This is a genomic window from Xanthomonas sp. WHRI 10207 (assembly GCF_040202975.1).
In the GTDB taxonomy this organism is placed as follows: Bacteria; Pseudomonadota; Gammaproteobacteria; order Xanthomonadales; family Xanthomonadaceae; genus Xanthomonas.
On record NZ_JBEGDX010000007.1, the window covers coordinates 1 to 115,343 of the forward strand.

At 64.2% G+C, this 115,343-nt stretch carries 88 protein-coding genes, 3 other RNA genes and 2 pseudogenes (1 of these 93 running past the window's edge); 51 read left to right on the top strand and 42 right to left on the bottom strand.

Going from position 1 to position 115,343, the window contains the following annotated elements; translation table 11 throughout:
• The first annotated feature begins 481 nt into the window (after positions 1 to 481).
• From ABQU90_RS19125 to ABQU90_RS19165, 9 genes are all read left to right on the top strand, one after another.
• Positions 482 to 2,116 (top strand): TldD/PmbA family protein, encoded by a 1,635-nt coding sequence (locus ABQU90_RS19125; protein ID WP_161962972.1) that lies wholly within the window; start codon positions 482 to 484, stop codon positions 2,114 to 2,116.
• A gap of 14 nt (positions 2,117 to 2,130) precedes the next feature.
• Complete coding sequence (locus ABQU90_RS19130) at positions 2,131 to 3,465, top strand: TldD/PmbA family protein (protein ID WP_323518221.1); 1,335 nt, start codon at positions 2,131 to 2,133, stop codon at positions 3,463 to 3,465.
• Positions 3,462 to 4,274, top strand: a complete 813-nt coding sequence (locus ABQU90_RS19135; RefSeq protein ID WP_323520904.1) for a DUF4159 domain-containing protein — start codon at positions 3,462 to 3,464, stop codon at positions 4,272 to 4,274. The genes ABQU90_RS19130 and ABQU90_RS19135 overlap by 4 nt, the downstream gene beginning before the upstream one ends.
• 211 nt (positions 4,275 to 4,485) lie before the next feature.
• Positions 4,486 to 5,478, top strand: a complete 993-nt coding sequence (locus ABQU90_RS19140) for an AAA family ATPase (RefSeq protein ID WP_323520903.1) — start codon at positions 4,486 to 4,488, stop codon at positions 5,476 to 5,478.
• 10 nt (positions 5,479 to 5,488) lie between these two features.
• Positions 5,489 to 6,385: a DUF58 domain-containing protein gene (locus ABQU90_RS19145; RefSeq protein ID WP_323520902.1), complete on the top strand. Its 897-nt coding sequence runs from the start codon at positions 5,489 to 5,491 to the stop codon at positions 6,383 to 6,385.
• 648 nt (positions 6,386 to 7,033) lie between these two features.
• On the top strand, positions 7,034 to 8,224 hold the full coding sequence (locus tag ABQU90_RS19150) for a BatA domain-containing protein (RefSeq protein ID WP_323520901.1): 1,191 nt from the start codon (positions 7,034 to 7,036) through the stop codon (positions 8,222 to 8,224).
• A complete protein-coding gene (locus tag ABQU90_RS19155; protein WP_323520900.1) occupies positions 8,221 to 10,485 on the top strand; it encodes a hypothetical protein in 2,265 nt (754 codons plus the stop codon). Before ABQU90_RS19150 ends, ABQU90_RS19155 begins: the two co-directional genes overlap by 4 nt.
• Complete coding sequence (locus tag ABQU90_RS19160; RefSeq protein ID WP_323520899.1) at positions 10,485 to 12,281, top strand: carboxypeptidase regulatory-like domain-containing protein; 1,797 nt, start codon at positions 10,485 to 10,487, stop codon at positions 12,279 to 12,281. The genes ABQU90_RS19155 and ABQU90_RS19160 overlap by 1 nt, the downstream gene beginning before the upstream one ends.
• 44 nt (positions 12,282 to 12,325) lie before the next feature.
• Complete coding sequence (locus tag ABQU90_RS19165; RefSeq protein ID WP_349783482.1) at positions 12,326 to 12,586, top strand: helix-turn-helix domain-containing protein; 261 nt, start codon at positions 12,326 to 12,328, stop codon at positions 12,584 to 12,586.
• A gap of 47 nt (positions 12,587 to 12,633) precedes the next feature.
• Here the strand turns inward: ABQU90_RS19165 and ABQU90_RS19170 are convergent, their stop codons facing one another.
• The 4 genes from ABQU90_RS19170 to ABQU90_RS19185 form a co-directional block, all read right to left on the bottom strand.
• The gene (locus ABQU90_RS19170) at positions 12,634 to 12,759 is read right to left on the bottom strand and encodes a hypothetical protein (protein ID WP_323520897.1); all 126 of its coding nucleotides are present in this window, start codon (positions 12,757 to 12,759) and stop codon (positions 12,634 to 12,636) included.
• 17 nt (positions 12,760 to 12,776) lie between these two features.
• Complete coding sequence (locus ABQU90_RS19175; protein ID WP_323520896.1) at positions 12,777 to 13,412, bottom strand: DUF938 domain-containing protein; 636 nt, start codon at positions 13,410 to 13,412, stop codon at positions 12,777 to 12,779.
• Positions 13,413 to 13,646: 234 nt separating this feature from the next.
• Positions 13,647 to 14,135, bottom strand: a complete 489-nt coding sequence (locus ABQU90_RS19180; protein ID WP_323520895.1) for a DUF4431 domain-containing protein — start codon at positions 14,133 to 14,135, stop codon at positions 13,647 to 13,649.
• Between the two features lie 45 nt (positions 14,136 to 14,180).
• Positions 14,181 to 14,975, bottom strand: a complete 795-nt coding sequence (locus ABQU90_RS19185) for an EcsC family protein (RefSeq protein WP_323521132.1) — start codon at positions 14,973 to 14,975, stop codon at positions 14,181 to 14,183.
• Positions 14,976 to 15,142: 167 nt separating this feature from the next.
• Between ABQU90_RS19185 and ABQU90_RS19190 the strand changes: the two genes are divergently transcribed.
• A complete protein-coding gene (locus tag ABQU90_RS19190; protein WP_055852824.1) occupies positions 15,143 to 15,601 on the top strand; it encodes an SRPBCC family protein in 459 nt (152 codons plus the stop codon).
• 13 nt (positions 15,602 to 15,614) lie between these two features.
• Here the strand turns inward: ABQU90_RS19190 and proP are convergent, their stop codons facing one another.
• Positions 15,615 to 17,105, bottom strand: a complete 1,491-nt coding sequence (gene proP, locus ABQU90_RS19195; RefSeq protein WP_323520894.1) for a glycine betaine/L-proline transporter ProP — start codon at positions 17,103 to 17,105, stop codon at positions 15,615 to 15,617.
• 432 nt (positions 17,106 to 17,537) lie between these two features.
• Between proP and ABQU90_RS19200 the strand changes: the two genes are divergently transcribed.
• Positions 17,538 to 17,612: non-coding RNA, sX9 sRNA (locus ABQU90_RS19200), on the top strand.
• A gap of 88 nt (positions 17,613 to 17,700) precedes the next feature.
• Here ABQU90_RS19200 and ABQU90_RS19205 read toward each other — a convergent pair.
• The 6 genes and pseudogenes from ABQU90_RS19205 to ABQU90_RS19230 form a co-directional block, all read right to left on the bottom strand.
• A complete protein-coding gene (locus ABQU90_RS19205; protein ID WP_323520892.1) occupies positions 17,701 to 18,030 on the bottom strand; it encodes a thioredoxin family protein in 330 nt (109 codons plus the stop codon).
• Between the two features lie 157 nt (positions 18,031 to 18,187).
• Positions 18,188 to 18,586 (bottom strand): host attachment family protein, encoded by a 399-nt coding sequence (locus tag ABQU90_RS19210; protein WP_055852817.1) that lies wholly within the window; start codon positions 18,584 to 18,586, stop codon positions 18,188 to 18,190.
• 106 nt (positions 18,587 to 18,692) lie between these two features.
• Positions 18,693 to 18,821: pseudogene (locus ABQU90_RS19215) on the bottom strand (alpha/beta hydrolase); the annotation flags it as partial.
• Positions 18,822 to 19,057: 236 nt separating this feature from the next.
• Positions 19,058 to 22,780, bottom strand: coding sequence for a M48 family metallopeptidase (locus ABQU90_RS19220; protein WP_323521131.1), 3,723 nt, complete (start codon positions 22,778 to 22,780; stop codon positions 19,058 to 19,060).
• A gap of 278 nt (positions 22,781 to 23,058) precedes the next feature.
• On the bottom strand, positions 23,059 to 23,499 hold the full coding sequence (locus ABQU90_RS19225) for an NUDIX domain-containing protein (RefSeq protein ID WP_323520891.1): 441 nt from the start codon (positions 23,497 to 23,499) through the stop codon (positions 23,059 to 23,061).
• A 216-nt stretch (positions 23,500 to 23,715) separates the two neighbouring features.
• On the bottom strand, positions 23,716 to 24,927 hold the full coding sequence (locus ABQU90_RS19230; RefSeq protein WP_323520890.1) for an MFS transporter: 1,212 nt from the start codon (positions 24,925 to 24,927) through the stop codon (positions 23,716 to 23,718).
• A 213-nt stretch (positions 24,928 to 25,140) separates the two neighbouring features.
• Between ABQU90_RS19230 and ABQU90_RS19235 the strand changes: the two genes are divergently transcribed.
• Positions 25,141 to 25,755 carry a TetR/AcrR family transcriptional regulator gene (locus ABQU90_RS19235; protein ID WP_323520889.1) on the top strand — a complete coding sequence of 205 codons (615 nt, stop codon included), beginning with the start codon at positions 25,141 to 25,143 and terminating at the stop codon, positions 25,753 to 25,755.
• On the opposite strand, the gene ABQU90_RS19240 is transcribed toward ABQU90_RS19235, so the two are convergent.
• Positions 25,737 to 26,009 (bottom strand): hypothetical protein, encoded by a 273-nt coding sequence (locus ABQU90_RS19240; protein WP_153066505.1) that lies wholly within the window; start codon positions 26,007 to 26,009, stop codon positions 25,737 to 25,739. The two genes, ABQU90_RS19235 and ABQU90_RS19240, sit on opposite strands and share 19 nt — an antisense overlap.
• Positions 26,010 to 26,098: 89 nt before the next feature.
• Here ABQU90_RS19240 and ABQU90_RS19245 point away from each other — a divergent pair, with 89 nt between their 5' ends.
• The 3 genes from ABQU90_RS19245 to ABQU90_RS19255 all read left to right on the top strand — a co-directional run bounded on the left by ABQU90_RS19245 (position 26,099) and on the right by ABQU90_RS19255 (position 28,238).
• A complete protein-coding gene (locus ABQU90_RS19245; RefSeq protein WP_055852806.1) occupies positions 26,099 to 26,755 on the top strand; it encodes an SDR family oxidoreductase in 657 nt (218 codons plus the stop codon).
• Positions 26,756 to 26,865: 110 nt separating this feature from the next.
• A complete protein-coding gene (locus tag ABQU90_RS19250; RefSeq protein WP_055852803.1) occupies positions 26,866 to 27,930 on the top strand; it encodes a M4 family metallopeptidase in 1,065 nt (354 codons plus the stop codon).
• A complete protein-coding gene (locus ABQU90_RS19255) occupies positions 27,927 to 28,238 on the top strand; it encodes a protealysin inhibitor emfourin (protein ID WP_055852801.1) in 312 nt (103 codons plus the stop codon). Before ABQU90_RS19250 ends, ABQU90_RS19255 begins: the two co-directional genes overlap by 4 nt.
• 412 nt (positions 28,239 to 28,650) lie before the next feature.
• Here the strand turns inward: ABQU90_RS19255 and ABQU90_RS19260 are convergent, their stop codons facing one another.
• Entirely contained in the window at positions 28,651 to 29,127 is a 477-nt protein-coding gene (locus ABQU90_RS19260; protein WP_238691690.1) for an SRPBCC family protein, read from the bottom strand.
• A gap of 241 nt (positions 29,128 to 29,368) precedes the next feature.
• On the opposite strand from ABQU90_RS19260, the gene ABQU90_RS19265 reads away from it, so the two are divergent.
• The 3 genes from ABQU90_RS19265 to ABQU90_RS19275 all read left to right on the top strand — a co-directional run bounded on the left by ABQU90_RS19265 (position 29,369) and on the right by ABQU90_RS19275 (position 33,207).
• Positions 29,369 to 30,541, top strand: coding sequence for an HDOD domain-containing protein (locus tag ABQU90_RS19265; protein ID WP_323520888.1), 1,173 nt, complete (start codon positions 29,369 to 29,371; stop codon positions 30,539 to 30,541).
• Positions 30,542 to 31,037: 496 nt separating this feature from the next.
• Entirely contained in the window at positions 31,038 to 32,765 is a 1,728-nt protein-coding gene (locus tag ABQU90_RS19270) for a S10 family serine carboxypeptidase-like protein (protein ID WP_323520887.1), read from the top strand.
• Positions 32,766 to 32,799: 34 nt separating this feature from the next.
• Positions 32,800 to 33,207 carry a hypothetical protein gene (locus tag ABQU90_RS19275; RefSeq protein ID WP_323520886.1) on the top strand — a complete coding sequence of 136 codons (408 nt, stop codon included), beginning with the start codon at positions 32,800 to 32,802 and terminating at the stop codon, positions 33,205 to 33,207.
• A gap of 108 nt (positions 33,208 to 33,315) precedes the next feature.
• Here ABQU90_RS19275 and ABQU90_RS19280 read toward each other — a convergent pair whose 3' ends face one another.
• Together ABQU90_RS19280 and ABQU90_RS19285 are read right to left on the bottom strand one after the other, a co-directional pair.
• The gene (locus ABQU90_RS19280) at positions 33,316 to 35,571 is read right to left on the bottom strand and encodes an ATP-binding protein (protein WP_323520885.1); all 2,256 of its coding nucleotides are present in this window, start codon (positions 35,569 to 35,571) and stop codon (positions 33,316 to 33,318) included.
• Positions 35,572 to 35,952: 381 nt separating this feature from the next.
• Positions 35,953 to 36,918, bottom strand: coding sequence for a hypothetical protein (locus ABQU90_RS19285; protein WP_323520884.1), 966 nt, complete (start codon positions 36,916 to 36,918; stop codon positions 35,953 to 35,955).
• 164 nt (positions 36,919 to 37,082) lie between these two features.
• Here ABQU90_RS19285 and ABQU90_RS19290 point away from each other — a divergent pair, with 164 nt between their 5' ends.
• Together ABQU90_RS19290 and ABQU90_RS19295 are read left to right on the top strand one after the other, a co-directional pair.
• Positions 37,083 to 38,603: a PAS domain S-box protein gene (locus tag ABQU90_RS19290; RefSeq protein ID WP_323520883.1), complete on the top strand. Its 1,521-nt coding sequence runs from the start codon at positions 37,083 to 37,085 to the stop codon at positions 38,601 to 38,603.
• Between the two features lie 131 nt (positions 38,604 to 38,734).
• Positions 38,735 to 38,914, top strand: a complete 180-nt coding sequence (locus ABQU90_RS19295) for a CsbD family protein (RefSeq protein ID WP_115514837.1) — start codon at positions 38,735 to 38,737, stop codon at positions 38,912 to 38,914.
• A gap of 1,272 nt (positions 38,915 to 40,186) precedes the next feature.
• Here the strand turns inward: ABQU90_RS19295 and ABQU90_RS19300 are convergent.
• Positions 40,187 to 40,810 (bottom strand): dihydrofolate reductase family protein, encoded by a 624-nt coding sequence (locus tag ABQU90_RS19300; protein ID WP_323520882.1) that lies wholly within the window; start codon positions 40,808 to 40,810, stop codon positions 40,187 to 40,189.
• A 451-nt stretch (positions 40,811 to 41,261) separates the two neighbouring features.
• Between ABQU90_RS19300 and ABQU90_RS19305 the strand changes: the two genes are divergently transcribed.
• Positions 41,262 to 42,443 (top strand): MFS transporter, encoded by a 1,182-nt coding sequence (locus ABQU90_RS19305; protein WP_323520881.1) that lies wholly within the window; start codon positions 41,262 to 41,264, stop codon positions 42,441 to 42,443.
• 239 nt (positions 42,444 to 42,682) lie between these two features.
• Complete coding sequence (locus ABQU90_RS19310; protein WP_323520880.1) at positions 42,683 to 43,129, top strand: hypothetical protein; 447 nt, start codon at positions 42,683 to 42,685, stop codon at positions 43,127 to 43,129.
• A gap of 6 nt (positions 43,130 to 43,135) precedes the next feature.
• Here the strand turns inward: ABQU90_RS19310 and ABQU90_RS19315 are convergent, their stop codons facing one another.
• Positions 43,136 to 43,675 carry a hypothetical protein gene (locus ABQU90_RS19315; RefSeq protein ID WP_323520879.1) on the bottom strand — a complete coding sequence of 180 codons (540 nt, stop codon included), beginning with the start codon at positions 43,673 to 43,675 and terminating at the stop codon, positions 43,136 to 43,138.
• A 779-nt stretch (positions 43,676 to 44,454) separates the two neighbouring features.
• Here ABQU90_RS19315 and ABQU90_RS19320 point away from each other — a divergent pair.
• From ABQU90_RS19320 to ABQU90_RS22840, 8 genes are all read left to right on the top strand, one after another.
• The gene (locus ABQU90_RS19320) at positions 44,455 to 44,985 is read left to right on the top strand and encodes a hypothetical protein (protein WP_323520878.1); all 531 of its coding nucleotides are present in this window, start codon (positions 44,455 to 44,457) and stop codon (positions 44,983 to 44,985) included.
• Between the two features lie 16 nt (positions 44,986 to 45,001).
• The gene (locus ABQU90_RS19325) at positions 45,002 to 45,373 is read left to right on the top strand and encodes a hypothetical protein (protein WP_323520877.1); all 372 of its coding nucleotides are present in this window, start codon (positions 45,002 to 45,004) and stop codon (positions 45,371 to 45,373) included.
• A 9-nt stretch (positions 45,374 to 45,382) separates the two neighbouring features.
• Entirely contained in the window at positions 45,383 to 46,036 is a 654-nt protein-coding gene (locus tag ABQU90_RS19330; RefSeq protein ID WP_323520876.1) for a hypothetical protein, read from the top strand.
• Between the two features lie 20 nt (positions 46,037 to 46,056).
• Complete coding sequence (locus ABQU90_RS19335) at positions 46,057 to 47,952, top strand: XVIPCD domain-containing protein (protein ID WP_323520875.1); 1,896 nt, start codon at positions 46,057 to 46,059, stop codon at positions 47,950 to 47,952.
• A gap of 389 nt (positions 47,953 to 48,341) precedes the next feature.
• Positions 48,342 to 48,563, top strand: a complete 222-nt coding sequence (locus ABQU90_RS19340; protein WP_323520874.1) for an XAC0095 family protein — start codon at positions 48,342 to 48,344, stop codon at positions 48,561 to 48,563.
• Positions 48,564 to 48,623: 60 nt separating this feature from the next.
• Positions 48,624 to 49,343, top strand: coding sequence for a hypothetical protein (locus ABQU90_RS19345; protein ID WP_323520873.1), 720 nt, complete (start codon positions 48,624 to 48,626; stop codon positions 49,341 to 49,343).
• Positions 49,340 to 50,788 carry an XVIPCD domain-containing protein gene (locus ABQU90_RS19350; RefSeq protein ID WP_323520872.1) on the top strand — a complete coding sequence of 483 codons (1,449 nt, stop codon included), beginning with the start codon at positions 49,340 to 49,342 and terminating at the stop codon, positions 50,786 to 50,788. Before ABQU90_RS19345 ends, ABQU90_RS19350 begins: the two co-directional genes overlap by 4 nt.
• Positions 50,789 to 51,147: 359 nt before the next feature.
• Positions 51,148 to 52,260: a methyltransferase gene (locus tag ABQU90_RS22840; RefSeq protein WP_407078747.1), complete on the top strand. Its 1,113-nt coding sequence runs from the start codon at positions 51,148 to 51,150 to the stop codon at positions 52,258 to 52,260.
• Here the strand turns inward: ABQU90_RS22840 and ABQU90_RS19355 are convergent.
• From ABQU90_RS19355 to ABQU90_RS19375, 5 genes are all read right to left on the bottom strand, one after another.
• On the bottom strand, positions 52,250 to 53,236 hold the full coding sequence (locus tag ABQU90_RS19355; RefSeq protein WP_349780854.1) for a hypothetical protein: 987 nt from the start codon (positions 53,234 to 53,236) through the stop codon (positions 52,250 to 52,252). The genes ABQU90_RS22840 and ABQU90_RS19355 overlap by 11 nt on opposite strands.
• The gene (locus ABQU90_RS19360) at positions 53,196 to 55,166 is read right to left on the bottom strand and encodes an ORC-CDC6 family AAA ATPase (RefSeq protein WP_323520870.1); all 1,971 of its coding nucleotides are present in this window, start codon (positions 55,164 to 55,166) and stop codon (positions 53,196 to 53,198) included. The genes ABQU90_RS19355 and ABQU90_RS19360 overlap by 41 nt, the downstream gene beginning before the upstream one ends.
• 4 nt (positions 55,167 to 55,170) lie before the next feature.
• Complete coding sequence (locus tag ABQU90_RS19365; protein WP_323520869.1) at positions 55,171 to 56,046, bottom strand: phosphoribosyltransferase-like protein; 876 nt, start codon at positions 56,044 to 56,046, stop codon at positions 55,171 to 55,173.
• On the bottom strand, positions 56,043 to 56,396 hold the full coding sequence (locus ABQU90_RS19370) for a restriction endonuclease (protein WP_323520868.1): 354 nt from the start codon (positions 56,394 to 56,396) through the stop codon (positions 56,043 to 56,045). Before ABQU90_RS19370 ends, ABQU90_RS19365 begins: the two co-directional genes overlap by 4 nt.
• Before the next feature lie 350 nt (positions 56,397 to 56,746).
• Entirely contained in the window at positions 56,747 to 57,094 is a 348-nt protein-coding gene (locus tag ABQU90_RS19375; RefSeq protein ID WP_323520867.1) for a winged helix-turn-helix transcriptional regulator, read from the bottom strand.
• Between the two features lie 88 nt (positions 57,095 to 57,182).
• Between ABQU90_RS19375 and ABQU90_RS19380 the strand changes: the two genes are divergently transcribed.
• Together ABQU90_RS19380 and ABQU90_RS19385 are read left to right on the top strand one after the other, a co-directional pair.
• Entirely contained in the window at positions 57,183 to 57,509 is a 327-nt protein-coding gene (locus ABQU90_RS19380; RefSeq protein ID WP_323520866.1) for a nuclear transport factor 2 family protein, read from the top strand.
• 182 nt (positions 57,510 to 57,691) lie between these two features.
• Positions 57,692 to 58,288 (top strand): NAD(P)H-dependent oxidoreductase, encoded by a 597-nt coding sequence (locus ABQU90_RS19385; RefSeq protein ID WP_323520865.1) that lies wholly within the window; start codon positions 57,692 to 57,694, stop codon positions 58,286 to 58,288.
• A gap of 75 nt (positions 58,289 to 58,363) precedes the next feature.
• Here the strand turns inward: ABQU90_RS19385 and ABQU90_RS19390 are convergent, their stop codons facing one another.
• Together ABQU90_RS19390 and ABQU90_RS19395 are read right to left on the bottom strand one after the other, a co-directional pair.
• Positions 58,364 to 59,077: a hypothetical protein gene (locus ABQU90_RS19390; protein WP_323520864.1), complete on the bottom strand. Its 714-nt coding sequence runs from the start codon at positions 59,075 to 59,077 to the stop codon at positions 58,364 to 58,366.
• 131 nt (positions 59,078 to 59,208) lie between these two features.
• A complete protein-coding gene (locus ABQU90_RS19395; protein ID WP_323520863.1) occupies positions 59,209 to 59,862 on the bottom strand; it encodes a glutathione S-transferase family protein in 654 nt (217 codons plus the stop codon).
• Positions 59,863 to 60,343: 481 nt separating this feature from the next.
• Here ABQU90_RS19395 and ABQU90_RS19400 point away from each other — a divergent pair, with 481 nt between their 5' ends.
• Positions 60,344 to 61,420 carry an ATP-grasp fold amidoligase family protein gene (locus ABQU90_RS19400; protein ID WP_407078746.1) on the top strand — a complete coding sequence of 359 codons (1,077 nt, stop codon included), beginning with the start codon at positions 60,344 to 60,346 and terminating at the stop codon, positions 61,418 to 61,420.
• Between the two features lie 221 nt (positions 61,421 to 61,641).
• On the opposite strand, the gene ABQU90_RS19405 is transcribed toward ABQU90_RS19400, so the two are convergent.
• Positions 61,642 to 62,553: a LysR family transcriptional regulator gene (locus ABQU90_RS19405; RefSeq protein WP_323520861.1), complete on the bottom strand. Its 912-nt coding sequence runs from the start codon at positions 62,551 to 62,553 to the stop codon at positions 61,642 to 61,644.
• A gap of 125 nt (positions 62,554 to 62,678) precedes the next feature.
• Between ABQU90_RS19405 and ABQU90_RS19410 the strand changes: the two genes are divergently transcribed.
• Complete coding sequence (locus ABQU90_RS19410) at positions 62,679 to 63,416, top strand: SDR family oxidoreductase (RefSeq protein WP_323520860.1); 738 nt, start codon at positions 62,679 to 62,681, stop codon at positions 63,414 to 63,416.
• A gap of 58 nt (positions 63,417 to 63,474) precedes the next feature.
• Positions 63,475 to 64,374 (top strand): SDR family NAD(P)-dependent oxidoreductase, encoded by a 900-nt coding sequence (locus tag ABQU90_RS19415; RefSeq protein WP_115552427.1) that lies wholly within the window; start codon positions 63,475 to 63,477, stop codon positions 64,372 to 64,374.
• Between the two features lie 499 nt (positions 64,375 to 64,873).
• Here the strand turns inward: ABQU90_RS19415 and trhA are convergent, their stop codons facing one another.
• Entirely contained in the window at positions 64,874 to 65,536 is a 663-nt protein-coding gene (gene trhA / locus ABQU90_RS19420; RefSeq protein WP_323520859.1) for a PAQR family membrane homeostasis protein TrhA, read from the bottom strand.
• A gap of 298 nt (positions 65,537 to 65,834) precedes the next feature.
• On the opposite strand from trhA, the gene ABQU90_RS19425 reads away from it, so the two are divergent.
• The 4 genes from ABQU90_RS19425 to ABQU90_RS19440 all read left to right on the top strand — a co-directional run bounded on the left by ABQU90_RS19425 (position 65,835) and on the right by ABQU90_RS19440 (position 72,509).
• Positions 65,835 to 66,983 (top strand): Fic family protein, encoded by a 1,149-nt coding sequence (locus ABQU90_RS19425; RefSeq protein ID WP_323520858.1) that lies wholly within the window; start codon positions 65,835 to 65,837, stop codon positions 66,981 to 66,983.
• Positions 66,984 to 67,113: 130 nt separating this feature from the next.
• Positions 67,114 to 69,609, top strand: a complete 2,496-nt coding sequence (locus ABQU90_RS19430) for a DEAD/DEAH box helicase (protein WP_161963768.1) — start codon at positions 67,114 to 67,116, stop codon at positions 69,607 to 69,609.
• Positions 69,606 to 71,129, top strand: coding sequence for a ribonuclease H-like domain-containing protein (locus ABQU90_RS19435; protein WP_323520857.1), 1,524 nt, complete (start codon positions 69,606 to 69,608; stop codon positions 71,127 to 71,129). The genes ABQU90_RS19430 and ABQU90_RS19435 overlap by 4 nt, the downstream gene beginning before the upstream one ends.
• 594 nt (positions 71,130 to 71,723) lie before the next feature.
• The gene (locus ABQU90_RS19440) at positions 71,724 to 72,509 is read left to right on the top strand and encodes a DUF1868 domain-containing protein (protein WP_323520856.1); all 786 of its coding nucleotides are present in this window, start codon (positions 71,724 to 71,726) and stop codon (positions 72,507 to 72,509) included.
• A 510-nt stretch (positions 72,510 to 73,019) separates the two neighbouring features.
• Here ABQU90_RS19440 and ABQU90_RS19445 read toward each other — a convergent pair.
• The 3 genes from ABQU90_RS19445 to ABQU90_RS19455 form a co-directional block, all read right to left on the bottom strand.
• A complete protein-coding gene (locus tag ABQU90_RS19445) occupies positions 73,020 to 74,135 on the bottom strand; it encodes a saccharopine dehydrogenase family protein (protein ID WP_323520855.1) in 1,116 nt (371 codons plus the stop codon).
• Positions 74,136 to 74,192: 57 nt separating this feature from the next.
• On the bottom strand, positions 74,193 to 75,050 hold the full coding sequence (locus tag ABQU90_RS19450; RefSeq protein WP_323520854.1) for a hypothetical protein: 858 nt from the start codon (positions 75,048 to 75,050) through the stop codon (positions 74,193 to 74,195).
• Between the two features lie 301 nt (positions 75,051 to 75,351).
• The gene (locus ABQU90_RS19455) at positions 75,352 to 75,945 is read right to left on the bottom strand and encodes a hypothetical protein (protein ID WP_349780877.1); all 594 of its coding nucleotides are present in this window, start codon (positions 75,943 to 75,945) and stop codon (positions 75,352 to 75,354) included.
• Positions 75,946 to 75,989: 44 nt separating this feature from the next.
• Between ABQU90_RS19455 and ABQU90_RS19460 the strand changes: the two genes are divergently transcribed.
• Entirely contained in the window at positions 75,990 to 76,334 is a 345-nt protein-coding gene (locus ABQU90_RS19460; RefSeq protein WP_323520852.1) for a hypothetical protein, read from the top strand.
• A gap of 506 nt (positions 76,335 to 76,840) precedes the next feature.
• Here ABQU90_RS19460 and ABQU90_RS19465 read toward each other — a convergent pair.
• Together ABQU90_RS19465 and ABQU90_RS19470 are read right to left on the bottom strand one after the other, a co-directional pair.
• Positions 76,841 to 78,442, bottom strand: coding sequence for a M56 family metallopeptidase (locus tag ABQU90_RS19465; protein WP_323520851.1), 1,602 nt, complete (start codon positions 78,440 to 78,442; stop codon positions 76,841 to 76,843).
• Positions 78,443 to 78,445: 3 nt separating this feature from the next.
• Positions 78,446 to 78,832 carry a BlaI/MecI/CopY family transcriptional regulator gene (locus ABQU90_RS19470; protein WP_055852713.1) on the bottom strand — a complete coding sequence of 129 codons (387 nt, stop codon included), beginning with the start codon at positions 78,830 to 78,832 and terminating at the stop codon, positions 78,446 to 78,448.
• A gap of 428 nt (positions 78,833 to 79,260) precedes the next feature.
• Here ABQU90_RS19470 and ABQU90_RS19475 point away from each other — a divergent pair, with 428 nt between their 5' ends.
• Complete coding sequence (locus tag ABQU90_RS19475) at positions 79,261 to 80,433, top strand: M48 family metalloprotease (protein WP_323520850.1); 1,173 nt, start codon at positions 79,261 to 79,263, stop codon at positions 80,431 to 80,433.
• Positions 80,430 to 85,934, top strand: a complete 5,505-nt coding sequence (locus ABQU90_RS19480) for an AAA domain-containing protein (protein WP_323520849.1) — start codon at positions 80,430 to 80,432, stop codon at positions 85,932 to 85,934. The genes ABQU90_RS19475 and ABQU90_RS19480 overlap by 4 nt, the downstream gene beginning before the upstream one ends.
• A 77-nt stretch (positions 85,935 to 86,011) precedes the next feature.
• Here ABQU90_RS19480 and ABQU90_RS19485 read toward each other — a convergent pair whose 3' ends face one another.
• Together ABQU90_RS19485 and ABQU90_RS19490 are read right to left on the bottom strand one after the other, a co-directional pair.
• Positions 86,012 to 86,821: a pirin family protein gene (locus ABQU90_RS19485; RefSeq protein WP_323520848.1), complete on the bottom strand. Its 810-nt coding sequence runs from the start codon at positions 86,819 to 86,821 to the stop codon at positions 86,012 to 86,014.
• Positions 86,822 to 86,950: 129 nt separating this feature from the next.
• A complete protein-coding gene (locus ABQU90_RS19490) occupies positions 86,951 to 87,361 on the bottom strand; it encodes a DoxX family protein (protein ID WP_323520847.1) in 411 nt (136 codons plus the stop codon).
• Between the two features lie 178 nt (positions 87,362 to 87,539).
• Between ABQU90_RS19490 and ABQU90_RS19495 the strand changes: the two genes are divergently transcribed.
• Positions 87,540 to 88,412 (top strand): LysR family transcriptional regulator, encoded by an 873-nt coding sequence (locus ABQU90_RS19495; protein WP_323520846.1) that lies wholly within the window; start codon positions 87,540 to 87,542, stop codon positions 88,410 to 88,412.
• Between the two features lie 98 nt (positions 88,413 to 88,510).
• Here the strand turns inward: ABQU90_RS19495 and ABQU90_RS19500 are convergent, their stop codons facing one another.
• Entirely contained in the window at positions 88,511 to 89,386 is an 876-nt protein-coding gene (locus tag ABQU90_RS19500; protein ID WP_311238143.1) for a LysR family transcriptional regulator, read from the bottom strand.
• Between the two features lie 102 nt (positions 89,387 to 89,488).
• Between ABQU90_RS19500 and ABQU90_RS19505 the strand changes: the two genes are divergently transcribed.
• From ABQU90_RS19505 to ABQU90_RS19515, 3 genes are all read left to right on the top strand, one after another.
• The gene (locus ABQU90_RS19505; protein WP_323520845.1) at positions 89,489 to 90,424 is read left to right on the top strand and encodes an NADP-dependent oxidoreductase; all 936 of its coding nucleotides are present in this window, start codon (positions 89,489 to 89,491) and stop codon (positions 90,422 to 90,424) included.
• 37 nt (positions 90,425 to 90,461) lie between these two features.
• Positions 90,462 to 91,331, top strand: coding sequence for an NmrA/HSCARG family protein (locus ABQU90_RS19510; RefSeq protein WP_323520844.1), 870 nt, complete (start codon positions 90,462 to 90,464; stop codon positions 91,329 to 91,331).
• A 221-nt stretch (positions 91,332 to 91,552) separates the two neighbouring features.
• A complete protein-coding gene (locus ABQU90_RS19515; protein WP_323520843.1) occupies positions 91,553 to 93,091 on the top strand; it encodes a S41 family peptidase in 1,539 nt (512 codons plus the stop codon).
• 94 nt (positions 93,092 to 93,185) lie between these two features.
• On the opposite strand, the gene ABQU90_RS19520 is transcribed toward ABQU90_RS19515, so the two are convergent.
• Complete coding sequence (locus ABQU90_RS19520) at positions 93,186 to 95,606, bottom strand: penicillin acylase family protein (protein WP_323520842.1); 2,421 nt, start codon at positions 95,604 to 95,606, stop codon at positions 93,186 to 93,188.
• Positions 95,607 to 95,857: 251 nt separating this feature from the next.
• Between ABQU90_RS19520 and ABQU90_RS19525 the strand changes: the two genes are divergently transcribed.
• The 3 genes from ABQU90_RS19525 (at position 95,858) to ABQU90_RS19535 (ending at position 105,036) form a co-directional block, all read left to right on the top strand.
• Positions 95,858 to 95,934: non-coding RNA, sX9 sRNA (locus ABQU90_RS19525), on the top strand.
• 214 nt (positions 95,935 to 96,148) lie between these two features.
• Entirely contained in the window at positions 96,149 to 104,818 is an 8,670-nt protein-coding gene (locus ABQU90_RS19530) for a GH36-type glycosyl hydrolase domain-containing protein (protein ID WP_407078722.1), read from the top strand.
• Positions 104,815 to 105,036: a hypothetical protein gene (locus ABQU90_RS19535; protein WP_055852685.1), complete on the top strand. Its 222-nt coding sequence runs from the start codon at positions 104,815 to 104,817 to the stop codon at positions 105,034 to 105,036. Before ABQU90_RS19530 ends, ABQU90_RS19535 begins: the two co-directional genes overlap by 4 nt.
• A gap of 402 nt (positions 105,037 to 105,438) precedes the next feature.
• Here the strand turns inward: ABQU90_RS19535 and ABQU90_RS19540 are convergent.
• Positions 105,439 to 105,645: pseudogene (locus tag ABQU90_RS19540) on the bottom strand (hypothetical protein); the annotation flags it as partial.
• 337 nt (positions 105,646 to 105,982) lie between these two features.
• Between ABQU90_RS19540 and ABQU90_RS19545 the strand changes: the two are divergent.
• Positions 105,983 to 106,876: a LysR family transcriptional regulator gene (locus ABQU90_RS19545; RefSeq protein WP_323520841.1), complete on the top strand. Its 894-nt coding sequence runs from the start codon at positions 105,983 to 105,985 to the stop codon at positions 106,874 to 106,876.
• Between the two features lie 42 nt (positions 106,877 to 106,918).
• Here the strand turns inward: ABQU90_RS19545 and ABQU90_RS19550 are convergent, their stop codons facing one another.
• The gene (locus tag ABQU90_RS19550) at positions 106,919 to 107,533 is read right to left on the bottom strand and encodes an FMN-dependent NADH-azoreductase (protein ID WP_115514804.1); all 615 of its coding nucleotides are present in this window, start codon (positions 107,531 to 107,533) and stop codon (positions 106,919 to 106,921) included.
• Between the two features lie 244 nt (positions 107,534 to 107,777).
• Positions 107,778 to 108,659, bottom strand: coding sequence for a pirin family protein (locus ABQU90_RS19555; protein WP_323520840.1), 882 nt, complete (start codon positions 108,657 to 108,659; stop codon positions 107,778 to 107,780).
• Positions 108,660 to 109,031: 372 nt separating this feature from the next.
• Here ABQU90_RS19555 and ABQU90_RS19560 point away from each other — a divergent pair, with 372 nt between their 5' ends.
• A complete protein-coding gene (locus tag ABQU90_RS19560; protein WP_055852673.1) occupies positions 109,032 to 109,376 on the top strand; it encodes a hypothetical protein in 345 nt (114 codons plus the stop codon).
• Positions 109,377 to 109,740: 364 nt separating this feature from the next.
• Here the strand turns inward: ABQU90_RS19560 and ABQU90_RS19565 are convergent.
• From ABQU90_RS19565 to ABQU90_RS19580, 4 genes are all read right to left on the bottom strand, one after another.
• Positions 109,741 to 109,817: non-coding RNA, sX9 sRNA (locus ABQU90_RS19565), on the bottom strand.
• Positions 109,818 to 109,877: 60 nt separating this feature from the next.
• Positions 109,878 to 112,970, bottom strand: coding sequence for an efflux RND transporter permease subunit (locus ABQU90_RS19570; protein WP_323520839.1), 3,093 nt, complete (start codon positions 112,968 to 112,970; stop codon positions 109,878 to 109,880).
• Positions 112,967 to 114,172, bottom strand: coding sequence for an efflux RND transporter periplasmic adaptor subunit (locus tag ABQU90_RS19575; RefSeq protein WP_323520838.1), 1,206 nt, complete (start codon positions 114,170 to 114,172; stop codon positions 112,967 to 112,969). Before ABQU90_RS19575 ends, ABQU90_RS19570 begins: the two co-directional genes overlap by 4 nt.
• Before the next feature lie 468 nt (positions 114,173 to 114,640).
• Positions 114,641 to 115,343, bottom strand: the 3' portion of a protein-coding gene (locus ABQU90_RS19580) for an ATP-binding protein (RefSeq protein ID WP_323520837.1). Its footprint extends 689 nt past the window's final position; the window shows 703 of its 1,392 coding nt (coding positions 690-1,392); its start codon lies beyond the right edge, outside the window — the gene reads right to left on this strand; its stop codon occupies positions 114,641 to 114,643.

Sequence of the window (115,343 nt, forward strand, 5' to 3'; positions counted from 1 at the left end):
ACCGTCGCGGGACCTTTGGCGGCATGGATGCCGCCAAAGAGCTTACATGGACGTACTTGCAGCGTGTCCCGCGATGGTAGGCGGGCAAGGACCCTGCAGCAAAGCCGCAGCTGTATCACTGCGCGACCAAAGCCTCCACAGCCTTTTTCCAGCTGTTTGGAACATGTAAGACAACTACTGCGCACAACCCTGCGATCTTCACGCAAGGCGCGATCGTCAACAGGACAAACGCGTGCGGCATCGATCAACCGCGTGTCGCGGCGATGATGTAGCACCCATGTGCAGCCAGTCGTGTTCGCCACGTTTCAAGACAGATCCGCCGCGTCACTGACGTCATGTGGGACATCGCTTACCCACACCCCCCTGCCGAAAGTCATTTGACGCCGCATTCTTCGCCCGGCAAGAATCGGAGATACCGCGTGCAGAGCTGTGCGCGTCACCACACCACCTGCGCGCCGCGCGGGACTATTGGGGAGTTGCCGTGCAGCGACGTGATTTCCTGGCCCTGACCGGGCTGACCATGGGCGGGCTGATCGTGCCGGCCTACTTCGGCAAGGCGATTGCCGCCGAACAGTTGTTGACGCCCTTCGATGTGGGCCGCAAGAAGCGCCTGGCCGATGCCGGGCTCACCGCCGCGCGTCAGGCCGGGGCCAGTTATTGCGATGTGCGCATCGGCCGCTATCTGCGCCAGTTCGTGATCACCCGCGAAGACAAGGTGCAGAACGTGGTCAACACCGAATCCATCGGTGCCGGCATCCGCGTGATCGTGGGCGGTGCGTGGGGCTTTGCTGCCACCAACGATCTGACCGAGCAGGGCGTGGCCAAGGCCGCCGCACAGGCCGCTGCCATCGCCAAGGCCAATGCCAAGGTGCAGGGCACGCCGGTGCAGCTGGCGCCCACGCCCGGTGTCGGCGAGGTCAGCTGGAAAACGCCGATCACCAAGAACGCGATGGAAGTGCCGATCAAGGACAAGGTGGATCTGCTGCTGGGTGTGAATGCCGCCGCCACCGCGGCCGGCGCCAGCTTCGTCAACTCGATGCTGTTCGTGGTCAACGAACAAAAGTATTTTGCCAGCACCGATGGCTCCTACATCGACCAGGATGTGCATCGCATCTGGGCGCCACTGACCGTGACCGCCATCGACAAGGCCAGCGGCAAGTTCCGCACCCGCGAGGGGCTGTCCGCACCGATGGGCCTGGGCTACGAATATCTGGATGGCGCGGCCTCGGGCAAGTTCGTCTCGCCCAATGGCGTGGTGAACTACGGCCTGTCCTACGACATGAAGGAGGACGCCATCGCCGCCGCCAAGCAGGCGCAGGAAAAACTCAAGGCGCCGTCGGTGAAGCCGGGCAAGTACGACTTGGTGCTGGATCCCTCGCACACCTGGCTCACCATCCACGAATCGGTGGGCCACCCGCTGGAGCTGGACCGCGTGCTCGGCTACGAGGCCAACTACGCCGGCACCAGTTTCGCCACGCTGGACAAGCTCAAGGCCGGTTTCCAGTACGGCAGCGACAAGGTGCATATCCTCGCCGACAAGACCCAGCCCGGCAGCCTGGGCGCGGTGGGTTACGACGATGAAGGCGTCAAGACCAAACAGTGGGACCTGATCCGCGACGGCAAGCTGGTGGACTACCAAGCGATCCGCGATCAAGCGCATATCCTCGGCAAGACCGCCTCCGATGGCTGCTGCTACGCGGACTCGTGGTCGAGCGTGCAGTTCCAGCGCATGGCCAATGTGTCGCTGGCCGCCGGCAAGACGCCGCTGAGCGTGAGCGACTTGATCAAGAACGTCGAGAACGGCATCTACATCATCGGCGACGGCTCGTTCTCCATCGACCAACAGCGCTACAACGCGCAGTTCGGTGGCCAGTTGTTTTACGAAATCAAGAATGGTGCGATTACCCGCATGCTCGAAGACGTGGCCTACCAGATCCGCACGCCAGAATTCTGGAATGCCTGCAGCGCGGTGGCCGATCAGCGCGACTACCGCCTGGGCGGCTCGTTCTTCGATGGCAAGGGCCAGCCCAGCCAGTCCTCGGCGGTCTCGCATGGTTCGTCCACCGCACGCTTCGATGGCATCAACGTCATCAGCACCGCCCGCTCGCTCGGCTGACAGGAGAAACCCACATGAGCATCCTTACCGAAGCGCAGGCCAAGGCCATCCTGGACAAGGTCATCAAACTATCCAAGGCCGACGAGTGCACCGCCACGCTCACTGGCGCCATCGACGGCAATATCCGTTTTGCGCTCAATAACGTGTCCACCAGCGGCATTGTCGACAACACCGATCTGCAGGTGCAGGTGGCGTTTGGCAAGCGCGTGGGCACCGCCACCATCAACGAGTTCGACGATGCATCGCTGGAGCGCGTGGTACGCCGCGCCGAAGATCTGGCAAAGCTGGCACCAGAAAATCCGGAGTTCATGCCGGCCGTCGACAAGCAGACCTACACCGCCAGCCCCACCTTCAGCGCATCCACTGCAGCGGTAGACCCCGCGTTCCGCGCGCAGGTCGCAGCCGATTCGATCGCCCCGTGCAAGGGCAAGGGACTGATCGCTGCCGGCTTTCTGGAAGATGGCCAGAGTTTTACCGCCTTTGCCAACAGCAAAGGCAACTTCGGCTATCAGCGCGACGCACGCTTCGACTACACCTGTACCGTGCGCACCGAAGACGGCCGCGGCTCGGGCTGGGTGGGGCGCAATCTGAAAGACGCGTCCGACTTCAAGGCCGAGCAGGACGTCCGCATCGCGATGCGCAAGGCCAGCGACTCGGCCGAAGCCAAGGCGCTGGAACCGGGCAAATACACCGTGATTCTGGAGCCGGCAGCAGCGGCCGGCTTGATCTCGTTCATGATGCGCTACTTCGATGCGCGCATGGCCGATGAGGGCCGCAGCTTCCTGTCCAAGAAAGGCGGCGGCAACAAACTGGGCGAGCAGGTGTACGACCCGCGCGTCAACATCACCGCCGACCCATGGGACGCGCGTGCAGCAGTGATGCCGTGGGACGAAGAAGGCCTGCCACGCGAGAAGATGTCCATCGTCGAAAACGGCAAGGTCGCCAACCTGCAGTATTCGCGCTATTGGGCGCAGAAGAACGGCAAGCGTGCGATCGGCGAGCCGGGCAATCTGCTGATGGCCGGCGGCGACAAGAACATCGCCGAGCTGGTGCGCGGCACCGAGAAAGGCATCCTGGTTACGCGCACCTGGTACATCCGCATGGTCGACCCGCAGACCGTGTTGCTGACCGGGCTGACCCGCGATGGCACCTTTTACATCGAGAACGGGCAGATCAAATACCCGGTGAAGAATTTCCGCTTCAACGAATCGCCGATCATCATGCTCAACAACATCGACGAACTGGGCAAGCCGGTGCGCGTGGCCGGCGATGAGTCCAGCTACGTAATGATGATTCCGCCGATGCGGCTGCGTGATTTCACGTTTACCTCGTTGTCGGATGCGGTGTGAGTAGAAGCCGGGAATCGGGAGTCGGGAATCGGGAATGGGAGAGCAAGAGCGGCTTCTCTCAACCTGAGTGTTCACGAGCGCCTCCTGTTCCCGGTTCCCTCCCGGCTCCGAGATCGCGCCGCCATTTCCTGCAACTGTTGCTTGGCAGCGCCGCAAGTTTGGCGCTGCCATGGCCGGCGCGTGCGGCCGGCGCTTACGACTTTTGGTTTACGCGGCTGCGCTACGATTCCGGCGATTGGGATGTGGATGCGCGCATGCCATCCAACCTGATCACCTCGCTGATCGACTACACACAGCTGCGAGTGGACCCGGAAGAGCACGTCATCGACCTGGCCGATCCGCGCATGTTGCAAGCGCCGTTCTGCTACCTGGCCGGGCACAAGCTGGTGGAATTCAATCCGGCCGAGCGGCGCAATTTCGAACAGTACGTGCGTAACGGCGGCTTCGTTTTTGTGGACGATTGCAACCACGATATCGATGGCTTGTTCGCCACCTCGTTCGAGGCGCAGATGACCGCGCTGTTCGGCAAGAGCGCGCTGCAGAAATTACCGAAGAACCATCGTCTTTATAGCGCATTCTTCAAGTTCCCGGACGGCCCGCCCGCCACCAGCTTCGAACTCAATGGCTGGGGCGACGATCTAGTGCACGACTACCTCAAGGGCATCAGCATCGACGGAAGATTGGGTGTGCTCTACAGCAACAAGGATTACGGCTGCGAATGGGATTACGACTGGCGCAACAAACGTTTTCTGGCCGAAGACAACACCAAGTTCGGCGTGAACATCGTGATGTATGCGTTGACCAACTGACATGCTGCGCAGCGCACGCGATGCGGCCCACCGATAACGCGTCGCGCGCAGGCACGCTGCTACGTAAGGCACGTCTGGCTGGGTAACCTCATCGCATACGCAGATCACGGTGGCTTCGCAGGAACGTGCTCGCACCATGCAACACCATCGATAACACCGTATTACGCGCCAATACGCCGTACGCAAGCCGCCACATCATCAGAGACTCCGCATGACCTCCCCCGACGAAGACACACTCACTGCCCAGCTCTCGCAACTTGGCGCGCTGCGCGCCGCTTTGGCCCAGGCCGTGGTCGGGCAGGATGCGGTGGTGGAGCAGCTATTGATCGGCCTGCTGGCTGGTGGCCACTGCCTGCTGGAAGGCGCGCCAGGACTGGGCAAGACACTGCTGGTGCGCTCGCTCGGCCAGGCATTGGAACTGCAATTCCGCCGCGTGCAGTTCACCCCCGATCTGATGCCCAGCGACATCCTGGGCACCGAGTTGCTGGAAGAAGACCACGGCACCGGGCACCGGCATTTCCGGTTTCAGCAAGGCCCGATCTTCACCAACCTGCTGCTCGCCGACGAACTCAATCGCACCCCGCCCAAGACCCAGGCCGCATTGCTGGAAGCGATGAGCGAGCGCACGGTCAGCTATGCCGGCACCACCTATACGTTGCCGGATCCGTTCTTCGTGCTGGCCACGCAGAACCCGATCGAGCAGGCCGGCACCTACCCGCTGCCGGAAGCGCAGCTGGATCGTTTTTTACTGCATGTGCGCGTGGAGTACCCCAGCGAGCAGGAAGAGCGCGACATCCTCAGCCAGACCACCGGCAGCGCAAGCGCGCAGGTGCCCAAGGTGATGGATGCGGCCAGCGTGCAGGCGCTGCAGCGGCAAGTGCGGCAGGTGCATGTGGGCGCGGATCTGCTGACCTGGATCAATCGCCTGGTGCGGGCAAGCCGTCCCGGCCCGCAGGCCAGCGATGACGTGCGGCAATGGATCAAATGGGGCGCCGGCCCGCGTGCCGGGCAATCGCTGGTGCTGGCGTCCAAGGCGCGCGCGTTGCTGCATGGCCGGCTGGCCGCCACGCGCGAGGATGTGCTGGCGCTTGCGGCGCCGGTGATGCGACATCGGTTGCTGCTGTCCTTCGCTGCAGAAGCCGAACAACGCAGTGCCGATGATGTGGTCGCCGCGCTGCTGCGCGCGGTGCCGTTCCCGAGCTGAGCGCAGCACCATGCATCCACCGCTGCCGGCTCTGATTCCCGCCGATGTGCGCAGCCGTTTGCGCGGCTTGCAGCTGCGTGCGCGTCGGGCGCAGGGCGGGCACGGGATTGGCCAGCACGCCAGCCGCAGCCGCGGCGCAGGGCTGGAATTTGCGCAATACCGCGCCTACGAGCCGGGCGATGCGCTGCGCCAGATCGACTGGAAGCTCTACGCGCGCTCGGACCGGTTTTTCGTGCGCGAAGCCGAGCGTGAAAGCCCGCTGACGCTCTGGTTGCTGCTCGATGCCACCGCGTCGGCCGGGCAAACCGACAGCGCGCGGCCGCAGCACACCCGCCTGCAGACGATGGCGACACTGGCCGCCTGCGCGGCCGAAGTGGCGCTGCAGCAAGGCGACCGTGTCGGCCTGTATGCCTTGCATGGCGGCGGCCTGTTTGCGGTGCCGGCGGGTGTTGGCAGCCGTCAGCGCGACCGGCTGTGGCTGGCTCTGCACGGCTTGCGCGCCGGCGGCCGCTGGCCGGGGCTGGAGGCGTTGCGACCATTGTGGGAACGCATCGCCGCGCACGATTTGCTGCTGTCCATCGGCGATGGGTTCGATGAAGAACTGGCGAGCGCATTGGAAAAGTTTGCCGCCGCGCGCCGTGAAGTACTGCAGCTGCAGGTGCTCACCTGCGACGAACGCGATTTTCAATTCAGCGGCGGACACCGCTTCCGCGACCCGGAAACCGGCGAAGAACTGCTCGGCGACGGCGCGGCGATGCGCGAGGACTATCTGCAACGTTTTGCCGCGGCCCAGCGCGCGCGGCAGGCGCGCTGGCAGGCGGCCGGCATCGCGCATGCCGTGCATTACCTGGATGCGCCGGCCGATGCCGCGCTGCGCCAGCTGTTCGGTCAGGGTACGGCTCGATGAGCGTGTGCCTGCGCGGGGCGACGACGGCGCATTCCAGCTCGCGATCGGTCTCGCGATCGGCAGTGGCGGTACAGCAGCCACCACAGCAGCAAACGCGTCCTGCAGTCAGCGGGCAACGTACGCAGAGGCAGCCATGCGTGCCGGGCCGCATCGCGCGTGGCATGTCGATACCAGCGCGGCGTACAGCGCCGTGCGCGATGTATCTGCATCACCCGGGCGACGCCTGCACATGAGTGCAGTGCAGACCACCGTTGCGCATGCGCACGCCATGCAACTCCGCATGCCACCGCTGTTGCGATTGCAGTTGCAGTTGCGGGGGCAGTTACCTAGGCGATGTCTTCGCATGGGTACAACGCTGACCAACGTCGAGCACGTGCACGCCATGCAACTCTGCATGCCACTGCAGTTGCAGTTGCAGTTGCAGTTGCAGTTGCCTAGGCAACGTCTTCGCATGAGTACAACGCCGACCACCGTCGCGCGCGTGCGCGGCTTGCAACTCCGGCTGCGGCTGCGATTGCAGTTGGAGTCGCAGTTACGGCTACAACTGCTGTCGCCGCTGAGACAGCAAACCAACCCTATCCACAGCCACCCGCACACCGGCAGCACCATGCATGCACTCGCTCACAGCGTCAGCGCAGAGGCATGGCAATGAACTTGCTGTTGCTATTCCCCGCCGGGCTCGCGGCATTGGCCGCGTTGCTGTTGCCGCTGCTGATCCATCTAGCGCGGCGTAGCGAGCACCGGCCTACCGACTTCGCTGCGCTGCGCTGGTTGCGTGCAGTGCCACGCCCACGCCACCGCGTGCGCCTGGACGAGCTGCCGTTGCTGCTGGTGCGCCTGCTGCTATTGGCAGCATTGGCGCTGCTGCTGGCAGAACCGGCGTTGCGTGCGCATCAGGATGCGCGCCCGCGTATCGCAGTGAGCCCGGGTGTGGACCTGGCCGCCGCACGCGCGCTGCCGCAGCCCAAGGATGCGCAATGGGTGTGGCTGGCGCCGGGCTTTGCAGCGATCGATGCCAAGGCAGATGTCGCCACCAGTGATGGTGCGCAGGCCGGCAGTCCGCAACCGGTCGGCAGCCTGCTGCGCGAACTCGATGCCAGCCTGCCTGCAGACGCGCCGCTCAGCGTGATCGTGCCCGCGCAGTGGGGCGTGGTGGATGCGCAACGGGTTCAGTTGTCGCGTGCAGTGCAGTGGCAGGTGCTGCCCGGTGCGTCGCCGGTGGCCGCCACGCCTGCCACCGTGCCGCTGCGCATGCAGGCAATTGCCGACGACCGCGCCGCACCGGCCTTGCGCTATCTGCGCGCGTTGCATGCCGCCTGGGCGCTGCCGGGCAGCTTGCCGGTGGGCGCGCCTGCCGATGCCGTGCCGGCGCGCTGGGCACCCGGCACGGTGGTGGCGTGGCTGTCGCCCACCGCCCCGCCCGCGCCGGTGCTGGATTGGGTTGCGGCCGGCGGCCAGCTGCTGCTGGATGCGCGCACGCCGGTGCCGCCCGCACTCGCCGCGCCGCTGCAACCCGTGCTCGAAATACAGGGGCAGCCGGTGCTCGACGCCGCCGCCTTCGGGCGTGGGCGCTTGCTGCGCTGGGACGCGCCATTGGAGCCGCAGCAGCTGCCGGCGCTATTGGACGCCGGATTCCCCACCCGCCTGCACGCTGCACTGCAGCCACCACCCATCCCGAAACGCGCTCTGGCGCAGACCCAACAGCCGCAGCGCGGCGGCGCGATCCGGCTGACCACGCCGCCATGGCCGTTGGCACCGTGGCTGGTCGGTGTGGTGTTGCTGCTGTTTGCGCTCGAGCGCTGGCTGGCCACCGCGCCACGCCGGAGCAGCGCGGCATGAGCACGCCCGCACTGCAGCGCGCCTGGCAGGCCGCACGCCGACGTCGCGCTGCCGGGGTGCTGGTGTTCGGGTGGCCGCTGGCGCTGCTGGCGGGCGCGGGTGCCTGGCGCATGGGCGCACACGCCGCGGTGGTGCCGCTGTTGCTGGTGGGCGTCGCGATGCTGGCCGCCATCGCGCTGCACGCGGCGCGGCAGCTGGACCAGACCTGGCTGATCCGCCGGCTGGATTGCGAACCGGACCTGGACGACAGCAGCGACCTGCTGTTCGCACCGGCCACGCAACTTGGCGCGCTGCAGGTGCTGCAACGTCAGCGGCTGGAGCAGCGCCTGCGTAGTACTCCGCGCGATCTGCGCCCGGCTTGGCCGTGGCGGCGCGCATGGCCCTGGAGCCTGCTCGGCCTGGCCGCCTGCAGCGCGCTGCTGCTGTGGCCGCCGCGGGCGCTGCCGCCGGCCGCCCCCGCCGACCGCGTGGCCGCTGCGCGTGCCAGCAGCGGCGCCGCGATGCTGCGTCAGGCGCAGCTGCGCAGCACACCGCCGGCCTATACCGGCCTGCCCGCCGCGCGGCTGCCCGGCCTGGATGCGCGCGTGCCCGCCGGCACCCGGCTGGACTGGCAACTGCGGGTCAGCCCGGCCCCGCGCAACGTGGCGTTGCGGCTCACCGACGGCCGCCTCATCCCGCTGACCCGGCAGGGCAGCAGCGACCAATGGCAGGGCCAATGGATCGCTACGCGCGCCAACCTGTACCGCATTCTCATCGACGGCACGCCCGCCGACAGCCAACTGCACCGGCTGGACGTGCTGCCGGACCGCCCGCCGCAGGTGCGCGTGCTCGCCCCCGAGCAGAGCCTGGTGCTGTGGACACCGGCCAATGGCGCCTGGGCGCTACGCTTCGAAGCCAGCGACGATTACGCCGTGGCCGCCAGCGCCGAGCTGCGCCTGACCCTGGCCCAGGGCAGCGGCGAGAACATCACCTTCAAGACCCAGCGCCGCACGCTCACCGGCAGCGGCCAGGCCACCCGCCGCAACTTTGCCGCCACGCTGCAGCCGCAGGCGCTGGGCATGGCCGCCGGCGACGACCTGATCGCGCAGCTCATCGTGCATGACACCCGCCAGCCCGGCCCGCAGGAAGGCCGCAGCGCCAGCGTGATCCTGCGCTGGCCGCCGCCGGAACAGACCATGGCCGCCGGCCTGGAGGCGAGCGTCAAACAGACCTTGCCGGCCTACTTCCGCAGCCAGCGCCAGATCATCATCGACGCCGAGGCGCTGCTGAAGGAAAAACCGCGCCTGGACGCGGCCACCTATCTCAAACGCGCCGACGCCATCGGCGTGGACCAGCGCCTGCTACGGCTGCGCTACGGCCAGTTCCTGGGCGAAGAAAGCGAAGGCGCGCCAAAGGGCCCGCCGACCGCCGACGCACCGCCCACCAGCGACGCCCCGGCCGATGACCTGCCCACGGCCGACATGCCCACCGCCGATGCGCCGGCCGCGCCGGACGAGCACGCCCATGACGCCACGCAAGCACACGCAGATCATGACCACGCCGCCGCCCCCGCCAGCGGCGCCGCTGCCCTGGACGACCACGACCACGATCATGCGGATGGGCGCCCCGAGCGCGGCGGCTTCGGCCAGGCGCAGGACGTGCTGACCGAGTTCGGCCACACCCACGACCACGCCGAAGCGGCCACCTTGCTGGACCCGCAGACCCGCGCCCTGCTGCGCGCGGCGCTGGACCAGATGTGGCAATCCGAAGGCGAGTTGCGCCAGGGCCACCCCGAGCGCGCGCTGCCGTTCGCCAACAAGGCGCTGGGCTTCATCAAGCAGGTGCAGCAGGCCGAGCGCATCTATCTGGCACGCGTCGGCACGCAACTGCCGCCGATCGACCCCAGCCGGCGCATGAGCGGCAAGCGCGACGGACTGGCGCGCGGCGCCGCTGCGCTGGACGCGCGCACCAGCCCGGATCCGCAACCGATGGCGCTCTGGCAGGCGCTGGGCAACGCTGCGCCCGCCCAGGATGCCGCCGCACTGGACGCCTTTGCGCGCTGGCTGCCGGCGCACGAGACCCAGCTCGATGCCCCGCTGGACCTAGCCGCCGCCGCCGAGACCCTGCGCGCCACACCCGACTGCGCCAGCTGCCGGCAACGCCTGCGCGCGCTGCTGTGGCCGGTACTGGTGCGTCCGCCGGCTGCCGTGCAACCGCGCACTGCCCCCGATGCTGGCGGCCAGCGCTATCTCGATGCCCTGCACGCACAGGAGCGCCCCTGATGCCGGCCTGGATCATCATCGTCACCCTGGCCGGCATCACGCTGCTGGCGTGGTGGCGCCTGCGCCGCGCCCCTATCGCCGGCTGGCGCAAGGCCGCGCTGCTCGCCTTGCAGCCGCTGTGCGCCGCGCTGCTGTATTGCGCACTGGTCCCGCCGTCGCTGCCCGGGCATGGCGGCACGCTGGTGGTCGCCACTGCCGGCAGCGACACGGCAGCGCTGACCATCGCGCCCGGCGACGCGCGCATCGCGCTACCCGAGGCCCCGGCCGCGCTGCGCGATGCCGAGCGCATGCCGGATCTGGCCACCGCCTTGCGTCGCCATCCCGGCACCACCGGGCTGCGCATCGTCGGCGCCGGCCTGCCCGCGCGCGACCGTGACACCGCGCGCGGCTGGCCGCTGCGCTACACCGCTCCAGCGCCCACGCCCGGCTTGAGCGAGCTGTCCACGCCATCGTTACTGGCGCCAGGGGCCGATCTACGGATCCACGGCCGCATCACCGGTGTGCACGAGGCCAGGCTCGAACTGCTGGACCCGGCCGGGCGCCGCGTCGATCTGGTTGCGCCCGACGCTGACGGCCGCTTCCAGCTCGGCGGCAGCGTGCGCGCCGCTGGCGACAGCGTTTTTGTGGTGCGCGTGCTCGGGCCGGACGCACGCCCGCGCGACCAGGCCGAGGTGCCGGTGACCGTGGTGGAGAGCCCTGCCGCCAACCTCTGGATCATCGCCGGCGCCCCGCAACCCGAGCTCAAATATCTGCGTCGCTGGGCGCACGACGCCGGCCTGGACCTGCACACCCAGATCGCCACCGGCGGCGGCATGCAGCTGGGCGATGCGCCGCGTGCGCTGGACGCCGCCACGCTGGACCGCAGCGACCTGCTGATCCTCGACGAGCGTGCGCTGGCCAGCCTGTCGCGGCTGCAACGCGATGCAGTGCGGGCGGCGGTCGAACGTGGCCTGGGCCTGTTGCTGCGCCTCAGCGGCCCGCTCGATGCCGCACAACGCACTGCCATCGCCGCGCTGGGCTTGCCGCTGCGTGGCGATAACGCCGCCGCGCCGCTGCTGGTCGCGCCCGCATCCAATGCCATGCGTCAGGCGCTGCATCAGCAATCGCCACAGCACGCAGCGGACACGCGCGGCGCCACAAGCGAGGCACTGCCCACCCTGGAACGCCGCACGCTGGTTCCCAACTCCCCCGATGCCATCGCCGTGTTGCGCGCATCCAACGGCACGCCGTACGCGTGGTGGCGCGCCATCGGGCGCGGGCGTATCGGCCTGATCGCCGTCACCGACAGCTACCGCCTGGTGCTGCAAGGCCAACCCGATCTGCATTCCGCGCTGTGGAGCCAGACGCTCTCGCCACTGACGCGCGCCCAACCCACAGCGCGCGGCCCCACCCGCGTTGGTTGGCGCGACCAACGCATCAGCGTCTGCAACCTGAGCCGCGATGCACAGCTGCTTTCGCCCGATGGCGCCACCCACCCACTGCCACCGGACCCCGGCACCGGCGCGGCGGCCTGCGCCGGCCTCTGGCCAGAGCACACGGGCTGGTATCGCTGGCAAGACGCAACACGCAGCGGCGCGCTCTACATCCGCGCACCTGCCGACGCGCTTGCCCTGTTCGCCAACACGCAACGCGATGCAACGCGTGCACTCATCAACCACAGCGCCACGCCACGCCAGGCACGCCCAACGCCCCAGCCCGGCCCACGCTGGCCATGGTGGCTGGGGTTTGTCGCCGCAGCGGCGGTGCTGTGGTGGTTGGAACGGTGGCGCAGCGCACGCGCGACACCTGCCACCTAGGCAGCGATGTGTGATGCGTGCGCGCAAGGTTTGAACGCTGCCGCGTGTACGACCAAGCGCCTAGGCTAGGAGTAAGCAGCCGCACATTGCAGCGCAGCCTGCATGAGGAAGGCACCACGTTTCAGCAAACGCTGGACAAGGTGCGCGCGGCGCTGGCCGAGCATTATCTGCGCAAGACCATGATGTCCAGCGCGGAGATCGCCTTGCTGCTCGGGTTTGAAAACACCAACGCGTTCGTGCGCGCCTTCCGGGTCTGGACCGGCAAGACGCCGCAAGCCGTCCGTCGCGATAAGCCGCAGGAATGACGCGATGGCGCCGCGTGCGATCCAGCGTGTGCGCTGCAGTGCGGCCATTACGACAACGCGATAGGTGCCAACGGCAGCGCTACACGGTCGACGATGCGATGACTGCCGCCGCTGGCGCGGATGCGGTCGGCGCGGATGCGGTCATCGTCGGCAACTGCACGACCGGCGCGCATCAAAACGCCAACGCGTTCTAGCCCCGCCGCCACACCCGGCAGTAGTTGTTGGCCGGCATCTCGACATCTTCCACCAGCTGCAAGCCCACCCGCGCAGCCAGCGCGTCCACGTCGGCCGCATCACGAATGCCCGACGCCGCATCCCGCGCGCGCAACATCGCATCGAAGTCGCGATTGCTGTCGCTGGTGAAGTGACCATCGCGATTGAACGGCCCATACACCACCAGCACTGCCTGCGGTGCCATCACCTCGGGCAAGCCTGCAAACAAGGCCTGCACCTGCGGCCAGCCCATGATGTGCAAAGTATTGGCGCTGTAGATGGCATCGAAACCACGCTGACCATCGGGCAGTGCGGGCAAGGCCGGCAGTGGCGCCAAGCCAGACGTCGGCGTCAGCACGGCCTGCAGTGCCAGCGGCGGCGGCGTATTGGGTAGCGCGGCGTCATCCAGCCATTGCTGCATGCCCGGCAGATGATCGGCGTGATCGCTGGCCTGCCACTGCAACCACGGCATCGCCGCAGCGAAATGCACCGCATGCTGGCCGGTGCCTGCGCCGATTTCCAGCACATGGTGGCGATCGGCGAAGTAACGCTGCAACACCGCAAGGATCGGATCGCGGTTACGTGCGGAAGCAGGCGAGAAGGGTTTGGTCATGGCCAAGGTCCGGACAGAAAGGAGGCATTGGAGGCTCGCCATTGTCGCGCGTCGCGGCGCAGATTGCGTTGGCCGGGGGACGGAGATGCTCGCACTCGACACGCTGCTGTGTGCCGCGCAGCGTCGAACCGTCGGTGCCGGGCTCCATGCAGCGGCGCGCGCCACGGATGCATCCGCTCACTGGCGCGCTGCGCTGCATGCGCCAGAAGTGCACTGCCTCGTCGGGATCGCCTGTCACTGCCGATCGCCTGAGCCAAGCCGTCCCGCGCAATGGCGGCAGCCTGGACACAGCAGCAGGCCGCAAGCGGCTAGTTCTTGTCTGACCCCTAAGTTCTTGTCTGAAACGCTGGTCACCGACAGCAACACATCGGTGTAGTGGTGGCCGTTATCCGAATGAAACAGCGTCCCGGACACGCGCGCCTGGCGGCCCTTCAACTGCTTGAACGCGCGCATGGTTGTTGCATCGAGGGACAACTGCAACAGCGTGATGCCGGTTGCAGATGGCTCGAAGTCCTCTTTGCCATCGGTCGCCTCCACGGTGAGCGGAGCAATGAGTTTGAGCGCCGGATAGGTCACCTCCGCACCATCGGGTGTCTGGCCGGTGGCACTGATGAGCATGCCCTGGAGCGTGACTTCCGGCGCGCCGTACCGATATGACTGCGCACAGGCAGGCGCGGCGATGACGCCACACAGGATCAACAGCAAACGCCGTGCAGTTTTCATTTCACGCAGTCCCTTGCAATGGTGATCAGGGTAGATCGTAAGGCCCTATCGCGCAGGAGGCAGCGCCTCATACGCCCGCCGCACCGCCTCCTCGCCGAACTGCCGTTCCAGCCGGCGCACGATGAAGTGCCCGCGGGCCATGGCCTGGAAGTGGCGGATAAAGACCGTGTTGAGGGTGGCGCCGCTCACCGCGCCTACCAACGGCACCGCCTGCACGGCGAGTTTCTCGCCCACGTTGACCGAGAACTTGGCAGCGATGCGCGAGACCAGCGACACCAAGGCCGGCGCGCCCTTGCTGGCGAAGCCATGCGCAGCGACATGGCGGGCAGCGGCGCTGAGCTGCTGCGCCATTGCCGCGCGCACCGCGAAATAGCCCGATTCGGCGCCGTCGTCCACCACGCTGCGGCCGCCGTGCGCCAGCACTTCCAGGCAGGCCAGCGCAGTGTCCGGGCTTTGCAGCGATTCGCCTTCGGCGCGCGCGATGTCGGCGATGGAGCGCAGCATCACGGTGGTGGTCAGCGGTAGCTCCACCATCAGGCCCGGCAGGCCGAAGAAGCCGCCGGCACCACCGGCCACGGCCACCGCCAGGGTGTGCCGGGTGGTGGAGGCCGGCTGCAGCGTCTCGGTCTTGCCGCGCAGACTCAGCAATGCCGACTTCATGGCCACCTGCAACGCGCGACGGGTGAGGCCGTCGATGCTGCGGGTCACCATCTTGGGCAGCCGCTTGGTGATCAAGCTCTCGATCGGCGCGCCCAGCGCGTTGGCCAGCTGGGCTGCCACGCCGGGGTTTTCCAGTAGCGCGTGCGCCGCGGCCAGGTCGCGCTGCGCGGCCATATCCATCACCGGTATCGGAAGCGTCGTCATGCCTGCTCTCGTCATAGGGTCTGCGTCGATGGTACCCAGCGCCGTGTGAGCGCCGGACGAGCGGCCGGCCGCAGATCGGGCAAAGCTGCAATTGGCTGGCAAAATGCGCGATCATCGGCGTCCACGCAGGCAATGCCCATCAGATGAACCGTGAGATCCGCCACAGCATCGTGATCGCCGCCGCACCGGAAGTGGTGTCCGCCGCGCTATCCGAGCCCGTGCAGCTGGCGCGCTGGTGGACGCGCGAGGTGCAGCAGGCCGACGACTGCGTGCGCCTGGACTGGAGCAGCCACGGCTGGCAGGTGGTCCTGCGCATCGACGAAGGCGCCGACCATCGGCTGGTGCGCTGGCGCTGCGAGCGCTCCAACATGCTCGACACCGCGGCCTGGGAGGGCACGGTGATGCGCTTCGATCTGATTTCCACCAGCGAGGGCACCCGCGTGGAATTCGTGCAGTCCGGCTACCGCGATTCGCCGTGTCTGGAGGCGTGTACCCAGGGCTGGCAGTACTTTCTGGGCAGCAGCCTCAAGCGCTATGTGGAAACCGGGCAGGGCATGCCCTACCCGGACATGCCCGACACCCGCGACCCCGCACTGCGCTGAGCGCGGCGCGCGCTCATGCAGTGCGCGGCTGGCCTACCGACGGCACGCCGGGTACCGGCAACTGCGCATCCACCGTGACCGGGCTATCGGCCTGCAGCAACGCGCGCGCTTCTGCAGCGCTGGCCACCGCCGGCGGCGAGCCACGCAACGGCAGCCCGGCGGTTTCGCGCACGAACAGCATCGTCACCAGCCCGATAGCCGCCGCGCCCATCAGGTAATACGCCGGCACCAACGGGTCGCCGGTGCGCTCCACCAGCCAGGCAGTGACCAGCGGCGTGGTGCCGCCGAACAACGACACCGAGACGTTGAAGCCGATCGACAGGGCGCTGTAGCGCACCGGCGTGTAGAACAGCGCCGGCAAGGTGGACGGCATCGAGCTGGTAAAGCACACCAGCGCCAAACCCAGCAGCATCAATCCGAGGAAGATCAGCGCATCCGAACCGCTGCCGATCAGCAGCAGGCACGGAATCGCCAGCGCAAACAGGGCGATGCACGCGCCGATGATCATCGGCCGACGCCCCAGTTTGTCGCTGAACATGCCGCCGAAAATATTGAGCGGCATCATCACCAGCATGACCAGGATGATCAGCAGCAAGCCCTTGCTTTCCGCATAGCCCATGGTGACGCTGAGGTAGCTGGGCATATAGGTCAGCAGCATGTAGTCGGTGACGTTGAACACCAGCACCAGGCCGACGCACTTGAGCAGTTGCGGCCAATGCAGGCGCAGCAGCGTCATCAGGCCCTGGCCGGCAGTCTCCCGTTCGCGCTGTTCGGATTGCTCGGTGTAGGCACGAAACGCCGGGGTTTCTTCCAGTTTCATGCGCATGTACAGGCCCAGCAGCCCCAGCGGGCCGGCGATCCAAAAGGGCACGCGCCAGCCCCAATCGAGCATCTGCGCCGGCGTCACGCTCATGTGCAACGCGGTCACCGTGGCGGCACCGGCGATATAGCCGCCCAGCGTGCCGAATTCCAGCCAGCTGCCCATCACACCGCGATTGCGATCGGTGGCGTATTCGGCAATGAAGGTGGCCGCGCCGCCGTATTCGCCGCCGGTGGAAAACCCTTGCAACAAGCGCGCCAGCAACAGCAATGCCGGTGCCCACAGACCGATACGTTCGTAGGAGGGAATCAGGCCGATGCTGAAGGTGCCCAAGGCCATCAGGATCATCGTGGCCGCCAGCACCTTCTGCCGCCCATAGCGGTCGCCCAGCGGGCCGAACACCATGCCGCCGATGGGCCGCACCAGAAAGGCGACGGTGAAGGTGGCAAAGGTGGCGATCAACTGCGCAGTGGGATTGCTCGCCGGGAAGAACACCTGCCCCAGCGTCACCGCCAGATAGCCGTACACACCGAAGTCGAACCACTCCATCGCGTTGCCCAGCGCCGCGGCGCTCACCGCGCGGCGCAGCATGCTGCGATCCACCACAGTGACGTCGTCGAGTTGCAGTTGGCGGCGGCGTTTGAACCAACCGAAGTGCGAACGAATCGCGCGCGTGTCGTGCATGTGCTTGGTCTCCAGGTGCGTTGCAGCTGCGGGCCATCGCTGCCCGCACGTCCTGACAACACACAGGACACGGCACTTCACACACGGCAGGAGCACATGCACTGGAGAGACCGGAGGCATTCCCGGACGGCCGCGTCAACTCAGCGGCGCTGCGGGACAGATGACCAAAGGGATGGGCGTACGCCCAAGGGCTTGATCAGCCCGCTATGTTACTACAGCGAGCAATTGGCTGCAGACGCGACCGTGCGCGCCGCAGGATGTGCGCTGATTTCAGGCGTTTTTCTTGATTTTTTGCAATTGCATCAACGCAGCAACGCCTGCTTCGCGATGACAATGGCGACGTTTTGATGCAGTGGCACTACTGCACGCTTTGAGCAGCCAACAAAACGCGTGTGCAGCCGCCAGGCAGGAGCGACATGTGCTCAGTGCGACATGTACGACTCGTACATTGCAATTCCGAGTGCGCCGTCTGCATCCACCCGACGACTGCTCACTGCATTTTTAGCCGCTCTCGGTTCGTTTGCGCGCGATGACGCGCGCGATCGGGCTAACCGCAACACATCCACCACCGCGCAGGCTGCAAGCGCAGCGCGCGTCAGCCTGCGTCCAGCACCGCCAGCACGTCTTGCAGATCTTCACGGGTCTGCGGGCGCACCGCGCGGGCGACTTCTTCGCCATCGCGCAGCAGGATCACCGTCGGCCAGAGCTTGACGCGAAAGGAGCGACCCAACGACCGCCCTTTTCCATCTTCGAACTTGTAGTACGCCATCGCGTCATAACCACCCAGCAGTTTCTGCAACAACGGCTGCGCTGCGATGCAATGCCCGCACCAATCGGTACCGAATTCCAGCAGCTGCAGCCCGGCCTGCGCATCCACCTCGCTACGTTCCGGTGCCTGTGTGGCGTAATCGCGAACAAACCCCATCGACACTGTCTCCATGACCGTAAGTGACCGACACCCTACCGCACAGGCGACCGATCACTGCGCAAGGTGCGTCCGGCAGCGCGGTGCACGAACGCTATCTGCCAGATTCCGAACGCCGGCCGCGCGGGACGAACGGCGCTCGGTTCGATCGTTGCGCTCACGATAACGCGCGCTGGATGTCTTCTAGCGGCAGGTTGGTCAGGTCCTTGGCCAGATCGCCCACCAGGCGCTGTTGGGTTTCCTTGTGCAGCAACGGACGGATGCGGCCCAACGTGGTCGGGTCGGCCACCAGTACCAGGTGCATGTACTCGTGCTTCAGTGCGCCATCGTTCAACGCGTGCGACAGCTGTTTGGCGAAGGTCATTTCGTCCCGGTCTGCGTCGGTGAGATCCTGCGGCGCCTTGCCGGCCGGGCCGTCGTCGTCGACGTTCTGCACATCGGTGCGCGCATGCTGGCGCAGCACGACTTTGGCTTCGTTGCCGGTATTGGTGAACCAACGCGCTTCGCCGCCGTCGGCCACTACCACCAAGGCACCCTGAGGAATTTGCAGGCTCATCCGATTTCTCCTGTTTCGATGATCGGTGCGGCATGTGCTGCACCCAGTCGGTCTCAACCTAGGCGAGAAGATGTAAGCACTGTGCCTAGCCAGTGTCAGTGCCGCGTTAGCGTGGCGCGGCCGAGGCTGGCAGCGGCAGCCCCAGATGTCGGCTGAAAAAGCGCGCGGTCACGCGCAGCGCCTGTTGGCTTTCCGGCAGCGTGTCGATGCGATGGAACCCGTGGCCCAACCCATCTCACACGTGCGTGCCGGGCGTTGGCAGTCGCGTACGTGCGCGATGGCGCCACACCTTGCATCCCTGCTGAAGACGATCAGCGGCAGGGATGCACATGCACATGCGGTGGCGCATCCATCAGACGCGCGCTGTGCACGCGCATCGGCGCTCGGCGTTGGTGCGCCTTTCCCCGCAAAGCGACTCCTGCGTCACCGGCACGCAGCGGAGCACTGCGTGCCAGCTGCTGTGCGCCACGCTCAGCCCAGATACGGCCGCTCGTTGGTAAACAGCAAGTTCCGTGCGCCGTCGCGCCATGCCTGCGGACAGCGCTGGCCGAGCAACACCGCCGCCATCGCATATGCCACGCCGCGTCCGGTCAGGCTGACCCCCTTCAATGCCGCCTCGGCATCTTGCTGGCTGTTGCCGGCCTGCACGGCGGTAAAGAAACGCGAGATCGCCGTGGCGTCGTCGCCGAGATCGCGCAGGGTGGTGTCGCGCGCTGCCTGCACCGGCCAGCCCTGACGTGCGGCCAAGGCCCACGCAACGGGTGCGGTGAAATAATCGATCCCCGCCTCATCGCCGAGCGCGCGTGCCTGTTGCAGCAGTGCCGCGGTGGCGCCCTCCGATGCTGCCGCCAGCCGCACCAGCCTTGCCTGGACATCGGGGTCTGCGGCAGCGCCCGCCACCGCAGCATCCAACTGGCCAGCGGCCAATGCGTGATAGCCCTGGTATGGCGTGTCTTGCGTGCCCTCGCCGCTTGCCAGCGCAAGCATCGAGGCCAGCGCTGGCGAGCGCTGCGCCATCGCCGCAAGATCCGGGGCAAGGCCACGGTAACGCTGCAGCCGCACCAGCTGCGGCACGATGTCATCAGCCATCGCCGGAACCTGTGCGACTTGTTCGTAAAGCGCTTGCGCTTCCGGCAAGCGGCCTTGTTCGGCATGCACGGCGGCGGCGGCGCGTTGCAGCCACGGATCGTTCGGCCAGCGCGCGTGCGCATCGAGGAAGGCCCGATCGCGCGCCGCCGGGTCGCTGCCGCAACGGATCGCCGCGTACTGCAATGCCGGCGCGTCGGGGCGGGCCAGGGCCATCGCGGCGTGCTGTTTGCAGACCTGAGCACGCTGCTCCGGAGTGGCGGTGTCCTGCTGGACGCGCAAAGCCACCACGTCCAACGGGTCGCGCTGGAGGCGCTCGGCCAGGATCGCCGGCACTGCCTGTGGCGCCGCGCGTTGTAGGCGATCCAGCCATTGCTCCAGATAGGCCGATTGCGCGCCATCCCAGCGTGCATGCGCCTGCATCAGCGCCAGATCCTGCGCAGGTGTCAGCTCGCCCAGTAGTTGGTGCGGTGGCCGATCGGACACCGCAGTCACCACATCGCGGTACTGGCTGCCCTTGCCGCTGACCGTTTGCGGCGGCTCGTTGAAGACCGCCTGCGCGGTGGTGCGTTCCCAGCGTGCGTTGTCGAGATGGCGTGTGCTGTCTTCTGCTGCCGCGCCATAGCTGGCGCGCCAGTGCAGCAGCAGGGCTGCGCCGGCCACGTTATAAGCGAACTGGCCGCCGTGCCCGCCGCTGGGCGCATCGAAGGTTTCGATCACCCCGCCCGCCGCCGAGCGCGTGCTGACGTGGTGCGTTGCCTGCTCTGCCAGCTGGAACACATGGCGACCGTTTGGCGGCAACGAGGCGATCTGGTCGTCGATGCGCACCGTCACCGTCTGCTGCAAGCCGTTGTAGGCCACCACCTCGGCCAGGCCGACCGTGCCGCCGGCCCACAGCACCCCGGCCACGATGGACGCGGCCACCGCAACGCGCGCAACGGAGGGAAACAGGCCATCGGCGGCCAGAAAGCGCTGCCACAGGTTTTGTTTGAGGTTGCGCTGACGCTCCTCGCCCGGCAGACGCACCGGATAATCTGCAGGTGCCGCCGCCGGTGTGTCGCTGGTGGGGGCCGGCGCGCCGTGGCGCATCTGCTCGGCCACTGCATCTTCGGCGTGCAGCAACTGCTCCAGGCTGGCATCGCGCAGCTCGCCCAGCGCGCTCATGGTGACCTGCACCCAGCCCTTGGCCGCATCCATCCACGGGTTGATATTGTTTTCGTCGGCCTCGGACAGCCGGAACTCCGGCAGGCACTGCTGCCACTGTTCTTTGCCCAGGGCAGCGGCCAGCGGCGCATTCAAGCGCATGTGCGCGACCTGTTCGTACACCCGGCGCAGCACCCGTTGCAGTTCATTGCACGCGGCCACCAGCTGGCGCAGCTCCTTGGCCGACACCCGGCCATCGGCGATCACGCTGTGGAAGGTCTGCAGGTACAGCAGATGCGCATCGTCCAGATCGGCAAGGGTGTGGTCGGTGTAATGCAGCACGGCCAGGTAGCCACGCAACAGCTCGGGCCAGCCGCCGCCGAGGGTGTTGGCTGCGGCCAGATGCACGCTGCGGCAGCGTCGGTCGTGGCCGCTGACCCGCGCACGCAACACCTGCAGTTCGTCATCGAGTGTTGCGATCACCGCAGGCAGCTGCGCGCGCGTCAGGCTGGTGCCTTTCCAGGTCACCACGCCGCCATTTGCACGCAGCCGGCCGTCCATCAAGGCCTGCAGGCTGGCGCGTTGCCGCTCGCGTTCGCGCAGTTGCTCGATGGCCTGGCCATCCTCAGGCAGGTACAACCCATCCAGCGCCTGCAGCAGATCGCCCTGCGGCAACGGATCGGCGTAGAGCTCGGCCACGGTCCGCACAGCGCGGGTGCAGGAGCGGCCCAGGTACAGGCCTTGATAGCGCCGCGATAACGATAGGGCTGCAAACTCGCGCTCCAGCGCGGCCAGCGACACCTCGATGTCCACACAGGTGGGCGCCTGCCCGTTGAACAAGCCGAGCGAGACCTGCTCGCGCAGCGCTTGTGCGTTGCGCAGCACGTCCATGGCCGGGCGAGCGTCGATCGGGCAGGCGATGTAGTGACGCTTGAGGTTTTCTTCGCGCGCTGCGCTGGGCGGGTGGGTGGCCCACATCTGCGAGGGTTGTGCGATGTCGTTCTGAAACAGCCGGTACGCGTGCGCCGCATCCTCGGGCACCGCCGGTACCACGCCGTGGCCGGGGTCGTTCAAGACCACGCGCATGTGTTCGATGGTGCGCGACTGGATGGCAAACAGATCCTTGACCGGCCGGTCCTGCGCAAACTCGCGCCCGGCAAAGCGCAACGCGCGCTGCCAGCCGTCGTCGGCCGCTTCCAGCTTGTGCAGCGCGTGGACGAGGGCGTCGCTGCCGGTGAGCGAGGCGGCTACCAGATCGGCCTGGTATTCCATCTCGCGCGATAACGCACGCTGCGCCAGCACCACGCCGCGGAAGGCGATTTCGACCAACGAACGGATCGACCACACGATCAACGACAGGCCCCAGCCGATCCACGCCACACGCAGGTCGATCCGCGACAGCGTCGCCAGCAGCTTGTCCAGTGCATCGCGCTTGCCCACGATATGCGCGGCGATTTGCTGGGCGATGTAGACCCAGCGGCCCACCGCCATCGTGCGTTGGGCGAAGTGGCCGAATTCGTGGGCGAGCACGGCCTTCAATTCGCCCAGGTTCAGCACATTGACCAGGCCCAGGCCGATATCCAGATTCTTGCGCGAGGGCAGCAGCAGGTTGAGCAGCGACAGGTCGTAAAACACGCCGGCATTGACCTGCGCCGACAGGTAGACCTTGTGCGGACGTGGTGCACCGGCTTCATCGGCCAACCGATGCAGGAACGCGAACAGCTCCGGTTGCTCGGCCGGGCGCAGTTCCAGCGCGCGCGTATCGCGCTCGGCACGCTTGTTGAACACCAACGCCTTGGCCATGAAGACGGCCAGAAACGCGGCGCCTACCGCCACCAGCCACATCCACACGGCCTGCTCGCCGCCGGAGCCCTGCAGCAGCCCGGACGCCAGCCGATACGCCGTCCAACCGAACCACCCCAGCAATCCCAGATACACGGCGATGAAGCCGCCCAGCCCGAGCATGGCCAGCCAGGCATTGCGTCGGTATTTGCTGCTGGGTGCGGTGAGCCGTTCCGGCACTACCGCCGGGCCTTGCGGATAGAGCGATTCCATTCTTCGTCCCTGTAATGAGTGACCGGGCGCAACGCAGTCAATCGGCATCCCGGCCGGGTGATTCGATGTCCAGGTGCGATCTCCCCTCGCCCCCGACGCGCCAAAAATAACGGACTGCTGCTGCAAAATCCATGTGTGCCTGCGGGCAGCGCGTGCGGCCACGCGCGGCCCGCAGGCAGCAACACGTGTCAGGCGGGCTGTGCTTCCCGTTCCGCCTGGAGCTGCTGCACCGCCTGCCTTGCCGAACGGGTCAGCGGCGTGGGTAGCGCATCCAGGGCAAACCAGCCGATATCCAGCAGCACCTGCGGTTCGCGCAGTTCGGCGGTCTCGCTGCCTTCGATCGTGGCCAGATACACCGGCGCCACCCAATGCTGCGGCGGGTCCATGTCCGGCTCGAAGTGGCTGACCACGCACAGCACGCGCTGCGGATGCACCTGCAGGCCGGTTTCTTCCAGCACTTCGCGCACTACCGTGGCTTCCACCGTTTCCATCCAGTCCACCTTGCCGCCAGGCAGGCCCCAATGCCCCTGCTCGGGCGCCCGCCCGCGCAACACCAACAGCAAGTGGCCATCGGCGCGTTGGATGAAGGCACCGCAGCCAACGCGGGCACGCAGATCGGAATGGGGCATGAGCTGTCTCGTGAGCGGGCTGGCAATTGTCCCAGATGTGGCCGTACGGGTAACGCGTCACGCGCAGGTTGGCATTGTTCCGGCGTGGGTGACGTCCCCGTCCACCGCTCACGTCTTCCAGGTACAGCTCACCTGCATCGCGCCTGGGCGTCAGCGCGTGCCTTGCCGCGCAGCGTCACCGCCGCCTGACACTGGGCGCAACGTCCCTCGCACGCGCTAGTGGCCAGGAACCGCTGCGCGCGCGCCGGCCGCAAATCCGTGGGCGCGTGCGGACCATGCAATCGCCCATCCGATTGCCAGCAACACTGCCATGGCGGTCGGAAAGCTCTGCGCTCCCCAATGCTCCAGCAGCACTCCGCCCAACACGCCACCGCCGGCGATGACGCTGTTCCAGGCCACGACATTAAGCGACAGCGCGACATCGGCGCCGTCTCCTGCGCTATCGGCAAGCGCGGTTTGCAACAGGGTCGCCGCACCGCCGAAGGTCAGCCCCCACACCGCGACGCACGCATACACGACCGGCTGCACTCCCTGCAGCAAGGCCAGCACCACCGACACCCCAAAGAACGTCGCCAACGACACCAGCACGGTGCGGCGCAGATGCTGTTCCACCAACTTGCCGGCGATACCGATGCCCAGCAGCGCCGCCATGCCGAAGGTCAGCAGCAGCACGTCCACGCGATGGCCCAGGCCTGCACGTGCGGCGAACGGTGCCACGTAGGTGTAGAGAATGTTGTGCGCCAGCATCCAGGCCATCACCGTGGCAAGCACCGGGCGGACGCCGGGCGTGCCGAGCACCTTGCGCAACGGCACCCGCTGCGTTGCGGTCTGGCCGGGGTAGTCCGGCACCTTGAGCAACACCCAGACGATCAGCGCGACCGTCAGTGCCGACATGGCCGCGAACGCGGTGCGCCAGCCGATCAGCCCGCCCATCCAGGTTCCCAGCGGCACGCCGAGCGACAGCGCAATCGGTGTGCCCACCATCGCAATCGCCATGGCCTTTCCCTGCTGTTCCGGTTGAACCATGCGCCGGGCGTACCCGGCAAGCAGGCTCCACGCCAGGCCCGCCGCTGCGCCAGCGAAGAACCGTGCCACCAGGGTCAGACCATAGTGGGTGGATAGCGCGGTGACGGAGTTGAACACCAGGAAGCCGACGATGGTGAGCAACAGGACGCGACGACGACGCCAGTGCTGGGTGGCGATGGTCAACGGGATCGCCGCCAGCAGCGAGCCCACCGCATAGGCGGTCACGGTCTGCCCGGCGAGCGCGGGGGTCACTGCCAAGCCGTCGGAGATCTGCGGCAGCAAGCCAGCCGGCAGCGTTTCGGTCACGATGCAGATGAAGCCGGTCATGGCCAAGGCCAGCAGCGCGGCGATGGGTAGCGGAGCAGCACCGGCAGGTGCCGGCGAGGCAGTGGAAGAAGTCACAAGATGTCCTTGGTCATGAGCAATGAAATTCTTTATTTATGTATCGATCGATACATATATGAGAAAAAAAGAGACCCGCTGCGCAGGCCTGTCGACATTGTCATCTCGCGACGTCGCAAGATATGTATCGATAGATATAAATCTAGGTCGGTAGTCCTTGGTTGTCAATGACATATGTATCGAATAGTATTTATCTAAGCGGCGGAGCGCGTTATGGCACAGATGGGCAGACCACGGACCTTCGATCGGGATGTCGCGGTGGAGGAGGCACTGCATTTGTTCTGGGAACAGGGTTACGAGTCGACGTCGCTCAGCCAGCTCAAGGCTGCGATCGGCGGCGGGATCACCGCGCCCAGCTTTTATGCAGCGTTCGGTTCCAAGGAAGCGCTCTACAAAGAATGCATGGAGCGCTATCTGGCGGCTTACGCGCAGGTCACCCACTGTTTGTGGGATGCATCGCTTGCGCCAAGACAGGCGCTGGAACTTGCCCTGCGGCGCTCGGCCAAGATGCAGTGCGAACGCGGGCATCCAAAGGGCTGCATGGTTGCCTTAGGGGTCATGAGCGCGCCATCCCCGGAACTGGCTGCGATCTCAACCCCGCTGACGCGGTCGCGCGCGCGGACACGTGCGGGCATCCGCGCCTGCGTGGAGCGGGCAATTGCCAGCGGAGAATTGGCAGCCGACCTCGATGCAGCCGCATTGACCTGCGTCTTCGACAGCTTCCTGCTTGGGCTTTCCACGCTCGCCAGGGATGGCGTGGGCTTCAAGCTGATGGATGCAGCCATCGCGCAGGTGCTGCAGCTTTGGGATCACAACAGCGCTGGATAGCCGATGCCTGGCAATCGTTCGGTGCGGCAGCGCGCATGCATCGCCCGCCGCGCCGCGTCCACGGCAGCGACAACACGTATCGCTTGATGGCGGCTCCCATCAGAGAACGGTGACACCGCATGGCGAGCGCTCATCAGCTTGGGATGGACGGTGTCGTGCCCCGACAGTGCTGCGCTCTGCTCACTGCCTCTGGTCGCTGACAGCGTTCTTCGCGCCTGCAAATCTTGCACGATCGATCCATCGGAAGAACTCACACCCCTCTGCGCTGACATCGTCTTAGCGTCGCATTGGCGAGGATGATCGCCCTCGGCGCTGTGTCGGCGCGCATCGGTTGGAGTTGTGCATGTCTCGTATCCTCGTCATCGGTGGCCACGGCAAGGTGGCACGTTTACTCACCCCACTGCTGTTGACCAGCGGGCACCACGTCACCGCGCTGTTCCGCAATCCCGAGCACGAAGGCGATGTCATTGCCGATGGCGCCACGCCGGTGGTGTTCGACATCGAACACGCCGACACCGACGCCATCGCCGCGCAGCTGGCCGGCCACGATGCGGTGGTGTGGTCGGCCGGTGCCGGTGGCGGCGATGCCGCGCGCACCTATGCGGTGGACCGCGATGCAGCCATCCGTTCGATGCATGCGGCCGAACAGGCTCGCGTGCGCCGCTACGTCATGGTGTCGTATCTCGGCGCCGGGCTGGAACACGGCATCGGCCCGGATGACGGGTTCTTTGCCTACGCGCAAGCCAAGGCCGCGGCCGACGCGCATCTGCGCAGCACCCATCTGGACTGGACCGTGCTCGGCCCCGGCCGGCTGACGCTTGATCCAGCGTCGGGCCGCATCACCCGCGACCCGGGCAGCGATGCCGACGGTGGCGTCTCGCGTGCCAACGTGGCTCAGGTGATCGCCGCAGCACTGGCAACGCCGGCCACCATCGGCAAGACCGTCGGCTTTATCGACGGGCAGACCCCGATCCAGGACGCCTTGTCGCAGCTGGACTGAACACCAGGCCTGTCGCAACCCGCTGCACGGGCGCAACACGACCAGGCCTAACGTTTTCCTAAACCCGGCCTCGGCATAGTCGCGGGCACACCCCACTGTGGAGTCCGCTGATGTCTGCGCCTCTAGCCCCGCGCCGTGCCGGCATCCTGCCGCCGTATCTGCTGGACCATATGGCACAGGCGGCGCCCGAACATGCACGCCATTGCGCGCAACTGTCCCGCCAGATCACCGCCCACCTGCGCCAGCAGCGCGCGCGTGGGCTGCTGGCACGCGGACAGGCCCTCGCAGCGGATGCCGCACCGGCCATGCAAGCGGTGCGGCGGCGCATCTACGATGCGCAACAGGGCACCGCATTGCCCGGCATCCTGGTCCGCGACGAGGGCGCTGCGGCCACCGATGATGTGGCAGTGACCGAGGCCTACGATGCTCTCGGTGCCACGCACGAGTTCTTCCAGACCGTCTACGGGCGCAATTCCATCGATGGCGCAGGCATGCCGTTGATCGGCAGCGTGCATTACGAGCGTAGCTACGACAACGCGTTCTGGGATGGCGAGCAGATGGTGTTCGGCGATGGCGATGGCGAGGTCTTCAACCGCTTCACCATCGCCATCGATGTGGTGGGCCATGAGCTCGCTCACGGCGTCACCGAACGCACCGCCAACCTGATCTACCAGGGGCAATCGGGCGCATTGAACGAATCGGTGTCGGATGTGTTCGGGGTGCTGATCAAGCAGTACACGTTGCACCAAACCGCAAGCGAGGCCGACTGGATCATCGGCGCAGGCCTGCTGATGCCTGGCATCAACGGAGTGGGCCTGCGCTCGATGCGGGCGCCCGGCAGCGCGTACGATGACCCTGCACTGGGAAAAGACCCGCAACCGGCCACGATGGCCGACTACGTCAACACACAGGAGGACGATGGCGGCGTGCACTACAACTCCGGCATCCCCAATCACGCGTTCTATCGCGCTGCGGTCGCGATCGGTGGCGCTGCGTGGGAGACAACCGGCCGCATCTGGTACCGCACGGTCACCGGTGGCGAACTCGCCGCAACTGCGGATTTCGCCACCTTTGCCGCACGCACCGTCACTGTCGCCAGCACCGATTACGGCGCTGACAGTGCAGAGACACGCGCCGTGCAACAGGCCTGGCGCGACGTAGGCGTCCTCGCATGAGTCCACAGCGGCCGCCGGTGGAGTTGGGCGTGACGCTACGTCTTGCACGCGAGGGCGGTGTGGCGGCGTTCCCGGCCATGCGCCGCGAGCGGCAACTGCCAATGGATGCGTTGGACGATGCGCAGCGGCTGCACCTGCGCGCGTTGCTGGACCAATGCCTGGTGCATGCGTTGCCGCGCCCGCAGGCTGGTGGCGGCGACCGGCGCTATTTCAGCATCGCCTGGGACGGTGCCAGCGAACCGTTGCGCATTCCCGAAGAACACGCGCCGGCCGAAATTGTGCGGCTGTGGAAGCAGGGCACGCTGTAGCGCGCGGTGTGCTGCACTGAGCATGCGCTTGGTGCACCGCGCGCGTGCACATACCGCGCAAACGAAGACACCGCGCAGTGCACGGTGTCTGTCGAAGGTGGTCCAACTGCGGATGCCTGCACCCTTTAAGCTGCCTAGATGCTCTAGAACTGCACAGCTGGTGACGCATGGTGGGGATCGGTGCGTTAGCGCAACGTGCAGCGTAGGGGTCAGCTTGAAGACACGCCCATCATTGCTGCACTGCAGCCCTCGCTGCAGACCCCATCCCACGCCCTTGCAGCAGCTGACACTGCGCACTGTGTGCACGCCCGCCTGCTGTTACGCACCCCAACAACACGATGCACGCGTGATCACTGCCGGCGCGCAACGCCAGGTGCGCCGACGTTGCCACGCGCATTCGGATACGGCGCGCTCAGTGCTCCGTCTGCGCTTCTACCAGATGCGCCAGCAGCGTCAGCGAGTCCTGCCATCCCAGGTAGCAGGCATACAACGGAATCTGCTCGGGGATGCCGTCCTGCACGATGTGCACATCGGTGCCGCAGGGCAGCGCGTGCAGCTGCACGGTGGTCAGCATTGTGCCCGGCAACGCCGGGTCGTCGAACACGTCGTTGTAGCGCAGCAGGGCGCTGGGCTGCAGCTCCAGATACGTCCCGCCAAACGCATGGCGCTGGCCATTGGCGAAGTTGGTAAACGCCATCCGGAAGGTACCGCCCACCTGCGCATCCAGATGCTCGACGGTGCCGGTGAAGCCGGCAGGCGGCAGCCACTTGACCAGCGCATCGGCATCGAGGAAGGCGCGGTAGATGCGCTCGGGGCTGGCACGTAAGACGCGGTGGAGCGTAACGGTGGACATAGGACACCCGCTTGGCTGGCATAGGACGTCCATCATGCTACCGGTCGATGACGCTGGAGTGCAGCTGCAGCGCTGGTGGGCGCGGCGGACGGCATCGCAGCATGCGCAGCGTGACGCGCCATGGCCGCGAATACATCGGTATGGTGGGTCGTTGCAGCCTGCCACGCCGCGCTTCTTCCTGGGCGCCTGCGGTCACGCGCTGCGCCCATCACTGCACGCGACATTGCCGCCGCGCCCGCCATCGCCGATAGTCGCGGCATTCATCAGACAACGACCTATGATGCTCGCGATTGTGTTGCTGCTTATTGCCGGACTTGTCGCTGTGGCGATGATTGTCGGTGCCATCGTGTGGTGGATGCGCATGCGCCAGCACGCGCCCGAGGCCTCTGCCCCGGCAGCCGGTGGTTTCGCTGCGCCCGATGCGCCGGCCGCGCGAACCTCGGTCGCACCGGCACCGATCGCGATGGACGAGCAAGCGCCGCCGCAGCCAGCGCCTGCCGCAGCGCAGCCCTTGCAGGCCGAGCCGCCACCGATGCGTCCGCTCTTGCGCCGCATGTATGCCGCCGTGATGGCCAACCCGTCGCTGGCCGACGGCAGCCTGCCCAGCGACCCCGCACAGGTCGCCGTGCTGGAAGTGGCGACCGCAGCGCTCGACCATGTCGACCTGCGACCGCAGCTGTTGCCGCGGCGCCCGCATCTGCTGCCGCAGCTGATGCGCGCGGTGAACGACCCGGACGCGTCCGGGCGCGGTATCGCCGCCATCATCGCGCAAGACCCCGCGCTGTCGGCCAACCTGCTGCGCATCGCCAACAGTGCGCTGTACCGCCCGCAAGGCGCTCCGCTGGAAAGCCTGGAGCGCGCGGTGGTGCATATCGGCACCGAGGGCGTGCGCCAGATCGTTGCCGCGGCGGTGATGCAACCGGTGCTGAGCCTGGATGGCGGCCTGCACTCGCGGCTGCCCGCGGCGGTGTGGGACTACGCGCTGCGCACTGCCACCGCAGCGGCCGCCTATATGCGCGAACGCGGCGGCGACACCTTGTCGGCGCAGTTGGCCGGCCTGCTGCAGGGCCTGGGCGCGGTGGTGATCCTGCGCGTGCTGCGCGACGCCTATGCCGAACGCCCCGGCTTGCCCTACAGCCTGGAGGTAGCTGCCGCCCTGGTCGAGCGCCACACCGCTGCGGTGGCCAAGACCATTGCCACCACCTGGGAGTTGCCGGCGGTGCTGGGCACCGCACTGGACGAACAGCGCCCCGAGCACGACACCACCTTGCTGGCCACCAGCCTTGGTCGCGCACTGCGCTACGGCCGCCTGGCCGCCGCGCTGGCCATGCTGGCCCGCTGCGGCGCCGAGCAGGAGGACCACGCCCTCAGCGTGCTCGCCACGCTGGAACCGGATGAAGACGCCAACGCGGCGTTGTGGCAGCGGCTGGTGGCTGCCAGCGTGGAGTAGATCGGCAGCTGCCTGCAGTTGGCTCGCGCATCGCGTGCATTGGCCGTCATCAGCGCAAGCGTTGCGCTGCTGGCCTGCACCGCTGCGCCGACCGGCTGATCACGCCGCCAGGCTGGAGGCATCTGCCGGACCCGCTCCCCGCTCCCCGCTCAACGCGCATGGCATCGGCGCGCAGCCACACGAACAACCCGAACAACTGATCGACCGGGCGGTCTGCCGCCGCACGCGACGCGCGGGAGCGATGTCGAGTCGGTCACAACGCGTTGTACCGGCGCTGGCCAGCGCCGTTTCCGCTTCGCTCGCCACGCTGTGGCTTCGCATCGCAGTCTCCGAGGCGGCCGGCAGTCTCCACAAGCTAAGCAACGGTCTGATCCGCTCGCTGCATCACGACCTTGGGATGACATGCCGGCTGCAACGCACGTGCGCAATGACCGTGCGCGGCGGGGTGCGTGTGATCGCCACACCCTCGCAGCGCCTCCTCTGCCACAGGTGCACCATGTCCCAGCGCAATGCCGGTACCGTGCGACACCCGCTCGTCCTGCTGTTTGGTCTCTTGCTGGCTGTGCCGCTATGCGTCAGCGCGCAGCAGCCGGTGCAGGCGGCCAGTGCCAACACCCCGTATATCGATCGCATCGCCTATTCGGTCAAGGCCGATGCCGGGCTGGATGCCAGCGTCGCCAACGAGCGCTCTGCGTTGATGCATTACCTGTGGCGCGGCAAGCACGACACCGTGGCCTACAGCGTACGCACCGGCCACCTGATTGCACGCGACGCTGCCGGGCAACCGCAAGCGACCTTGTCGTATGTGGCCTACACCGCGCCGGCACGCAACGGCAAACCGCGGCCGCTGACGTTTTTCTACAACGGCGGTCCCGGCGCATCGGCATCGCTGTTGCATCTGGCCTCTTTCGCACCCAAGCGCATGGCCACCGCAGCGCCCAGCTTCGGCAGCTGGCCCAATTACCCGATGGTGGACAATGCCGAGAGCCTGATCGCCAGCACCGACATGGTGTTTATCGATCCGCCGGGTACCGGCCTGTCGCAGGCGATCTTGCCCAACACCAATGCCAGCTTCTGGGGCAGCGATGCCGATGTGCGGGTGATGCGCGACTTCATCCAGCGATATGTGCAGGTCAATCGCCGTGCCAATGCACCGCTGTATCTGTTCGGCGAATCCTATGGCACCACCCGCTCCGCCATGCTGGCGCTGGCGCTGGAATCGGCGGGGGTACGTTTGCGCGGCATCGTGCTGCAGTCGTCGATCCTGAACTACTACGCCGACACGATTGCGAGCGGTGGGCTGTATTACCCGGATTACGCAAAAGGCATGAAATACAGCGGCGACACCATCGGCGGCTATTTCCCCAGTTATGCCGCAGTTGCCGCGTATCACAAGCAGACCGAGGTCAGCGCAAGCGATGAGTTCTATGCGCTGCAGATGCGCGCGTTCGTCAGCGTGGTGCACGCGGAGTTTCAGCGCTATGGCCCCACCTGGGTGCTCAGTCAGTACGGGTTTCCAACCATCCTGGGCAAGCCGGTACAACCCGGTGCAGCGGTGCTGACGCGGTGGCGGCCACTGTCCGGGTTGACCACGCAGGCCTTGCAAGGCTACTTCTCGCTGGCCTCGTTCAATCAAGGCCTGCTGCCCGGCACTAGCATCGGCCGCTACGATGGGCGCGTCAGCCTACCCAACAGCGACGGGCGACTGAAGAAAGATAACGATCCGTCCAACATCCTGATCGAGCGCCCCCTGACCAACGCGCTGGCGCAGCAGTTCCGCACCTATCTGGGGTATAGCGCGCCCAACGCGACCTACACCTCGCTCAACATGGACATCATCAACGTCTGGGACTTCCGCCATGCAGGCCGGCTGCTGCCAGATACCCTGCCAGACCTGCTCGGCGCGCTGCGCCTGAATCCGGCGCTCAGGGTCTTTGCGGTCAGCGGTTATCACGATCTTGCAACGCCGTTCTACAGCAACGAAAAACAACTGGCGCGGCTACGCACCATTCGCAATCTCGATGCCGATGTGCAGGTGGCCACCTACGCGGGCGGCCACATGATCTATCTCGACGACAACTCGCGCCCCAAGTTGCAGGCCGACCTCACCGCCTACTACGCCAACGCGCCGATCGCCGATGCCGTGCCGTTGGCCTTGCTGGATTCGCCATGGCCGGACAACCGCAACGTCAATGCCGCGACTGCTGCAACCGCAACGCCATGATCGCGCTCCGCTCATCCATCACGAGGAACTCCTGATGCGCCTGCTCCGCTGCCTCCGTTACGCCACCGCCATGCTTGCCGTGGTGGCGACCACCGTCAGTGCGCAAGCGTTGCCGCCGCAACGCGTCGCGTCCATCACACCCAACGCCCGCCACGGAGGGATCGATGGCCCATTCATGCCCATCGCGCAGCTCGGCCCCGAAGCGGAGCGCACGGACAGTACCGGCGACACGCTGGAAGACCAGGCGCAACAGCGCATCACCAGCACGCTCGACGAGAGTGGTGCACTGGCGCATCGCGATGCGCTCACCAAGCAGCAGGCGCAAGCGCGCGGACTGGGGTTTGTCGCCACGCACTTCGAGCAGATCGATCGCAGCGGCAGCGGTCGCGTCACACTGCAGGACGTCGAGGCGTACTTGCGCGATCAACGTCGCGACAAATGATGCAGACCACTGCAGCCACCAGTGAACACCGCCTCTGTCATGGACGCATGGCTGCAGCAGGGTCGCGGCGCAGGCACTCGCAGCGCGGGCGAGTTCCTGCCCGCACACTCACCCCTGGGTGGAAATCAGTTCCTTCACCCGCGCGGTCAGCACGCTCACGCTGAAAGGTTTGGTCAGTACCGCCATGCCCGCTTCCAGGTGGCGGTCGTCCAGCAATGCGTTTTCGGCAAACCCGGTAATGAAGAGCACCTTGAGACCTGCGCGGTGGGCGCGGCCGGCATCGGCCATCTGGCGGCCGTTCATGCCGCCGGGCAGGCCTACGTCGCTGATCAACAGATCGATGCGCGCGTCCGATTGCAGCAGGCCCAGGCCTGCCACGCTGTCGCCGGCTTCGATGACGGTGTAGCCCAACTCCTGCAGCACCTCGCCCAGCAGCAGACGGATGGACGGTTCGTCGTCGACGATCAGCACCGTCTCGCCGGCATCGGTGGGGGTGAGTTGCAGCGGGTGGGCATTGGCATCGGGCTGCGCTGCATCGCCCAGGTGACGCGGTAGATAGAGACACACACTGGAGCCCTTGCCCACTTCCGACTGGATCCGCACCTGCCCGCCGGATTGCTTGGCAAAGCCGTAGATCATCGACAGCCCCAGCCCGGTGCCTTCGCCTAGCGGCTTGGTGGTGAAGAACGGATCGAACGCGCGTGCCACCACGTCCGGCGGCATGCCGGTACCGGTGTCGCCGACGCAGAGCCACAGGTACGGGCCCTGCCGCATGCCCAGTTGCCGCGCCAGATCGTGGTCGATCCAGTGGTTGCCGGTCTCGATCCGCAGACAGCCGCCATTGGGCATGGCATCGCGTGCGTTGATGCACAAATTGAGCAAGGCATTTTCCAGCTGCGATGCGTCCACCAGCGCAGGCCACAGTGCGGCGTTGGGCGTGTACTCCACATGGATGCCCGGGCCCACCGTGCGCTGCACCAGCTCCAGGATATCGACGATCAACTGGCTGACATTGGTCGGCTTGGGCAATAACGTCTGCCGCCGTGCAAACGCCAGCAAGCGGTGCGTCAAGGCCGATGCGCGGGTGGTGGCGCTCTGCGCGATGCCCAGATAGCGCGGCAGCTCGGGAAAACGCTGCTGCTCCATGCGCAGCGTCATCAACTCCAGTGCGCCGGAAATGCCGGCCAGCAGATTGTTGAAGTCGTGCGCCAGCCCGCCGGTGAGCTGACCCACCGCTTCCATCTTCTGCGATTGGCGCAGCGCTTCTTCGGCGACCATCAGCTCGCGCGTGCGCGCGGTGACGCGCTGTTCCAGCGTCTCGCTCAGCTCGCGCAACGCGGCCAATGCGCGGTCGCGCTCTTCGGACAAGGCGTGCCGCGCATCGATGTCCAGCAACACGCCCGGAAACCGCAGCGGCGTGCCGTCGGGCGCATGTTCGACGCGGCCATTGGCCTCCAGCCAGTAGTAATTGCCGTCGCGACGCTTGACCCGGTACTGGTGCGCATAGGCGCCGCCACGTGCGGTCGCTTCGCTGATCGCCGCGCGCAGGCCGTCGCGATCGTCCGGATGCACGGTGGCGATGACCTGCTCCAACGGCAGGCCGGTGCGACTGATGGACGGATCGAAACCGAAGGTGTCGGCAAAGGCCTCGTCCACCGAAAACGCATCGGTGGGCAGGTCCCAGATCCAGGTGCCGATGATGGCGCCGGCCGCCAGCGCCAACTGCACGCGCTCGGCATTGCGGCGCGCGACGATCTCCGCTTCCAGCGCGCGATCGCGCTCGCTGGTACGGCTCACCACTTCATGCACCAGATGCGTGTTCGCATTGCTCAGCATCGCGTTCTGAATCTCGCGATGGCGCTCGGCCGCCACTTGCGCGGTGGTTTCGATGGCGATGTTCAACAGCCCCACGATGCTGCCGTCTTCGCCGCGGATGGGCGAGGCAGTGGAATTCCAGTACGTGGTTTCGCGCACGCCGTTGCGCACCATCGGCAACGAAACAACGCCCTGGCCGTAGCCGTCGCCGGTCCGCATCACCTGTGCAAAGTCCTCGGCGATGGGCGCATAGGTTTCACCCCAGACCTCGGCCACCGGTTGCCCCAGTGCATACGGATGGCGGTCGCCCAACGATTGCAGGTAGACATCGTTGTAGAACAGGCGCAGTTGCGGCCCCCACAGCACCGCACCCAACAACTTGGCGTTGAGCATCATCGACAACGCCGAGCGCAGCGATTGCGGCCAGGTCTGCGGGTCGCCCAGCGGCGTGGCCGCCCAGTCGTGCGCACGGATCACCGCGCCCATGACACCACCGCCGGAGAGGAATTCCAGACCGCTCGGCTCGATGGCGGGGTGCGCTGTGCTCACGTGGTGGCGGCCGTGCCTGGTTGTGAAGTGGGCGCATTGTGGCATGCGCCCCTGCGCGGGATGTGCAGTGCCTGCGCGGCGTCGCCCGGGTGAGGCGGCCGGTGTCTGCGGTGGCGTGGGCAGCGTGGTTGCCTGCGGTTACCGCTGCGACATGGCGGCAGCTGACCAGGCCTGTCGGCACCCACACCGCCCCGACGCGACACCCAAAAAAACACCGGGCCATCCCTAGATGGCCCGGTGTCGAGCGAGTCGCGGCATCCATTGCCGGGAAGGGTTACCCCTGCACCTTGCTCACGTCCTGCTCCTTGTCGACAGCGCCGGCTTGCGCACGGCGCCCTGCTGCAGGCCACGGTCCCCACCGTGGGCCTTCAACGCAAGCGCTTATACCTCGATGATCGGGTCGGTGCGGCGGCCGATACGGCCAGCGCCAAACGCAATGCCGGCGCCCAGGATCAGCAACACCAAGGTGGTCCAGGCCGCGCGCGACACGCCACGGGCAGCTACATCACCGGCCTCGCGGGCCTTTTGCTCGGCGGTGCGCTTAAGCGCGGCGTACTGCGCCATGGCCTGCTGATAGGTCTGCGCGTAGTTGTCGGCAATCTGCTCGGCCTGGGCGCGCGGCTTGCCGGTGCGGGCCATGATCAGGTTGACCAGGGCATCGCGGTCGGCGGCGTCGATGGCCGGCTTGGCCTGGGCACGCACCCGATCGAACCAGGCGGCAAAGGCGTCCGGTGCGGCCTGCGGGGTCTGCGCCGCGTCGCTGGCGGTGGCCTTGCCGTCGGTGGTGGCACCTTCGGCCTGGTCCTTCAAGCGCTCGGGGTTGAGCTCGGCCTTGCCGGTCTGGCGCAGCACCGTTTCCAGCTGACCGCGCAGGTCGCCCCACTCCAGGTCGATGCCCTGCTTCTTGAGTTCATCCTGCACACCGTTACCCAGCGTCGGTGCGGCGGCGGCAATGCCCTGACCGGTCAGCGACAAGCCTTTGCCGACCACGCCGGACACCGCGCCCACCGCGCTGCTGGCCAGCGCGGCCACCAGCCAGAGGGTCACCAGCGAGGTCACCGCCCAGCTCAGCAGGCCGTGCGTGCCGCCGCGGGAGGTCGCAAGCCGGCCGGCGACAAATGCGCCCACCGCCATCGAAATCAGGGTGCTCACGCCCAGCCAGATGCCGGCGCCGGTGCCCAGCCCGCTGACCGGGTTGACCTCGCGCAGCGGGTCGATGGTGGACGCGCCGATCGCGGTGCCCAGCACGCTCAGGGTCAGATAGGTCACCAGCGCGACGGTGCAGCCGGCGAGCACGGCGCCCCACGACATCTTGGGAGCGTAGGAATGACGGATAACCTGTGCCATGGAGTGGCCTCGTTACAGTGGAAAAGTGCGGCTAGTGTGGAAGTGGCACCGGCTGGACGCCTGAGCCGAATGCACCAGTGCAGCTAGTGCATTCGCGTCAGGCAGCCGCTACCGTGAGCGCCCACTGTTGGTTTCAACCGCCGTTGTTTGCCCGAGGGTCACCCATGTCGTCAGGCAGTGAAGCCGCATCCCCCAGCAGCCCGCCCAGTTCCACCAATCGCCGCCAGTTGCAGCAGATCATCACCGGCCTGAGCGAAGGGGTGATCCTGATCGAGCCGGATCAGACCATCACCTGGGCCAACGAGGCCGCGCTGGCCATGCATGGCGCCAGCGAACTTGCCGAGCTCGGCGCCACCGTCAGCGATTACCGCACGCGCTTTCAGTTGCGCTATCGCAACAACCATCGCTTGAATGCCGGCAACTACCCCATCGACCGCGTGATTGCCGGCGAAGTCTTCAACGACGTGGTGGTGGAAGTGGTGCGCGAAGGCACCGATGCGCAATGGGTGCACCGCGTGCGCAGCCTGGTGCTCACCGACGCGCAAGGCGAACCGGATTGCCTGGTGCTGATCGTGGCTGACGCCAGCGATTGGGCCAGCGCCGAACAACGCTTCGAGCGCACCTTCAACGCCAATCCTGCGCCGGCCTGCATCTGCCGGCTCGACGACAAGCGCTACATCAAGGCCAATCAGGGCTTTCTGGAAATGACCGGCTACACGCGCGAAGCGGTGGTAGGCAAGAGCGTGTTCGAAGTGGACGTGATGGAAATGGCCGACCGCCGCGAGCTGGGGCTGGAGCGGCTCAACGAGGGCGCCACCATCCCGCAGATGCAGGCCGAACTCAGCCTGCCCGATGGCACCACCAAGCTGGTGGTGGTGGCCGGCCAGCCGATCGAAATCGGCGAAGAAGCCTGCATGCTGTTTACCTTCATGGACCTGGAACCGCGCCGCCGCGCCGAAGTGGCGTTGCGTCAAAGCGAGGAGCGCTTTGCCAAGGCGTTTCGCATCACCCCGGTGCCCACCCTGATGTGCAATGCAGAAACCTTGCAGATCGTGGAAATCAACGACGCCGTCTCGCAGATCACCCAGTACGCCACCGAAGACATCGTCGGCAAACCCATCGAAGACATCGGCCTGTTTCCCAGCCGCCAGGCCTACCAACAGTTTCATCGTGCGCTGGCCGAGACCGGCAGCATGCTCAATGTCGAATACGCCATCGCGCGCAAGGACGGCGAGCAACTGGACTGTCTGGTCTCCGCAGAAACCGTGAGCATCCACGGCGTGCAGTGCTATCTGCTGTCGTTGATGGACATCACCGACCGCAAACGCACCGAGATGGAACTGGTCACCGCCATCGAAGCGGTGATGCAGGACGCTTCGTGGTTCAGTCAGAGCCTGCTGGAGAAACTGGCCAACGTGCGCCGCGCCAACCGGCCCAGCCAGACCAGCGGCTGCGGCATCGCCGAGCTCACCGACCGTGAGCGCGACGTGCTCGGACACATCGCCGAAGGCCTGGCCGACAAGCAGATCGCGCAGGAACTGGGCGTCTCGCCCAATACGGTGCGCAACCACGTGGCGGCGTTGTATTCAAAGATCGACGTGCATAGCCGCGGTGAAGCGATCGTCTGGGCACGCGAGCGCGGCTTTGTCGGTCGCAGCGCCAAACCGGCAGTGCGCAAGAAGTAACTGCACACGTGGCGCGAATGCACTAATGCATTTAGTGCATTCGCAACTGGGCCGGCCAAGCGCGAGCGCACATCATGCTCACACCGGCCCGGAGACACTGGGCGGGTTCCCCAAACTACGAGAAACGTCCCATGGATAAGAACCGTATCGAAGGTACCGCCAAGCAGATCAAGGGCTCGGTCAAGGAAGCCATCGGCCGTGTCACCGGCGACAAGAGCACCGAGCTGGAAGGCGCCGCCGAAAAGAATATCGGCAAGGTCCAGGCCAAGGCCGGTGAAGTGGCTGACAAGGTGCGTGACGCTTCGAAGTAAGCGTTGCGTGAGGGTTTGCGAGGTTGGAAGAGTGCGAGAGTTGGCGCGATAAGTTGATGGTGCGACGAGTTGCAGGCGGTAGCCGAACAGCAGCTTGTCGACGCCTTGGATCAAGTAGCAGTGTGGTTGTGCCAAGCAAGAGCTAAGGCTGTTCCAGGCAAGAGCTTAGTTGGCTGAATCGAGTAGCAACTTGATTGGCTGCATGAGGTGTCTGGATGGATGATGTGTCTGGATCATCTGCTTGCTACGACGGATTATCTGCTCGTGTCGACTCGCGCTACCCATTAACTCGCATTGCGAAGCGTTAAAACGCTGGACACCCTCACCACCAAGCGCCAGACAAACAACGACGCCCCGACTAAATCGGGGCGTCGTTGTTTTTATTGTATCCAGTCAAAAACCAAATGACCTGACCAAGCGAAAACCAGCTAACGCACGCTCGGCAAGCCAACCAAAGCACGTACAGCCTCTCTTCTCCCTTCGGGAGAAGGTGGCCCAAAGGGCCGGATGAGGGTACGGGCGAAGCCTGATGCAACTGAGCCATCAAGTGTGGCCGTACCCTCACCCCAACCCCTCTCCCGCGGGGAGAGGGGCTAGTCAGCGCGTACATCCAACCCATCCGTCTGCGCCCTGAAGCAATCACGCCGTTCAACGCTCGCATCGCGCCACGGCCATCGCGCTGGTCTAGCGTTCGTATGCAAACCAACCAAAGCACGTGAAGCCACTCCCTTCTCCCTTCGGGAGAAGGTGGCCCGAAGAGCCGGATGAGGGTACGTGCGAAGCCTGGTGCAACTGAACCAGCAAGCGTGGCCGTACCCTCACCCCAACCCCTCTCCCGCAGGGAGAGGGGCTAGTCAGCACGTACATCCAACCCATCCGTCTGCGCCCTGAGGCAATCACGCCGTTCAGCGCTCGCACCGCGCCACGGCCATCGCGCTGGTCTAGCGTTCGTATGCAAACCAACCAAAGCACGTGCGGCCATTCCCTTCTCCCCTCGGGAGAAGGTGGCCCGAAGGGCCGGATGAGGGTACGGGCGAAGCCTGGTGCAACTGAACCACCAAGCATGGCCGTACCCTCACCCCAACCCCTCTCCCGCGGGGAGAGGAGCTAGTGGCCGCGTACTTCAACAAGCGCTGTCACAGCGCCTTCTTCCTGTGTCACGTGGTGCGCCTCAATGGTTGCTAGCGCTGCAACCATTGACGCGCGGCGCTGTTGTTATGGTTCGCCCGATGCCAGCAACTGTGCACTGGAAGATGACGCCGACGCCCTTACTCACACCGGCCGATACGTCTGCGCCATAAACCCACTTGGGAAGGTCTTGGTGCCGATCAGCGTGAGCGGCCGTGGTGCGGGCAGGCCATCGAAGATCGGCAAGCCCTTGCCCAGCACGATCGGGTACACGCCCAGCACGTACTCATCGACCAGGTTGTGCGCAATCAGACTGCGCGCAAACGCCGCACCGCCATGCGCGATGATCGGCTTGTCACCGTGCGCCTTGAGCTTGGCCACTTCTTCAGCGAGATCGCCACTGGCCACATAGGCCTGCGACCAACTCTGCGCGCCATCCTGCAATGGTGCGCCTGCCGCGTCGGCCTTTGCCTGCGCAGCCTGGAGCGCGGTAACAGCCGCTTCCAATACTGCTGCGCCCTGCGCAGAAAACACCGCCTTAGGGATCTGATTCATCGGCGGCGCAAACGGGGAGGTGGCCGTTAGCCAGAAAGTCGCCATGCCCTGAAAGACGCGGCTGCCCATGATATGCAGGCTGGCCTCCCACGCAGTGGCGACCTTCCAGGCGATCGCTTCCTGGTCACCGCTGAACATCCAGTCCACCTCGCCATCGGGCCCACTGACAAAGCTGTCCAACGACACCGACATCATCAATTTCAGTTCGCGCATTGCAGTTTCCTCGTGCGCCCTTGCAGGAGCGAGACGGTGGTGGGCGGCATACCAGCCTTGCAACAACGGCGACTGGACTGTACGGAATTCGACATGCGCGTGCATTGATTTGCCTGCGGCCATACAGACCCTCCGGCAGCGAGCGCGGCCTTGCGGCAGGGCTGGGACAGTCTTGGTCCCCGCTTCTGACGATCAAAGGAGCTTCGCTGGCATCTTTTGGGGTGCTGCCGCGTCATCTGTCCAGGCATACCTAATCGACTCGCGAGCGAGAGCAGCGGGCAGGCACCTGCAGTAAGCTCATCGCCACTACACGACCGCGTCTGATTGGGTCCCGTGCCATGCCAGCAGCCGTAAGCACCAGGCATTACTCACCTTCAACTCGGCGTCCGCGACCAACATTGCGATGCGCACCCATAAGGCGCATCCGATGACACACGCCGTACCAGCACCCATGCGACCCAGCACTGCGCTGGTGGTGATCATCGTGGCGCAGTTGCTGGGCACCTCGTTGTGGTTTTCGGCCAATAGCGCGGCCGACGACGTGATGCGGCAGTGGGGCGTGGGTGCGGCGGCCATCGGGTTGCTGACCATGGCCACGCAGGTCGGTTTTATCCTCGGTACGTTGAGCTTTGCGCTAAGCGGGTTGGCCGACCGGTTTGCGGCCAGCCGCATCTTTGCCAGCTGCGCGGTAGGCGGGGCTGCGTGCAATCTGGGCTTTGCGGTGTTTGCCAGCGATGTCACCACGGGGATGGTGTGGCGCTTTGCGGTGGGGTTGTGCCTGTCTGGCATCTACCCGATCGGGATGAAGCTGGTGGTGCAGTGGGCACCGCAGCATGCGGGCAAGGCACTGGCGTGGTTGGTCGGCATGCTCACGCTGGGCACCGCGTTGCCGCAGGGCATCAAGGCGGTGGGCGGCGCGTTGCCGTGGCAGACACCGATGGTGGTGGCGTCGGTGCTGGCGGTGATTGCGGCAGGGATGATCCTGCGCCTGGGGCAAGCTGCGTCTGCCCCGCGACGGGCGGGCGGCAAGCTGGCATTCGGTGCGGTGTTGCAGGCGTTTTCGCTGAAAGACTTTCGCGCGGCCACGTTTGGCTACTTCGGCCACATGTGGGAGTTGTATGCGATGTGGACGCTGACGCCGCTGCTGATCACCCGCGCCGGGTTGGCACAGGCGCTTGGGCTGAGCACGGCAACGCTGGCGTTTGCGGTGATTGCCGCAGGGGCGTTGGGCTGCGTGTTGGGCGGGCAGTTGAGTGCGCGCATCGGCAGCGCGCGCGTGGCAGCGGTGGCGTTGCTGATGTCGGCACTGTGTTGCCTGGCGTTTCCGTGGGTGGGTGCGCAGTCGGGCTATGCGGCACTGACGTTGATGCTGGTGTGGGGCGCCAGCGTGGTGGCGGACTCGCCGCAGTTTTCTGCATTGGCTGCACGCGCGTGCCCGCCTGCCATCGTGGGCAGCGCGTTGTCGATGCAGAACGCGATTGGCTTTGCGATCACGGTAGTGGCGATCGGCGTGACCACGCGGTATGTGGACGCGCTGGGGCTGCACATCGCGTGGGTATTACTGCCGGGCCCGTTGCTTGGGTTGGTGGCGCTGATGCCGTTGTGGCGCAAGCGGCCAGCAACTTCAGCGTGATGTGATGCCAGAAGCGAGCGCCGCGCGGTGTGGCGCAACGCCCTACACGGCAAGGGCATCGCAGTCGGCAGAAGTGGCGCTAGATGTCGCGCACACGGTTGAGGTAGCCGATATTTCGTAGCGGCATGCTTGCGTCGTCGTGGCGAAAGGCGCCAGAGACAGGCCCTGAGTACCAAGCGGACTGAACCACCCACGCCGGCAACGCGTGGGCTAGGATCGGCGCGGACAGGGGGAACACCATGGACAGGATCACCATCGGGCGCCGTGGCGCGCTGGCGCTGACAGCGCTGTGCATGCTCGCGTGCGCACAAGGCGCGCCGGCACAGAGCATGCGCTCAGCCACGGGCAAGACGAACAGCAAGTACATCCCGCCAACGCGGCAACCGTACAACTCCATGGCGCGCGACACCACGCCGTTCAATTGCGAGCAGCATCGCGCGCACCCGCATCCGGGCATGGTGCGTCACTGCCAGGGCATCGAGAACATGATGCTGCGTAACGAGGCGCGCAACCAAGGGCGCCCCGCTCCGTCGGATTCCATCATTGCGCTACCGGGCCTTGGCACGGCAGAGGCCAAACAGCTGGGTTACGCATGCGTAGGCGGGCAAGCCATGAAGCGGCTGCGCAATGGATGGGAGCAGGTGTCGGCTGCTGCGGGTGGGTGGCAGCGGTGTCAGGGTGGATAGGTGAACCTATTCTCCGCCAGCTCTGAACAAGGCCAACATCCGCCAAGAAACGGTGGCGCTGATCAGAAATGAAATCCCCACCGCTAGCACCGGCGCTAAGCGCAGTGGCGTACGGTTAAACCCTGACCACGGGAATGCCCGCTTGATCAGCAAGAACGGATATCCCAGCAAAACCGCGAAGAAAGTGGGATCCCAGCTGAATCTGTCGCCACGTGGCACCCCATTGACGACTACGTCAAGGCCAAAATAAAGCATGTAAGCAGCAAAGCCCATGAGTATCACAGCATGGACTTTGAGCACGGTTCCAAGCTTTTCCCGGCGAATGAAGGCCAGCACCGAGAATGCCAACGCAACGATCACGGCAGGCACAGACACATAGGCAAACGCAATCTCCTGCGCCATCTCCGGCACCTTGCCGGTACTCACCAACAGCAGGGCGCCCCCATGTGCGAGCAGTACAAGGGCGCACAGTGCAGAGTTTCCGCAGAGCATCGCAAAGGAACTGATGCTGTCCAGCCTATCCAACAGCGAGTTAAGAATTTTCACGACTACTCTCGGTATCAGTGCACCCTTGTGCCATATCCAACAGCTCGTCAGGACGTGGCGGGCGGAAAGAAACTGACTGTGATCCTACCTCAAGGTAAGCAGGGTGGATAAGTGAACCTCGCCGCGTTGTTTGTAGTTAAAGCGCTAGAGTCAGCGCAGCGGCGCGAGCGCGAAGTGTGGGCGAAGACAGCCACGCAGTAAATTGCTCATTTCTTTCACTGTGGCGCGCATAGACGTTGGAGTGAGCGATGTGATTTCGGAGAACGTATGTGTTGACAGCGAGAGTTAGCATCACTAACGTCGCTGTACCTGCCCCGGAGCGAGTCAGCCAAGAGAGCCAATCTCCCACCTTTTTTGTGACGAAGATGTTGGTCATAAATAGGAGCAGATGTGTGCGGCGCACAAACATTCTGCGGGACGTTGTGAAGCGGTTGCCTGGGCGACAGCGTCTCTGTTTGGCAACTCAAGCGCATCGCGAGATCAACTTCATGCTGATCACACCTTGTCGGCATTTTCCAAGTTCCATACTCCACGTCGATAACTCGATAAATCATGTCGTCCAAAGGCAGCTATTTCATGAGTAGGAACTAGATACGCGAGATAGCTGATGGCACTGCCAAGTTGCTAAAGTATGATCACTAGCCCGTATGGACGAATTGCTGATGAGGCCTACCAAAGTTGCGCTAGTCTCATTCTTCGTCCTCTGCATATGCTCGCTATGTGCATGCGCGCATACGACTACCAATCCAACCTCGCGACTTCCAGAAGAGCCACGCGCAATGACGACGCCTGAGATCTCAATGGTCAATCCCACGCTTAGCGCTTTTGAGATCGCTGAAAAGTTTTTGAAGTTGCTAGAAGGTTTGCAATCCAGAAAAGATCTGACCGTTGAGCGGATACTCGAAGTCACCGGGGTGTCTCTAAGAAAAGTTTCCTTCCCTTCCGAAAATCTTGAGTCATATATATATGGCCAGGCGCTTGGCAGTGGCTGGAGCTACTCATTAGAGCTCATCCCCGAGTCTCCCTCTCTGAAGCAGGGAATAAGCCTATCCTTCATTAACGAAGGTGATGACTATTCCAGCCTAGAAAGCAATTGCGTTGATTTCGAGAATTACAAGAATTCTCTGATAACCGCCGGATTCATCGATTCGCCTATATACGGTGAAATAGGTCAATTGCAAAGTTGGCGGCTTTCCAAGTTTGCGAAGGATGGGAGTGGGAACGATATTATTATCTCGATGGTTCCACAGAACCAGATACCTGGTTCGCCTGGTAGGCTCTGCGTCAAATCAGTTGGTACATTGAATTAATCAAGGATGGATGCTGATGGCAACTCCGAATCCACAACTTGAAGCGGCGTTAGCCCAGTTTGCTGGTTCTGGTGTAAGCCAGTATCAAGTTGCCCAGTTGCGTGGTGCGCTTGCAAAAGATATGACAGGCAATCGGCGGTCAACCATCAATGCCTCACCGTTTTTAGCCAACGAGCTTAAAAATTCTGCGGCTCAGATCGATCAATCGTACCCGTATAGCCAGGGGAGAGCACAGTTTGAGGACTTTGGCTTCCTAAGGCTTGGTGTAGCGGCTGAAGGTACTTACGGCGGCAGCAACAGGCTCATGAGTTTGCAACTGCGAGGACTTCATGCCGGCTTGGTAGCTAATCCTTACCCAGCCTTCTATGCTCAACAATTCATCTCTTAGGATCCGCTGATGCGCTTCTCCCGAGTCGCCCTGCTCTTCCTGACCGCACTCCTTGTGCCTGCATTGGGCGCTTGCACTCATACAGCCCCCCAACCCTTGAAGCCGCTTGCGAAGGAGCACGCTGACATGACCTTGCCTGAGGCCGTCACGGCCGACAAAATTACGCTAAGCGTTGAGGAGATCGGCAATCGGTTCTTGAAGCTGATCGAGGGGCTGGACTCTCGTGATGACCTAAGTCCTGAACGCATTCGGGAAGTCATGGGAATCACGCTTAAGAAGCCAGACCCAGGAAAACTGGCGGTGGGATACTGGAGCGTCGAGCTGGCAGATGGGTGGCGATATGCCTTTACTTACGTGCCTGAATCCCCTTCTTTGTTAAAAGGGGTCGATCTGACATTTCAAAACAGTGCAGATGATATGGCAAACATGTCTGCGATTTGCGGGCTGGATTTCAATCATTACGACAAAGCGCTCCGAGCAATGGGTTTTGATGCGTCGCCCACGTACGGTCCGATTGGTCAGTTAGAAGATTGGCGCTATACAAAGCTATCTAAAAATGGTGCCGGGGGGAATATCGTCATATCAGTAATTCCTCAAAATTTGAATGGCCGCGAACCCACGCAACTTTGTGTCAAGTCGGTTGGCACATTGAACGGGCGCTAGGTCACTCAGGAGAATAATACATGGCGAAGCCAAGCCCACAGCTAGAAGCCGCGCTCTCACAGTTCTCTGCTGGGCAAGGCGTCAGTGGGGACCAAGTAACACAGCTCCGCAATGCGCTAGCTTCCGATTCCAAGTTGCTAGCTCAGTTTGAACAGCAAGCGCAGGCCGGGCAGCTTCGTGGTTTTGCTGTGCAAGCTGCGAATAACCCGCAGCCGAATTTGGCAGGAACCTACGATAAGCAGAGTGGGGTCATTACGCTACCTGCGGCAAGCTTGCAGCCATCTGGTACCACGGCAACAGCCGATTTGAAAAGCGTCTTGCAGGTTCAACAGATGTCGGTGTCATTCGCACACAGTACCTATCAGGACTCAGCCAGGAACTATCATCCTGTCACTCAGGATATGCTCGACAATCTTCAGTCGAGTATCAACAAATCGCCCTATCTTGCTGACGAAATCAAGAAAGCGGCTACGACTATCGATACATCCGATAAGAGTAAGCCGCAAAGAGCTCAACTTGAAGGCTTTGGGTTCGTTGGGCCTGACGTAGCTGCGGGAGGGACGTATGACGGAAACCAAAAGGTCATGAACCTACCAACGATTGGGCTGCAATCGGCATCGCCCTCTACTCCGGGCGGGCGCTTCAACCCACAAGATCTCACATTCGTCTTGGGCCATGAAATACAACACAGCTCTAATCACAAGGCTAAGAATCAAGCGACAGCACAATTCTTAGCTGATGTTGATCGTCAAGCCAAGGTCGCCGGCCCGGTACACGACTATACCGATGAGCTGGCGGCGTACATTCAGGCGGGGCGGGAGGACGAGGCAAAGGCAGAGATTGCGGGTTGGAATGCTTTGCTGAGCCGCGAGAAACAGCTTAATCCCGCTGCAAACGGCTTGGACTTGATGATGGCCGCCCGAACCACGAGGCAGATGGACTTCATATCAAGGGATCCTGCGAATCCAGCAGGAGCGATAGCGAAGCCGAACCTCGCCTTCAACCAAGACGGCAGCCTTTCACAGACGTCGGGAAACATCGCGGCGATGGGGCAGCATTATTTTGATCGGCCTTCACCGCTTTACGCACAGCCAGGTCAACGCCCGGTGGGTATTGGCGAGCACCGCAATCAAGCCGGGCAACTGCAGCCCACTGCGGACTACCCCAACTACTACGGCACTTGGGCCGTGGAGCAAATCCTGCAGGCCGAAGATAAGGCGAACGTGCTGTATCAAGGTGCCCGCCCGAAGGTGACCATCGATATGGCGGCGTTGGGCTTGAAGGAACACCTTATCGAAAACGAAGGCCTGGACCGAGGCGCAAACAAGACGCCGTTTCCGTATCACGACAGCAGCACCGCGCCGCCCACCTTGCACCATTTCGATCACACCCAAGATGGCAGCGTGCGTCCGTCGCAGGACCACACCTATGTGCCCGTGGTACCCAGCATACCTGCGGCAGCCGGCCCGCGTGGCCCAGACGATCCCGCACACCCCGACCACACCATGCTGGAGCAGATCCGCAATGGCGTCCGCAAGATCGATGAAAGGGTGGGCAAGCCCTACGATGAGATGAGCGAGCGCGTTAGCCGCAGTCTGTTGGCCGTTTGCAAGGACAACCGCGATGCCTATCCGGGTACCGGCGACCGGTCGCTGGCAGACAATGCGCTGAGTCGCGTGGACCATGTAGTGATGGGCAAGACGGGCAACGTGTTTGCGGTGGAGGGGCGGCTGGATGACCCTGCGCACAAGCGCGTGCATGTGGACATCGATCAGGCGATCCGTACGCCGGTCGAACAGTCTGACCAGAAGCTGCTGGCCGCCAATCAGACCATCGCCCAGGAACGAGCACTTGCCCAACAGCAGGAGCTGGCGCGAGGGATGAGTGAGCCGAGCCAAGGCGTGCACACGCGGTAGCGCTTCAGGTCACCACGGCCTGTCGAATGTTTGAGCTCATAAGCATCTCTGGCAACCCTAGAGCAGGCGCGAGTAAGCACCGATAAGCAGTGACCATGGCGGGTGAGGAGACCTCGCCAGACAGCACGCTTGACCCTGCCAACCGGCCCCCGCACACTCCGACGCGGAGCCTAGAAACTCTACACAGACAGCGGCACCCACCTCCGAGAATTTGGTGGGTTTTTTGTGCTCGGCCATCTGGCTTGGCATGGCTCGGCGTTCTTGCGCCGGGAGGGCGGCGAATACAACACCCGCAAGGGGAATAAGCCCGCCGGCTGTCTGCGGTTTCTAGCCTCCCGGCATCCCGCTGCGTTGTGCAGCGGGAGCTGCCTCACGGCAAGGGGAGCGGCATGCACAACGAACCCGGCTACTGGATGTCCGAAGGCACGCAATACCACCTGCTGCGCGTGCGCGATCAACTGCGCCTGCTCTCCATTCTGGCCACACCGCGCTCGCGCGACGAAGGCACGTTGGGTACACCGGCGATTCCACTGCAGCAATGGGCGCACTGCCTGCAACACCTGGCCGAGCAAGTGGACGATGTGCTTGGGGAATTGAGCAACGCCCCCTAAAGCTGCGCTTGTCTCGGTCAGCGTGTCGGCTCAGCAGCCGATAGGCTGGCCGGTTTGGACGTGGGCGAGTACCTTGGCTTGTATCAGCGCGCCGCGCCGGCATACAAGACAACTATGACTAGCTTTCGCTCATTCATGCTGCTGCTTTGCTTGGCACTTACCTCGGTGCTTTCGATCGCGTGCACTCGGCCGTCTGAGAAAGCGAGCGATCTGCCTGCTGCTCCATCGCCCACACCCGCAGCACGTTCTGCGCCAACCACCGTAACGAAGAATGCCGCTCTCGACATCCAGCAGATTGAAGCCGGGCTTTTGAGATTTGCAGCGTCGCTTGAACAACCCGGCGACATGAGCCACAAGCGGGTGGAGGAAATGCTTGGCATCAAATTCGACCCGCCGAAGGATCTTGCGGTGTCACGGCGTGTGCTGAGGAGCCTTCCTCTGGCGAACGGCTATACGTTGTATGTGTCGCACAGCCCGGAGAAAAAGGGGTTTTCCTTTATCAACCTCCTGATCGGCTTACCAGACAAGCAAGACCCTACGCGGATCCTGGCTGCCACATGCGTTTGGGATGCTGCTGATTTTTCTGCAAAGCTTGGGGCCATGGGTTACAAGCGCGGTGGGCAGCGCCCATTCCAGGGCGGCACTCTTCGGCAACATTGGCGCGCCATCCACAATGGTGCGCAAGGCTTCTCGGTTGCCTTGCTGATTTACGAGACTACGGCTAACGGCGCAAGCCGCGAGTGTGTGTATGGCGTACAAATTGATGGAGGTGATGCGTGACACCTGTTGACCTACGGATTGAGCCATTGCTCTTGCAGATGAGGAAAGACCCCAGCCTTCCCAAGGAGGCTGAGGCTTCCATTCGGCAAGCCATCTCCGAATCGCCGTATCTATCTAATCTGTTGGGAAATGCGATCGAGAACGGGCAGATTGGTGCCATCGCCGTCTCCCATGGCCAACAGAATGCGGGCCACTTTCAAGACGGCAAGGATGGCAAGGCAGGCACGCTCAACATCAGTGGATCGCTTTTTCAGGATTGGCAAGGCCGTGCACGGACCGACCACCTCACAGAAGTATTGGGCCACGAGACGATGCATGGCGTGCTGGCGGAACATCGGGCCAACGCGCTGACTGAGTTCGGCAGGACCATGGGCGACAAGATGCAAGACGCCCACGCGCAGCGAGAGAGTCAGGTAGACCTCACAGAGCCGACGCGTGTTTATCTGGACAAGACGCGGCAAGACGAGGCCTTGGCAGAAATCTCGGCGCTAAGAGCACTCAACAGTCGCATCAAGCACGAAAACCCCCGCATCTCCGCACAGGATGCCGAGGGCATGCTGCTGGACCGCTCTGTCACTCGCTGCGTAGATAAGCACGTGACACCCCCAGCGTTTGCCGAAGGTCTTACCTACGAGGCGCTGACGACACATGACCAAGCGCGCGGGAAGCCGCTGACCCGTGCCGTAGAGCAGTGCTTCTACGACAGTAAAGGTACGCTCGGGCCGCATGGAGATTCCGATTACCGCAACTACTACGGTGTCAGTGCGATCAGCCACATCGCGAAGAACTACGACCATCTGGCTCACGATCGGCAGCCTCCGGAAGTTCGCGTCGACCTGAAGTCGCTCGGCCTGGACCCAAGGCAGTTGGAACGCAACGGGCTGGATCTAGGGTCGGCATCGACCTTCACCCTTGTCGATCTGGGCAAGGACGGCTATGGCATGGTCCAGCTCAAGGAAACCGGTGCACGCAGCAACAGCACGCCAAACCTTGCGACGCCAGCTGCGCCTGACCCCTCACTGACACCTGCCGACGCAGGTCATCCAGACCACGCGATGCATCAACAGATTCGCAGCAAGGTTGGGCAGCTGGACGCCGCCAATGGCCGCACCTTCGATGCAACCAGTGAACGGATGACGGCCAGCTTGCTGACTTTGGCCAAGGACAATGGCTTCACCCGAGTGGACCATGTATTACTTAGCGAGAAGACCAAGGACTCGCCTGCCGCCCAGAATTTGTTCGTCGTACAAGGCGAGCCGCAGGACCCGGCCAAACTTCGAGCGAACATGCCGACGGCTGAAGCAGCCCAGCGACCTGTGCAAGAGAGCTTTGCCCAATTGGAGACGGTAAACCAGCGCTTGACGCAGGAGCGTGTGCAGGAACAGTCGTTGGAGCAGCAGCGTTCACAAGAACCACAACAGCGTGGTCTAGCTCCGAATTTATAGCGAGAAAATATCCGGTTTAAATTTTTACATACCCCCGCGTACAGTTCTGACAAAAATACAGTTCAATTTACTTGGCGGCTACTGAGATCGGATGATTTAACAACACCAGGAGTCACAGATCGTCTTCATACCTTACTGGAGTCACGGCACCTAACATGATTAGGGCCGATGTCGGCAATATCACTTAAATCCCCGCAACCAGCTATACTCCAATCTCGGCCGTCCTCGCACGGTAATGGACATAGAGCTTGAGCATTCGAAACTCTCCCTGGAATAAGTATCGAGCTTACCGTGACCAAGCGGATAGCTTAGGTCAGATTTTTACTCCGCCGTGTTTAGCGGATCGCTTAATTGCTAACATGGGGGGAACTTTGGGCAACAAACCTCAGGTTCTAGACTTAGGCGCGGGTAGAGGTGCTTTGACCGCAGCAGCTTTCCGAGCTCGACCTTTGGCGCGAGCTCAAATGGTAGAAATAGATCCAGAGCGTATTCGGGAGCTGCACTTAATGGAGCTAAAGCACGTAGAAGTGCTTGAGGCAGACGCTTTAGCAATACCGGGCAAAAATCTGCGTGATCCTTCGGTTGTTCTCTCTAACCCTCCCTTCGGCCACAGTAGGCTATACAAGGAGATAACCGAAGATCTCAATAGTTTCGGACTGAAAGCTCCTTCAACGGGAGGGTGGACAAGGACAGATGCAGCGTTCGTTGCTAAGGCTTGGTCTCTAACAAAGATAGGCACCACTGTAGGTTTCATCACTGCAAGTCCCATAATGACCGACCCTGCATTTCGCTCCTTTCGCGCGTACCTGCTGTCTAGGCTTCGCGGTGCGATAGCTACACGCTTACCAAATGCGGCATTTCCTGGTGTCGAGGTTAGTGCGTTCGCATTGACTGGACAGAGAGCAGTATGTAGACAACGGGGAGTGGTTCTGCAGAGCGTAGATATGAAGGGCGATGTTTACAACGAAATCGAAGTTAGCCTTGAAGATGCAATCGTCAGCTTAGATATTAACTATCATCTAGCCCTGCGGAGTCTTCAATTAGACACAAGCCTACTTACCAGCACTTTAGGCTCGATTGGCTGTGTCTTGCGTCGCGGCAGCCGCTCACAGGCTCAGTATAGAGATTTGGGATTCAGTGCTTTTCATACATCTAGTTTCGAATCTCCTCGAACCAGCATCACATTAAAGGGCGCACGCTCTGGTTACAATATAGCGTGTACGGGAGATATTCTTTTACCGAGAGTTGGAACACGCTGCCTAGACCGACACGCTCGAGTTATCAGGGGAGCGGGGCTTTTCACGGATTGTGTTTACAGATTGGCAGCACCGGATAAGCACAGATCCCTTGTATGGGACACACTTTCGAGTAACTTCGGCGTGGAGTGGCGGCTGGCAAATGCCCTGGGCAGCTGTGCCAAGTATCTGACTATTGACGCTTTACTTAACATGCCAGTTAATATTAAGAGATGAAGCCTGACACGTTAACTAGATGCCATGAGCCGACTCCGCTGCTTCGGCCGCTCACTCGCTGCGGGTGATCGTAGAATAAAGAGGTCGCCCGATCACCTTGGCGTGTTTCGAGTAAGAATAATGCTGCGCCAATTGCGTGCGGTTTGGTACCCAAGGGAGATACGTAGAAAATTGAATGCTCGCTAGCAGAAGAGGAGTATAGCCGCCAAAGCATTCTATATGCGTCCCGAATGCTGCTCGCTTCAGCGTAATAGATGCCGCCGGCAGTAACACCAAGATCTTCTAAAGCAGGCAGATGCGCGTCTATTGTAGCTAGCTCCCAACCCGGGATGAAGGCTGGCACGCCCGCGATAATTGCGAAAGAAGTTGGGCCATTCTTTTCATAGTTTCTCTGTTCGAACGCGTTGAGAACGCGACCAGCTTCAAAACCGACAAAAAAGACATGATTGTTTCGGCTTCTTTCGTCGTACTGATGCATAAAACCGTGCACGCCACAGAATTTCTGATTGAGTGACAGCTTATATTCTTCCTGATCACTAGCCTCCTCGCGAGAACGAGAGGCCGTGTATTCAGCAGGCTCGACATAGAGAATCTTAACACTGTCCAATCCTGCGGTGTGTAGCACCCTGAGTAAGACGAGAAGCTCAGCAAGACCAAGCGTCGTCGCCTCCAGGAGAACGTGATTTGCATTTGAGTCACGAATTATTTTTGCTATCTCCGGCGGATGCTTAATCACTCCATCAATCTTGTAAGTTGAATTATAGACGTCGACCTCGAACTTATGAACAGTAGTGCATGAGCCTGCTACCGCCTTGCAAGCAGCAATACCTCTGTCATCGACAGGTTTCCCAACGAAAGCAATTTCATAGGACTTGAGAGATGGGCACTCAGCCTCGACCTTGGAGTGAAAGAGCAATTTCCCTTCGTCAGCCACACTAAGCTCCTTCGAACAGATCGCCCATTTGTTGCGTTCCACGTGCACCCAGCTCTTTTACTAGCTGAGCCCGCGCCTCTTGCGTGCCTTCAAACATTATCTGCAATTGCTCAAAACTGATAGTAATACTTCTTTTTTTTCTAAAAGAAATTTGAAAATGTGGTGAAAATATAGGATTTAATACGTAATCAACGCCGTATACGCCCTCGTCTTTCATTTTTGTCTGAGGAACGAGGTACAGCGCTGACCATTTTTCTGCTTCAGTCAGATAGATTCTGAGAGAGTCCGTAAGATTTCCTCGAGCAACAGTAAAATGATTAATCTCTGGCTCACTCTGCCGTTTCTGCCTATGTCGTGCACGAAAAACTGATCCGAGCGTTTCAACGAGCGTGTAAAGTTGGGGGCCATATGTTCCTCTCCCATTGATCTTTTTCAGCACTGTCTCGCTAGCTTCTCGCATCGCTGCAGCTTGGATCTCAGCATCAACTACAGGTAGCGTCGACTCTTCCACTGGATATTCTTCGTGATACTTCAGGAAGATTCGATGAACCAACTCAAGTAGATGGCGAATGTTGTGCTTAGCTATTAGAACTACAGCATCGAAGCCAGAGAAAAGAATCGAATTTCTGCGCCCTATATAGATTTGATTCACGCATCCAAAGAGATTGTTGCCAATTAGATCGCTACCAGACGAGAATCGCCCATTCCCTCCTTTCCGTAGATGCAAGAGTTCCTCTAGGATTTTATGAGGATCTTCCCGGTCTCGTAATAAAAGCGCTGGCATAATGACGGATGCCTCAGGATGCAAATCATCCAAAAAGGAGTCCACGTCAAGACTGCTACCACGGGTGTTCAGTGCTTCCACCACTCGTTCGCGCAATATAGCTCGTAGTTGCGGAGTAGACATAATCCGGACCGCTGCTTCACTTTCATTTACGCGGGGTAGCATCCGTTCAGCCGCTAGAATTACGCTTCGACCATAATCATCGGCTTCTGGGCCATAACGCAGAACGAGCTTGTCGGGCTCCCTTAGCACTTCTGGGGAAATAGGAAGCAATGCCGCTAAATCCTGACGGTGCTCTGCAAGTCGAAAAAGTAATAGCTCCGCGGCGAATTTATCGAACCCCTTTTCTAGCTTTTTTTCAATATCAATCTCATTGTAGTCGCTGATAGCCTCAATTGACTCGTTGCCCAAGGTTTCGCGGGTCATCCATGCATTACGCTTCATCGCTATGTTAAAAAGCAATGGAGCTTTTCCGTGCTTCAGCAGGCCGTTGATCAACTTCTGTTGTTCAACCCTCATGTTCTCGTACTCATCGACGAAAACAGCAAAAGTCGAGGATGAAAGGTAAGGCAATTGATCACGCAATGTTTTCACGAGCTCCAAGAGGAACACGGTACCTGGAAGCATCAATGGGCGCTGTACGCTATCAAGGTTGTTTATCCACATGGCTAATCTACGTTGCCGTTGAACCAGCGACTTGAGCAATTCTTGGGGCTTGACCCCTAGTTCTGGATCAAAATCAAGAAGTGCGCTTAGATCAACATTATCAATTCTTCCGAAGATGCTGTTACGCAATGCACTTGTATTCAGAAGAAGAATGGCTCGAATAATCTCAGCACCTAATTCACATGAGAGAAGATGCTCAAATGCGGATCGCCAAGTTGCATCATCTAGCCCAGCACCAGCAAAGGAATTAAGAAAATTAGTATCTGCCCGCCAGTAGAGTCCTATATGCTGCAGATCATTCTCTCCCAGCAATGGCCGGCGCACAGAGAACTGACTCGGATAGCAAAGGTACTTTAGAAGAGTGGTCTTCCCACACCCACGCCCGCCAACTATAACGAAAGCTTTTGTTTGCTGCTTTATTGTAAGGCTATTATAGAACGGCGGAACAATGAACGAGGCCCAATTATCATCGGCATGCTCTTCACTACGATTTTTGGAGAAAGCCTCAGGGATTGGTTGCATTATATCATCGCTCTAGAAGGGGGACCCAAGCACCACGTGCTCCATACCAAAGCAGTGGCAGAGAATTATTGGGTGTTCCGTGTTCGAAGCCGATAGTTAGCGCTAGACCGCCTGAGCCCAGAGCTCCGACCGATGGAATTAAGTTTCTGGCGGCGGCAAAATCTAGATACCAGGCCTCTGCATCCTTCGCTGATATGGTATTCGAGGCAAGACGCTTCCAAACTTGTTCTGAGAAAAATCCATGATTGCCGCTTAGCTTCTCAGCCGTTATGACTTTAACGTAATTTGCTTCATCCCTTACTGCTTTAATTCCGGCTTCATGTGCCACCGCTGGAGCATAAATAAGCTTGACGCCAGCTCTTTCCTGAAACTTCCAACGCTTAAGGAATTTAATAAACTGTGTGCCAGAACCTAGGATGTCATCAATGAAGATGATTGTTTTTGCTTCCACTGGTACTACCCACGGCCAGTAAAAATGCGTAGCTGCTAATCCCAGCGCCTTCTGGACACGCCTAAGAACTAAAGGACCAGATTTCGTTGGCGGGTCACTATCCCTTATCACCGGCACAAGGCATATACCGCAATCTCGCCGCTCTCTCAATATCAACGCGAGATGTCCATCGTGTTCTTCAGGGAAACATGCCCTGTTTAGCTCACCATAGAAGATCGAAGCAATCGACGAGTCAAACTGCGAATCAGTTCGGAAAATAAGTTGCTTGAGAACAGCGCTTGCAAAAAAACGTTCCTCCGGCGTAACGAATTGCGCTAGCCATCCCTCGAGCCGGACGGAAGGTATCGGCAAAAGATTCAACGCGCATAGTTGCTTGGTTCGATCATGCGTTGACTGAGCAGTCTGCAAAGCGTTTTCCGGAACTATCAAGGCCCCTCCTTAGTCACATTCGCTATTTTGCTATCGTTGCAGTTAAGTGCCAGCTTTAGTGAGAAAAACTCGCGCACGATGCTGGTGCACACATGCTGCTGCTTCAGTTGTTTGCCTTGCACATGCGTGCGGTGGCCTTCTCTACATAAGATGAGGTCGATACCGCCGTCGGGGCCGCTCAGGTCGGTTTCTTGCACGGCGCAGCCTTGGCGGCGGAAGGCTTCGCCCACCAGAAGTTCGAACTGGCGCCAACCGTTAGCGGCCAAGCTCTTTAGCGTGGTGTGGGTTTCCAGCAGTCTGCGGCGCTGGTAGTTGCCGATAAACGAAGCGGGCGCGGCAAGCAAGTACATGCCTAGCACCGTCCATGCGATGGCCGCGAACACTGCACTGATGCCTTGATTAAGCCTTGTGTGAGTGGGCCGTTTTGGTGCGACAGGAGCCATGGCATGCTGTTACGGATGGCGAAAAAAGCGCCAGCGCCCACAGCGAGACCAAGCGGCGATGGTAATGACCGCGTGGCTGTCAATCCGGTACTTCCCCATCTGGGTCTCATGCATGAAGCCCCCGTTCCAGTCTGCACACTACCGTTGTGTAGCAGTTTTGTCTGTGGGTACCCAACATTTTGTGCCAGCGGTGTCATGCTTAGTGCTGTGTGCATGATGTTTTAAGGCCGGCGGGCCACAGCAGTGTGCCAAGCCCATCACTGCGGCGACGGTTCGGGCAACAGCTGCCGCGCCTGGCCCCAGGTGAGCATGGCATCCAGTGCGGGGCATAGGGCCTGGCCCCATGGCGTGAGGCGGTAGTCCACCTGTAGCGGCACCTGCGCGTACACGGTGCGGAGCACCAGGCCGTCGCGTTCAAGCAGGCGCAGCTGTTGGGCGAGCATCTTCTGCGAGATGGCGGGAATCAGCCGCTCCAGATCCGAGTAGCGCTGCACTTTGCCGTCGAACAGGTGGAACAGCAGCAGCAGTTTCCAACGGCCTTCAATCAGTTTGAGCAGGGCTTCGACATCGCATGCGGCGGTGTCCGGAGTGTGCGGCTTTCCCATGGGTGCGTGACTTACCTTTGCGTGCGTTCTTGCGTCGGGTGATGCCGCTTCCGATCATGGCATACCGTTTCCACCAGACATCGCTGCCATGTCGCTTGCCCTGCCCCACGCCATTGCCTGCTTCTTTGCCGCCAGCAACGCCGGCGATGCCACCGAGCTGTTGCCGCACCTTGCCATTGATGCGGTGGTGCACGATGAGCGCCGCGAGCACCGTGGCGCTGCCGCCATTTCGGCGTGGCTGGCACAGACGCAGGCCACCACGCCGTATCGCGCGGTGCCGCTTGGCGCGCACACCCAGGGCGAGCAGGTGCGCGTCACTGCACAGGTGTCCGGCGATTTCCCGCAGAGCCCGCTGCAGCTGGAGCATGTGTTTCAGTTGGTGGGCGGCAAGATTGCGGCGTTGCAGATTCATTGACTAGGCATGCCGGCGTGTTGCGCCGTTAGCACGTGCCGGGTGCCCTGCTGCCACAGCAGTCGGTACTGCGTTTCGCCATGACGAGCGCTACCACTGCGCGATGGATGCGCTGTCGCGTGCGTGATCACCGGCAGTGGCGATCATCTTCTACAACCTCTCTCTCTTTTGGAGCCAGCCAGCTGATGCATGCCCTTATCGTTGTTGCCCATCCCGAGCAGCGCTCGCACACACACGCGGTGGCCGCGCAGATTAGCGAAGCGCTGCTGGCCTCAGGCGGGGCACATACATTTGAAGTGGCCGACCTGGCGCAGGAAGGCTTCGACCCGCGCTTTACGCAGGCCGATGTAGCGCTGTTTTCGGGGCAGGCCGGAGCGCCGCCCGATGTGGCGGCCGAGCAGGCGCGGCTGGATCGCGCGGATGCATTGGTGCTGGTGTTCCCGATTTACTGGTGGTCGCTTCCGGCGCTGCTCAAGGGCTGGATCGACCGCGTGTTTACGCTGGGCTGGGCGTTCGATGAAGACGCCAACGGCAAGATCGTCAAGAAGCTTGGGCGTCTTGGCGTGCATGTGGTGGCGATCGGCGGTGCGGATGAGCGCACCTATGCACGGCACGGCTACTTCGGCGCGATGAAGACGCAGATCAATCACGGCATCTTCGATTTTTGCGGCGCGCCGGTGCGCACCACGGAGTTGCTGACAGTGCCGGACCCCGCATTCCCGCAATCGCACTTTGCCACCGCGCGGGCGGTGGGTGAGCGGGTGTTTGCTGAGAGCGTGTAGCGAATGTTGCAGAGCGGCGTGCTGCGATCCTGCAGCCAAGTGGTCAATAGCCGATGTGTCTGCCGCCGCAGCGGGTTATTCAAACGGCCGCGGAGACGGTTGCCGGTTCTTGGCGTAAGTCTGGTACAGCCCTGCGGCGCGCTCGTCTGCGACGACGTTTTCGATGCTGCTCAGCCCTTTCGCGGCGATGGCCGACGACGCCTTGCCATCGCCCAACAGGTAGGCCAGGCGCAGGTACGCCGCGCTATCCACCAGATTTTTGTGCTCGGTGTCGCTGGCGTAGACCTCGGCCAGGCCGTAGTAGGCGTACAGGTTTCCGGTGGCTGCGGCCTTGCTCAAGATCTCCAGGCCTGGGTAGAAGCGGCCGCTCACTGCAGTCTTGGTGCCGTAGAGCACCGTTGCGGCTTTGTTGCCTGCTTGCGATTCGGCCTTTAGCTGGGCCAGGTCCATGCGGTCCAGTCGCGCGCGTTCGGCGTGCGAGGGGTAGCCGTGGGTCAGCAGCCACTGCGCTTCTGCCTGGGAGTTGGCCACCAACGGGCTGCTGATTGGGCACGTGTGTGCACCGCGCTCGCACAGGTACTGCGCTGTGTCGGCGCCGGTTGCAGCTGGATGGGCAACCGATATTGGTGTTGGGTTGTTTGAAGCGGCAGTGCGGTTGGCCGTGGCTGCGTTGCGGCCGAGCGCACTGGCGGTTGATGCGGCATCGGCTTGGGTGTGTTGCTGTGCGCGTGCGCAGCCGGCCAAGGCCACTGCAACGATTGCCGCGAACAGGATGCCGGTCGGTTTCATCTCACTCTCCTTGTGGATGCAGTGACGACGGCAGTTACCCATCATCGCCGCCATTGCGCGTTACTGACGAATGCGCACCTTGGCGTGCAGCGATTGCGTGGTCAAGACCGATGCAGCCACGCTGCCTGCGATCAGGCCGGTGCGCCACCGTCGCCATTGATCGCCCATTGCGCAGCAAACGCGCGTTGATACGCCGGCCGGCTTTCGCCACGGGCGACGTAGGCCTGCAGGTTGGGGAAGGCGTCCAGCAGGCCGGTGAGTTTGATGCGGATGAGCACGGAGATCATCAGCAGGTCGCCGGCGCTGAAGTCGCCTTCCAGCCAGGTGCTGTCGCGCAGATGGGCGCTCAGATGCTGCAGGCGGCGGTTGATGCGTTTTTGCAGCAGCGGCAAGCGCTCTGCCATCCAGGGCTTGTCGGCTTCCAGCAGCAGGGCGTTGCCCAGTTCCAGCATCGGCGGCTCGACGGTGTTGAGGGCGGCAAACATCCAGGCGATGGCACGGGCACGGGCGTTGTCGTCGTGCGACAGCAAGCCAGCATGGTGCTGGGCGATGTGCAGCACGATGGCGCCGGTTTCGAACAAGGCCAAGCCATCCTGCTCGAAGGTGGGGATCTGGCCGAACGGGTGGATGGCCAGGTGCGCCGGTTCCTTGATCGCACGGAACGGCAGCAGGCGCACCGCGTAGGGTTGGCCCACTTCTTCCAACGCCCAACGCACACGGGTGTCGCGCACCAGCCCCTTGCCGCCGTCGGGCGAGCGCTCGAACGCGGTGATGGTGATCGTCATGGTCGAAAGACTCCGTGTGGCCGGCGGCTGAGGGCCTAGCGTACGCCGGAGAGACGCGCGGCCGCTGCGGGCAGTGACTCGCCTCGATGACGCGTGGATCGGTTGTCTGTCTCGCCTGCGCTGGCGCCGCACAGGTCGCGGCAAGCGCCGCATCCCTACGCGTTGGTATGGCCGTGGCAGGTGCCCTCGGCCTGGCGGCGGCAGCAAGTGCCCGACCAGCCAACGCCCGCTGACAGCGCCGACCGCAGGCACGGCACGGCCCGCCCGAATCGTTTTGCACTGCACAACGGTCGCGCCCGGTTGCCCGGTTGGCGGGGTGTTTTTAGGCGTAAAGCGCCTGCGCCTTTGCGTAATCAGGCCGATTGAGACGTTTTGCCATCCTCGTCTCACTTACCCGTTATACCGTGCTCAACATCACACACTTGTGTGACGGAACGCACATTTATAGCCGGAAAGGAGAGTCGTCATGATCGATCAGGGACTGGGTTTGCAGACGCAGCCTATGGGGACGCGAGGTGCTGCAGGGCATGCATGGGCCGGGTTTTTCCGCAGCGTGGCAACACCATTTGGCAATGCCCCGCCGGGTCGCCTGCCACCCGCGCCCCGGCCAGACAGCCTCACCCTCAAGCGCCTGTTGCGTAAAAGCGCGCGCCGCCTGGTGCGGACGCTGCCCTGGCGGCATCAGGACCGGCTGTATTTCTTGAACACGTTCGGGCGGCTGCCCAATCTGTACCACCCCACCTGCTTCAACGAAAAAGTGCTGTACCGCAAATGCGTGCACGGCGATTACCCGCTGTATCAGCGCCTGGCCGACAAGGTGGCAGTGCGGCCGTATGTGGCGGCGCGGATCGGCCAGGCGCATCTGATTCCGATGCTGCTGGACAGCGCCAACCCCGACGATCTGCTGCGCCTGCCGCGCTGGGAGCAGACGGTGATCAAGGCCAATCACGGCGCGAGCATGGTGGAAGTGGTGCGCGATGAGCCGGACGCGGCGCAGCGGCAGCGCATCGTGGCGCGTTGCAAGGACTGGCTGCGCACCGACTTCTCCGACATGGAGCGCGAGATCCATTACCACAACATCCCGCCGCGCATTCTGGTGGAGCAATACATCGGCGACGCGCAGCAGGTGCCGGTGGATTACAAGTTCCATATGTTCCGGCAGCCGGATGGCCGGTTTCAGTACGTGCTGCAGGTGATCTACGGCCGCTTCGACACGCCCAAGCTGTCGATGACGTTCTTTGTGGACAACCTGCACACGCCGTTCCACCGCATCCGCGACGACGGCCGCTCACCGCCATGCGCACCGGCGCTGCTGGAGCAGGCGCTGGAATTGAGCAAGGTGCTGGCGAGCGACTTCGATTACGTGCGCGTGGATTGGTATATCCAGCAGGGGCAGGTGTATTTCGGCGAACTCACCTTCACTCCCGGCGCCGGCATGGTCACCGGCCTGGACCGCGGGCTGGACCGGATGATGGGCGATATGTGGGTGCAGCGGCGCGCACCGGTGGAAGCGCGATTGCCGGCATATGGCATGGGTATGCGGGTGCCGGTGCGGTGAGGCATGACCGCAGCCGCAGCACCGTTGCGATGACGATACAGCGCACCAGCGATGCCTGCAGCGTTTCGGTGCGCCATGCACAAGCGTTGCGGGTGGTGGTTAGTGATGTGCTGCTGTGCGCATTGCGGCAGCACGCGCGGAACGCACGCGATGCCGAGGATTCGATCGATCATGCGATCGCCGCCGCGCTGTATCCGCAATACCGGGCACCGCAGGCGTGCCTACCCGATCGGCTGGGCCACGCCTGCATGTTTGGCAAACTCGCCAGCGGCCCAGTCCAGAAACACACGCACCCGTGGCGACAGTTGGCGGGCGCGGGAATACAGCAGCGACACCGGGTTAGACGGTGGCGGTGTATCGCGCAGGATTTCCACCAGCGTGCCCTGTTGCAGGTCGTGGGCCACATGGAAGCGCGGCACCTGTGCAATCCCCAGGCCCAGGCGGATGCCGGCCAGATAACTCTCTGTGCCGGTGACGGTGAACAGGCTGGGTGGCGCGAACGTACGCAGTCCTTGCGCGGTCTGAAACTCCAGCGGGGTGATCACGCCGGTGGTGATGGAGCGCAGGCCAACCATGCGGTGCGCGTGCAGCGCATCGAGCTGCGTGGGCGTGCCGAAACGCAGCAGGTACTCCGGCGTGGCACAGGTCAGGCGTTCGAGCACGGCAACGCGACGCGCGACCAGTTCGCTGTCGCGCAGCGGGCCGTAGCGCAGCACGCAGTCGATGCCTTCCTCCACCAGATCCACCCAGCGGTCGCTCTCGCTCATCGCCAGCTGGATCTGTGGGTATTGCGCAAAGAACGCCGGCATCCCGGGCAGCAAAAAGTGACGCGCCAGCGTGCCCTGCACCTCCACCCGCAGCAGCCCTTTGGGTGCCACACCACGGAAGCCGCCTTCGGCATCGTCGATGTCGTCGAGGATGCGCACGCAGCGTTGATGGAAGAGCTCGCCATCGAGCGTTGGCCGCACCACCCGCGTGGTGCGTTGTAACAGGCGCACGCCCAGACGCGCTTCCATCTCGGCGATGACCTTGGTGGCGGTGGAGCGCGGAATGTCCATGTCGTTGGCGGCCGCGGTGAAGCTGCGGCGCTCCACGATGCGCACAAACAAGCGCATTGCAGCGAACCGATCCATTGCACCCTCTGCCCACTGTTCGGGCGCTGGAAACAGTGCTGTGCATTCTAGTGTGATTATCGCCGTGTCATTGCGTTGGATAGTTTCGCAACGCCGCAGCCCGCGGCTTTGACGGAGAACTTCCCATGACGCAGCAACACAAGGTCGCGTTGGTTACCGGTGCCTCACGCGGTATTGGCGCCGCCATTGCCCAGCGCCTGGCCGGCGATGGTTTCACGGTGGTAATCAACTATGCAGGCCACGCTGCCGATGCCGAACAACTGGCGCACAGCATCGAGGCGGCCGGCGGCCATGCCATCACCGCGCAGGCCGATGTCAGCGACGCGGCCGCGGTGGCGAGCCTATTCGATTCGGCCGAGTCCGCTTTTGGCGGTGTGGATGTGCTGGTCAACAACGCCGGCATCATGCAGCTGGCCACGCTGTCAGACAGCGATGACGCGTTGTTCGACAAGCACATCGCGATCAATTTGAAAGGCACTTTCAACACGCTACGCCAGGCCGCACGGCGGCTGCGCGATGGCGGCCGCATCATCAACCTATCCACCAGCGTGGTGGGGCTGAAGCTGGAAACCTATGGCGTGTATGCAGCCACCAAGGCGGCGGTAGAAACGCTGACGGCGATCTTGTCCAAGGAATTGCGCGGTCGCGCGATCACCGTCAACGCGGTGGCGCCGGGGCCCACAGCCACGGCGCTGTTCCTGGACGGCAAACCGCCGGAGCTGATCGAACGCTTGTCCAAGGCCAACCCGCTGGAACGCCTTGGCAGTCCGGAAGATATCGCTGCGGCGGTGGCGTTTTTGGCTGGCCCCGATGGCGGCTGGATCAATGGGCAGGTGCTGCGCGCCAACGGCGGCATGGTCTGAGCCGCTGTGGCACGCCGCATTGCGCACGCTGCTGGCTTTCCCATCAAGGAGCAATGACATGAGCAAACGCATTCTGGTCACTGGCGCGTCCAGTGGATTCGGACGACTGACTGCCGAAGCACTGGCAGCCGCCGGCCACACCGTCTACGCCTCCATGCGCGATACCGCCGGCCGCAATGCCGGTGTTGCGCAGGAGATCGCCGACTTGGCAGGTACGCGGCAGCTGGCCTTGCATGCCGTCGAGCTGGACGTGCAATCGCAGGCGTCGGCCGACGCGGCGGTGGCTTCCATCGTGGCCAACGCAGGCGGGTTGGACGTGGTGGTGCACAATGCCGGGCACATGGTGTTCGGCCCGGCCGAAGCGTTCACTGCCGAGCAGCTGGCGCAGGTCTACGACATCAATGTGCTGGGGACGCAGCGGGTGAACCGCGCGGCGTTGCCGCAGTTGCGAGCACAGCAGCAAGGCCTGCTGGTGTGGGTGTCCAGCAGCAGCTCGGCAGGCGGCACGCCGCCGTATCTGGCACCCTACTTCGCGGCGAAGGCGGCGATGGATGCGCTGGCGGTGCAGTACGCGCGCGAGCTGGCGCGCTGGGGCATCGAGACCTCGATCATCGTGCCCGGTGCCTTTACCAAGGGCACCAATCACTTTGCCCGTGCCGGTGCCCCGGATGATGCCGCACGCGCAGCTGCGTACGAGGCAGGCCCGTATGCAGGGTTTGGCGAACAGGTGCAGCAGGCGTTTGCGCGGATCGTACCGGAGGATGCAGACGTGGCCGAGGTGGCTCAGGCCATCGTGCGGGTGGTGGATACGTCATTCGGCAAGCGCCCCTTCCGCGTGCATATCGACCCGGCCGGTGATGGCGCCGATGTGGGCTTTGGCGTACTCGATCGCCTGCGTGCAGAGATGCTGCACCGTGTGGGATTGGGCGATCTGCTGGCACCACGCGTAGTGAGGTGATGGGATGCGGCAGGGGTTGGGAGCGCCTGCCGGCTATGCTCTGTTGCGCTGAGTGCGCTGAGTGCGCTGAGTGCGCAGATGCAACTGCGCGCGGCAGTGTTGCTGGTTGGGGTGCCGGCGTGGTGATGGTGCTCGCACCACGCCGGCATCCTTGCTGCAGCGCTGCAGTGAGCTGGCGCTTGCGCGGACTGGCGTTCGGCCATGCAGGCCTGACGTCGGATCGCGCCCGGGTGCGCTCCAATGCGCCAATCCAGACTTGGTGTGTTTCCTCAACGCTTACAAGGACGTCGCTGTTGTTCATCGGTTCGTTGCGCATCCTCTGGCCTTGGCCCTGGTTGGCCTGATGGCTTCCTGCAGCGAACCCTTGCACTGGTCCCTGCGCGCTCTGATTGGAAGCCGACGTCGTAAGGCGATCGACAGATCCATGACATGTCGATGCTATCGAGCAGGCAGGCAGACGCGACTGGTCGACGACAACGACAACGACAACGACAGCACGCTACACCCCACCCAACGGGCGCAGGCACAGCCAGATCGCATACCAATGCGACAACGCCCCGCCCAGCACGTGGGCGTGCCAGATGGCGCGGTTGTAGACCAGGGATTTGCGCACGTAGAACGTCACGCCCACGGTATAGAACGCGCCGCCGGCAACGATGAGCCAGAGCACGGCGCTGTCCAGGCCGGCGATCATCTGGTCGACCACCACGATTCCGGCCCAGCCCAGCAGCAGGTAGATCGCCACCCAGAAGCCCTTGGCGATGCCGGGCAGGCAGAGCTTGGCGAACACCCCGAACAAGGCCACGCTCCAGACCGTCAGGATCATGGCCCAGCGCCAGCTGCCATCGAGCGCGACCAGAAAGAACGGCGTGTACGAGCCGGCAATCATCACGAAGATGCCGGCATGGTCGAACTTGCGCAGCATCGGTTGGCGCAGCGGCGGGGCGAAGTTGTACGCCGCCGAGCAGGCGAACATGGTCAACAGGCCCAGCGCATACACGCAGGTGGCCAGCAACATGGTCTGGTTGGCGTGGGCGCGCCACACCATCCAGATGCCGCCGACGACGGACAGGAACAGGCCGGCGGCATGCACGATCACATCGGCACGGCGGGCAGCAGGGGTTTTGTAGTGCGGGGCAATGGCGCGGGGGGGCACGGACACGGCGGGTCTTCGAGGGGGAGGGCGCCCAGCAGCGTGCAGCGTCGGCGTGACGCGGTGGGGGCAACAGGATACCCGCTTGCTGAATCCGCTCAGTGAGGCAGGCTGGGCGGTTGCGCGCTGGTTTGACGGACACACGCTTCTCTGCCCGGACGACCACGACGATGGACTTGATCAGGACGTGGAATCTCCCCATAGCCCTGTCGCGTTGACTGCTGGGCTATCTAAAGAACCTTTCCACAACGCGCCCGCTTATTAAGGCATCCTTTAATAGCCCGCACTGGTAGTAAAGGATCCTTGCATGACACGTGTCACCGGCACATATGCCGTCATCAAGACGCATGACGAGACCGTACGGGCATTCGTTCCGGCTCCGCTCCCACCAGCTGCCCCTGTGCTGGATTCGGCTGCGTATCTGGAGCGTAATCGCCTTGCAGAGGTCGCACTGGCACGGCTGACGGGGATGGCGGGCCTGGTGGCGTCGAGCGAGTGGCTGATCTACAGCGCTGTTCGGCAAGAAGCGCTGTTGACTTCGCAACTTGAAGGCACGCAGGCCACCCTGACCGATGTCTTCGACGATGAGGCGGGGTTGGCGGTGACCAATGCAGACGATGTGGAAGAGGTCACCAACTATCTGCAGGCGTTCAAGTTCGTCCGCGAGCAGTTGCATGCGCCAACAGGACTGCCAATCTCGCTGCGCTTGCTGACCGAGGCCCACAGGATTCTATTGGCCGGCGTGCGTGGCGCCCACAAACTGCCGGGCAGCATGCGCACCAGTCAGAATTGGATCGGCGGGACCCGGCCTGGGAATGCCGCATTCGTGCCACCGCCGGCCGATCGCCTGGCCGAGGTGTTCGGTGATTTGGAGCATTTCATCCATGACACACAGCCCACGCTGCCACCGCTGGTACGGATTGCGTTGGTGCACGCGCAATTCGAAACCATCCATCCTTTTCTGGACGGCAACGGCCGGATCGGGCGGTTGTTGATCGCGGCCCTATTGGAAGACTGGCAGTTGCTGCCAGAGCCGTTGCTGTATGTGTCCGGCTACCTCAAAGCAAAGCAAAACGACTACTACCGGCACCTGTCAGCCATCCGCACGCATGGCGATTGGGAAGCATGGGTCGCGTTCTTTCTGGAGGCTGTGGAGGCCTCGGCCGAGCAGGCCCAGCGCAACATTGTGGCGATCGCCGCCTTGATCGCCGCCGATCGCAAGCGCGTGCTGAGTACCGGCAGCAGTACCTTGCAAGCGCTACGCCTCTACGAGTTGCTGCCCACCATGCCCAAGCTCACCGTCGACCGCGCCCAGCAAGCGCTGGAGGTTTCCTATCCCACCGCGCGCGCAGCCGTCACGACCTTGCAGGACATCGGTGTGCTGGTGGAAACGACCGGTCGCGCGCGCGGGCAGAGCTTCAGCTACCAAGCCTATGTGAACTTGTTGCGGGCTTAGAGCGACAGCGCACTGGCCCTCACGGCACCCGTTGCTGAATCCGCTCAGTGAGGCAGGCTGGGCGGTTGCGCGCTGGTCTCATACCCTGAGACACCTCCCCTGTCTCATGCCCCTCTTTGGGAGCCGCCGTATGCCTCCGTTTGCCCTCGCTCCCCGCACCGAAACCGCCGAACGCGCCCTGGCCACCACCGATGGCCGGCCCAGCCGCGATGGCGCGCTGCTCACGCAGCGCCTGGAACGGCGTTACCACGACCGCATCACCGGCAGCTTTACCCTGCCCGGGCGCGAAGGCCGTTACGCGCCGATTCCCGACGATGTGCCCAGCGCGCTGGCCGATGCCTTGCACGCGCGCGGCATCAGCCAGCTCTACAGCCACCAGGCCGACGCCTGGGCGGCGACGCAGCGCGGCGAGCATGTGGCGATCGTGACGCCCACCGCGTCGGGCAAATCGCTGTGCTACACGCTGCCGGTGGTGAGTGCGGCAATGACCGCCGGCGCCAAGGCGCTGTATCTGTTCCCCACCAAAGCGCTGGCGCAGGACCAGGTGGCCGAGCTGCTGGAGTTGAACCGCGCCGGCGAACTGGGCGTCAAAGCCTTTACCTTCGACGGCGATACGCCCGGCGATGCGCGGCAGGCGATCCGCCTGCACGGCGACATCGTGGTGAGCAACCCGGACATGCTGCACCAGGCGATCCTGCCGCATCACACCAAGTGGGCGCAGTTCTTCGAAAACCTGCGCTATGTGGTGATCGATGAGATCCACACCTATCGCGGCGTGTTCGGCAGCCATGTCACCAATGTGCTGCGCCGGCTCAAGCGCATCTGCGCGTTCTATGGCGCCAATCCGCAGTTCATTTTGTGCTCGGCCACCATCGGCAACCCGCATGCGCACGCGCAGGCCCTGATCGAAGAACAGGTGCATGCGATCACCGAATCCGGCGCACCCACCGGCGACAAACACGTGCTGTTGTGGAACCCGCCGGTGGTCAATGCCGATCTTGGCCTGCGCGCGTCGGCACGCTCGCAGAGCAACCGCATTGCGCGCATTGCGATCAAGAGCGGGCTGAAGACGCTGGTGTTCGCGCAGACGCGCTTGATGGTGGAAGTGCTGACCAAATACCTGAAGGACATCTTCGACCACGACCCGCGCAAACCGGCGCGTATCCGTGCGTATCGCGGTGGATATCTGCCCACCGAGCGGCGCGAGGTGGAGCGTGCAATGCGCGCGGGCAACATCGACGGCATCGTGTCCACCTCTGCGCTGGAACTGGGCGTGGATATCGGCGCGCTGGACGTGGTGATCCTCAATGGCTATCCCGGCAGCGTGGCGGCGACCTGGCAGCGTTTTGGCCGCGCCGGGCGGCGCCAGCAACCGGCGCTGGGCGTGCTGGTGGCCAGCTCGCAACCGCTGGACCAGTACGTGGTGCGACACCCGGATTTCTTTGCCGATGCCTCGCCCGAGCATGCGCGTATCGCGCCGGATCAACCGCTGATCCTGTTCGATCACATCCGCTGCGCGGCGTTCGAATTGCCGTTCATTGCCAGCGAGCCGTTCGGGCCGATCGACCCGCTGGTGTTTCTGGAAGCATTGGCCGAGAGCGAAGTGATTCACCAGGAAGGCGACCGCTGGGAGTGGATCGCCGACAGTTACCCGGCCAATGCGGTGAGCCTGCGTTCGGTGGCCGATGGCAATTTTGTGGTGGTGGACAAGACCGACGGCAAGCAGCAGATCATCGCCGAGGTGGATTATTCCGCCGCTGCGCTCACCTTGTACGAAGGCGCCATCCACATGGTGCAGAGCACCCCGTATCAAGTGGAACGGCTGGATTGGGACGGCCGCAAGGCGTACGTGACGCGCACGCATGTGGACTACTACACCGACAGCATCGACTACACCAAGTTGAAGGTGCTGGACCGTTTTGACGGCGGCGTGGCCGGGCGCGGCGACTCGCATCATGGCGAAGTGCATGTGGTGCGGCGCGTGTCCGGCTACAAAAAGATCCGTTACTACACGCATGAAAACATCGGCTACGGCCCGGTGAATCTGCCCGATCAGGAGCTGCACACCACCGCGGTGTGGTGGCAGTTGCCGCAGGCCACCTTGGGCAAGGCGTTCGCGTCCAAGCAGGATGCGCTGGATGGATTTCTGGGTGCGGCATATGCGCTGCATGTGGTAGCCACGGTGGCAGTGATGGCCGATGCGCGCGACTTGCAAAAGGCGGTAGGCAATGGCGACGGCGCGTGGTTTGCGGTGGCCGACCAGACCGGGCGCGGGCAACTGCGCGGTGTGGAAGAAGGCGAGCAAGGCGCGGTAGAACTGCAGCAGGCGTTCGTGCCCACGGTGTATCTGTATGACAACTTTCCCGGCGGCGTGGGCTTGAGCGAGCCGCTCTGGCTGCGTCAGGCCGAGCTGCTGCAGCGTGCGGACGAGCTGGTGCGCGGTTGCGATTGCACGGCCGGCTGCCCGGCCTGCGTGGGCCCGGTGCTGGCCGCGCATGAAGAGGGCAAAGGCGAGTCGCCCAAGTCGCTGGCCCTGACGGTGCTGGCGCTGTTGTTCGATGCCAATGCGCCGTTGCGCCATGCCACCCAGGTGGACGACGACTTGGCGCTGGACGTGCTTGCATGAGGGTGAGTGCAGACCGGCTGCGCTTGCTGCGTCGGCAGGCGGGGCACGCGGATGTGCGCGAGCCGGTGGCGGTTGCACACGGCGATGCAGCGCATGGCGCCGATGCCTTGCCTGCTGATGCCTTGCCTGCGGTTGCTACGGCCGGCGATGGTGTCGGTGGAGGGGCGGAACTGCATTCCAGCGCGGTTGAACCGCTAACCGGTGATACGGCTGTTGCGGGTGATGTGCGCATGGAAGCCGCACCTGTTATGCATGCAGCGGCGGCGCCGACGCGTGCCCCGGCAGTGCCGGTGGCTGGCTGCGATGCAGGCGTCAGCGCAGACCGCCTGCGTTTGCTACGCCGTCAGGTCGGTGGGCTGACGCCTGCGGCACGCAAGGACGATGCGGTGATGCCGACACGTGCGCAGCGCCAGCCTGCGCCGGGTCCCGCTGCTTCTGCGTCGCGCGCTTTGCCGCGCGAGACTGTTGCACCAAGCGCGCAGCCCGGCAGCGGAAGTGCTGTCAGTGCACCGCGTCCCCCGCACACCACACCGGCAATGGCACGCCGCGCGTTGCAGCAGCCGGTTGCCGCAGCGCCTGCGCGCGATAGCTCGGCGTTTGCCTGGGTGGACCACGATGTGCGTCACAAGCCGGCAGGCGCGACCGCCGATACGGCAGCGCGCGTGCCGGCTGCGCGCGCGGCACCTGCACTGCCCACATCCAACCCGGCACCGCAGCGACGCACCGATATCGCCGGCCTACGCAAGATGATCGGCCTGCGCGAGCGTGCGGTGTCGGCGCACACGCCGGTGCGCACGCCGTCCACCGATCGGCACCTGCCCGGCGACGAGATCGCACCGGGATTGCATCTGATCGAAGCGTTCCTGCCGCAGCCGATTCCATGCGAACCGCTCTCGCTGGCCTTCGCCAAACGCGAGGATGCGCTGCAGCCGGAGCACGTGCTGTTCTTCGACACCGAAACCACCGGCCTGGCCGGCGGTACCGGCACACGCGCCTTCATGATCGGGGTTGCGCAGTGGTGCACCGATGCCGCGCAAGGCAGCGGCCTGCGCGTGCGCCAGCTGATGATGTCCACCATGGCCGCTGAGAGCGCCATGCTGGAGTTGTTCTGCACCTGGCTCACGCCACAGACGGTGCTCTCCAGCTACAACGGCCGTTGCTACGACGCGCCGCTGCTGAAGACGCGGTACCGGCTGGCGCGGCGTGGTGACCCGATTTCTGCATTGGATCATGTGGATCTTTTGTTCCCTACCCGCCGCCGGTATCGCGGCACCTGGGAGAACTGCAAGCTGTCCACCATCGAGCGGCAGTTGCTGCGCGTGGTGCGCGAAGACGACCTGCCCGGCTCCGAAGCCCCGGCGGCGTGGCTGAGCTATCTACGCGGCGGCAGCGCGCGCAACCTGCGCCGCGTGGCCGAGCACAACCACCAGGACGTGGTGACGTTGTCGTTGCTGATGCAGCGGCTGGTGGCGGTGGAGGCACAGGAAAGAGAAGTGATTCCGTTGATGGAGTCGGTGTAGCGATCTGCCGCGAGCGCCGGCGATGCTGGCGGATCAGAGCGCATCAGATCTGGATATCGGTGATGCGGTGCGCTGGTGATCACGATCCGGCGACAAAAGTGCCCTGCCCCGTCACTTCTCATCGCGGTGCGGCTGCTTTCGCGTTGTTGCGGAGCGCAGCGAGCAGCATGCGCAGGTGGGCGATGAATCGTTGTGCGATAGCCGGCAGTCTGTCTTTCCGCAGCGTGTGCGCGATGGGCAAGATGCGGTGTTTCGGTGGTCAAGCCACGCAAAAGCGGCGACCCGAACGCTTGGCCGTCTTTGCGAAGAAGGCCGCCTTTTCAATGCAAAAGATGGGGCGCTGTCATATTCGTTTTTTTCGGCGGTCTTACAGTGCAGTTGCCGTTCCGTCCGCAGCGCTGGTTTCCATCGGCCTGCAGACCTAACCACTGACTCATGTGCAGCCTGCGAGTTCGCCGCCGTGCTGCGCTGTGCGTAATTGTCGGTTCGTCAGCTCGCCGCAGGAGCTGTCATCGACGCACACCAACGCACTGCGATGTGGCCGGGTTTATTGCGCACGTTGTGGGTTGAACCTGAATTTGAAGGATTGGCCGCATGGTTTCATTGTTGGATACACGGATCAGCCGACGTCGCCTGGTGGCAGCCGCCGCTGGTGCCTCGTTGCTGGGGTCCGCCCTGCCCGTACTGAGCGCCGCGCCACCGCCGGATGTGGGGCGCAAGTTCCTGCGCTCCCGTCAGCCGATGGCATTTGCCGGCAATACCTTCGTTGGCCACCTCGAACAACAGGGCGATGGCTACGACAGCTTCGACCGCGTGCTGGACATCTACCGCGAACTGCCCGGGCACCGCTTCGCGAACAAGTTCGCGCTGCTGCCGCCCAGCAGTTATCACGTGACCCTGCTGGGCGGCGTCAACGAGATTGACCGCGCAAGCGGGCCCTGGCCAAGCGATCTGGCGCGCGATGTGGCGTTGAGCGAGATCAATGCCGATGTTCTTGCGCGGCTGGCGCAACGCACTGCCGCGCCGTTGGGTGCGTGCCGCTTTGTGGTGAATCCGGCTGCGGCAAAGACCGACAACAACGACAATCTGCTCATCCCGCTGCAGCCTGCCGATGCGCAGACCGCACAGCGCCTGGAAACGGCGCGCCAGGCACTGATGACGCTGACCCGCTTGCAGCGCCCGGACTACATCAACTTCCAGTTTCATCTCTCGCTGGCCTACCTGTGCGAGACGCTCGATAGCGCAGAGCAGGCTGCCTATCGCGTTGCAGTGGGCGACTGGCTCAAGCGACTTGCGGCAGCGGGCCCGATCACGATCCCGCGCTTTCACTTTTGCACGTTTGCCGATATGGAGGCGTTTCGGACGGTGCGGGAGGTGTGAGGGCTGAGATTCGGGAGTGGGGATTCGGGATTGGAGTGAGGTGTGCGATCTCGCCAGTCCTCCGTGGGTGGTGCCTGAGAGCGGCTGATAAAACGTAGCGGGCAGCCGTGCGGTGTATTGGGAGAAAGCGCTCAGAACCGGATATACGGGAAGTAGGTGGTGCACCGCGCACCAGCCGCACTCAGCTGATGATGAGCGCAGTGGTTTTTTGTCAACAGCTCTACGGGGCGCAGTACAACGGCCAATTTTTCGCACGTGCGGCTTCACGCGTTTGCACTGATGGCAGTGGATCGGAAGATGCGATCACGCGACTGTGCCGCGCATTCCCACGTTAGGTTTCCAGAACAAGCGCGAGTGGAAGCAGATGCGGCGTCTGGAGCGCATCCGCAATTGCACGTGCCAATGGCGCGATCGTGACTTACATTGAGATGTGCAGATCTGCACCGCCGCCGCACAGCGGCGTGCTGTCGCGACGATTCACCGTGTGGCGTGCAACGACGGCACCCGCATTTACGGACGCGTCTCCACCACATCTGTGTGCATCTGCCAGGCGGCGAATTCCTGCTCGAAGTCTTCCAGGGTCAGCAGCCCCATGCAGGCATGGGCGCCGCTTGGCAGCACCTGCCCCGCGGCGAGTTTGCGCACCAACAGGATCGCCGCGAAACAGGGGATTTCCGGGCCATGCAACATCGCCGCGGTGAGGTCCCAACGCACGGTGAGCGGCTGTCCATCGCGCTCGCCGGTCAGCTCCACGCGCATGCCGCCCAGATCCGTGCCGAAGCGGTCGAACCAGCGCCCGGCGCGTGCGAACGCTGGCGCCAGACGCGTTATCGACACCGGCACACCGCGCTGGCGTAACCAGGCCAGCGCGGCCAGGCAGCGCTGCAGAAACGGCACCTCCAGCGCGGCGCGGAATTGAACGCTGCGCACGCCGGGGTAGCGCTGCGGCAGCAGGTCGTGGTCGGGCACATCGCAGGGCGATGCCAGCCGCGGTGCCAGCTGTGCAAATTGCACCCGCTGCGGCGATGCCCAGCCCACCACGGTCTGCCAACGGCCCTCCCTCCACCACGTAAACGGCGTGCCGCAGTACGACAGCGCCGCACGCACGGTGGCCAGCCCCAGCGGCGTGCCCTGCGCGGGCGCGATCACCATGCCAATGGCGTGCAGGGTCGACAAGCGCGGCAGCAGTGCGTCGATCACTGCACTGGACAGTGCGGGCAAGGTGCTGGCACCGCTGATCGCCACGCGGCCAGCGTGCTGTGCCAGGTCGTGCAACGCGTCCGGAAAATCGCGCACGAACGCGCGGCCGTCGGCCAGGTCGATGTAGTGCATGCCGGCCTGCAGACAGCTGCGCGCCACTGCATAGTCCTGGCCCTGGAATGGCCCGGCGGTGTGCACCACCACATCGGCCGCGGTAGCGGCCAGGCGCGTGGCGAAATCGTCGGCGGCACTATCCAGCCGGCATGCGGAAATACGGCCAGGCGCGGCGTCGGGCCAGGTCGCGGCGATCGCGCCGGGATGGCGCCCGGCAGCAATGACATGCAGGTGTGGCAAGGCGGCCAGCGCCCGCACGATGCGCGCACCGAAGTGCCCATAGCCGCCCAACACCACCACCCGGTACGTCATCGCCCGCTCGCCCTTCCGCCAATGCCCTGCAGTATCGGCGAACCGCGGCCACTGCGATCAACGCGTCACAGGGCTTGCCAGGCCGTTGCGGATGGCCTCACGCATGGCGTGCCGCGCCTGGCCGTCTGCACGCGCGCTTGCCGCCGCCTGTTGCGTGGCCAGATCCGCCTGCTGCGCGGCGAGCGCTTGCTGTTGCGTGGCCAATGCCTCGATCTGCTGCTGCGTGCTGCGCTGCCTGGCGGCGTTGGCCTGCTGCGTCGTGGACGTGGCCGGCCGCGCCGCAGCGGTGTCGCGTGCAAGCGACGCACGCGTCTGCGCCACGGCTGCGGCCGCATCACGTTCCGCCACGGCAGCCATCTGCATTCCCAACGCCGCTTGCTGCTCGCCCAGCCGGCCCTGCCGCTCGCCCAGCGCACCCTGGGCTTCGCCCAGCTGGCTGACCGGTGCGTACAACACGCGGATGCGCTGCAGGGTGGCCGCATCGCGCACCACGTAGCTCTTGCCACCGTTACGAAACCACAGCAGTGCGCCCGTGCTGCCAGCCAGGCGCCGCGCGCGGGCCAGATCCTCGGTGGAGCCGTGCATGAGCGCCTCGCCGTCTTGGATCAGCACGTACGCATCCTGGTCGGCGTGATCCGACAGGGTGAGATGGCCATACGTGGTGACGTCGCTGGTCGGCGTGCGCATGGATGTCTCGGGCGGTGTCGGTGCGTGCGGCGCAGTAGGCATCGCGGTCGCGGCAACTGCAGCGAACGGGGCCAATGCAATGGCAGGTGTTTGCGTACCGGATGCCGGCGCAATTTCTGGCTGACCACCTGATCGCGCGGCCAGACATGGCGTCAACGCGCTGGTGAGCGCAAGCGCCAAGAGGATCATCAGGCCAGCGCGCGTCAATGCAGGGGTGAGGTGCAGCATGGGAATGTCCTTGTGTGGATGAGGTTGGGCAAATCTTTCGTGTGATGCGGTGTTGCGCGTCGCGTCGTATTGCGGTGCTGCCGATTGCAGAGCTGCAGAGGCGAAGCGAATGCAGGGTTGGCATTGCTTGCACATGTCGTTGCTGGTGGCCCAATAAACACTGCTTGCCCTTACCGGTGCCGCCCGTAAACAAGCGTGGCGTTGCAGGCGTAATGCACTACCCGCAGCAACACGCTTTACGTCGTCGAAGACCGCAGCTGTACAGCAAGGCTGCGTCCACGCCGGTTCGCAGTTGCTGCAGCTAGCCAGTCACCCGCGTTGCCCGGCCACTGGCAAGTGCTTCGCGCAGAATGCTCAGCGCCTGGCGGGTGGCGAGCCGCGTGGCGCCGGCCTGCTTTCTGGCCAGCACGGCCTGCTGCTGCGTCAACAGGCGCTGCTGCTCCGCCAGCGCCTGTGTGTCGCTGGCAGCGCCCTGTGCCGGTTGCGTCGCTGTTGCCATAGACCCAGGTGTGCCGGCAGCGGCAGCGGCGGCGGCGAGTTGCGCGGCAAGCGCTTGCTGACGCGCTTGCACACTGTCCTGGGCCGCGCGCAGTTGCAGGCTGCGTGCATAGCCGGTGCGCAGCCGATGCAGCAGGCCCGGATCGCGCACGACGTATTGCACGCCGTTGGCCCGGAACCACAGCACCCAGCCATTGGCATTGGTGTACCGATGTGCGGTCTGCAGATCGTCGGTGGTGCCGTGCATGAGATGGCGCTCGCCCTGCAGCAGCACATAGGCATCGCCATCGTCCGGGATGTCCTGCGCGTCGCTGCCGCAAGTGGCTTTGGTCGATCGCGCGCCGGATGCGACGTGCCTTAGGCGTGGCGTCGAAAACGCAGGCGTTGATCTGGGCATCACTGCGGGAGAGATCGGCGCAGTGGGAGCTGCGGGAGGGGCGGATGGATGAGCCGGCTGGGCAGGCGCGGCCGGTGCTGGCGGTGCCACGGAAGTGGCTGAGGCCAATGGCGCCGAAGGGGCGACCAGCGCAGCACCAGATGCAAATGTCGAAGCCGCACGTGGCGCAGCACGATAGGCCGGCGCAGGCGCTGCGGGCGGTAACGGCATCGCGGCTGCGTTGGCTGCTACTGCCGGTAATGTTGCTCTGGCTGGTTCTGTTGTTGCTGCCGGTGCTGCCGGTGCTGCCGGTGCTGCCGGTGCTGCCGGTGCTGCCATCAGCATGGGCGCAGCGAGCGCGCCGAGAGCAAGCAGCAAGGCGCGGCGCAGACGCTGCTGTGGGAACGTAATCTGATGCATGTGCGATCTCCTTGGGGATGTGGGTGCCGCCGGCCGGTAGCGGTCAGGCGGATGGGGCAATAGCGAACACACGGCCACGGCGTTGCCGACGCTGGTTGCGTCGAGACGTGCTGAGTCGATGAGCGGGCGCATGGCCTGACCCGCGTGAGTGGGATGCGGTGCCTGGTGCTGTGCGCGATCACTGCAGTGGTCGCGCTGGATGAAACGGTCAATCGGAAGGAGCGGTGATGGAACGCCTGCACTGCCGGTACAAAGACCAACCGCTGGTACCGCCGTCAGGCACGGCGACAAGGTATGCGGTGCTGACATGCCGGCCGCCGCCGGCGCAGAACAATCAGTAATCAGCAATCAACGATCACCAGCTCCATGCATTCCAGGCACGGCGCCGCCCGCCTGGCGACTGCAGGCCATACCTCACGCTTGGGTGGTGCGCTACGCGTTGGATCTACTGCCGCGCACTGCCATGGCAATGCGCGCTGTGCTGTGGTGCAGGTCTCTAGTTGTCTTGGTCCGTGCCGGCCGCGGAGTGTTGGGTACGCGCGGCATTGAGGCGGTCCTGGCGTGCGGCTTCCTTGTCCGCTTCGGCCTGATGGCGGCTCAACTCGGCTGCCTGGCGCGCGGCGGCAACATAGGCGTATTGCGCGTTGCGTTGTTGCAACGCCACCTCGCGGATCTGCTGCGCCGCTTCACGCACCTGCTGCTGCGCGTCCTGCTTGGCCTGCTCCAGCTCGGGGCCGAGCGACTCCAGTTGCTCGCGTGCTTCTACCAATGCGTCCTGCGCCGCCTGCAGCTCGTCCTGGCGCATCTGTGCATGCATATCGCTCGCTTCGATGGCCTGCTGTGCGGCGGCCCGTGCCTCCACCTCGGCAGCCTTCGCGCTGCGTGTGGCCTCATCGATGGCGTCGCGTACGCTTTGCTGTGCGTCGGCATCCCAGCCGGTGGTGTCCATCTGCCAATTGTCTTGCGCGCCCGGCGCATCCAGCACACCCGCCAGCACGCCGTTTGCCGGTGCTGCAGGTGCGGCCGGTGCCGCAGGCGCTGCCTGCAGCTGCAGTGGAGCAGCGCCATTGGCACTGCGCGTGCCGTGCGACATTGCCGGCGATGCGCTGGCGGTGACCACGACCGGCTGCAGCGCAGGCGACGGCAGCGGCGCGGGCATAGCGACCAGACGCAGCGGTGCCACGCCCAGGACCGCCACCGCGACCAGCGCACGCGCGCCCCAGCCCGGTGTGGCGTTGGTGTTTTGCAACATGATCAAACGGCGCTTGAGGCTCAGAAAACTCGGCGACGCACTGGACACCCCAGCCACCGGCGCTGCAGAAACCCCAAGGCTGACCAGCAGGCGGCCATAGTCGTGACGGCAGCGCACGTGACCGGCGACCACCGCCGCATCGCAGGCGGCTTCGCGGGCGATGGCGTATTCGCGCGCAGCCAGATGCAGCAGCGGATGGAAGAAGAACAGATGCTGCGCCAATGCCGGCAGCAGCCCCCACAACAAGTCATTCCGACGCAGATGCACCAGCTCGTGGGTCAGCGCCATGTCCAGCTCATCGTCGCTGATGCTGGCCAGGCGACGCGACGGCAGCAACAGCACCGGCCGCCACAGGCCGATGAGTTGCGGCGAATCGATGTGTGCGCTCAGGCGCAATGGCGGTGCGTGGCGCAAGCCGTGCGCATCGGCGGCCAGTTGCAGGGCCGCCAGCAGTGCGCGATCGGTACACGGCTCGGTGGACTGCACCTGACGGCGGCTGGTCCACCATGCCATTGCGCTGCGCGCCAGCATCACCAGCACACCGGCCAACCAGGCTGCCATCACCCAGCGGACCCACAGCGACGGCGATGCATTGGGCAGGGTCGTGACCGCGCCCCCAACTGCCTGCGCCACCGGTGTGGCGGCCGGCAACACCGCCAGCTCGACCGGTGCCAGAAACAGGCCCAGCACCGCCTGCAGCCCCACCATCCACCACAGCCAGCATTGGGTGGACGCCGGCAGGCGCGGCATGGCCTTGCACAGCAGCCACACCAACGCCACCAACGCGGCCGATTGCAAGCTGGTCATCGCCAGCCGCTGCACCACCAGTTCGAACAGGCTCTGCATGACTCAGCTCTCCTTGCGCTGCGATTGCAGCTTGGCGACCAATGCTTCGAGTTCGGCCAGCTCGGTATCGCTGACCTCCGCGCGCTGCGACATCCACGCCACGAACGGCGACACCGAGCCCTGCAAGGTGTTTTCCACGAACTGCCCCACCGCCGTGCGCACCACCGCGTCCTGCCCGCTGGTGGCGCTGTAGCGGTACATGCCGTCCACCTGCTTGCGGCGCAGAAAGCCTTTGGCGCGCAGCCGCTCCATCATGGTCAGCACGGTCGAGCGCGCCAGCCCACGTGGCTCACCGAACGCGGCAGCGACTTCGCCCACACTCGCGTGCCGTTGTTCCTCGATGTGTTGCAGCAGGGCCAGCTCCTGGTCCCCGATGGTCTTAGCGCTCATCTCGTGCCCCATGACTACAGATGTCGCTAACGTAGGCCTGACTACAGCTGTCGTCAATAGGTCGGATGGCAGGGGGATGTATGGCATCGGATCAGGGCTGGCTGTACAGGCACTCTCCCTCGGCCAGGCGGAAAGCATGCCGTTCCGCTCCGCAATGACATGCGCGCAGCTATCTCAGAGCAACATCGGTGCCGTGCGCGTTCGAAGATGGAGACGATGCAGGGTGCAGGGTGCAGGCCTCGAGGCAAGTGCCACCATGTCGAAATTTCTGGACTCTCCAGCGATGTTTGCTTGGGCGCTGCCGTGGTCTGCTCACGTTGGCATCGGCGATGATTTGAACAAGGCTGAAATCCTGCCTCCCCACTGCGGTAGATTCCGTAGAATTTCGTCTTCGACCAACGGAGCTGTAGCGGATGGACCTTGAGACGATGAGCAGGGCACTGATGCCATTGCCGTATCAGCGCAACGTGATCGACTACCTGAAGCAGCATGAGCCCGAGGTCTGGGCGTGGGCCGGGTCGCAACAGGTACGCGATGCACATCTGGCACAGGTCCGCACCCATCTGCTGCGCGACACGTATCGGCTCGAACCGGAGGCGCATCCGGAGGTGCATGCGGCACTGACGCTGGCCATGCAGCGGCTGGGGATCAGCGCAGGGGCCACGCTGTATCAGGCCAGCGGTCAGGCGATGAACGCGGCGCTGGTCTATGTGCCAGGCGAAGTGCATATCGTGCTTGAGGGGCCGGTGCTTGAACGTCTTTCTGCGCACGAGCTACTGGCGCTGTTCGGTCATGAGCTGGCCCATTACCTGTTGTGGTCGCTGGAGGGCGGGGCGTTCTTGTCCGCCGAGCGCATCCTGCAAGATGCGCTCGGCGCTCATGGGGCCAGCGATAGCCATCGGCAAACCGCACGCTGTTATGGCCTGCATACCGAACTGTTCGCCGATCGCGGTGCAGCGCTCGCAGCTGATGCGTTGGCACCTGCAATCAGTACGCTGGTCAAGGTGCAGACCGGCATCGGCAATCCGGATCCGGCTGCGTACCTGCGCCAGGCCACCGAGCTTGAGGATGCACTGGAGGACACCAGTGCCGGCACCACTCATCCAGAGACCTTTGTGCGTGCGCGTGCGCTGGAATTGTGGTGGCAGGACGACCCGATGCTGGACGCATGGACCGACCGCAAGCTGCGTGGGGTACTGCGTCTGGCCACGCTGGATCTGCCACGGCAGGTACAGCTGCAGACGATGACGCGCGCGTTCGTCAACTGGTTCCTGGAGAGTGCGCAGCTGCGTAGCGACGCGGTGACCAACCAAGTGCGCATGCTGTTTGCCGACTGGGCGGCTGACGAGCCGGTCGCGCCGCCCGACCAGTTCGAAAGCTTGCAAGCCGCCGATGACGTGCGCGGCTATTTCAACGCGCTGATGCTGGACCTGGCGCTGGTCGATCCCGAGGTGCGCGACCCGGCCCTGCAACGCGCAATGATGGTGGCGCGGGTGATGGATAGCGAAGCGCTACTGCTGGCGCAGCTCAAACGCGACGCCGGGATGGGCAAGCGCGAGATCGACAAGCTGCGCAAGCAGGTCTGGGAGGTACAGGCATGAACGCATCGGACACGCCAACGGTGCCGGGCGGCAGCCTCGCAACGGTGATCGAGGCACAGGCTGGTGCCGCGTTTTCCACTGACGATGTGGTGTTGATGGTACTGCCGCTGTTCCAGCAGGTAGCCATCCTGCATGCGCACGGCAAGGTGGCCGCACTGGACACACGCAGCATCGTGCTGGGTCAAGAAGGTGGGCTGCAGCTTGCTCAGCCAGAGGGCCAGGCGCCGGTGATGGACATCGGCGCCATCCACCGCGTGCAGCCACATCCGGCCTCGGCACTGAACATCGTGGGCGAACTGAGGCGCTCGCACGACGCAAACGGCATGGAAGACCTCGCTTTGATGGAGGTGCAGGACGACCTTGGCGCTCCGATTGAGCGCCCGGTGTACCTGCCGGCGTTTGCCAGCTGGGAGTTGCAGCTGGGGCATCACGACGAGATTACCGACGTGTTCCGGCTGGGTCTGGTGCTTGCGGCGTTGGCGTGCGGGCTGGATCTGGGCGAGATCGATGACGTGCGCAGCTTCGCCGGGAATCGGCGCAATCTCTTCGTGATCGCCGAGCGGCTGCACCCGGTGGTGGCCGCCGTGATCGTGGAGATGACTGCGCTCAACCGGCACGAGCGTGCCACCGACGTGGCCAGCCTGGCCATGCGCCTGCGCACCTGGCGCGACCAGCCCGAGGTACTGGATGTGCAGCGTGCGCTGACCGGTGCCAGCGGCACTTTACCGCGGCGGACGGCGGTGCTGTCGCATCTACGCGACCGCTTATTCGACCTGTCGCGCCGCAATCGGCTGCTTTATTTCAAGCCGACCGCTAGCAGCGTCAATCTGACCGTGTCGAGCGTGCCATTGATGCTGCAAGTGGAGAGTATCCAGCCCGACCACATCTGCACATGGAGCGGGCCGTTCGCCAACGATCTGGTGAGCGGACGTGCGGTCGATTTGCAACGCTGGCTACGTTTCGATGACCAGCCTTATCTGCCGGTGGCATTGGACAAGCTGATCCAGGACACGCGCCGCGACCGCGCTGAGTACGGTTTCGGCACGCTGCGGCTGGTGGCGGCCTTCCTACGCTGGCATAACCTCAAGGAAGACCCCGAAGAACGGATCGTGACTCCCCTGCTCTGGCTGCCGGTGGAGCTGACCAAGCGCAAAGGCGTGCGCGACCGCTACGTGCTGCAGGCAGAAGACGACGAGGCTGAATTCAATCCGGTCCTGCGTCACCAGTTGCGCCAGCTCTATGACATCCGCTTGCCGGAAAAAGTGGATCTGCAGAAGACCTCGTTGGCCGAGATCCACGCCGATCTGCTGGCGCAGATCGGTCGCAGCGAACCGTCGGTGGAACTGCGATTGGTCGACAAGCCGCAGATCCGTCTGGTGCGGCAGAAGGCGCTGCAACGCCTGCAGCAGTTTCAGAGGCGGCGTTCGTTGGCGCGCACGGCGGGTACGACGAGCGGCCTGCCCGACTACAGCTACGCGCCCGACAACTATCGCCCACTGGGCCGCGCGCTGTACGAACAGCAGGTGGTCCCCAGCCCGCTGCCACAACGTTTCGAGGCCGGTGCCGCCCCGGTGGCCGGCCCGCGTCACGCACGCATGGCCGCCCCGGTCGAAGAGGCCGCCGAACGCGTGGGCTACGCACTGGGCGAGTCCGACGGCCATCGCTACGCGTGGGACCTGGATCTGACCCAGGTCAGCCTGGCGAACTTCAACTACAAGAAAATGTCGCTGGTGCGCGACTACGCGCAGTTGATCGAAGCTCCCGAAGCCAATCCAGCATTCGACCGAGTGTTCTCCATCGAGCCACGTGCTGCCGACCCCGCAGCCGCCGCGCCACTGCCGACACGCACGCAATGGAACGTGGTGGATGCCGATGCGACCCAGAACGCTGCCGTCGCCTTGGCGCGCACTCGGCACAGCTTCATCATCCAGGGCCCACCGGGCACCGGTAAATCGCAGACCATCACCAACCTGATCGCCGACTACGCCGGCGAGGGCAAGCGCGTGCTGTTCGTCTGCGAGAAGCGCGCGGCTTTGGATGTGGTGTTCCATCGCCTCAAGCAGAGCGGTCTGGATCCGCTGTGCTGCCTGATCCACGATTCCCAGACCGACAAGAAGGCTTTCATCGCAGAGCTGGGCGAAGGCTACGCACGCTGGATCGCCCAGGCGCATGGCCGCGAGGCACTGATGGCCCAACGCGACCGGCTGGTGGAGCTGATCGATGTCAGCCAGCAACGCATCGACGTCTTCGAGCAAGCGATGACCCTGATGCCGGAAACGATCGGCACCACCGCACGCCAGCTGGTGCGACGCCTGATCGAACTGCCGTCCGCGCCCGTGCTGGATAGCGAGGCGTGGGAGCGGTTACCGGATCTGGCCGTGTGGGAGCGACATCGCGCGCTGGCTGCACGCATCCACGCGCAGATGCAAACACGCTTTGGCGTGCAGGGCCTGGCCGAACATCCATTGGGCCGACTGCACTCCAATGTGCTGGCTGATCCGCGTGCGCATACACGTATTACCCAGCTGCTGGACGATAGCGAGACACTACTGTCGCAACTGGACCCGCTGCTGGAGAGTGGCTCCAGCCTGCTCGACGCGGGCATGTCGCTGGCCCAGGCACGCGCGTTAGCCGATCAGGCGCAGTGGCTGATCAGCCAGGGCCTGGCCACACATCTGGACCTGCTCGATGACGACTCGCCGGCTGCGAGCGACTTGCAGACCCTTCGTGCGACGCTCGATCAGAAGACCGCCGTGCTGAACACCGCGCAGCAGGCCACCGCGCACTGGCGGGACCGACTCGAGCAGACTGACGCCCGCGCGGCGCTGGCCCTGCTGGAGCAACTGGAAGGCTCCATGCTGCGCTGGTTGAAGCCGGCATGGTGGCGACTGCGTGGCGAACTCAATCGTCGCTACGACTTCGGCCGACACGCGGTGCATCCTGGCTACACGGCAGTGCTGCGCGCGCTGGTCGCCGAGCAGACCGCGGCTGCCGCGGTCCAGACCGAGCAGGCCGCCGGGCAAGCCCGATACGGTGTGGCGCGGCTGCAGGATCTGATCGATGCAGTGGCCCAGCTACGCGAACGTCTAGGCACCTCAGCCGCGACCCGCGCGCTGGTGGCGCATCTGCGCGCGGCCATCGCACCGCTTGCCGCCGCCCGTGCCGATGCCGACGCGCGTGGCCTGCTGGACCGGCTCGCCAGCCGCATCGAGGAGAATCTAGAACTTCCGCGCGACGCCAGTCTTGAGAGTATTTCCGAATATCTGCGCGATCTGCGCGAATGCCTGGACGAGCTGATCGACCTGTTGCCACTGCTGCGCAGCGTGCATGCTGCGGATGCGGGCAGCGCCTTCGTGATGCGCAGCATCGCTGCAGCACCTGCAGGCATGGACGCAGTGGTCGCGCATGCGGCCTGGCGCCGGCTGGAAGCCGCCACACCGGCACTGGCGGCGTTCGACGGGGCCATGCTGGCCCGCGCGGCAGCCACGGTGGCTCAGGGCCAGGCGCGCCTGCTGGCGCTGAACTCGCAGGTGATCCAGGCGACCCAGCACCAGCGATTCGCCGAGCACGTGCGGCAGTCATCGCTGTCTGCCAGCCAGCTCGATCAAGACGGCAAGGCCTTCAAGAAGCTCTATGCCACCGGCCGCCGCGAGCTGGAACATGAGTTTGCCAAGAGCATGCGTCATCGTTCCATCCGTGATTTGTCCGATGACGAGACCGGCGTGGTGATCAACGATCTGAAACCGATCTGGCTGATGAGCCCACTGTCGGTATCGGACACGCTTCCGCTCTCGCCGGATCTGTTCGATGTGGTGATCTTCGATGAGGCCAGCCAGATCCCCACCGAGGAAGCCGTACCGGCGCTGAGTCGCGCGCGCCAGATCGTGGTAGTCGGCGATGAGATGCAGTTGCCGCCAACCAACTTCTTCTCGACCGCCGGCGATGGCACGGACGCATTGGTAGTCGAAGACGACGGCGAGCGCATCGCCGTCAATCTCGATGCCGACAGCCTACTCAATCAGGCTGCCCGCAATCTGCCGGCAACCCTGCTGGCGTGGCATTACCGCAGTCGCCACGAGGCGTTGATCAGTTTTTCCAACGCGGCGTTCTACGACGGCCGGCTGGTGACCATCCCGGACCGACGGATCGAACCCGCCGACGAACAGCAGGCCTCGCTGCGCTCGGATCGGCCGGATGCCGGCATTGCCGGTGCCGATGCGGTGCTGGCACGTGCCGTGAGCTTTCATCGCCTGGACGATGGCGTGTACATCGGCCGGCGCAACGCGGCCGAAGCACGTTACATCGCCCTGACCGTCCGCGAGCTACTACGCCGAGAGACTGGCCTGAGCATGGGCATCGTCGCCTTCTCCGAGGCACAGCAGGGCGAGATCGAGAGCGCACTTGAGATCCTGGCTGCAGAGGATGCGGACTTCGCGCTGCGCCTGGACCGCGAATATGTGCGCGAAGACGATGATCAGTTCAACGGCTTGTTCGTCAAGAACCTGGAGAACGTGCAGGGCGACGAGCGCGACGTGATCCTGCTCAGCATTTGCTACGCGCCTGGACCGGAGGGCCGCATGCTGATGAACTTCGGCCCGATCAACCAGCGCGGTGGCGAGAAGCGGTTGAACGTGATCTTCAGCCGTGCGCGTCATCGCATGGCAGTGGTCTCCAGCATCCAAGCCGAGGCGATCACCAACGTGCACAACGACGGCGCCGCCGCGTTGCAGGCGTTTCTGCGCTTCGCTCAGGCCAGCGCCATCGGCGACCACGGCCGCGCCCAGCATGTCCTGGGCACACTCAATGCCGGTGCGCGCGAGGCTTTCGTGCGGCCGGCCAGCGCCGATGCGGTACGCAGCGCGCTCGCCAGTGCATTGCGCGAACGTGGCCACCTGGTGCACGAGTGCGTCGGGCGCTCGCAGTTCCGCTGCGACCTGGCCATCGTCGACCGCAGCACTGGCGACTACCAGCTTGCAATCCTGCTCGATGCGCCCGATCAGGCCGTCGCCGACACGCGCGAGCGTTACGTGTTTCGCCCTGGCGTATTACGGCGCTTCGGCTGGGATGTCATTGATGTGCCTGGACGTGATTGGCTGCACGCACCGGATAGCGTGTTGCACCGAATCGAAGCGGCCCTGCGTGGCGACGGTCTTGACCAACACGTTGGACTGGAGCTGGATGAAGCGCTCGCGTTACCGCTGCCGATCGCCACAACCGACACTGCTCCGCCTATTCAACAACCATCACACTCCACAGCGCAGAACCAGACGGCAGATGCGACGCGAAGCCTGCGTTTTGAACAGGGCACCTCACGCAAGTTTTGGCGGGTGGCCCGTATCGGTACGGAGCTGAGTGTGTCCTTCGGCAGAATCGGCACGATGGGTCAGACCACCCACAAAAGCTTCGATACTGTCGAACGCGCAGCTCGGGAGATGGACAAGCTGACGGCTGAAAAGCAACGCAAGGGCTATGTGGAAGATGCAGACCCGCCGACACCTTGATGGCCAGCCGGGAGCCGCCAACGCAATGTGACGATAGGTATCAACTTAAAGTTCATAACACGCTCTAAGCATCGCGTTTACTTGAATACCGGCGTTGTGCCGGAAGCAGTCGTGCGGTCGCCTGCTGCCTGCATCTGTTTCCCCAGCGTGCGGATGCGCTCTTCACCGATGGCGAGCGCTTGTGCAGTGGTGTGCACCGAGTAATAGCCAAGGTGCAGTGGGTGCGGATGTGGAATGGCCGAGCCGAGCACGAAGACTGCATCGCTGTTGCCAGGTGCTTGCAGCACGATGGGCGCGCCGTTATCGGCAAAGACCACCATGTCGCCGCGTTGCAGCCGTTCACCGGCATCAAGAGTGCCACTGGCTACTGCCAACCAGCCGACCAAATGACCGGCGGGCGGGTGGTAGGTCCAGCGTTCGCCGGGTTTCAAGGTGACCAATAGGTAATTGATACCGTCAGGCGCATCGACCGGACTCTGCGCGCCCTCGTAGCGACCGATCACCACATGCGCGGGGCCGGCCTTGGCCATGTGCTGCGCTTCGATGTAATGGCTTTGCGGCTCTGCCAGCTCCACGGCTTCAGGCAGTGCCAGCCATAGTTGAAATCCCTGGATGCAGGAGGCGTCGGCTGGCGGCACCATTTCCTTGCCATGCCATACGCCGATCCCGGCACGCATCCATTCCACTCCGCCATAGGCAATGGTGCCGCGACCGGTTGTCTGGTCGTGGTAATGCATGCTGCCTTCGGTAAAGACCGTGACCGTGGCGATGCCCGAATGCGGATGCAGCGGCATGCCCGACATCGTGTGGATGACCGAACCCTGCGCATCGAAGATGTCGAGGAACACAAACGGCTTCAGCACCTGCCCAAGATCGGACGGGCTCATGAGCCGGGTGATTGGACCGCCAGAATCGTTACCGCGTCTGCGGTGGACGATGGCGCGCGGCGCGGCAGTGGGCGCTTCTGTGGCGGGGAACGAAGGCTGCAGTGAAAGAGTGCGCATGGCAGGCCTCGATCAAACCGAACGCGTTGCGCGCAGCACGGCAGCGATGCGGGTGCGATGCAACCAGGCGATTGTCGCGGTCACCGCCATCAGGAAGATCGCCGGCACCGGGCTGCCGCCGATGACGAACAGATGCACACCGGTCGCCACCAACATCATGGCCGCAAGCAGGGCACCGCTGAGCGCAAACGTTGCCGGTAGCAGCAATGCGATTGCCCCGATGATTTCGATCGCACCGGTCAGGATGCGCAACCACTGACCGAGGCCGATGTGATCGAACACCTCGACCATCATTGGAACGCCGGCCAGCTTGGCCGCACCCGCAGCGAAGAACGCCACGGCGGCGAACACGCGCAGGGTCCAGGAAAGACCGCGAATGAATCGCCCGGCGCTGGGCTGGTTGGGAATGGACGAGGTGTGCATGAGGTGTCTCTCTAGAAAGGATGTGGGCGAGGCGGGGTCGGTTGAGGGCCGGGGTGGGCGCGAGTGGCGTTCCCGGTCAGAGCGTCTTGCCTGGCGCCCGTGAGTCCACTGTGGCGTTCCGAATGCAGCTAAGCTAGCCACGCAAAGCGACATGCCGTGTCGCAGAAACAGGGACGCCATGGAGTTCGAAGACCTGCGGACGTTCGTCGAGGTGGCAGACGCGGGCGGGGTCTCGCCAGCAGCCAGGCGCCTGGGCGTTGCCAAGTCCATCGTCAGCCGCCGTCTGATCCGGCTCGAGGACGCTTTGGGGATCCAACTGCTCGCACGCACCACGCGGGGCGCTGCCGTCACCGAGGCAGGCGCGACGTTTCGCGAGCATGCCGCGCGGATGTGTGCCGAAATGGACGTGGCGCGCGAGACCATCTTGCCCGCGGGCGATCTGCGTGGCCGCCTGCGTATCGCTGCGCCGCTGACGTTCGGCCCCACCCACTTGGCGCCGGTGCTTGCCGAGCTGGCCAGCCGGCATCCTGCGTTGCAGGTCCATGCCTGCTACAGCGACCGCTTTATCGACATCGTCGCCGACGGTTTCGACTGTGCGATCCGGCTGGGATATCTCGCCGATTCGAATCTGGTCGCGCGCCGCGTGGCGCCGATGCGCGGCAGCTTGATGGCCACTCCCGCGTACCTGCGCAAACATGGCGAACCTGACACGCCACAGGCGCTGCTGACGCACGAGGCGCTGCTGCAAGGCACGGAAAGCTGGCGGTTCATGGACGGCGACAAGCTGGTGACGATCCATCCACGCGGGCGCTTCAAGGCCGACAACGGCACTGCGATCGCGGCGGCAGCGCTTGCCGGGCTCGGGATCGCGGCACTGCCGGATTTTCTCGTGGCCGAGCATCTTGCCTCCGGCGCGCTGGTCCGCGTCATGAACAAGTACCCGTCTCCCGAGGCCGGGCTTTACGTCGTGCGGGCGCCGGCCGCGCATCCTGCGCGCAAGATTCGTGTTCTGACCGATCTGTTGATCGAACGCTTCGGTGGTGGTGTTTGAAGCGCGGCGGCGCCACGTTGAGGTGATGTCCGCCTCTCGCCTGGCCGCTCTGTCGGCTGGCCGGCGCACACTGGCCGGCGCAGCCAGATGCAGCCGCCCTAGCCCTTCAGCACCAGCGATACATCGGGATATCTGTCGCAGATGAAGTCCACGAAGGCACGCACCTTCGGCGCCGCCAACCGTCTGGACGTGTGCAATACCCACAATGCCGGCTCCACGCCGGAGATCGTGCCCCACTGCACCAACTCACCGCGGGCGAGTTGATTCCATGCGATCGACTGCGGAATCAACGCCACGCCGCCGCCTGCAAGCGCCGCATCGCGGACCATCAGGAACGAGGAAAACCTCAGCCGTGGAATGGGTTCCAGGACCAGGCGCCCGTCATCCAGAGCCCATGTGGTCGGTTGGAAGCTCGACATTACGACAGCGGCAATTGGCACGACCGCGCTGCTGGTGGGCATGGCGATGCTCGGCGCTGCGACCACAACCAGCCGATCTTTGGCAAAACAGCGACCGACCAGGCTGCTGTCCGGGCTGGGGTTGATGCGGATGGCCACATCGAACTGTTCTTCCACCAGGTCGACCGTGCGGTCCTCTGCCACCACCTCCAGCGTGATCTCCGGGTAAGCCGCACAGAACTCTGCGCCGATGCGCCCCATCGCCAGTTGCGAGAACAGCACCGGAGACGCCACACGCAGGCGGCCGCGCGGCGTTGAAAGCCCTTCGCGCGCGGCCGCCATGGCCTCGGCCACCTCGCTCAGCGGGACCTCGGTGCGCTCCATCAGCAACTGTCCGGCCTCTGTGAGCCGGAGGCCACGGGCGCTGCGCTCGACCAAGCGCACCCCCAGTTGCTCCTCGAGCTCGGCGATGCGACGGGACAGGGTCGCTTTCGACCGACCACTCGCACGGCTGGCCTTTCCCAGGCCCTGGTTCGCTGCGACCAGCGCGAAATCGATCAATGCATTCAGATCCATGGTGTTCCAGATTTGAAACCAGGCGTCTACATATTGGCGTCTTCGTATTACCTGCGCAACGCCATACAGTTTGCTCATCGCAACGCCAGACGAGCAACTGTCATGAGCACCACCCAACGCGCAGTCGTGATCCGGGCATACGGCGGCGCCGATGCCGCCGAAGTGGCCACCATTGCAATACCCCACGCCGGAGCCGGCCAGGTGCTGGTGCGCATCCGCGCCGCCGGCATCAACGGCATCGACTGGAAAGTCCGCGCAGGCTTGGTGCGGGAGGTCTTTACGCTGCCCTTGCCGGCGGTGCTGGGCGCCGAACTGGCCGGTGTGGTCGAGGCCGTCGGGCCCGGTGCCACGCGCTTTCAGGTCGGTGATCGGGTCATGGGCGCGATGGGCGCGCTCGGCGCGTTTGCCGAGTTCATTGCGGTAGACCAGACCAAACTCGCACGCACTCCCGATGGCCTGGACGATGTGCATGCCGCTGCCATGCCGGTTGCTGCGGTGGCCGCCTGGAAGAGCCTGCACCACGCAGGCCCGCTCGTGGCAGGCCAGCGGATCCTGATCCATGGCGCAGCAGGCGGGCTGGGCGGCTATGCGGTGCAGTACGCCAAGCGTGCAGGGGCGCAGGTGTTCGCAAGCGCATCCACCGAGCACATCGACTACGTGCGCAGCCTCGGCGCGGACCAGGTCATCGACTATCGATCGCAGCGCTTTGAAGACCTCGTTGGCGACATCGACCTGGTGCTGGACTACGTCGGCGGCGATGTCCTGGACCGCTCGTGGCAAGTGCTCGCGCCGCACGGCGCGATCGTCGGCACCACCTCGCCGGACATCCTGGCCCGCACACCGCGTGGCCGCCGTGGCCTGTGGTTCATGAACACCCCGGACGTCGCGCTGCTGGAAACCCTGGCCGCACAAGTGGCCAGCGGCGCGCTGACATCCAAGGTCGGCGAGATCGTCGGTTTCGCCGAGATCCCCTCAGCAATCGAACGCAATCGCACCGCTTCGCGAGCCGGCAAGGTCGTGGCGGACATGTCGCACTAACTCATCCATCCACATCCATCCACAGCAGGAGACTCACATGAGCATTCTCGTTAGCGGTGCCACCGGCACCATCGGTTCCCTCGTCGTCCAGGGCCTGGCCGATGCCGGCGCACAGGTCCACGCACTGGTGCGCCAGACCGGCAAACGCGCCTTTCCGGCCAGCGTCACCGAGGTTGTGGCAGACCTCACCGACGTTGCATCGATGCGCGCGGCACTGTCGTCGGCACGCACCTTGTTCCTGTTGAATGCGGTGACTCCGGACGAGGTGACGCAGGCGCTCATCGCATTGAATCTTGCCCAGGAAGCAGGCATCGAACGCATCGTTTACTTGTCGGTGATCCATGCCGACAAATTCACCAACGTGCCGCACTTCACTGGCAAGCACACGGTCGAGCGCATGATTGAAAGCCTGAATATTCCTGCGACGATTCTGCGTCCGGCGTACTTCATGCAGAACGAGGGCATGATCCAGAAGACCATCGAAGGCTACGGTGTCTATCCGATGCCGATCGGCGCGACCGGTGTTGCCATGATCGATGCGCGCGACATTGCAGACATCGCCGTTGTCGAGTTGCTGCGACGCGACCGTGCACCTGCAGCACTTGAGCGCGTCACGCTGGAGCTGGTCGGCCCGCATGCCGTGACCGGCGCTTCCGTCGCGAAGACCTGGAGTTCAGCACTCGGTCGCGAGATCGCCTACGCCGGCGGCGACGTGGCGGCGTTCGAAGCACAGATGGCTGCGTATGGCCCCTCCTGGCTGGCGTACGACATGCGCCTGATGATGGCCGGCATCCAGAAATTCGGCATGCAGGCAGCAGACGGCACAGTGGAAAAATTGCAGGCGATCCTGGGCCGCCCGCTGCGCACCTATGAAGACTTCGTGCGCGAGTCCACTGCGCGGGTTTAAAAAACAAGTTGCCAGCAAGCGCGGATATTCCGCGCTTGCTGCGTACAAGCCTCTGTTGGAAGCGTGTGTCGCGTCAAAGACCAACGCGGTGGACGACCGAACAGAGAAACGGACGTCCGCGGACACTTCTGCAGATCGAAAAACCTCAGGGTGTGCGGCCGCAGCGCTTGGCATGCCGATTGCTTAAGCCTGTGTACCTTTTCCAGTTCAGGTACCAAAACATGACCGTCACCATCGGTGGGCCATCGCGTACTCCCCAACGGCAACGTCGCGTTCAACGCGCAGTGCTAGCCAGCCTCTTATCGACAGCGTTGCTGGCCGCCGCGTCTTGCCTGGCCGCCGATCAAGCGTCGCTCACACCGCAAAAGCCCCTGCAAGGCTGGGCAGCGATGGCTGACAAAGACGTAGACTTTTCACTGCAATGGTTCAAGAACCAATCAATCCTGGCGGTGTATCCAGATCCTGCAGCATTTGAGGCCACGATGGCCAAGGCGCGTCAACAGGCCGATGCCGATATCCAACACGTCACCAACTTCGAAGGCTATCGTCAAACACTCGCGCATTTCTTTTCGACCTTCAACGACGCCCATGCCTATGTGTGGATGCAGCTGCAGGCAAAGACGTATCAATGGCCGGGCTTCCTTGCCAGATACCAGAGTGGCCACTTCCTGGTCGCCGGCTCGGACGAAAGCGTGGCAAATGGCTCGGAAATCACCGCCTGCGACGGACAGCCGATGCGCCAATGGTCCGAGCGCATTGCGCTCTACGAGCACATGATCCCGGAAAACATCATCCCCGGCTTGGAATCGACGCATGCGCGCACTGCGCCGATCATGTTTCGGTATCGGAAAAGCCCATTCCTCAAACGTCCGGAACACTGCACCATCGATGGGCGCAGCGTCGTCCTCGATTGGAAATCCCTGCAGCAAAGCGACCTGACGAAGCTGATGTCGGCGATCAAGCCCGACCTCGGCACGGACGTCGCTGTCACGCCATTCGGTGCGAACGGGGCATGGGTCAGGCTTGGCAATTTTTCGCCGGCGAACAGACAGCAATCGGATCAATTCCAGGCGTTGTACCGCACGGCTCCATCGCTGCGCGACAAGTCGGTAATCGTCTTGGACGTCCGCGGCAACGAGGGCGGACCTTATGAGTGGTTCATGGGTGTGCTGCGAGCGCTCTATGGCAACGACTACACCAACTATTACGCAAGAGAGCGGCTGAAGATTTCGGCCGTCTATCGGCTCACCAAACAGTCGGTCGACACCTCGACGTTTTCCCCCGCCAGCCCTGGCGCAGACGCACCAGCAGCTGCACCGCCGGACGGCATTGCCTACGATGAAGACAACAAGCTCTCCCTGGCGGCAATGGCGCGTGGGGACCAGTTGCTGCATGCGCCGGCCAATGCAGAACGAATCGCCAAGCCAAAGCGACGACCGATCAACCCCGTGCACGCGCGCGTGCTGGTACTCACCGACTACGACTGTGGCAGCGCCTGCATCGGATTTGTCGACGAGCTGAAACAGTTTCCAGGCGTGCTGCAGGTGGGCACCGAAACCTTCGTCGATGCGCGCACCGGCTCGCCGATGACGGCCATGCTCCCAAGCGGCAATGGCGGTATCGCCGTGCCTTACATGACGCGCGACGGACGGCCACGCAACGACAACGTGCCACAGAAGCCGGATATCGCGTTCACCGGCAACATCGACGACACCGCCGCGGTGCAGGCATGGCTTGAGCAAATCCTGAGCACCCCCTGATACAGGCTGTGGCCGTTGGGTTTTCTGCGCTGAGTGCTCTGTTTCCAAACGCCGCCCCGGTGTAGAGAACGCCGCGCTTGCCTACCTGGGCGTGCTACCGGGCTCTGCTTGCCGGTGCGCGCGCCGGCACCAGATCGAACACTTGCTCGGTTGCCGCGTCGACCGCCGCACGCGTGTACAGCAACGGGAAATACTTGCCCTGCAGCCATAGTGGCGCCAGATCGCGGTAATGCGCGCTGGCCGGGTCGCCGGATTGACCGGGGTAGTTCACCGCACGCGCATTGTCCCAGTCGCCGAGGTCGATGATCAGACGTGCGGACGGGCCGATGGTCTGGCGGAAATCTTTGGGGTCGTAACTGGATTGATTGGGCGTGTACGGGCTGCCGCCCTTGGGGAATGGACCGACATCCAACCGCGCGCGTTCGCTGCCGAGCGCTGCGCTCATCGCATGGGTAACGCTGTTGGTGTGCAGCTTGCCCCACTGCCATTGCGCCGGATCCGGCCCTTGCTGGTCGACCAATGACTGGTAAGCGCTACGCAGCGACTCCAGCAGCAACTGGTCGCGGCGTGCGGTGGGGATTGGACCGAATGCGGCCCCCGGATGCTCCAGCGCGTCCATCAGCACCGCGGCGTCGGGCATGCCGAAGGTGGCCGCCTCCACCGGGCGCAGGACCAACGCTTTGTAAGCCGCGCCGAGATAACTGCTGAACCACACTTCTTCCAGCGCGGCAGCGGCAGAGGTTGCACTGACCTCGCCGTTCCACGGTCGCAGCAGCGCCAATGCCGCGTTGGTCGCCGGGTCCTGCGCGTGCAGCGGTTGGAGCAAGGCCACCAGCCGCTGTGCCAGCAACGACACCTGGTCGTTCTGCAACTGCTGCGAATCCTGCAGGGTCACCTTTGGCAACTGCGCGAGCACCTGGGTGATGCGTGCATGCCGCGCGTCGTTGGCCCATTCGAAGCCGATCTTGCGCGCCAGGGATGGATCGCCGGCCGGCAGATTCATCTCGTTGGAGGTGGTGATGAAGCCGGAGGCGGGGTTCTTCGATGAGGGCAAGATATCGCTGTTCCAGAAGCCGCTCCACTCGTAGCGGCCATCGCCCGGAACCGGCAGCAACCCATCCGAATGTTCGCGGCGCGGGGTCATGCCGGCCGTCGCCCAACCGATGGTGCCGTGCACATCGGCATAGACCTGATTCACTGATGGCGCGCCCCAGTGCGCGAGCGCGTCCTTGAACTGCTCGAATGATGCGCTGCGCAGATAACGCAGCGACCCCAGATACGGCGCCGCACCGGGTTGGCTCCAAACCGAGCGAATGGCGTAGGCGATATGCTTGTCCGCATCGACATAGATCACCGGCCCATGCCGGGTGAATTGCAGCTCCACCGGCACCGATGCAGCGTCGCGCACTGCAATGGACGCATGCTGCGTGCGCATCGGCTCCCAATGGCCCTGATACCAATACGACGTGTGATCGGCCGGGTTCAGACGGTAGACGTAGAGATCTTCCTGATCGATGTTGAAGATGGTCAGGCCGAAAGCGCTGGTGCGGTTGTGGCCGATCGCGATGCCCGGCGCGGTGGGCTCTCCGGCGCCGATGATGTCCAGCCCCGGGCTGTTGAGATGCACGAAGTAACGCAGGCTGGGCACGGTGTACGCGCGGTGCGGGTCGTCCGCCAGCACCGCATGACCGGTGGCCGATTTGTGCGGGGCAATCACCCAATTGTTGCTGCCTTCTGCAGCGGACTCTTCTTCCGGACGTAGTGCTGCGGTGTCTGCGATAGCGCTGCGCGGGTGGGTATCGGCGCTCAGCCTGGGGCTTTGTGTGGCCAGTTCATAGACCTTCAACACCGCGTCCGGAAGGCAGGGATCCAATCCTTCGGGCACGTGAGTGGTCCAGACCGGCTGCAGTTTCAGCCGGATCGCGTCGACGCTTAGCGCGGCCTTGCAAGCGACCTTGGCGCGGGCGACCTCGCTTTTGACGTTGCGGCTCAAACCGGTGGTGCGGATGCGCAGCACGTCTTCGGGCGACCATGTCTGCGGCCGGTAGCCGAAGGTGCGGAATTCATATGGCAGCGCCTGTGGGTGCGCCTCCAGCCAGGCGATGTAGGCATTGATGCCGGCAACGAATCGGCTGACGTCGCGCTGTGCATCGGGGCCGTAGCTGGCCCATTCGGCGTGCATGTCGCCGCGATACAGAAACAGCCGCGACGCGCGGTCCTGTTCGACATAGGCCGGCCCGAACGCATCGGCAAGCTGGCCCAGCCCTTTGCGACGCAGCAGGTCGAGCTGAAACAGACGGTCGCGCGCGGCGTTGAATCCCTGCACGAAGAACGCGTCGCTATCGGTGCGGGCGTAGATGTGCGCCACGCCCCAACGATCGACGCGAATCTGCGCCGGCTGTTCCAACCCGGCTACGCTCATGGACGATTGCGATTGCGATGGCGCGGCATTGCCATGCAGACTCAAACTGCTCAGCAGCAGGCACAGCACCCACCGATGTGTTGTGTGGAGCATGGGTGACGCCTTGTGAACGCAGAAAGGAAGATGCCGCACGCCTGCACGATGACACAGGCGGCAAGGACAGCGTGCCGCATTGGCGGCGTGTGCTCACACCGATTGCAGAATGCCCGGCGCAGCAAGCGAATCATGCTGGTCGCTGCTACGCCTTCGATCCATCGTGGGTGCAGTCAATCCATCGCTCCAAGAGCAGCTAACAAAGTAACTGTGCGCACCGCCAGGCAGGCGCGGCCTGTGCTCGGTGCGGCATGGACCACGCGTACACGCCGGTTATGAGCGCCCCGTCCACATCCACCTGGTAACTGCTCGCTACGTTTTATTAGCCACTCTGAATACACACGCACACATCACTGTCGCGTTGGCTTGATCGCATGCTGCACGTCTGCATTCGACGATGCCATTCGCCGCATGCGCCGACATCGATCGCCGACATCACGTGGCATCGCGCGTTGCACATGCATCTCCCTTCACATGTCGCCTAACGCGAGCGCGCATGATCGTGGCTCTAGCGGCACTTATGCTGCACAGGCAATGTCTCCATGCCGCCAAAGCGGAAAGCGTCTGCGTTCTCTCTCTGGTGGCAATCGATTACCCAACCAGCACGATCACTACAAGCGCATCCGGTCCGTGATGCGGTCGCACCGGGCGTTGCCTTGCTCGGCGACGAGCAGATGGAAACGCTGGCGCGTGCGCTGGCAACCTCGCACACGCTCTACACCGGGCCGGCACGCGAGCTGTTGTTGTCGGGGCTCAAGTTCAACCAACGCGCGCTCGACGGTGCGGCATCGCGCCTGACCGAGATGGCAGCCGATGGCGTGCGATTGCATCCTGCCGGCGAGTGGTTGCTGGACAACTATTATCTGATCGAAGAGCAAATGCGCCTGGCGCGGCTGCATCTTCCGCCCGGTTACAGCCGGCAACTGCCGCGTCTGCGCACCGCTACCGCAATCGGCCTGCCGCGCGTCTACGAGTTGGGCCTGCAGGTCGTCGCGCATGGCGATGGGCGTGTGGATGCGATCACGCTGAGCCGTTTCATTGCGGCCTATCAACAGGTGGCGCCGCTCAAACTCGGCGAGCTGTGGGCGATTCCAATCGTGCTGCGGCTTGCATTGCTCGACAACGTGCGCCGCATTGCCGACGGCATCATGCACGACGGGCGCGACAACGCCCTCGCCGCGGGCTGGGCGGCCTTGCTCAACGCCACTGCCGCGGCCCAGCCCAAGGATGTGGTGGTGGTGGTGGCCGATCTGGCGCGCTCGCAACCGCCGGCCACCGGCGCGTTCGTCGCTGAGTTGACGCGCGGCATCCAGGGCCGTGGCCCGGTGCTGTCGATGGCCAGTGCCTGGGTGGAGCAATGGCTGGCCAGCGAAGGCCAGAGCGTGGAGGGCCTGGTGCATGCCGAAAGCCAGCGCCAGGCGGCCGAACAGGTGGCGATCAGCAACAGTATCGGCAGCCTGCGGTTTCTGGATGAAATGGATTGGCGCGAATTCGTCGAAAGCATGAGTGTGGTGGAGCAGCACCTGCGCAGCGACCCGGCCGATGTCTATGCGCGCATGGATTTTCAGACCCGCGATGCCTACCGTCATGTGGTGGAGCACCTGGCCCAGCGCATGCACTGCGACGAACCGGCGGTGGCGCAGACGGTGTTGCAGCTGGCCGCGCAGGCCAGCGCCGACGCGCCGGTGACCGCCCATGTGGGCTATTACCTGGTGGATGCGGGGCTGCCGACGTTACGTGCCGCGCTACGCACGCCATCCACGTCCGCGCGCCCGACGCCATTGCCGCGCGGGCGGCGCGCACGCCGCGTTGCGCTGCCGGTGTATCTGTTGCCGATCGCATTGATCGCCCTGCTATGGACCGGCCTCTTGCTGCAGGGCGTGAGCGCACTGCCAGCGGCGCTGTGGTGGACCACCGCCGGTCTCGCACTACTGGCCGCCAGCGAGTTGGGTATTGCCTTGGTCAATTGGGTGGCGACGCTGTGGGTGCGCCCGCATCCGTTGCCGCGCATGGACCTCCGCCTGGGCATTCCACCGGATTGCCGCACGCTGGTGGTGATGCCGAGCATGCTGGCCAGTGCCGATGCCATCGATGAGCTGGTCGGCGCGTTGGAGGTGCATTACCTGGCCAACCGCGACGAGCAGCTGTACTTCGCGCTGCTCACCGATTTTCTCGATGCCGCGCAAGCCTTGTTGCCTGCCGATATGGCGCTGGTGGCGCATGCGGCGCAACACATCGATCGGCTCAACGCGGCGTATGCCGACGCGCATGTCGATCGGTTCTTCCTGCTGCACCGCGCACGCGAATGGAACGCCCACGAGGGCTGCTGGATGGGTGCAGAGCGCAAGCGCGGCAAGCTGGAAGCACTCAACCGCCTGCTGTGCGCGGAAGATGCCCCGCTGCAGGCAGCCAACGACTTCCTGCAGGTGCAAGGCGATGTCGCCGCGCTGGTGCAGGTGCGTTATGTGATCACGCTCGATAGCGACACCCACCTGCCCCGGGATGCGGCACGCGCATTGGTCGGCGCGATGTCGCATCCGTTGAATGTGCCGCGCTTGGATGCGTCCGGGCAGATCATCGAAGCCGGTTACGGCATCCTGCAGCCCGGCTTGGGCACCGGCATGAGCGAGGGCGGCGAATCGCGCTTTGCGCGCATGTTCGGCATCGAGCCGGGCATCGATCCGTACACGCGCGTGGTGTCGGATGTGTATCAGGACCTGTTCGGCGAAGGCTCCTTCATCGGCAAGGGCATCTATGCCGTGGCCACTTTCGAGCAGGTGCTGGCCGGCCGCTTCCCCGACAACCGCGTGCTCAGCCACGACCTGCTGGAAGGCTGCTATGTACGCGCCGGTTTGCTCAGCGACGTGCGCCTGTACGAGCGCCATCCGCAGCGCTATGCCACCGATGCCAAGCGCCGCGCGCGCTGGGTGCGTGGCGACTGGCAGCTCTTGCCGTGGCTGCTGCCTTGGGTGCCCGACCGGGGTGGCCGGCGCGCGCGCAATCCGCTGTCGTGGTTGTCGCGCGGCAAGCTGCTGGACAACCTGCGCCGCAGCCTGGTGGCACCGGCCGCTTTCGGCTTGTTGCTGATCGGCTGGCTGTGCTCGCCTACACCGCTGCGTTGGACGCTCTGGCTGTTGGTGCTGTGGCTGCTGCCGGGGCTGTGTTCGGCGCTGTATGCGCTGGCGCACCCGCCCGAGGGCCTGGGGCTGCGTCATCACGCGCGCCAGGTGGGGGCGGGGCTGCGCCAGCATCTGCTGCGCACCGGTGTGGTGCTGGCCTGCCTGCCGTTCGAGGCAGGGCTGCAGCTGGCGGCCATCGCCCGCACGCTGCTGCGGATGACGATCACCCATCGCCATCTGTTGCAGTGGGCACCGTCCAGCGAAGTGGAACGCAGCGCGCGCAGCGGCAATGCCGAACACCCCCTGATGGCCGGCGCCGCCTGCAGTGCGGCGCTGGTGGTTGCGGCGGTGGCGTGGTGGTCGCCGGCGGCCTTGTGGGCGGCGCTGCCGCTGGGGCTGGCGTGGTTGGGCGCGCCCTGGCTGATGGCCTGGCTGGGCGAACAGCCCGCTGCGCCGGTGGCGCAGTTGTCGCAGGAGCAGCGCGATTTCCTCGGCGGATTGTCGCGGCGTACCTGGGCGTTCTTCGAGAGCCATAGCACCGCGCAGCACCATTGGCTGCCGCCGGACAACGTGCAGGAATACCCGGTCACGGTGGTGGCCAACCGCACCTCGCCGACCAACATCGGGCTGGGGTTGCTGGCCAACCTGGCCGCCTACGATCTGGGCTACCTGACCGTGGCCGGCGTGATGACCCGCGTGGCCGATACGCTGACCACGCTGGAATCGCTACCGCGCCACCGCGGCCATTTCTACAACTGGTACGACACCGAAACGCTGGCGCCGTTGATGCCGCGTTATGTCTCCACCGTCGATAGCGGCAACCTGGTCGGGCATCTGCTGACGCTGCGGCAAGGGCTGCTGGCGCTGGTGGATGCGCCGGCGGTGTCGATGGCGGTGTTCGACGGGCTGGCCGACACGCTTGGCGTGCTGAGCATGCAAACGACGCCGCGCAGCGACGATGCCACCGCTGCACTGCGCGCGATGACGCAGCGCGTGCAGGCGATCCGCAACCAGCCCACGCCGACCCTGCAGCAGGCCGATGCCGCCCTGCGGCTGCTGTTGGCACAGAGCCAATCGCTCTTGGCGGCGATGCCGAGCACGGGCGATGACGAAGAGCCCTGGCCGCAGCGCCTGGTGGACTGTTGCAAGGCGACGTTGGACGAGTTGAGCCAGTGCGCGCCGGCACTCGCCAGCCCCTCTCCGCACACAGCGGAAGAGCCCTCCCCGGCGATCGCCACGTTGCGGCAACTGGCCGACGGCAGCCAGCCGCCGCAGGTGCAGACCTGGGCCGCCACGCGCGTGCAGGAGCTGCAACGGCTTGCGCATATCGCCGGGCAACTGGCGCAGATGGACTACGGCTTTCTCTACAACCGTGCCCAGCAGTTGTTGTCGATCGGCTACAACGTCGACGACCGCCGCCTGGATAGCGGCCATTACGACCTGCTGGCCTCGGAGGCGCGCTTAGGGCTCTTCGTGGCGATCGCCCAGGGCAAGCTGCCGCAGGACAGCTGGTTCGCGCTTGGGCGCACGCTGACCGATACCGGCGCCGAGCCGACGCTGCTGTCGTGGAGCGGCTCGATGTTCGAGTACCTGATGCCCGACCTGGTGATGCCCAGCTACCCGCAGACGCTGCTGAGCCGCTCGATGCGCGGCGCGGTGCAGGCGCAGATCCGCTACGGCGCAGCGCGCGATGTGCCGTGGGGCGTGTCCGAATCGGGCTACAACACGGTCGATACGCGGCGCAATTATCAATACCGCGCGTTCGGCGTCCCCGGACTCGGACTCAAGCGCGGGCTGGGCCAGGATCTGGTGATCGCGCCCTATGCCAGCGCGATGGCGTTGATGGTCGAACCGGATGCGGCCTGCCGCAATCTGCAGCAACTGCAGGCGCTGGGCTTCGGCGGCCGCTTCGGTCTGTACGAGGCAATCGATTACACGCCCTCGCGGGTGCCGCGTGGCGAACAACACGCCGTGGTGCGCTCGTTCATGTCGCATCACCAGGGTATGGCGCTGCTGGCGCTGGATCACGTGTTGCGCGATGCGCCGATGCAACAACGCTTTGTCGCCGATCCGCAATTCCAGGCCACGTTGTTGCTGTTGCAGGAGCGCGCACCGCGTGCCGGCGTCTACGTCAAAGGCCTGGTCGAAGCAGCCGAACGCCCGGTCGCCACCGAGGCGGGGATGGCGTTGCGTATCCATCGCGACCCCAACATGGCGCAGCCGGCGTTGCAACTGCTCTCCAACGGGCGTTACCACGGCATGTTGACCTCGGCCGGCGGTGGCTACAGCCGTGCACGCGACATGGCGGTCACCCGCTGGCGCGAGGATGGCACCCGCGATCACTGGGGCACGTTCTGCTATCTGCGCGATGTGGACAGCGGCGCGGTGTGGTCGGCCGCGTATCAACCGACCTGCGTGCCGGTAGAGCGCTACGAAGCGATCTTTTCCGATGCCAAGGCCGAGTTCAAGGGCAGCCACCAGCGGTACGACAGCCATCTGGAAATCGCCATTTCCGCCGAGGACGATGTGGAACTGCGCCGGTTGCGCATCCGCAACCGCTCGCGGCAGACGCGGGTCATCGAGATCACCACCTACGCCGAAGTGGTGCTGGCGCCGGCCGCCTCCGATGAGGCACATCCGGCTTTCAGCAACCTGTTCGTGCAGACCGAGATCCTGGCCGACCGACAGGCCCTGCTGTGCACACGCCGACCGCGCGGGCACGACGAGGCGCAGCCGTGGATGCTGCATCTGGTGGCGGTGCACGATGCCGATGTGGCGACGATCTCCTACGAGACCGACCGCGCCGCGTTCATCGGGCGGGGGCGCAGCACCCGCAATCCGGCGGCCCTGAGCGAACAGACCGCGCTGTCGGGCGCGGCCGGCTCGGTGCTGGACCCGATCGTAGCGATCCGCTGCCGTATTTCGCTGGCGCCCGATCAGCAGGCGCAGGTCGACATGGTCTACGGCGTGGGCACCCAGCGCGCCGCCTGCACCGCATTGATCGACAAGTACCGCGACCGCCGTCTGGCCGACCGGGTGTTCGATCTGGCACTGACCCAGAGCCAGGTCACGCGCCGGCAGATCAATGCCTCGTTGGCCGATGCGATGCTCTACGAGCGGCTGGCCGCGCGCGTGCTGTTCGTCGACCCGCAACTGCGCGCCGACAACGAGGTACTGCTGCACAACCACCGCGGCCAGTCGGCGCTGTGGAGTCACGCCATCTCCGGCGATCTGCCGATCGTGCTGTTGCGCATCACCGACCCGGATAATCTCGAACTGGCGCGCCAGCTGGTGCAGGCGCACGCGTATTGGCGCCTGAAAGGCCTGCGTGCGGACCTGGTGATCTGGAACGAAAGCCAGGCCGGCTATCGCCAGCAGTTGCAGGACGCCATCCTGGGCCTGATCGCTGCCGATCCCGAAGCCAATGTGCTCGACCGCCCCGGCGGTATTTTCGTGCGCGCCATCGAACACATTTCGCAGGAAGACCGCGTGCTGTTGCAGACCGTGGCACGCGCGATCCTGAGCGATGCCAACGGCACCCTGGACGCGCAACTGCAGCGCCACCCCAGCGCACGTGCGCACCCGCCGCTGCTGGAGCCGATCCAGCAACTGGACAGCGCCGACGCGTTGGCCAGCACCCACGCCGCTTACCTGGACCACACCCTGCAGGCCGCAGCCGAAGAAGCGGTGCTGTTCGACAACGGCCTGGGCGCATTCGCCGCCGACGGCCGCGAATACCGCATCACCCTGGACGAAGGCACCGCCACGCCGGCGCCGTGGTGCAACGTGATGGCCAATGCGCAGTTCGGCAGCGTGGTCAGCGACAGCAGCCCCGGTTACAGCTGGGCCGAGAACGCGCACGAATTCCGGCTCACGCCGTGGCACAACGACCCGGTCGGCGATGCCTCCAGCGAGGCGTTCTATCTGCGCGACGATGACACCGGCGAAGTGTGGTCGCCGATGGCACTGCCATGCCGCGGCAACGGTCGCTATACCGTGCGCCACGGCTTCGGCTATAGCGTCTACAGCCATATCGAACACGGTATCGGCAGCGAGCTGTGGGTGTTCGTCGATGTGGAGCGGCCGATCAAGTTCAGCCATCTACGGCTGAAGAATCTGTCCGGGCGTCCGCGCCGGCTCAGCGTCACCGGGTATGTGGAATGGGTGCTCGGCGACATCCGCGCGCGCTCGCAACTGCATGTGGTCAGCGAGGTGGATCTGGGCAGCAGCGTGCTGACCGCGCGCAACCCGTACAACACCGAATTCGACGGGCGCGTGGCGTTCTTCGATGCCGATGCGCCCAGCCGCAGCATCACCGCCGACCGCAGCGAATTCCTCGGGCGCAACGGCAGCCTGGCCGCCCCCGCCGCGCTCACTCGGCAGCGCTTGTCCGGTCGCGTCGGTGCCGGCCTGGACCCGTGCGCGGCGATCCAGATTCCGGTGACGCTGGCGGCCGAACAGACCTTCGAAACGGTGTTCCGTCTGGGTGCGGCCGCCGATCGCGCCAGCGCAGTGACGCTGGCACGTCAAAGCCGTGGCGTGGCCACCGCGCACACCGCGTTGCTGGCGGTGCGTGCGCACTGGCAGCAGATTCTGGGCACCGTGCAGGTGAGCACGCCGGATGCGGCGGTGGATCTGCTGGCCAATGGCTGGCTGCTCTACCAGACCATCGCCTGCCGGTTCCTGGCACGCAGCGGCTACTACCAGTCCGGTGGCGCGTTCGGCTTCCGCGACCAGTTGCAGGACAGCATGGCGATGGTGCATGCGCAGCCGGCGCTCACCCGCGCGCATCTGCTGCGCTGCGCCGCGCATCAGTTTGTACAGGGCGATGTGCAGCATTGGTGGCACCCGCCGCAGAGCCGGGGGGTGCGCACGCAGTGTTCGGACGATTTTCTGTGGTTGCCACAGGCGCTGTGCCGCTATCTGGACACCACCGCCGATACCAGCGTGCTGGACGAGCGCGTGGGCTTCATCGATGGGCGCGAACTCAAGCCCGACGAAGAATCGTATTACGACCTGCCCCAGCTCACCGGCAACATGCAGTCGCTGTATGCGCATAGCGTGCTCGCCCTGCAACGTGGCATGACCCGGCTGGGCGAACACGGCCTGCCGCTGATCGGCAGCGGCGATTGGAACGACGGCATGAACCGGGTCGGCAAGGACGGCAAGGGCGAGAGCGTGTGGCTGGGCTTTTTCCTCTACGACACGCTGCTGCGTTTCGCAGACGTGGCCGCGCAGCGCGACGATGCGGCATTCGCCACGATCTGTCGCACGCATGCACAAGCTCTGCGCGCATCGCTGGAACAGCACGCCTGGGATGGTGGCTGGTACCGGCGTGCGTGGTTCGACGACGGCACCCCGCTGGGCGCAAGCGACTCGGACGAATGCCGTATCGATTCGTTGTCGCAGAGCTGGGCGGTGCTGTCCGGCGCGATGGACCCGGCGCGCAGTGCGCAGGCAATGGACGCGATGCACCAGCATCTGGTCGACACCGACGCCGGCATCGTCAAGCTGCTGATGCCGCCGTTCGATCGCACCGAACACGACCCCGGTTATATCCGTGGCTACGTCCCCGGCGTGCGCGAAAACGGCGGCCAATACACGCATGCAGCGGTGTGGGCGACGATGGCCTTCGCTCACCTCGGCGACAGCGCGCGGGCCTGGCAACTGGCCGGCATGATCAACCCGATCCACCATGCCCGCGATGCAGCGGCGGTGCAACGCTACAAGGCCGAACCGTACGTGCTGGCCGCCGATGTCTACGCGGTGGCGCCGCACGCCGGCCGCGGTGGCTGGAGCTGGTATACCGGCGCGGCGGGCTGGATGTACCGGCTGCTGACCGAATCGCTGCTCGGCCTGCAACGGCATGGCGAACGCATGCACATCGTGCCGTGCATCCCGGCCGGCTGGCCGGGCTACCAGCTGCGGTATCGCTTCGGCGCCAGCACCTACGTCATCGATGTCACCCAACGCCCAGGTGGCGCGGCACGGCTGGAGATTGATGGCGTGCTGCAGGCCGAGCTTGCTTTCACTCTCATCGACGACGGTGCGGTCCACGCTGTGGCTCTGGACTGGCCGGGAGACGCGACATGAGCCTGCACACACGCACCCACACCAATCATCAGCTCTCCGAACTGGGCAAGATGCTGTCGGTCTGGCCGCAGCGGGTACGCGACCCCAGCCAGTTCTGGCCGCAGTTCGATGCGCTGGCGCAGGACATTCTGGACGAGGCAGCCGATGCCGATCTGCAGCGGGTGCAGGACCGCCTGCAACAGTTGTTGCAGCGTCACGGGCTCACGCGCACGCAATAAGTGTCCCGCAAGCGGCGAGAACGCCGCACCAGAATGTCAGTCGGTTGCCGGGTAAAAAGCTGAGCGTCTCGCAAGTTGCATGGGCTCGGTGGTGCGCGTCGCAGAGCGACACGATAGCTAACCAATCAGAAGAACGTCCTGCATTGCTTGCACTATGCACACCAACCATCTCGACGGGTCCTTGCCCGCTCACCATCGCGGGAATTTATGCGGCATTGATGCCGCAGAAGAACTTACATGGGCGTATTTGCAGCGTGTCCCGCGACGGTGAACGGGCAAGGGCCCTGCAACCAAGCTGCACATCACTCGCTTTGCATCTGATCTATCCGAAACATCTCATTCCATCGAGACACACGCTGCAAACGCAGCCAAGGATTCGAGCCGCAGAGACGTTGGATACCGTCAAACGCTGAGTGAGTCGAATGTGCGGTGCCCTCGCCGCTCGCGGGACACGCCGCAAGTACGTCCATGTAGGCTCGGTGGCGGCATCCATGCCGCCACACGGTCCCGCAAGCGGCGAGGACACCGCACCATAAAATTGGTCGGCTGCTTAAAAACATGCACACCCACTATCTCCACTGGTCCTTGCCCGCCCACCGTCGCGAGACCTTACGCGGCATGGATGCCGCGTAAGAGCTTACAAGGACGTATTTGCAACGTGTCCCCCGATGGTGGGCGGGCAAGGGCCCCGCAGCAAGCACGCAGCACCAATGCTCTACGCATGCCTTACCGCACCGTTCCACCACATCTGAGTAAGCAAGATTTTGCAACTTAGCTTCGTTAGACGCAGCGTCAAAATCTCAATTAACCGAGCGCGGGCAACAAGGCATGAAGCGCTTTACTGCTAGTGCACCTGAGCTCCCGCATACAGCACCCGACGCCGCCATGATCGACTGCGTGCAGTCGCCGCGCTTAGACTCCGCGTTTACACGCGCCAAGGCTGCTGGTGATCGATCTCAATGACATCGCGCTCTACGTGCAGGTGGTGCGCAGCGGCAGCTTTGCCGAAGCCGCGCGCCGGCTCGGCACCGCCCCCAACAGCGTGAGCCGGCGCGTGCAGCAGTTGGAAGCGCAGCTGGAGACGCGCCTGATGCAGCGCTCCACCCGCAAGCTGACCTTGACCGACGCCGGGCAAGCCTTCTTCGAACGTTGCGCCGATGCGGTGGACGGGCTGACCTCGGCCGGGCAGAGCCTGGTGGCCGATGGCGACGAAGCCGCCGGGCTGGTGCGCGTGGCGGCACCCGCGGATTTTCTGGATTTTTTCCGCATCGAATGGGTCGGCGAATTTCTCGCTGCGCATCCGCGCGTGCGCCTGGAATTCGTGCTCAGCGATGCCAAGGCCGATCTGATCGCCGAACGCATCGATGTGGCCTTCCGTGGCGGCACATTGCCGGACCTGGGGTATGTCGGCCGCCAGATCCTGGCCGACAACAGCGACCTGCTGGTCGCCAGCCCAAACTATCTGCAGGCGCGCGGCAGGCCGCTGCAGGTGGACGACTTGCGGCAGCACGACGGCATCGGCTTCCCGCACCCAAGTGGGCAGATGACCTGGACGCTGATGGGGCCGTCCGGGCTTGCCGAGCAGGTGCAGGTGCAGGCGCGGTTTGCTGCCACCACCGCGCGCGCCTTGCGCCTGGCCGCCGTGGCCGGGCTCGGCATCGCGCTACTGCCGCAGGCACTGACGCGCCCGGATATCGAACAGGGCCGCCTGAGCGTGGTGCTGCCGGATTTCCAACGCCGCGGTCAGGGCCTGCACGCGCTCTACCCAAGCCGACGGCATCTGCCGCGTGCGGTCTCGGCGTTTATCCAGGCCGTGACCGTGCGATTGAATGCGCTGTAGGCGCATGGGCAGTAGCGACGCCGCTTGCGGCGTCGCGCCAGCTCAGGCAGCAAGCCCATCGATCTGCTGATGGGCAACGGCAAGACCCGCTTCACGTCCCTCCTTGCCGGTGGCCAGACCCTCGGCAACGATGACCTCCGGGTGATGCAGGCCGACGAAGCCCAGCGCGGTGCGCATGTAGGTTTCGGCATGCTCCAACGACGCCAGCGGCGAGCCGGCGCCATAGAACCCACCGCGCGCCACCGCCAGGATCACCCGCTTGTCGCCGGCTAGCCCCTCGAGCACTCCTTCGGACGTATAGCGGAAGGTCTTGCCTGCCACCAGCACGCGATCGATCCAGGCCTTGAGCTGGGTCGGCACGCTGAAGTTGTACAGCGCCACCCCGATCACCACGGTGTCGGCATCCAGAAATTCCTGCAGCACCGCAGCACCATTAGCCAGGTCGGCGGCCAGTTCCGGCGTCTGATCGGCCGTGGGATTCTGCTGCGCAGCCAGATGCGCGCCGGACAGATGAGCGATCGGGTTGGCGGCCAGATCGCGATGGGTGACGGTGACATCGCCGTTGCGCTGTTGCAGCTTGGCAACGATGCGTGCGCTGAGCTGACGGCTCGCCGAATAGTCGCCGAGGATGCTGGAATCGAGATGAAGCAGTTTCATTGGAATGCCTTTGCTGGATAGGTGGGGGTGTGATGGGTGGCGATGCATGGCTGGGGTGCGCACACATCGACGGTTGGGCGGTGCAGGCCATCGTTGAAGACCTGTCGCCAAGGCTCGGGCGTGCGGTTTTGAAGGCGCATTGCCTTCCGCACGATCGGTAATGCGCTGTATTGCCTGGCAAGCGCTGCGTGTTTGACGCCGCATGCCGGGCAGCCACGTCTCGGCTGCCCGGCATGCGCGCGACTCAGGCCAGGCGGCCTTTGGCGCGCAATTGCTCGCCGATGCGGCGGATCTCCGCCTCGCCCTGCGCCAGTGCGGCGGTGCTGGTGTGCACCGAGTAGTGGCCCATGACCAGGTCGTGCGGGTGCTTGACCGCCGACCCCAGCACGAAGGAGCTCGCACCGACCGACACCACATCGATGGCCTGCTCGGCATCCTTGAACACCGCTATCTGGCCGCTGCCGATGCTCTCGGCCGCGTCCAGCTGCCCGGTGTGCACCGCGATCCAGGCCACGCTGTGGCCGGCCGGCGGCACGTAACGCCAGCGCTCCCCGTCCTGTAGTTGCACGCTCAGATAGGTCATGTCGGCCGGCGCCGGAATCTTGCTTTCCAGCTCGCCGTAGCGACCCAGCAGCACACGCACCGGCCCGGCCACCGGCACATCGGCCGGCGACAGATACAGGCTTTGCGCCGGAGCGTTTTCTTCGGCTGCAGGCAATGCGACCCAAAGCTGGAAGCCCTTGGCCGAGGACTGGCCGACCGGCACACCGTCGTGCCACACGCCATTGCCGGCACGCATCCATTCCACACCGCCGGTAGGCAGCGTGCCCTGCTTGCCGGTGCTGTCCTCGTAGCCGACCTCGCCCTCCATCAGGTAGGTGAGCGTGGCAATGCCCGAATGCGGATGCATGCCCATCGGTGCTCCTCCCACCGATGGTTTGACGGTGAACAGGTCCAGGAACACGAACGGCTTGACCAGCTGCCCCAGATCGCCCGGGCTCATCAGCCGGGTGATCGGGCCGCGGGTGGTGCCGCGGGTGCGAAACACCACCGGGCGCGGCATGGCCTGCACGCTTGTCTCGTGCTGCGGCTGATCGGCGTAGGTGGTGGCCAGTTGTGCGTTCATGACAGATCCCTTTGCGGTGGTGGAGCCAGCTGCTCCGGTGATGGAAAGCGTAGAGATGCGCCTATTGATCGACTAGCCGGAAGATTTGGAGTGGAATCGTCCAAAAATCGAAGTAATCCAGCCTGCACAACTTTGCCTCGTTGGTACGCGCGGACGAAATGGCGGCCGGCATACCGCCTGGGCTGCCTGCTCCGAGTGGGGCGGTCACGCGGTCTGGGTGTCTTCGCTCAGCGAGCCGGAGGCTGGGCGCCAACCGCCAGTCCAGGAGCGCACGGCCCTGCATTGCGGACCCCGCGCCCCAGCGGGCGGCCTTCATGCCACACCAACAACGGGTTCTTCACGCTTGCGCCATTCTTTCGCTGGAGACGCCCGATGATCCGCACCCTCGCCCCGCTCGCTGCCGTCCTGTTGCTCTCGGCCTGTGCTTCCAATCAGGTGGCGCAGGTGCAACCCATCGATGGCGCGATCTCCGGCCAATGCCATATCGAAAAGGTCCGCGGCATCGTGGGTCTGGCCGCAGCGGCGCAGACGGTGGAGCGCGCGCGCGTGGATAGCGACAGCCTGCAGGTCAGCGTGCGGCGCGGCGAGCGCGCCACCGGCGGCACCACCGCCAGCGGTCTGGCCGACCCCGCACAGGGCGCCAGTGAAAGCGGCGGCGATCACCTGAGCATCGAAACCGGCCCGACCAACAACATCACTGCGGTGTATTGCGGCTGAAGGCAACGCGCCTCGCTGCGCACCGGTTGGCCGCAGCACGGGCGGTACGCATCGCTTGGCGGAGCGCGCCGCGCAGAAGCTGGGCTCTGACGTGAGAGGTGTCGGTGGCAGTTGACGCACCGCCGGCACGTTGCTGCTTTGTACGGGCGCCAGCGCACAGATGCCAAACGCTGGCCGCCTGCTGGCGACCCAAATGGGTGGCAGCGCGTTTCAGAGCGGCTGACGCAGTGGCGCGAACGGCCCCGCCAGCTGGGGGCGTGCGGCATGGAGCAACCGCAGCCAACGCACATGGCAACCAGATTCCGCGCACCGGCTGCAGCCGCCTGGCGGCTGCGTCGCCGCGGTGTCGGTTGCTTCTTGGAGCGGCTAGCCCAAGCTGGCAAGCAGTCGTCAGCTGGGCGTGGGTGGCGCGCCCGAAACCGCAGTGCACGGGTGGTCCATGCCGCACCGAGGGCTGGCTGTGCCCACCTGCGGAGCGCGCCGTCGTTTTGTTAGCCGCGCTTAGTCTGCCGCACGCGCTTGGCCGCCCGGATCATCATCCGCCCGCCTAAATGCGCCGCGCCAACGCCGATGCAGCCATGTTCGACCATCGTGGATGCAGCTGAAAACCGCAGGCACCACCACCAGGCACAGCAGGGTCGAACTGATCAATCCCCCGATCACCGCGATGGCCATCGGCTGGCGGAAACTGGCATCGGCACCGAAACCCAACGCAATCGGCAGCATGCCGGCGATCATGGCCACGGTGGTCATCACAATCGGGCGCGCGCGCTTGTGGCACGCATCGAGCAAGGCGACGTCGACCGACGCGGCCCCATCGCGGATCGCGATCACCGCGTATTCGACCAACAGGATCGAGTTCTTGGTGACGATGCCCATCAGCATCACCAGGCCGATCATCGACGGCACATCGAGCTCACTGCCGCACAACAACAGCGCAATGAAGGCGCCGCCGAGCGATAGCGGAATGGCCGACAGGATCGTCAACGGTTGGAAGAAATCGTTGAACAGCAGGATCAGCACGCACAGCATGCACAAGGTGGCGATCGCGATCGCCAGCAGCAAGCCGGACGACAATTCCGCCGCCACTTCTGCATCGCCGGACTGGATCAGCGACACGTTCGCAGGCAGGTGCTGGATGGCGGGGCGCGTGGTGGCCAAGGCCATCGCCTTGCTCAACGGCATGTCGCCCAGGTCGGCGCTCACCGTGACGTAGCGTTGGCGATCGTAGCGATTGATCTCGGTCGGCCCGCTCTCCATCGCCAACACCGCCACGCTGGACAACGGCACCAGCCCATTGCGCGATTGCACGCGCAGGTTGGACAACGCCTCCAGATCGGCCCTGACCCGGTCGGGAACCTGCACGCGGATGTTGATCTGCCGGTTGTCCAGATTGAGCTTGGCAAGTTGCGGTTCGAAATCGCCGCTGGTCGCAGTGCGCAGGGTCTGGCCGATATCGGCGCTGCTCACGCCATAACGGGCGGTCTGGCGCTGGATCGGCCGCGCTACCAGCTCCGGGCGTTGCAGGCCTGCGGTGGTACGCACACCCGACAGGCCGGCCGAGCGCAATTGGCTTGCGAACGCAGCGACGGTGGCATTGAGGGCATCTTCCGATTCGCTGGTCAGAATCATCGACAGGTGTTCGCCCGGCCCGCCGCCGCTCACGGTGACGCGTGCGCCGGTGATGTTGACCAGCACCCGCCGCACTGCGCGCTCGATCTGCGCCTGCGGTGCACGCGTCTTGCGCGGCGACAACACCAGGGTCATCTCGGCCTTGCGCACCTCCGCCACTTGCGCACCGCGCCCGCCCGCAGTGCCGCCGATGCTGGTGAACACCGCGCCGACGCCATCGATGCGGCCCACCGCCGCGCGCACCCGCTCGGTAACCTGACGGGTCTGCCCGATGTCGCTTTCCGGTCCCAGCTCGACGCTAACGGTAATGAAGCCGCGGTCGCTGGGTGGCACCAGGCCTTTGGAGAGCAACGGCAACAACGCCAGCGACAGCAGCAGAAACACACCGGCGGCGCCCAACGTCGCCGCGCGATGCCGCAAGCTCCACTGCACCATCTGCAGATAGCGGGCGGTCACCGCACCGGTCGCCGGCTCGGATGGATCGCTGTGCCGCGCGCGCAGAAAGGTGGCCGCCATGATCGGAGTGATCAGCCGCGCCACCATCAACGAGGCAACCACCGCAATCACCGCAGTCCAGCCGAACTGTTTGAAGAACAATCCCGGGATGCCGCCCATCAACGTGGTCGGCACAAACACCACCACCAGCGTCGCGGTGGTGGCCATGACCACCAAGGCGATTTCGTTGACCGCATCGGCGGTAGCTTGAAACGCGGATTTGCCCATGCGCCGATGACGTTCAATGTTTTCGATCTCGACAATGGCATCGTCGACCAGGATCCCGACCACCACCGCCAGGGCCAGCAAGGTCAGCGTATTGAGCGAGTAGTCCAGCCACCACATCACCGCAAACGCCGGCAAGATGGACAACGGCAGCGCCGATGCGGCGATCAGGGTCGCGCGCCAGTCGCGCAGGAACAGCCACACCACCAGCACCGCCAGCAGTGCGCCCTCGTACAGCATCGACATCGAGCCTTCGAATTGCTCCAGGGTGTAGGCCACGGTGCCGGAGACCGGGGTGATGCGCAGCGAGGGGTCGGTGTGTTGCAACTGCTGCAGCGCCTGCGCAACGCCTTCGGCGATTTTGGTCTCGTCGAAGCCCTTGGTGCGATACAGGCTGAGCCCGATCACCGGCTTACCGTCGAGCAGCGCGGCCTGCCGACGGTCGGCGATGCCATCGCGTACGCGCGCGATCTGCTCCAGGCGCACGCTGCCGCCGGCTGCGAGCGCAATCGACATGCCAGGCAATTGCGCGGCCTGCTGCACGCCGGCCAGCGTGCGTACCGATTGCTCGGCGCCGCCCAGTTGCACGCGTCCGCCGGAGGAATCCTGCTGGGTCTGTTGCAGCGCGCGCGACACATCGGACGTGGTCACCCCGAGTGCGGTCATCTGCACCGGATCCACCTCCACCCGGATCTCGCGCTGCACGCCGCCCAGGCGTTGCACGCGGCCCACGCCAGGCATCTTCAGCAGCGCCTTGCTTACGGTATCGTCGACAAACCAGGACAACGCGGTCTCATCCAGCGTTGTCGATGTCACCGCATAGGTCAGGATCGGCGTGCCGGTTTCGGTCACCGCACTGATGGCAGGCTGCAACAGTTCCGGCGGCAACGACGAACGCACCCGGTCGACCGCATCCTTGGTTTCGATCAACGCATCGGACAGCGATTTTTCCAGATGAAATTCGGCCACGATCTGCACCTGTCCATCGCTGATGGTGGTGCGCAGATGGCGCAGGCCGCTGACGGTGGCGATGGAGTCTTCCACCTTGCGCGCCACCTCGGTTTCCAGCTGCGCCGGTGCCGCCCCCGGCTGCGTCAAGGCGACAGTGACGGTAGGCAGGTCCATATCCGGCAATGCCTGGATGGAGAGATTGCGAAAGCCGTAGACGCCCGCCAGGGTCAGCAGGAAGAACAGCAACACGGCGGGAATGGGATTGCGCAGCGACCAGGTAGCAAAGTTCATCGTGGCGTACGTGGAATCAGCTGCATGCCGACCAGCGGGCCGGCCGGCGTAGTCTTGACCAACACCGTGTCGCCATCGGCAAGCAGCCCGGCCCCCTGCGCCACGATGCGCTCGCCGCCGCTCCACGGCTGCAGCAGTTCGACGTCGGTCCCGACCCGTCGCCCCACCGTCACCGCTTGCGCGCGCACCCTGGATTCGGGACCGCTGCCGATGATGCGGAACACCAGGCTGCGGCCATCGCGCACCACCACACTCGACGCCGGCACCACCAGTGCGCTGCTGGGCGGCAACGCCACCGCACCGTCGACGTACATCCCGCCGCGCAGCAGGCGGTCGGGCTGGATATCCGCATACACCACGCCAAGCCGGGAGCGCGCATCCAGCAGCGGCGCAATCTGGCGCACGCGTGCCACGGCGGCACTGCCGTCGGGCAGCCGTAGCCGGACGTCCTGGCCTACGGCGATCCGCGCAATCTGCTCGGGTGTGAACTCTCCACGCCATTCCAGGCGCCCCTGCCGCACCAAGCGAAACAGTTCCTGGCCGCTGCTGGCCACCGCGCCCAGCGTGGCGCTCTGCGCGCTGATCAACCCATCGTCGGGGGCGGTGATGTCGGCTTGCTGCAGCTGCAGCCGGTTGGCATCCAGCTGCGCCTGCGCCACCGCGATCTGGGTGGTGGCGGTCACCGCTTCGGTCACGTAGCGCTGCACCTCCTGGTCACTCATCGCCCCGGCCGCCTGCACGCGCACGGCACGTGTGCGATTGGTATTGGCCTGGTCTGCAGCCGCCTGTGCTTTGGCCAGGCCCGCACGCAGTTCTGCGCGTGCCGCCAGCAGAGTGGCGGTATCAAAACGTGCCAGCAGCTGCCCGCGCGTCACCACATCGCCGACCGCCACGTTGAGCGTCACCAGCCGCAGCCCATTGCTTTGCGAACCGATCACCGCCTCCTGCCAGGGCGCCACGATCCCGGTCGCCGACAGCGTGCGTGGCCACTCCACCTGACGTGGCGTGATGGCCGTGACCGACAACGCGGTGATTGGAAGATTCTGGAGCTGCGGCCGGGCGCGCGTGGACCAGCCCCAGCCTGCGGCAATGGCACCACTGGCCAGCAGACACCACATCAGCGGCAACGCGAAACGTCGCCGTTTGCGCTTGGATGCCGCAGCGTTGGTGCGCGCGCTGTCCGTTGTGTCGGTTGGGGTCATGGTGGTTACGCGATCTGAGGAAAAGGGGAAAGGGGAAAGGGCCACACCAGCACGCGGCACATGCATCTGCGCGCTTGCATGCATGCGGCGGTATCGCGCCAAGAGGCGGCCGGGTGCAGGCCAGGTGTGGCATTGCGCGCACTCTCTGCCAACGCAATGACGTTGGCACCGTCGACGCAGCGACTAGCGAGTCTCAAGCACCAGCGAACCATGGCTAGGTGGCATCGTTTCAAGCGCCCGTTAAAGAACTTTTAGTCCGTTGAAGAATTCTTTAAGCGCACCGAGTCCGCTGCGCGAAAGGTTCAGCTTCAGGTACGCGGACCGTCCAGCCGATTTGCGCCACGGTCGACGATGCGCGGGCCTGCATCGACCGACAGCACGGACGCCGCAGCTGCGTGCACGCGCAACGCATCCGGCACGCGCATCGACGCTTTGCACACAGTGCTCCCCACGGCCCGGGGCAGGTGCTCAGCCCGTCGCGCTGCCTGGAAAGACGATGCGCACGCTAAACCCACGCCCGCTCAGACCAGGCCCGGTCTCGATACGTGCCTGGTGTAGATCCACGATACCGGCGACCAACGACAACCCGATGCCGCTGCCGCGGACCGGAGTGCCGGCTACGCGATGGAAGCGGACAAAGATCGCCTCGCGTTCCGATTCGGGGACGCCGGGCCCATCGTCGGCAACCTGCAGAAACACCTCGCTGACGGTCTTTGCACCGTCTTCGCTTGTCGCATCGGCGATATAGCCGCAGCTGATCAGGATGTTGCCGCCCTCCGGCGTGTAACGCATTGCGTTATCCACCAGGTTGCGTAGCAGGATGCCGATGTCGTCCACGTTGCACGCAACGACGCAGCTGTGGATATCCAGATACAACGCGCGCCCGTTCTGTCGCGCATGCACCTCGAATTCCTGTGCGATGTGATGCACCAACATGCTCAGTTCAGTCGGTTGGTGCATCGATGCGCTCCGCCCCGCGTTCAACCGCGCCAGATCCAGCAATTGCTCGGACAAGCGAGTGCTGCGCTTGGCCACGCGCAGCAGCTTCAGTAGTGCTTGATTCTTGCTTTGCAGGTCTTGGGCGCCCAGCGCGATTTCGGCCTGCGCCTGCAGTGCCGACAGCGGCGTGCGCAGCTCATGCGCGGCGTCGCCGATAAAACGGCGTTCGCCT

Excerpts from the sequence above, each read along its gene's own strand:
- ABQU90_RS19130 (WP_323518221.1), top strand. The coding sequence starts at position 2,131 with ATGAGCATCCTTACCGAAGCGCAGGCCAAGGCCATCCTGGACAAGGTC.
- ABQU90_RS19140 (WP_323520903.1), top strand. The coding sequence starts at position 4,486 with ATGACCTCCCCCGACGAAGACACACTCACTGCCCAGCTCTCGCAACTT.
- ABQU90_RS19145 (WP_323520902.1), top strand. The coding sequence starts at position 5,489 with ATGCATCCACCGCTGCCGGCTCTGATTCCCGCCGATGTGCGCAGCCGT.
- ABQU90_RS19150 (WP_323520901.1), top strand. The coding sequence starts at position 7,034 with ATGAACTTGCTGTTGCTATTCCCCGCCGGGCTCGCGGCATTGGCCGCG.
- ABQU90_RS19155 (WP_323520900.1), top strand. The coding sequence starts at position 8,221 with ATGAGCACGCCCGCACTGCAGCGCGCCTGGCAGGCCGCACGCCGACGT.
- ABQU90_RS19160 (WP_323520899.1), top strand. The coding sequence starts at position 10,485 with ATGCCGGCCTGGATCATCATCGTCACCCTGGCCGGCATCACGCTGCTG.
- ABQU90_RS19170 (WP_323520897.1), bottom strand. The coding sequence starts at position 12,759 with ATGCGCGCCGGTCGTGCAGTTGCCGACGATGACCGCATCCGCGCCGAC.
- ABQU90_RS19175 (WP_323520896.1), bottom strand. The coding sequence starts at position 13,412 with ATGACCAAACCCTTCTCGCCTGCTTCCGCACGTAACCGCGATCCGATC.
- ABQU90_RS19180 (WP_323520895.1), bottom strand. The coding sequence starts at position 14,135 with ATGAAAACTGCACGGCGTTTGCTGTTGATCCTGTGTGGCGTCATCGCC.
- ABQU90_RS19185 (WP_323521132.1), bottom strand. The coding sequence starts at position 14,975 with ATGGATATGGCCGCGCAGCGCGACCTGGCCGCGGCGCACGCGCTACTG.
- ABQU90_RS19190 (WP_055852824.1), top strand. The coding sequence starts at position 15,143 with ATGAACCGTGAGATCCGCCACAGCATCGTGATCGCCGCCGCACCGGAA.
- proP (WP_323520894.1), bottom strand. The coding sequence starts at position 17,105 with ATGCACGACACGCGCGCGATTCGTTCGCACTTCGGTTGGTTCAAACGC.
- ABQU90_RS19205 (WP_323520892.1), bottom strand. The coding sequence starts at position 18,030 with ATGGGGTTTGTTCGCGATTACGCCACACAGGCACCGGAACGTAGCGAG.
- ABQU90_RS19210 (WP_055852817.1), bottom strand. The coding sequence starts at position 18,586 with ATGAGCCTGCAAATTCCTCAGGGTGCCTTGGTGGTAGTGGCCGACGGC.
- ABQU90_RS19220 (WP_323521131.1), bottom strand. The coding sequence starts at position 22,780 with ATGCTCGGGCTGGGCGGCTTCATCGCCGTGTATCTGGGATTGCTGGGG.
- ABQU90_RS19225 (WP_323520891.1), bottom strand. The coding sequence starts at position 23,499 with ATGCCCCATTCCGATCTGCGTGCCCGCGTTGGCTGCGGTGCCTTCATC.
- ABQU90_RS19235 (WP_323520889.1), top strand. The coding sequence starts at position 25,141 with ATGGCACAGATGGGCAGACCACGGACCTTCGATCGGGATGTCGCGGTG.
- ABQU90_RS19245 (WP_055852806.1), top strand. The coding sequence starts at position 26,099 with ATGTCTCGTATCCTCGTCATCGGTGGCCACGGCAAGGTGGCACGTTTA.
- ABQU90_RS19250 (WP_055852803.1), top strand. The coding sequence starts at position 26,866 with ATGTCTGCGCCTCTAGCCCCGCGCCGTGCCGGCATCCTGCCGCCGTAT.
- ABQU90_RS19255 (WP_055852801.1), top strand. The coding sequence starts at position 27,927 with ATGAGTCCACAGCGGCCGCCGGTGGAGTTGGGCGTGACGCTACGTCTT.
- ABQU90_RS19260 (WP_238691690.1), bottom strand. The coding sequence starts at position 29,127 with ATGATGGACGTCCTATGCCAGCCAAGCGGGTGTCCTATGTCCACCGTT.
- ABQU90_RS19265 (WP_323520888.1), top strand. The coding sequence starts at position 29,369 with ATGATGCTCGCGATTGTGTTGCTGCTTATTGCCGGACTTGTCGCTGTG.
- ABQU90_RS19270 (WP_323520887.1), top strand. The coding sequence starts at position 31,038 with ATGTCCCAGCGCAATGCCGGTACCGTGCGACACCCGCTCGTCCTGCTG.
- ABQU90_RS19275 (WP_323520886.1), top strand. The coding sequence starts at position 32,800 with ATGCGCCTGCTCCGCTGCCTCCGTTACGCCACCGCCATGCTTGCCGTG.
- ABQU90_RS19285 (WP_323520884.1), bottom strand. The coding sequence starts at position 36,918 with ATGGCACAGGTTATCCGTCATTCCTACGCTCCCAAGATGTCGTGGGGC.
- ABQU90_RS19290 (WP_323520883.1), top strand. The coding sequence starts at position 37,083 with ATGTCGTCAGGCAGTGAAGCCGCATCCCCCAGCAGCCCGCCCAGTTCC.
- ABQU90_RS19295 (WP_115514837.1), top strand. The coding sequence starts at position 38,735 with ATGGATAAGAACCGTATCGAAGGTACCGCCAAGCAGATCAAGGGCTCG.
- ABQU90_RS19300 (WP_323520882.1), bottom strand. The coding sequence starts at position 40,810 with ATGCGCGAACTGAAATTGATGATGTCGGTGTCGTTGGACAGCTTTGTC.
- ABQU90_RS19305 (WP_323520881.1), top strand. The coding sequence starts at position 41,262 with ATGCGACCCAGCACTGCGCTGGTGGTGATCATCGTGGCGCAGTTGCTG.
- ABQU90_RS19310 (WP_323520880.1), top strand. The coding sequence starts at position 42,683 with ATGGACAGGATCACCATCGGGCGCCGTGGCGCGCTGGCGCTGACAGCG.
- ABQU90_RS19320 (WP_323520878.1), top strand. The coding sequence starts at position 44,455 with ATGACGACGCCTGAGATCTCAATGGTCAATCCCACGCTTAGCGCTTTT.
- ABQU90_RS19325 (WP_323520877.1), top strand. The coding sequence starts at position 45,002 with ATGGCAACTCCGAATCCACAACTTGAAGCGGCGTTAGCCCAGTTTGCT.
- ABQU90_RS19330 (WP_323520876.1), top strand. The coding sequence starts at position 45,383 with ATGCGCTTCTCCCGAGTCGCCCTGCTCTTCCTGACCGCACTCCTTGTG.
- ABQU90_RS19335 (WP_323520875.1), top strand. The coding sequence starts at position 46,057 with ATGGCGAAGCCAAGCCCACAGCTAGAAGCCGCGCTCTCACAGTTCTCT.
- ABQU90_RS19340 (WP_323520874.1), top strand. The coding sequence starts at position 48,342 with ATGCACAACGAACCCGGCTACTGGATGTCCGAAGGCACGCAATACCAC.
- ABQU90_RS22840 (WP_407078747.1), top strand. The coding sequence starts at position 51,148 with ATGGGGGGAACTTTGGGCAACAAACCTCAGGTTCTAGACTTAGGCGCG.
- ABQU90_RS19360 (WP_323520870.1), bottom strand. The coding sequence starts at position 55,166 with ATGCAACCAATCCCTGAGGCTTTCTCCAAAAATCGTAGTGAAGAGCAT.
- ABQU90_RS19370 (WP_323520868.1), bottom strand. The coding sequence starts at position 56,396 with ATGTACTTGCTTGCCGCGCCCGCTTCGTTTATCGGCAACTACCAGCGC.
- ABQU90_RS19375 (WP_323520867.1), bottom strand. The coding sequence starts at position 57,094 with ATGGGAAAGCCGCACACTCCGGACACCGCCGCATGCGATGTCGAAGCC.
- ABQU90_RS19380 (WP_323520866.1), top strand. The coding sequence starts at position 57,183 with ATGTCGCTTGCCCTGCCCCACGCCATTGCCTGCTTCTTTGCCGCCAGC.
- ABQU90_RS19385 (WP_323520865.1), top strand. The coding sequence starts at position 57,692 with ATGCATGCCCTTATCGTTGTTGCCCATCCCGAGCAGCGCTCGCACACA.
- ABQU90_RS19390 (WP_323520864.1), bottom strand. The coding sequence starts at position 59,077 with ATGAAACCGACCGGCATCCTGTTCGCGGCAATCGTTGCAGTGGCCTTG.
- ABQU90_RS19395 (WP_323520863.1), bottom strand. The coding sequence starts at position 59,862 with ATGACGATCACCATCACCGCGTTCGAGCGCTCGCCCGACGGCGGCAAG.
- ABQU90_RS19405 (WP_323520861.1), bottom strand. The coding sequence starts at position 62,553 with ATGGATCGGTTCGCTGCAATGCGCTTGTTTGTGCGCATCGTGGAGCGC.
- ABQU90_RS19410 (WP_323520860.1), top strand. The coding sequence starts at position 62,679 with ATGACGCAGCAACACAAGGTCGCGTTGGTTACCGGTGCCTCACGCGGT.
- ABQU90_RS19415 (WP_115552427.1), top strand. The coding sequence starts at position 63,475 with ATGAGCAAACGCATTCTGGTCACTGGCGCGTCCAGTGGATTCGGACGA.
- ABQU90_RS19425 (WP_323520858.1), top strand. The coding sequence starts at position 65,835 with ATGACACGTGTCACCGGCACATATGCCGTCATCAAGACGCATGACGAG.
- ABQU90_RS19430 (WP_161963768.1), top strand. The coding sequence starts at position 67,114 with ATGCCTCCGTTTGCCCTCGCTCCCCGCACCGAAACCGCCGAACGCGCC.
- ABQU90_RS19435 (WP_323520857.1), top strand. The coding sequence starts at position 69,606 with ATGAGGGTGAGTGCAGACCGGCTGCGCTTGCTGCGTCGGCAGGCGGGG.
- ABQU90_RS19440 (WP_323520856.1), top strand. The coding sequence starts at position 71,724 with ATGGTTTCATTGTTGGATACACGGATCAGCCGACGTCGCCTGGTGGCA.
- ABQU90_RS19445 (WP_323520855.1), bottom strand. The coding sequence starts at position 74,135 with ATGACGTACCGGGTGGTGGTGTTGGGCGGCTATGGGCACTTCGGTGCG.
- ABQU90_RS19450 (WP_323520854.1), bottom strand. The coding sequence starts at position 75,050 with ATGCTGCACCTCACCCCTGCATTGACGCGCGCTGGCCTGATGATCCTC.
- ABQU90_RS19455 (WP_349780877.1), bottom strand. The coding sequence starts at position 75,945 with ATGCCCAGATCAACGCCTGCGTTTTCGACGCCACGCCTAAGGCACGTC.
- ABQU90_RS19460 (WP_323520852.1), top strand. The coding sequence starts at position 75,990 with ATGGATGAGCCGGCTGGGCAGGCGCGGCCGGTGCTGGCGGTGCCACGG.
- ABQU90_RS19465 (WP_323520851.1), bottom strand. The coding sequence starts at position 78,442 with ATGCAGAGCCTGTTCGAACTGGTGGTGCAGCGGCTGGCGATGACCAGC.
- ABQU90_RS19470 (WP_055852713.1), bottom strand. The coding sequence starts at position 78,832 with ATGAGCGCTAAGACCATCGGGGACCAGGAGCTGGCCCTGCTGCAACAC.
- ABQU90_RS19475 (WP_323520850.1), top strand. The coding sequence starts at position 79,261 with ATGAGCAGGGCACTGATGCCATTGCCGTATCAGCGCAACGTGATCGAC.
- ABQU90_RS19480 (WP_323520849.1), top strand. The coding sequence starts at position 80,430 with ATGAACGCATCGGACACGCCAACGGTGCCGGGCGGCAGCCTCGCAACG.
- ABQU90_RS19485 (WP_323520848.1), bottom strand. The coding sequence starts at position 86,821 with ATGAGCCCGTCCGATCTTGGGCAGGTGCTGAAGCCGTTTGTGTTCCTC.
- ABQU90_RS19490 (WP_323520847.1), bottom strand. The coding sequence starts at position 87,361 with ATGCACACCTCGTCCATTCCCAACCAGCCCAGCGCCGGGCGATTCATT.
- ABQU90_RS19495 (WP_323520846.1), top strand. The coding sequence starts at position 87,540 with ATGGAGTTCGAAGACCTGCGGACGTTCGTCGAGGTGGCAGACGCGGGC.
- ABQU90_RS19500 (WP_311238143.1), bottom strand. The coding sequence starts at position 89,386 with ATGGATCTGAATGCATTGATCGATTTCGCGCTGGTCGCAGCGAACCAG.
- ABQU90_RS19505 (WP_323520845.1), top strand. The coding sequence starts at position 89,489 with ATGAGCACCACCCAACGCGCAGTCGTGATCCGGGCATACGGCGGCGCC.
- ABQU90_RS19510 (WP_323520844.1), top strand. The coding sequence starts at position 90,462 with ATGAGCATTCTCGTTAGCGGTGCCACCGGCACCATCGGTTCCCTCGTC.
- ABQU90_RS19515 (WP_323520843.1), top strand. The coding sequence starts at position 91,553 with ATGACCGTCACCATCGGTGGGCCATCGCGTACTCCCCAACGGCAACGT.
- ABQU90_RS19520 (WP_323520842.1), bottom strand. The coding sequence starts at position 95,606 with ATGCTCCACACAACACATCGGTGGGTGCTGTGCCTGCTGCTGAGCAGT.
- ABQU90_RS19530 (WP_407078722.1), top strand. The coding sequence starts at position 96,149 with ATGCCGCCAAAGCGGAAAGCGTCTGCGTTCTCTCTCTGGTGGCAATCG.
- ABQU90_RS19535 (WP_055852685.1), top strand. The coding sequence starts at position 104,815 with ATGAGCCTGCACACACGCACCCACACCAATCATCAGCTCTCCGAACTG.
- ABQU90_RS19550 (WP_115514804.1), bottom strand. The coding sequence starts at position 107,533 with ATGAAACTGCTTCATCTCGATTCCAGCATCCTCGGCGACTATTCGGCG.
- ABQU90_RS19555 (WP_323520840.1), bottom strand. The coding sequence starts at position 108,659 with ATGAACGCACAACTGGCCACCACCTACGCCGATCAGCCGCAGCACGAG.
- ABQU90_RS19560 (WP_055852673.1), top strand. The coding sequence starts at position 109,032 with ATGATCCGCACCCTCGCCCCGCTCGCTGCCGTCCTGTTGCTCTCGGCC.
- ABQU90_RS19570 (WP_323520839.1), bottom strand. The coding sequence starts at position 112,970 with ATGAACTTTGCTACCTGGTCGCTGCGCAATCCCATTCCCGCCGTGTTG.
- ABQU90_RS19575 (WP_323520838.1), bottom strand. The coding sequence starts at position 114,172 with ATGACCCCAACCGACACAACGGACAGCGCGCGCACCAACGCTGCGGCA.